Source organism: Meridianimarinicoccus aquatilis (genome assembly GCF_004358675.1).
Classification (GTDB): domain Bacteria; phylum Pseudomonadota; class Alphaproteobacteria; order Rhodobacterales; family Rhodobacteraceae; genus Meridianimarinicoccus; species Meridianimarinicoccus aquatilis.
Map to the genome: position 1 here is coordinate 1 of NZ_SMZO01000009.1, position 108,484 is coordinate 108,484.

Below are 108,484 nucleotides of genomic sequence, written 5' to 3' on the forward strand. Positions count from 1 at the left end.
CAGGTCGCGCAGGCCGGCTCCGGGGCGCGGCGTGGCGTCAACGAGCCGGGCGGTATAGGCGTGCTTCGGGGTCGCAAATACATCGGCGGCGGGGCCGGTTTCGACGATCTCGCCATCCTTCATCACCGCCAGCCTGTCGCAATATTCGGCGGCAAGCCCAAGGTCATGGGTGATCAGGATAGACGACATGCCGCGTTCCCGTATCAGGTCGCGCGTCAGGTCCATCACCGCCTTTTGGGTCGTGATGTCCAGGCCGGTCGTCGGCTCGTCCGCAATCAGCAGCTTGGGATCGCACGCAAGTGCAATGGCAATCACGACCCGCTGGCACATGCCGCCGGACAGCTCGAACGGATAGGCATCATAGCGCGCCTCGGGGTCATTGATCCGAACATCTGTCAGGGCTTTGATCGCTTTGATGCGTGCGTCTTGTCGGCTGGCGCGACCATGCTGTCGCAAGACGTCTTCGATCTGGTGGCCGACTTTGCGGATCGGGTTCAAAGCCGCGCGGGGGTTCTGGAAAATCATGGAAATTTCACGCCCGCGGATGTCACGCATGCCGCGTTCGGATGCGGCCCGCAGGTCGATCCCGCCATAGGTGATACCGCCTGTGCGGATTGCGCCGCCCGCATCGAGAATGCGCAACAGGGCATAGGATGTGACCGACTTGCCGGACCCGGATTCGCCCACGATGCCCAAGGTTTCGCCGCGCGCCAGATCAAAGCTGATCCCGCGAACTGCATTCACGGCGCCGCGCCGGGTGCGAAAGCTGACGGCAAGGTCTTTCACAGACAGCATGTCAGGTCCTCCGCCGTGGATCGACAAGGTCGCGAAGCCCGTCGCCCATGAGGTTGAAGGTAAACACGGCCAGCATCAGCCAAAGACCGGGGAAGAGGGCGACCCACCATTGGCCGGACACGATATAATTCGCGCCTTCGGCGACCATTATCCCCCATTCGGGTGTAGGGGGTCGCACACCGAGCCCGATAAAGCTCAGGCCTGCCGCGTTCAGAATCGCCCAGCCAAGGTTCAGGGACACTTGCACCATCATCGGTGGCAATGCGTTCGGGAAGATGTGAAAGGCGACGACCCGGATATGCGAATTTCCGGCCAGCCGCGCGGCCTGCGCAAAGCCAGCCTCGCGGCGGATGTTTACCTCAGCGCGGACCAAACGGGCATAGAAGGGGATATTGATGATCGCGGTTGCGTAGATGATGTTTTCGACCGTGTTGCCCAATGCGGCCACAATGCCCATCGCCAGCACGAACAGGGGAAACGCCATGATCGTGTCGAACACGCGGTTCAGCACGATGTCCCACCAACCGCCCCAATAGCCGGCCACTGCGCCGAGGACGCCGCCAATCACGAATGACAGTGCGACGGCAGCGACTGAAATCGTCAGGTCCAACCGGGTGGCAACGATCACACGGCTGAAGACATCGCGGCCAAGGCTGTCGGTGCCAAACCAATGGGTCCAGCTTGGGGGCGTCAGCGCAAGCGTCGCATTGGTCGCCAGTGGGTCGTGCGGCACGACGTAAGGCCCGATCACAGCGGATAGAACGAAGAATGCGAAAAGCGCAAAGGCAATCAACGTGACCGGATTGTCGCGCAGCACGTAAACCAGATGCGCGAAGGCCGAATTGCTTTGGGGTGCGGGCGTGTCGGTCATTTGCTTGCGAATCCGATACGCGGATCGATCAGCGCATAGCTTAAATCGATGATAAGGTTCAGAAGGACGAACAGCACGGCCATCGCCAGCACGAACCCCTGCACAGCGGCGTAGTCTGATGCGACCAATGCCTCTACCGCGTAGGAGCCGATGCCGGGCCAGGCAAAGACCTTTTCAACCAAAACATTGGCTCCCAGCACAAAGGAAAACACCATGCCAAGTGTCGTCACCACGGGAAGCAACGCGTTGCGAAAGGCATACCCGTACAGAACCTTGCGCGGTGGCAGACCGGCCGCACGCGCCGTGCGGATATAGTCGGATGACAGCGCGGTCAGCATTGCGGCGCGCGTCATGCGCGCGATCGGGGCCAGTGTGAACAACGCAAGCGTCGCGGCTGGCAAAACAAGTTGGCGCAGTGTGGCAAAGAAAGTTTCCGCGTCTCCGGCAAGCGCGCTGTCGACAAGGTAGAAGCCAGTGACGTGCGGCGGCGGAATATAGATGAAATCTAGCCGACCAAGCGGCGATGGCGCCCAGCCTAACAGGTAATAGAAGATATAGATCAACAACACGCCGGTGAAGAAGGTTGGCAAAGACACGCCGGCAGTCACCAGCACACGGCACAAATGATCGACCCATGACCCCTGACGCACTGCCGCCCAAACACCCAGCGGGACGGCGATCAGGCACGATAGCAAAAGGGCGCTAAGCGTGAGTTCCAGTGAGGCAGGCAAACGTTCGGCGAGGTCGGTCAGCACCGGTCGTCCGGTGCCAACTGATTGGCCAAGATCGCCTTGCAGCAGATCACCCACATACATGATGAACTGCTGCGGCATTGGCTTGTCGAGCCCGAGCTTCACACGTGTCGCCTCGATGGACTCGGCATCAGCCATAACCCCAGCGAAATAGGCCGCCGGGTCACCGGGCAGGGCGCGGGTCAGCAGAAAGCTGATCAGCACAACGCCGATGAGAACCGGCAGGGTCTGCGCAACACGCAGACCCACGGCAACAGCGCGCTGGCTCATGTCGACGAGCGGCCCAACGGACGGGCGTCAAGCTGGCGGTGGAACCAGAACTCGTACCCATCCGCGCCATTCATCGCCACGTTCAGCGCTGGTTGGTGAAGTGGAATGCGTGGCAGGTCCTCGATCGCGATTTCGAACATGCGCTTCAGCTTGGGTGCATACTCTGGATCGTCCACGGGCATGTGCAGGGTTTCGTTTGTCAGCTCTTCTACTTCCTCGTTGAAGTAGTTGGACGAGTTGAACAGCCGGTCTTTCTGGTAAGCCCAGAAGAAATAGTAATCGGGTGTGTCCAGCCAGCCGCCGAAGTTTTCCAGGTGCATGGGCAGGGTTTTTTCCACCAAGGCCGCCGTGCGCCAGTTTGCGCCGGGGATCTTTTCAACCGTGACGTTGATGCCCAGCGGGGCAAGCGCCTCTTGAATCAGCAGGGCCGTTGGTTCCATCCAGCTGGCAAGGCCAAGGCTGATCGACAGCGGCACGTCGAACCCATCGGGGAACCCGGAGTTGGCAAGATGCGCCTTCGCCTTTTCCATATCGGTGGCGTACGGGAAGGCGCGGGGCCATGCGATATCGTTGATTTCCTCTTCGCCGCCCCAAAGCGGCTTGCCTCGGCCATAGGCGGCAGCCTGAAAGATCGCCTCATAGGGAATGGCAAAGGCGATGGCCTTACGGACCTCCGGGTCGCGGAATGGTTCGAAGATGGTGTTCAGGCCGACACAGTTGATGCAGTTGGCGATGGGGGTGGAATAGACGGTCAACTCGTCTGCAAGTTCGGCGGCGTCACGGTCGGGGATGCCGAACGACATTTGAACGTCGCCGCGTTCGATCAATGCGCGCCGTGTCGCCTGGCTGGGAACTTCGCGCACGATCACGCGGCTGACTGTGGGCAAGGGTCCGCCAACCCAATCATCGTTGCGCTGATAGACAAGCTGTTGGCCCTGATCCCAGCGCGCGACCTTGAACGCGCCCGAGCCAGCCGGCGTGGTGTGCAGGTATTCCATCGCCCACGGGTCATCTTCGGTCGCATTGGCAATGGCGACTTTAGAGTTGATGACGAAGGGCACAGGGACGGCAAGGTCTGGCAAGGCCAGCTTGGATGGAAAGTCGAGTGTGATCTGAAACGTGCCATCTTCCAGCGCGGCGAACTGTTCGGGCCGGTTCAACCCGCCCGCTTTCATCTGCACTGTCGGGAAGCCGCCGACCGACACGGCGCGGTCAAACGACCATTTTACATCTTCCGCAGTCACCGGGCTGCCGTCCCAGAATTTGGCGTCCGGCTTGATCTTGAAGGTCAGCGTCAGCCCGTCGTCGGATATGTCCCAGCTTTCCGCCAGTTCAGGTTCCAGAACGCTGTAGTCGAACGACATCTCACCGCTTGGCATTTCCTTGCGCCCGAAGGTCACCAGCCGGTCATAGCAATTCACAGCCACCTGATAGCTGGCCCGGTTGGTGCCAACGCGGTGCAGGTCAAGGCTGTTGATCGTTTGGCCGCTCACCACAACCAGAGTTTCAGCGGCTTGCGCGGCGGCGGGCAGGGATTTGAGGAAGGGCAGGATCGCGGCGCTGGCCGCTCCGGCCTTTAGAAAGCTGCGTCGGGTGGTGAGGGTCATTTTCGGCTCCATGTCGGTAAATTTTTATTGCCCGTAGCATGTGCCTTTTGGGGCTGTTCCGGAAATGCTATTATTTCACAATACCGGTGCATTTAACGCACCGCTCATGCAGGAGGCACGTGATGCGGCATCTGGAAACCTTTCGCCTGATTGCAGCGGTTGCCCGCGCTGGGTCGATCCGAAAAGCGGCGGAGGATGCCAATATCACGGCGTCGGCTCTCAATCGCCGCATTGCCCGGTTCGAAGACGAGTTTGGGGCGCCAATCTTTGAACGTCTTTCACGCGGGGTCCGTCTGAACCCGGCGGGGGAACTGGTGCTACAGCATTTTCGCGCCCAACAATCGGATCTGCAACGCTTGCAAAGCCAGGTTGCCGATCTGTCCGGCATCCGCCGGGGGCACGTGACGATTGCGTGTTCACAGGCTTTGGTCCCGTATTTCCTGCCCCGCCAGATCGCGCATTATCGCCGTGCGCATCCCGGCGTGACCTTCAGTGTGAATGTGCGCGATCGTGAGCAGGCGGAACATGACCTTGCCAGTTTCGCCAGTGACCTTGCCTTGGTGTTTGAGCCTGTTCATTTGGTTGATTTCGAAGTTCTGCACGCTGTGTCCCAGCCCGTTTGCGCCGTTTTGGCCGAAGGTCATCCGCTGGCCGCGAAAACAGAAGTGCGCCTGCGTGATTGTCTGGATCATCCGCACACCGCCCCATCGGCGAAATATGGTGTGCGCGCGCTTCTCGACGCAGCCGCCAAAAAGACCGCGCGCCGGGTTGAACCGGTCGTTGAGACCGAGAGCTTCGAGTTGATCCGCCATTATGTCCTGCACGAAGCGCTTGTTGGGTTTCAGATCGGCATCGGTCTTGAGGCGGGTCACGGCACTGTCGCCCGTCCTATTGCGGTGCGCGATGTGCCGTTGGGTCATTTGCTTTTGGGGCAGATGAAAGGGCGCGTATTGCCAGTTGCGTCGCGCCGGTTTGCCCAGCAAGTCGCCGCCGCGCTGGAAGCGGACGAGGTGCAAGATCACGTGCCATCCGGCCTTTAACGCCGAAATTGGTCGCCTTTCTTGCCCGCACACGGCGCTTTGGTCTGGCGCATACTGCATAATTGTGCATTTCTTCCCACAGTGGAGGAAATATTACGTGACAGGGTTCGGTTCGATTCTTGCCCAAGCGCTTGGCTTGATCGCATCGGGAGATGCGGCGCTGATGGAAATCATCGGCCTGTCCCTGCGTGTGACGCTGAGTGCCGTGGCACTATCGTGCCTGATTGGTCTTCCACTTGGGGCCGCCGTTGGCGCATTTCGATTTCCCGGCCGGACCGCGCTGTGCGTGGTGCTCAACGCCTTGATGGGGTTGCCGCCGGTCGTTGTCGGGCTTTTGGTCTATTTGATGCTGTCAGCGGCAGGGCCTCTTGGCCCGCTTGCATTGCTTTATACGCCGTCGGCGATGGTGATCGCGCAAACCGTGTTGGTCACACCCATTGTTGCGGCCCTCACTCGGCAGGTGGTCGAGGACTTGAACCAGGAATATGATGAGCAGTTCAAATCGCTGGGTGTGACGGGGGCGGGCCGTGTGTCGGCCCTGTTGTGGGACGCAAGGTTCAGCCTCTTGACCGTCGCGCTGGCCGGATTTGGCCGCGCCGTTGCCGAGGTGGGCGCTGTGATCATCGTGGGCGGAAATATCAACCACGTGACACGTGTAATGACCACGACGATCGCGCTTGAGACCTCAAAGGGGAACCTTGAATTGGCGCTCGCGCTGGGTGTTGTGCTGCTGGGTATTGCGGTGACGGTCAATGCGGCAGTGATGGGTCTTCGCGCTTCTGCTGTGCGGTCTGCCTATGCATGAGGCGGCGATGAATATCCAATCAGGGGCCGAAGCGGTCGCGCGCCGCACTGGGCTGACCGCGCGTGGTCTATGCTATGATGCAGGCGGTAAGCGGCTGATTGATGGGATGGACATTTCCATCGCGGCGGGCCGCCGAACAGTGGTGATGGGAGCCAATGGGGCCGGCAAAAGCGTTCTGCTGCGTTTGCTGCATGGTATTCTGTCCCCGGCCAGTGGCGAAGTTCTGTGCGAGGGGCGGCCTTTGGATTGTGCGCTGCGGGCGCGGCAGGCGATGGTGTTTCAACGGCCTGTCTTGCTGCGTCGATCCGTTCGCGGGAACCTTGCATTCGCCCTTGCGGCAAAAGGGGTTCCGCGCCGGGATCGGGGGCACGCTGTCGCCGACGCGTTGGAGCAAGCGCGTCTGACGCATCTTGCAGACCGCCCAGCCCGTGTTTTGTCTGGCGGCGAACAACAGCGTCTTGCTGTGGCCCGTGCGCTAATCGGCGGGCCGGACCTGTTGCTGCTGGATGAGCCGACCGCGAGCCTTGATCCGGGCTCTACACACGCAATCGAAGAGTTGATCCAGAATGCGTATCAGCGGGGCGTGACCATTGTGATGGTGACCCATGACGCCGGGCAGGCGCGGCGCATCGCCGATGACGTGGTTTTTTTGAATTCCGGGCGTGTGGTCGAAGCCGGTCCGGCCGACCAAGTGTTGAACGCGCCCCAATCGAATGCCGCCCGAGCGTGGCTGGGCGGTCGCCTATACCTAGATTCAACACCTTGAAATATTGAAGGAGATTTTGATGATCCGACGTTCGGTTCTGTCGTTGACTGCGGCTGTTACCCTTTCACTGGGCTTTAGCCTTCCCGTTGTCGCGCAGGATGATTTCATCATCGTTCAGTCCACAACATCGACCCAGAATTCGGGTCTGTTCGATCATATCTTGCCGATTTTTCGGGCCGCGACGGGAATAGAGGTGCGCGTCGTTGCCGTCGGTACCGGGCAGGCGATCCGGAATGCGGCAAATGGGGATGGCGATGTTCTGTTTGTGCACTCCAAACCGTCCGAGGAAGCGTTCGTCAAAAACGGGGATGGCGTCCGCCGGTTCGATGTCATGTATAATGATTTCGTTATTGTTGGGCCACCTGCGGACCCCGCTGATGTGACCGGCATGTCAGATGTGGTTAATGCCCTGAAACAGATCGCAGCGGCCGAAGCGCCTTTTGCGTCTCGCGGGGATGACAGCGGAACCAACAAGGCTGAACTGCGCTTATGGGCAGAGGCCGGGATTGATGCCTCGGCCGCATCGGGCGAGTGGTATCGGGAAACAGGGTCGGGCATGGGCGCGACGCTGAACACCGGCACGGCGATGGGGGCATATATCATGACCGATCGCGCCACGTGGATCGCATTCGGCAACAAAGGCGATTACCAGATCGCGGTTGAGGGCGATCCGAAGATGTTCAACCAGTATGGGATCATTCTGGTGAATCCGGAAAAACACCCGAATGTCAAAGCGGATGCAGGGCAGGCCTTTGTGGATTGGGTTCTGTCAGACGAAGGCCAAGCCGCGATTGCGGGCTATCAGCAAGACGGCCAACAATTGTTTTTCCCGAACGCGGACAGCTGACCTGACGTTCTTGGAAAGCAAATGCCGGGCGAATTCGCCCGGCGCGCTACCGCTTCGTGCGTCTTAGGCTTCGTAATAAGCGAACATCTGCTCCAGCGCCTCTGGTGCGGATGCATCGCGGGCTGGCAGGGTCGGATTTCTTTCAGGTTCAAAGAAAGATGGGAACAGCTCCGCAACTTTAAGGTTAACGGGCGTGGCTTTTTGGTCGAAATCGTGTGCGTTGAGGGTCATATCGTGTTCCTTTATTTCATGACGTTGAAGTAATGCTGCGTTGCCGCAATTGCACCGCACAAGAAATCAAACCCGCCATACCCTGTTTGCATGCCAGTGTATGCCGTAACGTCGCCTTTGATGGACGGCGAAACGCCCTCTAGGCCTCGCCACGGTCACCGGTTAAAACAGAAAAAAACCGGAGGCAGCCATGACCCTATCGCGCAGAACATTTACCCTCAGTCTCGCCGCGTGCTGGCTGACCGCCTGTGCCGGGGGCGTAACGCGCTCTAGCCCCGCTGTGGCGATGCAACCGGTGGACAACCCTGCCTTTGATGCGTGGTTGGCCGGCTTTCGGGGTCGCGCCCGTGCGCAAGGCATATCGGAGGCGACGTTGAACACCGCGCTGCGCAATGCGGGGTACCTTCCCGGTGTGATCGAACGCGACCGCAACCAGACCGAATTTACGCGGACACTGGAAGATTATCTTGCCATCGCGGCCTCGGACGAGCGGGTCAGCAATGGCCGTGCTGCGCTGTCACAGCAATCCTCTGCATTGGCGTCTATCGAAAACCGATACGGCGTCGACCGGGCAGTTGTGACGGCGGTCTGGGGATTGGAAAGCAGCTATGGCACACGGCGGGGCGACATCCCGGTTGTGTCTTCGACGGCGACGCTTGCCTTTGATGGACGACGCGGGGCGTTTTTTGAAAAGCAATTGATCGCGGCGCTGAAGATCTTGCAGGCAGGGGATACGACGCCGGACCGGATGCTTGGAAGCTGGGCCGGTGCCATGGGCCATACACAGTTTATTCCGACATCTTATCTGGCCTTTGCAGTGGATCACACCGGCGATGGACGGCGTGATATCTGGGACAATGATCCAAGCGATGCGCTTGCATCGACAGCGGCGTACCTGAAGCGGTCCGGTTGGCAGTCCGGTCAGCCATGGGGCGTGGAAGTGAGGCTTCCTTCGGGTTTTTCGGGTCCGTTTGGGCGAGGAAGCACACGCAGCCCGGCACAATGGGCCGCAGCGGGCGTGCGCGATATGGATGGAAAGACAGTGCCAAATTATGGCGCTGCCTCGATCCTGATCCCATCGGGCGCGACGGGCCCGGCCTTCATGGTGTTCCGCAACTTCACGGTCATTACCCGATACAACAATTCCGAAAGCTACGTGATCGGGATTGGTCATCTGTCGGACCGGATCAAGGGCGGTCCAGCGATCCGCGGACGGTTCCCGCCAGATGCGCAAGGATTTTACATCGAAGACCGGCGCGCCCTTCAAAGCGGCCTGACTGCGGCGGGCTTTGATACGGGCGGCACGGATGGCGTGATCGGCCCAAACACAAAGGCCGCTATCTCAGGGTATCAGCAGGCGAATGGCCTGCCTGTGACCGGCATTCATACGCGGGATCTGTTGGCCCGCCTTGGCAGGTAGTTTTGGAAAGTCGCATCAGCGTGGCTGTGTTGCGTTGATGCGCAAACCTTTCATTGCTCTGGCAGCTATCCCTGAGTCCGCTCTGTTTCTTTTATAAGGGCTAGGGCGATCACTGGCACAAATGGATCGAGCTTTGGACAATGCGTGCGTATTGCCTCCACACCCGGTGGTATCGCCGGACTGTGCTTGACGGCGCAGGTTTTCATCCGCCGTTACCGGCCGAACGATGAGTGTTTGATTGGCCTGTCACCGATCATAAGCCAACAAAAACCTGAATGATGATGGCGTTTGCCAAGTCCACAAAAAATGCGGAAACCAAGGGTAGAACGATGAAGGCTAGGGGTGCCGGGCCGTAACGTTTCGTAACAGAAGACATGTTGGCGATGGCCGTGGGTGTGGCACCCAGTGTGAACCCGGCAAAGCCCGCGCTAAGCACGGCGCCCTGATAGCTGCTGCCCACCAATCGGAAAAAGATCAGCAGAATGAAGGCTACTGTCATCAAGACCTGCAATCCGAGCACAAAAAGGATAGGTCCACCCAGTTCCGCGAGGGTCCAAAGCTGCAAGCTCATCAAAGACATGGCGAGGAAAACAGACAGGCAGTAGTCCGAGATAACAGCAAGCGACTTTGTCCGCGCAGGCCACGTGATGCGGGGAAGAAGATAGGGGATCGTGTTGGACATCACGATGCCGACCAAAAGGCAGGGAACAAAGAGCGGCAACTGCACCCCGGCCTCTAAGATGGCAAGATGCACTATATAGCCAATCAGGATGGCCATGTGGACCGCGAGCATGCCGCGCATCAGGCTGACATGGTTGATCAGATCATTGGGGTTGTCCCGGTCTTCGAATTCCAGCCCGACAATAGGGCCCTCTTGCTGATCGCTTTGCAGATTGTTTTTGTCGATCAGATGCTTTGCAATTGGCCCGCCCAACAGTGCCGCGAGGATCAAGCCGAGCGTCGCCGCCGCGACCCCCATTTCTGGCGCGGCCCCAAAGCCGGTTTGCTCTGCAATTTGCGGCCCCCAGGCAATCGCTGTGCCATGCCCGCCAATCAAGGATGCGGAGCCGACCAGAACAGACGTCGCAGCGGGCAGGCCGAAAACCGTCACTCCGATCAATCCGACCACATTCTGCAAAACCATGAACGCCAAAGTGAGCGCGAGCAGTAGCAAAAGAAGCTTGCCACCCCGGAACAGATCAGAAATTTGAGCATTCAGCCCGATGGTCGAAAAGAAGGCCACCAACAGGTAATCCCGAACCGCAAGATCAAACGCGATCTGTTGGCCGATCAAAGCGAAATAGGCCCATGTAACAAGGGCAACGGCCAGCCCGCCCGAAACGGGTTCAGGTATGTTGTAGTCCCCAAGAACAGCAACTCTGCGCGTCAAAAATGCACCCAGAAAATACACAATGAAGCCAAGTGTCACCGAGACGAATGCTGGGATGATAATCTCGGGCATTTTCAGCTCCCTTTTGTCGCTTGGTGCGGATCGGACCCGTTTCGTTGTATGCGAAATGGCCATCGTTGATCGCTCAGAGTATTTCAATCCCCTTAAGCATATTCTTCGCAGCCGTCACGCTTTGCACCCCGCCCTCAGCTAGCACGTCGCAATAGCGATTTGCGGGTCCACCTGCTCTGCGTTTGCAGGAGGTCCGCAAAGTACCCGACGATGTGGAAGGGGTTAAATTTTCGGCCGGTCAGCAGCCAGCCTTATCAACGGCAGCGGCCTCATTTCAGGCGGCGCCCTTCAATGTTGGATTTGATCACCTTCTGTCATGTCCGGCACACGCAGGTGCGGTTCTTGCCTATGACAGGGGTGAATTTCGGGACTGAATTCTCAGCGTTGGCGCTGCCATCACCCTGCCCAGCGGGAAACTCCGGGGTGATCGAGGTTTCGCTTCCCGATATTGATCCAAATGACCACGGCGAGGAAAAGCTAGCGGGTTGGCTTTTCAAACGCCGCACAAAGAACCAGCCGAAAGCTGGCAAACGGCTGACAGTCAGTCTTTCTTTTCAGGGAATTCAATGGGCCCGCCTTGGTTTGCCCAAGTTGAAAAGCCTTCCTTAAGGTGGGCCGCCTCAAACCCCATGTCTTGCAGGGTCGCTGTGGTTATGGCCGAGCGCCAGCCAGAAGCACAATGGAGGACATATGTCTTACCTTCCTGGCCGAACACGTCTTTGTAATAGGGGCTATCGGGATCGACCCAGAATTCAATCATTCCACGCGGTGCATGAAAGCTGCCTGGAATGTAACCGCTGCGCTGACGCTCGCGGATGTCACGAATATCAACCACCACAACATCTGGGTCGTTCAGCATTGCAATCAGATCAGTTGTTTCGATTTCGGTGATCTTTTCGCGCGCATTCTGTACCATCTGGGCAGATGAGAGTTTCAGTGACATTCCAAGCCTCGTGTCGGTATGTTGAAAAACTTTATCGCATATGGACGCATCGCGTACCATCATGCAACGTCGCGCCAAGGTGCTTCGGCGCAGGCAAGTCAACGGGATCATGTGATCATGTCGGGACGCAAAGCAATCTCACTTTGGGACGTTTCTGCGCAAGAGCACGACTATTCAGCCCCTATGCCGAACGATGTCAAAGTTGACGTCGCAATCGTCGGTGGGGGCTTCACCGGTTTGTCGACTGCATTGCATTGCGCTGAAAAAGGACTGTCAGTGCATGTGCTGGAAGCAGAGCACATCGGTTTTGGCGGATCAGGACGAAATGTTGGGCTTGTGAATCCAGCGGTTTGGGTGCCGCCAAAGCAGGTGAGCGACATGTTGGGGCCAGAGTACGGCCCAGCCTTCATCAAGAAATTCGGAAACGGCCCAAACTACGTTTTCTCCTTGATTGAGAAACATCAAATTCAATGCGAGGTAACCAAGACCGGTACGATCCATGCAGCGCATGCGCCAAAGGGCTTTCGCGATCTGCAAAATCGTCACGCCGAATGGCAACGTCTTGGTGAACCCGTCGATCTGCTGAACCGCAAAGACATTTCTCGGCTGATCGGTTCTGAACATTTCTACGGCGGTCTGGTTGATCATCGTGCAGGCACGATCAACCCAATGGGCTATTGCCGTGGGTTGGCGCGCGCGGCGCGCGGGGCGGGCGCAGAGATAAGCACTGGAGTGCGTGCCAAGAAGCTGCGCCGTGATGGCGCTGTTTGGAAAGTGGAAACAAACCAAGGAACGGTGACGGCCACATCCGTTATCCTTGGCACAAATGCTTATACCGATGACCTTTGGCCGGGCTTGTCGCGCATCTTTACGCCGATCCACTACTTCCAAATGGCGACCAAGCCAATGGGTCCAGACGCAGACCATATCCTGCCCGGTAAACAGGGCGTTTGGGACACCGGGCAAATCATGTTCAGCGTCCGGCGTGATGCCCATGATCGGATGGTCATTGGGTCAATGGGTAAGATCATTGGCAACAAGAATCGCGGTTTGTCATGCCGTTGGGCCCGTAAACAGATCGCAAAGATATTCCCGACACTCGGCCCAGTCGAATTTGACGAGGCATGGCATGGCAAGATCGCGATGACACCAGATCACTTGCCGCGCATCTATGAGTTGGACACTAATCTGTATACGCCCATCGGCTATAACGGGCGCGGTATCACCACGGGCACGATTTTTGGCGAGTCTATGGCCGGCCTGCTTACAGGGATGAACTCCAAAGACCTGCCATTGCCGATAACCGACCTGAAGACGGTCCCATCCGCCCCGTTCGTATCGCGCATCTATCAGTCGGCCTTTACTGCAAATCAGCTTCTCAAGAGCCTTTAAGCTCATGACGCAATCAATCAGCTGCGTCGGTGCAGATATCGGTGGCACGTTCACCGATGTGGTTCCTGGCCATCCCGATAAATTCTCGACCAGCAAAGCTGCGGGTGATCATCGAATGAAAACTATTGTGGGTGCGTTTGGTATTACCGATCGGGAAAGTTTGTCCCATTTCGTCACTAAGATCGGCTAAAATTTAACCAATGCCGCGATTGCTTGCGTACCATATGACAATTTCAACCAAGAGATGCAGGCCGATGTAAGCGAAGGCACGGGTCTGATGAAAGTTCAGTCGGGCGTGTTGACCATAAGCGTGGAAGCGACCGAACACGTCGCACGAACATCGTTCAGCGCAAGGACTTGCGCGAAGGATAAGGGGGGCAAGGGCCTGTCGTGGCGGTTTGGGGCAGATTATCGAAATTTAACCTCGAAATGGGTTTCTACTTTGGTGCCATGTTCGACAGAGTAAAAAACCGCATGGGGCTGCGAGAGTGGTAGAGCAGGCGCAGCGGGCAACGTTGAGTTGTCCGACGGGCCCAAAGTCCGTAGCAAGGGACGCAAGTTATCAAATCTGGTTATGGTTTGTGCCTGAGTTTGCCGAGAGAGCGGGTACGGCGCTTCAGCGGGCCGCGGCACGCACTTTATCAAGAGAACCTGCGGGCGGGTAAGATCACCCCTGCGCAAGCCAAAGAAGACTATGGATTTAAAGGATGGACCGATGGTTGTTAAACCTCTCGCACTGATCACGGGCGCGGCCCAAGGCATCGGATATGCTTGCGCAGAAGCTTTGGCCGAAGATGGCTATGCCGTTATTTTGGCGGACATAAATGAAGACGGCGTCAAGGCGGCAGGGGAAAAATTGGGCGCCACAGCGAGCTATGTGTGCGACATGGGCGATACCGCACAGATCACTGCGATGTTCGATGCCATTGCCGCCGAGCATGGACCGTTGCACGCTTTGGTCAACAACGCCGGCGTCGCAATGCCGGGTGATTTTCTGACTTACGAACTGGAAACGTTCGAACGTGTGATCAACATCAACCTGCGCGGCGTATTCACCGCAACGCAATTGGCCGCGCGGGTTATGGTCGAACATGGCATCGCGGGCGCAATCGTAAACATGTCGTCGATTAACGCGCAGGTCGCGATACCCGCGATCCCCGCCTATTGTGCGTCAAAGGGCGGCGTTATGCAATTGACCAAAGTCGCTGCATTGTCGCTGGCCAAAAACAACATCCGTGTCAACGCGGTGGGGCCTGGTTCGATTGATACCGAGATGATGGCAGGTGTGAACGCCAACCCGGAAGCGTTCAAGATGGCGATGTCACGGACACCCTTGGGGCGCCCCGGCGATGCCCGTGAAATCGGCGACGTCGTTGCCTTCCTGTGTTCGAAAAAGGCGAGTTACATCACCGGCGAGACGATCTATGTTGATGGCGGTCGCCTTGGCCTGAACTACACCTGTTGAGAAAATTGGGAAGGGCGCGCTTGGAAGACGCGTAGGCGATTTGGTAGGTCGCCTCGCCCGGTCCGCTGGCGTGTGCTGGCAGTCTAGACCTACCAAAAAAGCTCACACACGATAGACAACGCATCGGAAAACGAACCGAAAAAGCAGGTGATGCTCAGCACCCAACCTGCATGGTGATCCAAAAGCAGCACCCGATGTTCGGTGTCTTTGTACCGGGTTTCCAAAGAACCCCAGACAGAGTACGCATCGCAATCCTTGAGGGTTTGGATACGCCATGGCGCAGAATGCCACGATTCATAAAGTAGAACTTTCGATTTCCGACATGGACCGTCACTACTATGAGACCCACAAACTGACCGTGGCCAAACATCCGTCCGAAACGGATGAACGGCTTATGGTGAGGATTGTGGCGTTTGCGATGAATGCCCACGAGCACTTGGAAATGACCAAGGGTCTGTCCACGGATGATGAGCCCGACATTTGGCAAAAAAGCCTGAGCGGTGAACTTGATGTTTGGGTGGCTCTGGGGCTTCCGAGCGACAAGGTGATACGGCAGTCTTGCGGTAAAGCTGCCAAGGTTGTTGTCTATCCCTATGGCGGTCGGACTGCCGAAATGTGGTGGGACAAGATCAAGGGCAGCACCACCCGATTTGACAACCTTCACGTGGTGAATTTTTCCCAGGCTGACACAGGCGCGCTTGCGAAACTGGCAAACCGTTCCATGAAGCTACAGGTTAACATTCAAGACGGCGACGTGATGGTCAGTGCTGACGATGGCGTCGTCTACATGACCCCCGTGAATTGGAAAGGCGCCGCGTAAGTCTTAGCGCGGAGTGTAAAGTACCTGAACGGCTGGCGGCGTATCTTTCTGACGTTTTTGTGGCTGTTTCGAAGGTGGACAGCCAAATTACATAGGCGTTCTATCGACTCAGCGCTCGCTTGGTGCGCATCACCCGGAGTTGGGCAGGCCTGCGCACCTTTGCGCCGGACAAAACGCCGGTCGTCGGGGTTGATCCGCAATGCCTTTTTTGCATTTTCAATGACATAGCCTATGATCGACAATGCTGATTTCGCGGGGTTGCACGCCGTGTGAGGCGTTGGGCCCACTTGCGCCCCGTGGTGCGGCTCAGTCCAAGACTGGCAATGCGAACCCGACCTTGACCCTGTCCATCACGACATTTGTACGGAAACTGGCCACACCAACGCCTGAAAGGAAATGCTCTCGCACGAAGCTTTCATAATTGGGCATGTCGGGAACGCTGAGGACAATGATGAAATCCGACTCCCCGGTGACGTAATAACACTGCATGACTTCCGGGGCATCGTGCATCCGGGCCTTGAAGACATCCACCTCATGCGTGGTTTCGACGGCCATCGTAACGCCCACGATCATCAATAGGTCCCGCCCGACTTTTTCGGGCGACAGAACAGCGATTTCTTGCTCTATGACACCTTCTTCGCGAAGTTTGAGCAGCCGCTTTCGGCACGCATCCTGCGAGAGTCCGACGAGTTGAGACAGCTTTTCAGAGGTCAGACGTGTATCGTGTTGAATGGCGTTCAGGATCTGCCGATCAAATTTGTCCATACGAAACTCCGTCGTTCTGCCTTGATGTGCCGCGGTCAATGGCCCAACCTGTCGGCGAAGTTTCGGCTTGAAAACCCCGAATCAAACCAAAAGATGCCGCAAACGACCGAAATGGCAAAAGAAGGCCATTCCGGCTGTGGGTTGCACAAGGATTGAAAAGTCATGGACGTGTCGGCGTGAGACCCTCATTCATTGCAAACCCCTTTCGCGGAACCGGCTTGGAAAGTGCAACGGGGCATGTGCCAGAGACCCCGAGTGCGGATCCCAAATCGGTCGAGTTGCTGCTGAAACTTTGCCCGCGTCACAGTGTGACTGCGCTGCGCGATGTGCCGGACCTTGCAAGGGTTCTTGGCGTGCAATCTGTTCATGTGAAAGACGAGAGCTCGCGCATGGGGCTTGGCAGTTTCAAGGCGCTGGGGGCGGCCTATGTGATTGCGGCGATCGCGTCGCGTGGTCACCATGGCGGGGGGGCGTTCGACTGGGGCTCGGCATTGGTCGGCAAAACCTTCGTAACGGCCAGCGCGGGCAATCATGGCCTGTCAGTTGCGGCGGGTGCGCGGGTGTTTGGCGCAAAGGCGGTAATTTACCTGTCACAGCAAGTGCCCGAGGCTTTTGCCGTGCGCTTGCGGGGAATGGGCGCCGACGTCGTCCGTGCCGGCAAGACCTACGAAGCCAGCATGGACGCCGCCGAGGCCGCCGCCGGAAGCAATGGTTGGGTCTTGCTGTCTGACAGTTCTTGGCCGGGGTATCACGAGTTGCCGAAGCTGGTGATGCAAGGCTACCTTCAGATTGCCGTCGAAGTGGTGGCCCAGATGGAAACGCCGCCCACCCATATCTTCGTACAAGCCGGCGTGGGGGGATTGGCTGCCGCCTTGGCTGTGTATTTTCGCAAAAGCTGGGGAGATGCTCCCAAGTATGTCGTTGTAGAACCGGTTGCAGCGCCTGCGTTGCTGGGCAGTATTCGGGCCGGGCACAACACCATGTCCGAAGGACCTGTGTCCAACATGGGGCGTTTGGATTGCAAATCAGCATCTGAGATTGCCCTTGCTGGCTTGGCACGAGATGCGGACAGCTTCGTTTCGGTCACTGATGCCGAAGCCAGCCATGCCGTTGCCCAGATGAAAACTGCGGGATTAGTCACGACACCGTCTGGTGCGGCGGGGTTGGCCGCTTGCAATGTGCATAGCAAAGCCATCGGGCTTGGGCCTGACTCCCGTGTGCTTTTGTTCATGAGCGAAGGGCTGGAAGATGCATAGCGTCACATCGCATGCTGTTCGGATCGTGGTACGCGCGTGAACAGAACCGAATACAGCCGCAGGACGCACGCGCTTCAGGCTGAAATGGATCGGGCGGGCCTTGATGCGCTTTTGCTGACCACGCCGCCCGATGTTTTTTATGTGACAGGGTTCTTGACCAGGTTTTGGGAAAGCCCGGCGCGGCCCTGGTTTGTATTGGTGCCGTCGGCGGGCGACCCTGTGGCGGTCATTCCGTCCATTGGCGAATTGCTGTTCAGCACCACGTGGGTTGACGATATCCGAACTTGGAACGCGCCGGACCCCAACGATGACGGGGTCAGTTTACTGGCCGATGCGATTTGCGAGCTGGTTCCCGAACATGGCGTGTTGGGCGTTCCGATGGGTCTTGAAACGCATCTGCGGATGCCGCTGGCAGATCTGGATACCCTTCTGAGCCGGATTGCGCCGCGCGCGCTTGGGGATGCCACCGCCGCTGTGCAACATGTGCGCGAAGTAAAATCCGAGGGCGAGGTTTCCGCGATCCGAGAAAGCTGCCGCATTGCCGGTGTCGCTTTTGACCGCGTGCCTGAATTCGCCCGGTCTGGTTGCTCACTGGATGACGTGTTTCGCGCATTCCAGATCGCGTGCCTGCAGGCCGGGGCAGACTGGGTTTCCTATACGGCGGGCGGCGCGGGGCAGGGCGGGTATGGCGATGTGATCGCACCAGCGACGCAGGTGCCCCTCCGGCAGGGCGATGTGCTGATGTTGGACACAGGACTGGTGCGCGCAGGGTACTTTTGCGATTTTGACCGCAACTATTCTATCGGGCCGCCAGACGACGACGTCCGCCGCGCCCATGCGGCGTTACACAAGGCAACTGATGCCGCCCTTGCGGGCCTTCGCCCCGGCCACACAGCTTCCGAGTTGCATATGCTCATGGCAGGATCTCTCGTCGCGGATGGCGCCACGCCGTGCGGGGGGCGGCTGGGCCACGGTTTGGGGCTGTCTTTGACCGAATGGCCGTCAGTGACGCCAATGGATCGCACTGTTTTGCGGGCGGGAATGGTGCTCACGCTGGAGCCGGGTGTCCAAATCGCGCCGGGCCGCATTCTGGTGCATGAAGAGGTGATTGTTCTGCGGGATAGCGGGCCGGAATTATTGAGTCCGCGTGCACCGACCGACCTGCCCGTTCTGGACTGACCTCATGAGCTACTTGCCCTACACGCTGACAGATCCGATTGGTCGACGTGCCACTTTGGGATTGATCGTGTTGCAAGTTGACGAAACGCTTGAGCATGACTTTCGCCGTCTGTTCGCAGCACCGGACATCGCCCTTTACGTCAGCCGAATTCCAAGCGGTGCGGAGTTGACGCCAGACACGATTGCGCAAATGGCGTTGGACCTGCCCGCTGCCGCACGGCTCTTGCCGCCCGCCGCACAATTTGATGCGGTGGGATATGGCTGCACATCGGGCACCACTTTGATCGGGGCGGCGCGTGTGGCGGAACTGGTGCGCGGGGCCTGCACAGCCCGAAACGTGGCGGACCCGCTCACTGCCGCAATTGCAGCGATGCACCAGCTTGGCCTGCGCAAAATCGCCATCGTGTCGCCCTATATCGACAGCGTATCGGTGCCAATCCGCTATGCATTCGAGGCGGCCGGGATAAGTGTGCCGCACTCTGCCAGTTTTGGCGAAGAGATCGAGGCACATGTGGCACGGATAGATCCCGCCTCCATTCGATCAGCGGCGCTGGAAGTTGGCCGTTCATCGCAAGTCGAGGCGGTATTCCTGTCCTGCACCAATCTGCGCACCCTCGACATTCTGGACGATTTGGAAGCGGAGTTGGGCAAACCCGTGCTGTCCAGCAATCAGGTGCTGGCATGGCAACTGGCGCAGATGTCGGGCGAGCTGCGCTTGGCGGCGCGGCCCGGTCGTTTGCTCAAGGTTTGACAGGAAGCCGGTGCGCTATTGACGAAGCTCTTGCAGCATCTGATGCAAGATGTCCGCGTCAGGATTGATCGTCAAAGCTTCGGCCAGAATGGCGTTTGTGGCGCTGCGCCCTTCCGTCGCTGCCGTGATCCGCACCAGCATCACCCAAGCATCAAGGTTTTGTGGATCAAGGGTGACAACCTCGCGAAAGGCGCCGCGCGCGGCATCGGTATTGCGCAAGGTCAGCGCGGTTCCGCCCAGTTGCAAATGCGTTTCGGGAAAGTCCAGCCGTGCAGCAACGCTCAAACGCCATTCGTTCATTGCCGTGCTCATGGCGGCTTGCCTGTTGCCCGGCAGGCGTGCGATGGGCGCGTCCAACAGTGCCTTCGCAGCGGCGATCCGGACGTTCTTGCGCGGGTCCGCCAAAGAGTTGAGAAGCCGCAGCACACGGGTCTGCGCGGGCGCAGAGCGCTGTGCCCCAATCGCAGCGGCCCGTACCAACGGGTCAGCATCGGCCAGCAATGGCTCGGCGGCATCGGCGGTGGCCTCGGTTCCGCTTTGCTCTAACAGCCAAAGCGCGGTCGCGCGGGCAATTCCGGGTTGGTCTTTGTCGAGAGCGAGAGAAGTGAGTTCCCCGCGCGCAGCGACCGGGTCGGCGCGTCCGGCGGCAAGTGCTTGGCCAAAATGCGGTCCGCGATGCGCACTGTTCGGAAACCGACTGGCAATTTCAGCGGCGGCCCATGCGGGCGTTTCATCACTATGGCAATCCGTGCAGGCATCTGGCGCACCCGTTTCCGCAGCCAGATCGGGGCGGGGCACACGGAACGAATGGTCGCGCCGCCCGTCAATGCCCATATAGGTGCGTTCGATCATGTGGCAGCTTGTGCAGGATGCGCCTTCGCTGGCCGGATCGTGAAAGTGATGTTCAATGTCATCATAAACCGCGCCGCGCAGGCTGGGGAAATCGGGGTTTCCAGCGGGGGAATGGCACTGGGTGCATACCGCGTTCCCATCTGCCTTCAACTCGGCGGTATGGGGTTCATGACAATTGCCGCAACTCACACCTTTTGCGTACATCTTGGATTGAAGGAAGGACCCGGTGACATAGACTTCATCCTGGATCTGACCGTCGGCGTGGTAAAGGCCGGGTCGCAGCAGTGCCAATTCATAAGCATCGTCAAAGGGTGTGCCCGGCAAGGGGTTTCCATCGCCAAACGCGGTCCGCCGAGAGTGGCATCCGGCACATTGTTGAATTTCCGCCTGGGCAGTGTCGAAGAATGCCGAAAAACCGTAATTCTCGGGCGCGGGCGCCGTTTGGGTGGTCGCCCATTCAATATGGCCTGATCCGGGTCCGTGGCACGCTTCGCAGCCGACGCCAATTTCAGCCTCAACCGAGGCATAGGTCCGGGTCGCCGCATCATAGTTCTTTTGGAACCCGGTGGCATGACATTCGGCGCAGCGGGCGTTCCAGTTTTTGTACGGGCCGGTCCAGTGTAGCCCGTCATCCGGTGGCAGATCTTGATCCGGGTACAGGTGGTACCATTCGCGCTTTACCGCGTCCCATGTCACATCGAAGCTTTGCAGGCGGCCACCCTCGGTTTCCAGCAGGTACTGCTGTAGCGGTGCGATGCCAACAACCGAATGGATCGGCTGTTCACGCAGGCTGCCATCCTTTTCTGTCACGCTGACCATGTAGCGATCTTCGTCGCGGCTGAACCGTGCGGTCATCCCGTCATGGGAAAAGGACGAGCCGTTGAAATCTGCAATTACCGTATCTGGCCCGGGCATGGTCCAGGCCAGAGCATGATGAGACCCTTCCCAAGCCTGCGCCGCTTCTTCGTGGCAATCGGTGCAGGTGCCAGAGCCGACATACTCCTGCGCGGCACTGATATGCGGTGCGGCGATGACAAAGAGCATCGCCGCAATGGCGGGTCGTGTGAACATGGGGTAAATCATCAAGGCCAGATGTTGGCCCAATCGCCTGCCATGTCAATCAACAGCCAGCCACGCGCGTCACTTTCGTCAAGGCCGCGGCTCAGCGAGCCGATATGGCTGTCGCGGTCATAGGCCCATTCGCGGTCTGCGTCGGTGTGGTGCACGATCATACCCAGCCGCGGGCCATCACCGGCTGTCGCCCATTCCAGCATCTCGAAATCGCCATCGGAATTGCCGCCCACAAGGATGGGCCGTTTGCCGATCTTGGTGTCGATCCCGATTGGCTTGCCTTCTTTGTCGTCAACAAAGGCGATGCCGGGATCTTTCATGATCGTGGGAACGCCGTCAATGACGGCATAGCTAGATTTTCCTGCACTTCCAATTACTTGTTGCGGCGGGATGCCATATACGTCCTCGGCAAAGGCCCGCATGAAATGGATGCCGCCGCCAGAAACGATGTACGTGGCGAACCCTTCGTCGCGCAGATAGGACAGCAACTCCAGCATTGGCTGATAGACCATACCGATGATCGGCGCGCCTGTTTGCGGATGGACAGCGGTTTCAAGCCAGTCACTGACATCCTGTTCGAACGCGCTGACAGACAGGCCAGAATGAGATGTCACTACAATCTCGATCAAGCCATCTTCACCATTCGCCAGCGCCCCTTCAAGATCGCCGTTTGCAGCGGCTTTCAGGACATCAGAGGTCAGGATGGACGGATCATCCTCGGCCATGCGCGCAACGCGGTCCATTGCGTAAAGAAGTTGAAAATAGACGGGCTGTTCGGCCCAAAGGGTGCCGTCATTGTCGAATACTGCGATGCGGTCGGCCGGAGTAACGTAGTCGTCCGATGCGGTGTCGGTCGTTGCATCGACAAAGGCAATGATCCGCGACTTTGTGTCGGTGTCGTTCCAACTGGGAAGCGGGTCCGCAAAGGCGGGCAGCGTGGCGAAGCAAAGCAGGCTGGCGGCGGAAAGCAGGCGTGTGCGCATCATGTCAGGGGGTCGATCCAATGTTACGGTGCACTCTGCGGCGCACCCGGTTTTGGCTTGGGCGTTGCCCGGATGAAAAGCGGCCCGCCCAAATGGGGCGGGCCGGTGTTCCTGCCCGCCGCCGAAGCGCAGGGCAGGACCATGTGCGGGTCGGTTTGGATTACTGAGCGCCGCTTGGAGCAGTCAATTTTTCCATAACCTTGTCGAGGCTGAAGGACGCCGCTTCTTGCCGTGGTGGGAATTCCTGGAATGTGGCCAAGAAGTTACCAACAAAGCGCTGTGCAGGCACCAGCAGATACGCACGGTCAAGCAACCAATCGTAATAGGTGTTCGACGTGCGATAGGCGCGCTCATACGGGTCACGGCGCAGGTTGAAGATCAGCGGCACGCGCAGCGGTGTCAGCGGCTCCATCCAAGCGCGGAAGGTGCCCCATGCTTTCTGCTCAAGGAAGGTGACTTTCCAGTCGTCATAGCGCAGTGCAGCAAGGTCGCCATCATCCGTGAAGTAGAAGATTTCCCGGCGCGGGCTCTTGTCGGTCTCGCCGGTCAACATGGGCAGAATGTTGTATCCGTCCAGATGCACTTTGTAGTCGCGGCCCATTTCGTCGATGGTCACGCCTTCAAGCAGATCTTCCTTGACCGTGGTGTTGCCAGCAGCGGCAAGGAATGTTGGCAGCCAGTCCATGTGGTGCACGATCTCGTTCGACACAGTGTCTTCCGCGATCTTGCCGGGCCAGCGAACCATTGCGGGCACGCGCCAAGCACCTTCCCACTGGGTATTTTTCTCACCCCAGAACGGTGTCATCGCCGCGTCGGGCCATGTGTTCATGTGCGGGCCGTTATCGGTCGAGTAGAACACGATGGTGTTGTCGGCGATGCCAAGCTCGTCCAGCTTGTCGAGGAACAGACCGATATGCAGGTCATGCTCGACCATGCCGGCAGAGTATTCATCGAGGTTCTTACCAGCGATCTCGTTGGCCTGTTGACGCATTTCATCTTTGACGTGGGTGCGGAAGTGCATCCGCGTACCCGACCACCAAACGAACCAAGGCGTGCCTTCGGCTGTCTTGCGATCGATGAAATCAAGCGCGGCTGCGGCGGTTTCTTCGTCAACTGTTTCCATCCGCTTTTTGGTCAGCGGGCCGGTGTCTTCGATTTCACCGTCTGCCGACGAACGGATCACACCGCGCGGGCCAAACGCTTCGCGGAAGGTGCTCCCGTCAGGCAGAACCATATCGCCGGGATAGTCTTCGTTCTCGGGCTCTTCCTCGGCATTGAGGTGATAGAGATTGCCCAGAAATTCGTCGAAGCCGTGGTTGGTCGGCAGCATTTCGTCCCGGTCGCCCAGGTGGTTCTTGCCGAACTGGCCTGTTGCATAGCCTTCGCCCTTGAGCAGGCCCGCGATGGTTGGATCTTCGATCTGCATGCCTTCTTCGGCACCGGGCAGACCAACCTTGGACAGACCGGTGCGGAACACGGACTGGCCCATGATGAACGATGACCGGCCAGCGGTACATGACTGCTCGCCGTAATAGTCGGTAAAGATCATGCCCTCTTCGGCAATCCGGTCAATGTTCGGTGTTCGGTAGCCCATAAGACCTTTGGTGTAGGCCGAGATGTTGGACTGACCAACGTCGTCGCCCCAAATCACCAGGATATTTGGCTGTTGCTCTTGTGCGACCGCAAAGCCGCTGCCACCGAGCACGAACAGCGCGGTAACGGCGCCGCACATCGCACGTGATGTTTTTGGAAACACGTTTGGGTTTCTCCCTGATTGCAAATTTTGGTGGTCAGACACATGCCACAACCTGAGCGTACTGCTCTGCGGTGCAGGCCGCTTGTCATTTCGTGCCATCAATGCCACCTTGGCCAAATGATAGGTGGTTCAATTCCAATGACTCGCGCCAGTGGGATCGGCCCGCTGCCACGGCTGCTTGAAAAAGCCAGTGGTGTCAGCGCCGTCGAGGCCGTGTTTCGGTCGGTGCAGATACCTGTTCAAGTTCTCGATCACCCAGAGCTGGAAGTGCCGTTCGGTGCGATGGTCCGACTGTTTGATAGCGCAGCAAAATCGGCTGGGGACCCACTTTTTGGACTGCGAGTCGGTCTTCAGATGTCGCCGGGTGACTTCGGTCCCTGGGTAAAGACAGCCAAGACTGCGCCCACTTTGCGTCATGCGCTGGACCGACTGTCTGCGGCACTTCAAATGCATCAACCCGAGGGGGCTTTTTCACTGGATGTGGCGCAGGGTATGGCGGTCTGGACATATATCCCGCCGGATTTCAGCGTGTTGCCAATTCGGCAGCATGCGGATCACGTTCTGCCGGTTATGATTGCCTTCTGCCGCTCTTACTTGGGGGCCGAATGGCTGCCGGTGCGGGCGCGGATGATGTATGCAGACCCTGGTCTTAAGGCCGCGCGCTTTTCCCTGCTTGCAGTTCCGTTCGCCTTTGACGGTCCGGGGGTTGCGATCTGCTTTCCGGACTCGCTTTTGGGTAAATCCCTGCCGGTTGCCTCTGGCGTGCGGGATCTGAACACGGATGACAAAGAGTTGGGGTCGATGACGAACGTGCCGTCGACCTCTCTGCCAAGCCGGGATATGGCGATAGAGTCCATTGTGGCCTTGCGGATTCTTGATGGACAGGTCGATATCGAAGGGGCTGCGGCATTGGCAAATATCAGTGTGCGGTCGCTTCAGCGGAGTCTGTCACAGGCGGGCACGACCTATAGTGATGTGCTCAATCGGGTGCGGGATCGAAAGGCGCGGGAGTTCTTGCTGCAAACAGACATGCCCGTGACAGGGATCGCCTATTCGCTTGGGTATAGCGATCCGGCGAATTTCACGCGCGCCTTCGTTCGTCGCAACGGCACGCCGCCGCAACACTTTCGCACATCACGGACCATGTGAGACGGGTCGGTATTCCGATTGTACAATCTACTGAAGGCGGACGAATGCACATACCCTCTTCTTCCTGCCTGATCGGCATTGATGGCGGCGGCACAGCGTGCCGTATCGCCTTGGTATCGGCCGGGCGGCGGACGGATTTGCGGGTCGCTTCGGCGAACGTGCACTCTGATCCGGTTGGTGCGGTGGCAACGATTGTCGATGGGCTGACGCAAATCGCTGATCAAGCGGGCTTGGGCCGCGAGTGTTTGTCCCGTGCAACCGGCGTTTTCGGGTTGGCCGGGGTCACCGGAGCGCGTGTCGCAGGGAAAATTGCAGCACAGATGCCGCTCGGGCAAGTCAAGGTGGTCGAGGACTGTGTACCCGCGATCGTCGGGGCCCTTGGCGAGGAAGACGGTGTTGTCGCCGGGCTTGGCACAGGGTCATTCTTTGGTCGGCAATCTGGCGGCATTGTAGATTTGCGCGGCGGATGGGGTTTCTTGTTGGGGGATGAAGCGTCGGGTGCGTGGCTGGGCCGCGCTCTTCTTGCTCGGGTCTTGCATGTGCACGATGGCCTGTACCCGGCGACTGGCCTGACCCGAGAAATCTTGGCGCGGTTCGAAGATGGCACATCCAGTATCCTCGATTTTGCGGGGTCTGCGCGCCCGTCCGACTATGCGGCTTTTGCACCTGAGATTGTCAAAGCGGCATCGAACAAGGATGCAACGGCCTTGGATCTGATGCAAACAGGTGCGGAGCATGTGGTTCGAGCGATAGAGGCGCTTGGGTGGCGGGCTGAGGAACCCATTTGTTTGATGGGCGGCCTTGCTGACCACTATGACGCCTATCTACCCGCCCGGATGTCTGCCGCGCTGGTCCCTGCAAAGGCGTCAGCTTTGGATGGCGCGTTGCAAATGGCAGCGCAGTGGGCAGAGGCGGAGGGCGCCTGAAGACGGGCATTTGCTTGGTGGCAGAACGGCGGGTGCGATCGCGTGTTCCAGCGCGAGACACTCCCCAATGATGCGCCCCGTCGGAACATCTGCGGCGGTCTTGCCCGGTGCGGTGGCGCTTAGCCGGCCATCAACTCTTTCAGGGACAGGCTTGTGTCGGCGACACGGTCCGGTGATGGCGATTGCCCTGCTTCGATCATCCGCTTTGCGACCATGTAGGCGCGCGGATTGTTCATGGCATCGACTGACAAAAGCTGATCGTTCCCGAAGTACCAATGTGATCTCGCTCCGGCGTCGTCGCGCACAACCACGTTGTCATACCCCGTGTTCAGGCCGGCGATTTGCAGCTTTACGTCATATTGGTCTGACCAGAACCACGGCTTGGCTTCATAAGGGTCCGTTCCGCCCAACATGGCTGCGGCCGTGGCTTCGGCGTGCTCGATGGCATTCGGCACGCTTTCCAGACGAAGCCGCCCCCCTTTGTATGGAAACGAGGCGCAATCCCCGGCCGCGAATACGCCAGAGGCAGAAGTCTGGCCAAGCGCATCCACTGCGATGCCGTTGTCGATCGCAAGTCCTGCGTCTTGGGCCAGATCGGTGCCGGGCCGAATGCCGATCCCGACGACGACAAAATCCGCCGCAATCTTGCGTCCGTCTGCCAGAACGGCACCGCTGACATGACCGTCCTCGTTGGTCAGGCTTGCAACGCCGGTGCCTTCGATGATCGTGACTCCGTGGCTTGCATGCAAGTTCCTGAACCATGTGGCCGTTTCCGGGGCGGCGACGCGGGCCAAAATACGCGGGGCCTGTTCGACCAGCGTGACGGCCAGCCCGCGGCTTGCGGCGACGGCCGCCGCTTCCAAACCGATATATCCACCGCCGATGACAAGCATGTGCCGACCGGGCGTACATTCCCCGGCCAACGCGTCGGCATCTGCAAGGGTGCGCATGGTGTAAACGCCCGGCAGGTCTCCGCCGATGGCCGAAGGCAAACGCAAGGGCGGGGCGCCCGTGGTCAAGGCGAGCATGTCAAAATTCAGGCTGCTGCCATCGGACAACGTGATTTGCTTGGCATCCGTGTCGAGCGCGGTCGCGCGCGTGCCCAGCCGCAAGGCGATGTTGCGGTCCGCATAAAAGGCATCAGGGCGCAGAAACATCCGCTCTAGGGCCATATCGCCAAGCATGTACTTCTTGGACAGCGGCGGACGTTGATACGGCAAAGCGGGTTCTTCGCCGATCAGCGTTATCGTTCCATCAAAGCCCAGATCGCGGAGTTTCGCGCACAAAGAGCTGCCGGCCTGCCCGGCCCCGATCACGGCGATATGGGTCATGTGTCTTCGTCTGCCTTGTCTTTGTATCGCGGCCCGCTGCGCGGGCGGCCTGTCGGTCAGTTGCGGACCAGCCGCATGCGACGCCGATAAGGCGCAATTGCAGCGCGGGATTCAACCTCTCTCGCGCTGCAAAAAGTGGCTTTCAGGTCAGGCCGTGTAGGGAAGACCTTCGTCAATCGGCAGGCTCATGTCGCGGGACCATTCGTTCCATGACCCGAAATACATTCGTACATCCTTGATGCCCGCCTCTTTCAAGGCAAGGAACGTGTTCGATGCGCGCGCGCCCTTGAAACAATAGAGCCGGACAGGTGTGTCAGGTGTGATGCCGACGGTGGCGCATTCGGCCAGAATTTCCACAGACGATTTCATCATGGCACCCTCGGCTGTGGGCTTCATCATCCGATACCATTCAATCCACACTGCGCCCGGGATTCGGCCCTTGCGCGGGCAGAAATCCTTGCCATAGGGTGACGAACTTTCGCCGGTCCATTCGTCCACATCGCGCACGTCAAGTATTGCAGCGTCTTCTGACAGTGCCGCTTTCATTGCATCCACATCCATCATGATAACGGCTGCGTCCGGGTCGATGTCAAAGCTGGCAGGGGTGGGGGCAACGGGATCTGTGGACAAGGGCATGCCTGCTGCGGTCCACGCGGCCAGACCGCCATGAAGAACCTTCACCGATGGATAGCCAAGATAGGCGAGCAAGAAGTAGCCCCGGCACGATTGCCCGAACCCACTATTCATGGATTGCTCGTAAATGACCGCAGTCTTCGTACCATCGAGGCCGGCAGCGCCAAAATCGGCGGCGAATTTTTGCGCCAACTCGGCCATTCCCGCACTGTCCGAGGTCGCAAGATAGGTGAAAATGTCGTGCAGGTTCACCGCCCCTTCGACATGGCCGGCGGCGTAGCTTTCGGGATCGCGCGTATCGATGATGACAGTGCTGTCCTTGGGCATAGCCGCAAGTTCCTGCGGCGATATAAGGGTCTTCGACATGGGACTCTCCTGTTGGGTCAGGCCGGCAGGTCCGCCAGCATTTTGCGCAATTGTTTTGTTGCGGGGGTGACGATGGCCACGAAATAGGCTTCGCGCAGGCGTCTTTGGGCTGTGCCTTGGCTGACATACCCGCGCGCACCGCAATGCAGCATCGCGTAATGCGCGGATTCAACGGCCATCTCGCCGCCCTTGAGTCGCGCCGTCAGAACGCGCCGAAAATATGCGTTGGACGGGTCATAGGGGGTCTTTGCCAGATCAGCGATTTCGGTCATCAGCGCGCTCAACTCAGTCCGAAAATCATCCGGCTGCTTTTCAAGATACTGGTTCACGTGCCCTAGCGGGCCGGTCACCTGATCCATCAGGTCGATGCAGCTTTGCACCATGCCGCTGGCCATACCGCATTGCATCAAAACGAAACCGCCGCGGATGCGTTTGATGAATTGCTCTGCGGGGTCTGCAAGGATGTATTCGTCAGGGATGAAGGCGTCGCGGAATTGAACCTGACAGGTCGCCGTGCCGCCCATGGCAACGAAGTCGTGGTCAAGTTTGAGCTTCACGCCGTCCCAACCGGAATAGGCAACGGCCATAACTTTCTTCGGTGTGCGCGACCCGTCAACCGGGGCGTCAAATACAATGCCGAAATAGCCTTCTTCACCGATATTGGACACCCAGGGAAGCAGGCCTTTGACATGGTATCCACCGTCCACCCGCGTGGCTTTCAGGCGCATGGGCTCAATACCGTTGACGGCTTTCATGGGGTTGGACAAGCCGGTTCCGCCCAGCACTTCGCCGCTGGCGATGCGGGGGCCAAGCGTGGATTTCAGATGCTCGTTATCCGACGAATAGATGTACCACGCCAACGCATCCTGACACCAGATGCAGAACGCGGTGGATGTACACACCTCGCCCGCGCGCGACATGGCTTCGATGGCGCGCATGACGTCGATGCTGCTGTCAGGGCCATCAACGTGGCTTCCATAGGCGCCGGCACTGCCATAGGCGCGCATGACGGCTTCGGGATACTCGCCCGCGTCGATGTCGCGGACCATCGGGGCAAGGGTCTGGGTCGTGATGCGGTCAACCTCGGCAGTGTCCACGGGGTCGATTGGCAGGGCGATGTTCATGGCGCGCTCCTTGGTGTGAAATGGGCCGACCGGGCACAAAGACCCGGTCGGTGCGAAGGGTCAAACGGCGACAGCTTCCATGTTCACCGGGCGCGAGAAGGTGTTGAACACCGGCGACCACTGAATGACATGGGCAACAAGCTCGTCGATTTCCGATTTCGGGCAATCACCTTCCATGTGCACTTTGATGCGCACATCGGTGAAACCGACCGGCTTTTCGCTGGTATCGCCGGTGCCCCAAACGGCGGTGATGTTCAGATCACCTTCAAGCTCCAGTTCCAGCTTTTGCACCACGATGCCGCGCGCAACGGCGTTGGCATGCAGACCGACAGCGATGCACGAGCCAAGCGCGGCAAGGGATGCTTCGGATGGGTTGGGGGCAGTGTCATCGCCCAAAAGGCCGGGGGGTTCGTCCACGATGTACGGTTCCAGATCGCGGATATAGTTGGCGTGGCGGAATTTGCCTTCGGCGACAGTCTTGCACTTCAGCGTCTTGACCGCCTTTGGGTCGGCTTTGCCCTTTTCGATCAAGCCATCAAGTCCGGCTTTGTCGATGGGCGCAAGGCAGCCGGTCAACACGGTTGCAGGTTCAGACATGGGATCCTCCTTCTTTGGATCTTGCGGGGGCTCAGGCGTCGCTGCGCACCCAGTTGAATTTCTTGATTGCCATCATCAGTGTGAAATCGAGGAAGAACCCGATCACTCCGATGATGACCACGGTTGCCCCAAGGCTGGCGTAGTCCAGCGTGTCGCGGGCATCGTTGATCGCGTAGCCAAGGCCGGATGTGACCCCCAAATATTCGGCGGGCACCAAGACGACCCAAGCGACCCCAAGCGCAAGCCGGATGCCGGTCAGGATATCGACCGAGATTGCCGGAAGAATGACGACGAACAGCATGTGGAACGGGTTCGCGCCAAGATTGCGGGCCACCTTCAGCCATGCGGGGTCGATCCGACGCAGGCCTGCCGCCGTGGCAAACAAGATCGGCCAAACCGCCGCCACGAAGATCAGAAAGATGATCGCGCCATCCCATGTGTCATAGGCCATGACGGCGATAGGCATCCACGACAGGGGCGAAATCATGCGCAGGAATTGGAACGGCACGTTCGTGATTTCGCGCAGGATCGCGATGCGACCGATCGCAATGCCTACCGGCACGCCAATTGCCGCCGCGAGTGCAAGGCCCATCCCGACGCGGTAGAGCGACGGAAGGGACATGTCGATGACAGCGCCAGAAGCAACCAGTTCCGCAAGCCGTGACAGGGTTGGGGCCGGGGCGAAACTGGCGAAGGCAAACAAATCGTCATTTCTGGCGATCATCTCTCCGCCAATCCACCACAACACCAGCAGCAATCCGATGCCGAGAAGGGCATTCACGGCCCCACGGGCGCGGCCAAGACCCGGCATCGGGCTGCGCTGCGGTATGTCGGCGGCGGCGCTCATAGCTTGAGAACCTCCTCGCGTTCGTAGGGATCGCCGAAATTTACAGACGGATCGTTCTTCCACTCTGGGTACTTTTCCAAAGCGGATTTCACGAAGCTGTAGTTCACGAGGTCATCCGCCACGAACTGCGGATCTAGGCCGTCAAGGAAGGTCGTGTCGCCGCTGACCACCGTATCGTTCATCGCCTCGACAATCATCCGCGTGGCCGATGGATAGGGCCAGGGCTGGAAATCGATCCGACCGTTCTTGAACTCGGCCTCGTTCTTTATTGCACCGCTTTCGATGTAATCGGGGTTATCGTCGTACAAAGTCATGGCGCGTTTCACGACAGGTGCGGGGGCGGGCAGGTACCCCATGCCGTCCTTCGACAACAACGCGGCGACTTCTTCCTTATTCTGACTGGCATAAATCGAGCCGCGCACCACAGCGTTCATCACGGCCTGTGTCCATTCAGGCTTGGCGGTGGTGACTTGCTCGTTCATGCACACGACGCAGCAGGGGTGATTTTTCCAGATATCGCCGGTGAAGCGCAGCATCCGTGCGCCCGCCATCATTTCACCCAGCGCATTGAACGGTTCTGCGACGATATATGCGTCGATTTTGCGTGCAGCGAGGGCCGGAGGCATTTCCGGCGGCGGCAAGACCTGAAGGTTGCATTCGTCCGGGGCCAACGGCTCGCCCTGTGCTTTGATCACCGCTTTGATGCCAGCGGCCCGCAAGGCGTATTGCAGCACAATGTTGTGCATCGAGTACCAGAATGGCACCGCGACCTGCTTGCCGCCCAGACCCGCAAAATCGGTAATGTCTGTATGCCGACCGACCACCAAGGCAGAGCCATTGGTGTGGGCCCATGCCATCACCTTGACCGGGAAGTCGTTGTTGTACCGCATCCACACCGGGATCGGCTTGAGGAAGTGAACGAGGTTGAACTTCCCCGCTGCGAAACCTTCGATCAGGGGGGACCAGCCCCGGATCAGCGTTGGCTTTTCGGCTTCCAGACCTTCATCGGCGTAAAACCCTTTGGCATGCGCGACCAGAAGCGGCGTCGCATCCGTGATAGGCAGATACCCGATACGGACCACATCGTCGTCTTGCGCGCGCACTGGCGATGGCAACCCACCCAAAATCGTGGCCAACGCAGCCGCCAATCCGCCCTGTGCCAAAGTGTCGAGGGTTTGCCGTTTGGCGTGATCCACGCCGTCATGTCCGCAGCAGGCCGCGTGCAGGTCGAGCGGAGTGTGGTGGGGGTCATGGGTCATCGGCGTCTCGCTTTCGATCGTATTGAGGAGTGGGGCAGGGTCAGGCTTGAGTGCCGGGGACCTGCGCGATGTCGGAATAGGTTTGCATCAGGCGCGTATGCTCGCGCTGGAAGGCATCGTTGCCGCCGTTTCGGTCTGCGTCGCTTAGGGAAATGGGGATGTCGCTGGCGATCCGCCCCGGATTGGCGTCCAGCACCAAAACGCGATCCGCCATCCGCACCGCTTCACCGACGTCATGGGTCACGATCATCAGGGTCAGGCCAAGCCCGCGCGCGATCTTGCGCACGTCTTGTTGCAGGTTGCGGCGGGTAAACGCGTCTAGCGCCGAGAATGGCTCATCCAAAAGCAGGACTTCGGGTTTGGGCGCAAGCGACCGCGCCAAGGCCACCCGCTGTTGCTGTCCGCCGGACAATTCTTGTGCATTGCGGTCTGCAAAGCCGCCCAAATCAACAAGGTCCAGCACTTCGGGAACACGGGTGGCGATTTCATAGCGTCTTTGGGTGAACCGAAGGCCAAGCGCGGCGTTCTGGGCCACGGACATCCAGGGGTAAAGAGACGGTGCCTGGAACATCATCACCCAGCGGGGCGATGGGGCGCGTACACTATTCCCGTTCATGAGCACTTCGCCCGAGGACGGCATGCTCAGGCCTGATACCATGTGCAGCAAGGTTGACTTGCCGCAACCCGACCGGCCCAACAGGGCGACAATTTCACCGGGCTCAACAGAAAAGCTGATATCGCTCAGGACCGGACCATCACTGCGTCTGTAGGTGTGAGTGAGGCCGCGCACCGCAACATGTGCACCGTTGGATCGCGCGGAGGGCGCAGGGGCGTTGCCCGGTCCCGTGTCGGTCCTGTTGATCGGTTCTACTTTCATGCGTACGCACCTTTGCGGCGTGATCTAAGTTGTCTTGGTTGATCTGAGAGGACGCCACAGTAGACGGTCAAGTGAACAGATCTGTCTGGTGCGCGGGAATCCAAAAAGGTCAAAATTCATGCCATAATTTCGCGAAATGATAAATTATAAGGCGTATTTCGGCGCGTTTCGGGGGCTGGGCGATCTACTCACGGGTGTTCGATTCTGAAAAACATACAGCTCTGTACAGTTGCATTGCCTGATCATCCCAAATGTGAAAAACAGAACAGACGGTAGTATGACCAAGGCGCAGCCATGACAGCCCTCGACGCCCATGACCCCGATCAGGCCTTTCAAGACGCCACTTCGGTGTGCGACTGGAATTTTGCGCGGCACATGCCTGCGACAGCGCGTGATAGGATATTGTCAGCCGCATCGTATTTGTTTTGCCATAATGGGTTTTCGGCAACCGGGATCGACACGATCGTGGCACGAGCTGGGACCGCGAAGGCGACGCTCTACAATCACTTTGCATCCAAAGATGTACTGATCGAGGCCGTTTTGGAGGCGGAAGGCACGGCGTGGCGGCGATGGTTCTTTGGCCGCTTGCAGCAGGTTCGCGGTGGACCCGATCAACGTGTGCTGGCGGTTTTCGATGTGCTGCACGACTGGTTTGCCGATGAAAACTATTTCGGCTGCCCATTCATCAATGCCGTGGCTGAGTTCGAAACGGGCAACCCGTCAATTCGCGCGGCAGCCGATGTGCACAAGGCGCACTTGTTCACATGGCTCAAGGCCGCGGCGATTGAAATGCAGGCCGAACAGCCAGAGAGCGTCGCGCGCGCGATCGTGGTACTGGTGGATGGGGCCATTGTTGCGGCACAGCACGCCCGAAACCCAGGGTTTGCACTTGATGCGCGTCGTGTCGCCGCCGTTTATCTGGACAGTGTGCGCGCTTAGTCCGCGCTCATCGGCTGATTCTTATGGCAATCTGTGTTTCCATTGCCGCTTCGTGCTTTTGCAAACCTGCGTCTATTGCCGTGCCGTTCATTGCGTCGTACCGGTGTTACGAGGGAGTGGCATGCTGCGTTGCAGCGGAAAGGGCAATTTATGTTCTCACTCGAAGGTCGCAAGGCTCTGATCGTTGGTGTCGCCAATGATCATTCCATCGCATATGGCGTGGCAAAGGCGCTGCGTGCGCAAGGCGCAGACATCGCAATAACCTATCTCAATTCCAAGGCAGAGCCCTATGTGCGCCCGCTGGCAGAAGCACTGGACGCAAGCCTTTTTCTGCCACTTGATGTGACAGATGATGCGCAAACGGCTGATGTGTTTAAATGCATCGCTGAAAAGTGGGGAAAGCTGGATATCCTGGTGCATTCCGTCGCCTTCTGTCCGCTGGAGGATTTGCACGGCAGGGTGGTGGACGTGTCGCGCGGCGGCTTTGGGCAAGCAATGGACATTTCTGTACATTCGTTCCTGCGCATGATCCGGCTTGCAGAACCGCTGATGCCGGATGGCGGAACCTGCATGACGGTCAGCTTTCAAGGATCTGGCAAGGTCGTGGACAATTATAATATCATGGGTCCGGTCAAGGCGGCGTTGGAATCTGTCACGCGCTATGCGGCTGCCGAACTGGGGCCAAAGGGGATTTCGGTGCACGCCTTGTCGCCGGGACCTATGGCAACCCGCGCCGCCAGTGGACTGTCCCATTTCGACGCGCTGCTCGCAGATGCGTCGTCGCGTGCGCCGACACATCATGTCGTGACCATTGACGAAGTGGGCGCCTATGCCGCGTTTCTGTCCAGCCGCGAAGCCTCAAGCGTTACGGGCGGTGTGCATATGATTGATGGCGGCTATAGCATCGTCGCATGATCGGCCGATCCGGAGAATTGAAATGACAATCTACCACAATATTCCGTTCAATCGGCTGACAGTCGGGATGGAGGCGACTGCAGAGCGGTTATGCCTTGCCGATGATCTGTACATTTTTGCGCACTCGTCGGGAAACCTGAATCCCTTGCATATTCCCGAAGCGGACGGCGATGGCGATGGTATTCCCGAGGCGATGGCCCCGTCCGCGTGGGTGGGTGCGTTGATTTCCGGTGTTCTGGGCAACCAACTGCCGGGACCCGGGACCGTTTATGAAAGCCAAATGCTGGAATATGTCGGGCACGCCAAGCAGGGCGACACATTGCGGATCACTGTGCGACTGACCGAAAAGCTTGATGGTCGCCGCGTGCGTTTGGACACGCGCGTCGATACGCAGGATGGTGCGCCCGTTGCGATTGGCGAAGCCATCGTTGTTGCCCCAAGCATCGAGGCGGAATTTGACGCCGCTGGTGTGCCGGGTCTTGGTGTATACCGCCACCGCCATTTTGATGCCCTGTTGGCCAGTGCAGAGCCGCTGGATGCGACCCCGACTGCCGTTGTGGTTCCGGATGATGCGCATTCGTTGGGGGGGGCGATGCTGGCGATGGAGCATACCATCATCACGCCCATACTGGTCGGTGACCCCGAACTCATCGCTTTGGCCGCGGCCGAGCTGGGGAAAGACCTGTCGGGGATCGAAGTGATCGCTGCCGAAAATCATGCGGATGCTGCTGCCAAAAGCGTGGCTTTGGTGCGCTCTGGCCGGGCGCGGGCGCTGATGAAGGGCCATTTGCACACTGATGTGCTGCTGTCAGCGGTGCTGAAACGTGAGGGCGGTCTGCGCACAGGGCGACGTTTGAGCCATTGTTTTGTTTTCGATGTTCCAGGTCTGCCGCATCTGCTGACCGTAACCGATGCGGCTATCAACATTGCTCCTGATCTGGAAACAAAGGTCGACATCGTCCAGAATGCGATCGACCTGATGAGGGCGCTAGGCGTTGAACAGCCCAAGGTTGGCGTGCTCTCTGCGGTCGAAACGGTCACGCCCAAGATCCCGTCCACATTGGACGCCGCAATTCTGTCGAAAATGGCAGAGCGGGGGCAGATCACAGGCGGACTGGTCGATGGCCCGCTGGCGATGGACAATGCCATGGACCTTGAGGCGGCGCGCACAAAGGGCATTACTTCGCTTGTCGCCGGCCGTGCCGAGGTACTGGTCGCGCCGAACCTTGAGGCGGGGAACATGCTAGCAAAGGAATTGACTTATGCGGCCCATGCCGAAGGCGGCGGGGTCGTTCTGGGCGCAAGTTGCCCGATTATCCTGACCAGCCGCGCTGACGGCGAAAAGGCACGCCTTGCCTCTTGCGCGATTGCGGCACTTGCGGCTGGGGCCGCAAAGGTATGAGCTGCGTACTTACGCTGAACGCAGGGTCATCATCCATCAAGTTCGGCGTCTATAACGCCGCCCCTGAACCCGATTTGCTCGCCGTTGGGCTGGTCGAAAAGCTGGAAAGCGCGACGCCGCATCTTGTTTTGCATCAAGGGAGCGACACCACCGAACATACCCTTTCGGAGGGTGGCCATGATGCCGCCGTTATCGCGATATTGGCGGCGGTGACGCCAGTTCTGGCGGGACGCAAAGTGGCCGCCGTGGGGCATCGGATCGTCCATGGTGGGCCGGACCATTCGGGGCCTGCGCGCGTCACCCCCGAGATGCTGGCAGATCTTGAACGCTATGTCCCTTTTGCGCCACTGCATCAGCCGCACAACCTGTCCGCGGTCCGCGCGGCGATGGTCGCGTTTCCGGATGCCGTGCAAGTCGGTTGTTTTGACACGGCATTTCACAGGGGTCACCCTTTCGTAAATGACACCTTTGCGCTTCCGCGACGATTTTATGACAAAGGCGTGCGCCGGTACGGGTTTCACGGGCTGAGTTACGATTTCATCAGCGGTGAATTGGACCGGATCGACCCGGATGATCATCACCGCCGGACAATCGTCTGCCACCTTGGAAACGGCGCCTCGCTTTGCGCAATTCGGGGTGGACGAAGCGTTGGGTCCACAATGGGGTTTTCGGCGCTGGACGGGTTGCCCATGGGAACGCGCTGCGGCCAGATTGACCCCGGCGTCGTGCTGTACCTCTTGGATCAGGAAGGCATGACCAGCAGCGAGATATCAGGACTGTTGTACAAGGAAAGCGGGCTGAAGGGCATGTCGGGCCTGTCAAACGACATGCGCGAATTGCTTGCCTCGGACCGCGCTGAAGCGGCGCAAGCGGTGGACTATTTCGTTTTTCGGATCCGCCGCGAGATTGGCGCAATGGCTGCGGTTCTGGGCGGACTGGACACATTGGTTTTCTGTGGTGGCATTGGCGAGAATGCCGGCGAGATCCGCGCGAAAGTCTGCGAGGGAATGGACTGGTTGGGGATATTGCTCGACCGTACGGCGAATGAAACGCCGTTTTCGCAGCCGGGTGGCGTGGTGTCGGAGGGAGAGGTCACGGTGCGGGTTCTGCGCACAGATGAAGAGCGGATCATCGCCCGCGCAGCGTCTGCCGCGCTGGAGTGATCGTTATAGTGCGCTTTCTTAATCGTGCCGTCTTGTTGTGTGGTGCGGAAGGCCGGGGCGATCATCGACCCACACTTTGTTTCGGGTGCTGGCGTTTCTCGCAGGCCCTAGCGTCACAACGGTCCAGTAGATTGACGCAAGGCTCGTGCACATGAAAAGGCCAACTATAGCGGCCAGCATCGGCCCGACGCTGCACTCAACACACAGCCAAACTGTCAACGGACTTGCCGCAATGACAATCCCTGATTTTACCATCAAGGGGCTAAGCCAATGGTGAAATCTTTGTCTTTCTGACTTGTTACTCACTCGTTTCCCGATCTCGAGATGTAAAAAACTACGATCCGAGAGATCGCCTGGGCTGCTCATAAACCTCTCGTGTGTCTTTTTCATTAAATTTATCGTGTTTGCGTAGATAACTTCGGTTATGGGTGCTTAGGGCCGTAAACAAAGCCTTCAGTGTGCAATTCGTCGCGCTTTGCCCGTTTTTGGCGTTTCAGGCGCGACTTTTCGGTCGCATGCCATGCGCCCCGGATGGGTGGGTGCTGTTAAAAGTGACCTTCGCGCGCGGGCGATCTCGGTCCCATGTTCCAGAAAGCGGCGTTGCAGTGCGCCCACTCTCACGGCTTTTTCTTTTGACGTTCTTGGTCTGCGCCGATTTTTCGCTTACTCGGTCAGCGCGTCCGCGACTGGTGACGCAGTGCCGGCGAGCATGATCAAGGTCTGGGTGGCAAACATGTTTCCTAACAGCGGCGCGGTTTTATCTGCGGTCGTACGGGGCCCACGTGCTTCGGTTCGCAGACCCGCGAGCGTGACATGAAACTTCCGGCAAAACTGCGTGAATGGCGGCCGGGAAAAGGCACGGTGCGCCTCTTGTCCACGTTTGGATTGGTGGTTCTGTTGGGCTTTGTGGTCGATCTGCGCGCGGCCGTATCGCTGTTGTGGGCCGCGGACGGGACTTGGCTTTTGGCGGGGTATGCGGCGTTGACCCTGCAAACAGTAATTTCCGCAGCGCGTTGGCGACTGATGGCAGAGCGGTTGGATCATAGGTTCAGCCTGCTTCGGGCGGTCCGCGAATACTACTTGGCACAATTCCTGAACCAGACATTGCCGGGCGGGATGGTGGGCGATGCTGGCCGTGCGCTGCGGGCGCGTGAAGGGGCAGGGCTCGTGCGGGCCGGTCAGGCTGTCTTGTTTGAACGGATGTCCGGACAAATCGCTTTGATCGTGTTGGCTGCACCTGGTCTTGCAGTGTCTGCCATTTTGCCCGGCGGCGTGCGCTGGCCTGCCGCCCTTGGCACGGTTGCGCTTGCTGTGGCGGCGTTTCTGGTCCTGATGCCACTTCTGGTGCTGGGCGGAAGCCGTGCACCCGGCGCGGTTGGCCGCGCGTCGCGGGACTTTCTGGGCGCTGCCAAGCACGCCGTGTTCGCGCGCGAGGTCCGGTTGACACAAATTGTGCTGAGCTTTGGAACAGCTCTATCTACGCTTGCCGCGTTCAGTTTCTGTGCGGCTGCGACCGGCACAGGGCTGAACGCCTTCTCGGTGGTGACAGTGGTCCCGTTGATCTTGCTGGCGATGATTATTCCGTTGTCGGTTGCAGGTTGGGGCCTGCGCGAAAGTGCTGCGGCACTGCTGTTTCCGGTGATCGGCGCGTCGGCCGAAGCAGGTGTTGCGGCGTCGGTCGCGTTCGGGTTGGTTTTCTTGGCGGTCACATTGCCGGGCGCTGCCGTGCTACTGTGGGATATGCAGGTGCGCCGTGGGTCCGCTGATTGAGGCAACGAAATCACCCTGATGACGGAGTGTTGAAAAAGCACCATGTCTGCGAATTGAGAGGGTTGAGGAAAGCATTTCCCACTTTCAGGACATAATTTTGAACAAAATCCCGAGACGTGGCGAAATTGGCGAATGAATTAGAACTATTTCCTTTGCCTCGGCTGGCTGTCGCACCTTGATTTTGTCCTGAGAAACGGCGAAATGACGCACAATAGACATTAGTTCCCATGGAGGACGCTATGAAACATTTCGCTCTTGCGACCGTCGCGGCGGCCCTTTCGCTGCAAACCGCTGTCTTTGCCCAGGAGTCTACTGATTTCGGTCCGTTGATTTCTGTGCAGGATTTGGTCGCCATTCAGGCCGAGGTCGACCCACTCGTGATCGATATCCGCGCCGCAAATGAAGATGGCTACGCCGGCGGCCACATCGCCGGGGCGGTCAGCGCGCCCTATGGCCTGTTTCGTGGTCCGGCCGAAAACCCGGGTGAACTGGTTCCAGAAGACAAACTTACCGAGGTTCTGCGCAGCCTTGGCGTAACCACAGATCGACCGACTGTTGTTGTGCATCAGGGGTCTAACGAAACCGATTTCGGGGCCGCCGCGCGCGTTTACTGGACGCTGAAGTCAAGCGGCGTCAGCCAACTGGCGATTTTGAACGGCGGGATCAATGCGTGGACCGAAGCGGGTGAGGCGCTTGAAAAGACAACAGTAACGCCAACTCCGTCCGACATTACAGTATCGTTTTCGGATCAGTGGTTGGCGACATCTGACGAGGTGCTCGCAGTTGTGAATGGCGAACAAAACGCGCTTCTTCTTGATGCGCGTCCGGAAGAGTTCTGGTCCGGCCAGACAAGCCATGCAGCGGCCGCAAAACCCGGCACTTTGCCACAATCCAAGTATTTCACGCACTCCACTTGGTTTGGTGGTGGCCCGGTTATCGTTGATGCCGATGCCGCTCGGGATCTTGCGGCGCAACAGGGCTTTACTGACGAAAGTGAGATCGTTTCATTCTGCAACACCGGGCACTGGGCTGCGACCAACTGGTTCGCTTTGAGTGAACTGGCTGGCATCGAAAATGTGAAGCTTTACCCGGAATCGATGGTAGGATGGTCGAACAAGGGCTATGAAATGGCCAATGTCCCAGGGTTGCTTCAAAACCTCTGGACCCAGATCAAAAGCGTATTCTGAGGTTTAAATGACTGATGTGACTGCGGTAAACACCGCTTCGGGAACATCCCATCGCGCCGCCCTTATTGGGGCGGCGGCTTTGTTTGTGGCTGTCGTTGGCCTGTTCGTGGGTGCGCGCTACGGCCTTCTTCTGGCGATCGGCCTTGGTTTTGGCATCACGCTTGAAGGATTGCGGTTCGGTTTTGCGGGCCCGTGGCGCGCCATGATCTTGCGCCGTGATCCGGCCGGAATCATCGCCCAGCTTTTCGCGATCGCGATTGTGGCGATTGTGGCAATCCCGCTTTTGGCCAGTCACGGCGACGAGCTTAACGGCGCGCATGCTCCGGTCGGAGTGGCGATGATCGGCGGGGCCTTCGTGTTCGGCATATGCATGCAGATCGTGCTTGGTTGCGGATCGGGTACGTTGGTGAATGCCGGTAGCGGCAATCCCGTGAGCTTGGTTGCTCTGCCGTTTTTCGCCATTGGCAGTTTTGCCGGCGCGTATCATCTGTTCTGGTGGACAGGCCTTGGGTCGGCCCCGCTGGTGGTGTTTTCCGGAACCAGTGGCCTGATCATTACGCTTGTGGCGCTGGCCGCGATCGGGGCCTTCGTTTGGTGGCGCGCGGCGCCAGAAAACCGCCGTGTGCCCCGCCGCTTGTGGATCGCCGCGAGCTTGGTTGCCCTGCTTGCGATTGGGAACCTGATTGTGTCTGGCCAGCCATGGGGCGTGGTTTACGGCCTTGGCCTATGGGCTGCGAAGGGCGTCACGCTTTTGGGCGGTGATCTGTCTGGGTCTGCATTTTGGGGGTCGCCGGACACTCAAAATCGTCTGGCCGCCAGCGTCCTGACCGATATCACCAGCTTGACCAACATCGGCATCATCGCCGGGGCTGCGCTTGTCGCGTCCTGGCGTGCGGGACTAAAACAGGCGCTGCCCAAACTTCCCGCGCGGGCATGGATTGCGACGATCGTAGCTGGCTTTCTTCTGGGCTATTCGTCTCGGTTGGCGTTCGGCTGCAACGTGGGCGCATTTTTCAGCGGTATCTCGACAGGTAGCCTGCATGGGTGGGTCTGGTTCGGGGCTGCGTTCCTGGGTGCCGTGCAAGGCGTTCGGATTCGCCCCTATCTTGGTCTGGAGGCACGCTGATGCAGCTTACCCGCAGATTTGTCGCCGTCATGGCGCTTGGCTTGATCGGCCTCGTTCTGGTGATTGATTTCGCCGGCGGCGCGGTGCCCAATGCCTATCAGGCCCCGGCTGTCGTTGCGCTGGGGTCTGGTCAGGTGGCCACTGGCGCCATGTGCGCAGGATTGCCCGGGAACTGAAGCGCGAAGCTGGATTGTGTCGGCTCATAGAGCTGTCTTTTCTCGGCGGAGTGAATAGGGCAGGTTAAGCTGCATCGCATCCCAGCCAAAAGGACAGCCATGAAAATCGCCGATCTTCCCGTGATCGTCACCGGCGCAGCGTCGGGCCTTGGTGCTGCCACGGCCCGGTTTCTTGCCGACCGCGGTGCACGCATTGCGTTGTTTGACCGTGACGCCCAAGGTGAAGCACTTGCAGCTGAAATCGGTGGTTGTTTCTTTGCCGTGGACATCGCGAACGAAGCCAGCATCGCGGGGGCTGTTGACGGCGCGGTGGAATGGTTCGGGGCGGCCCCGCGGGCTTTGGTGCATTGCGCTGGAATTGTGCATGCTCAGACGACCTTGGGCCGCAACGGGCGACACACATTGGATGCCTTCACCAAAGTGATTGATGTCAATTTATCCGGAACCTTCGCACTGGCCAGCGCCGTTTCCGACGCAATGGCTGGCTCTGACCCTGACGCAGATGGATCGCGCGGGGCCATCGTTCTGACCGCGTCAGTGGCAGCCTTCGACGGGCAGCGTGGGCAAGTGGCCTATGCTGCGTCGAAGTCGGGTGTCGCGGGCATGGTTTTGCCTCTCTCGCGCGATCTGGCCCGCAACGGGATCAGGGTTAACGCAATCGCGCCGGGGTTGTTCAAAACGCCGATGTTGGAAAGCCTTGGTGACGACGTGTGCGCGGACCTTGCCAAGGATGTGGCGTTTCCTCGGCGACTTGGAAATCCGGAAGAGTTTGCGCATGCAGCCACATTTTTGATTGAAAACAAATATATGAATGGCGCGACGCTCAGGCTGGACGGTGGTATCCGGCTTCCTTGAGGCGCCTTGAAACCCGGGCAAAACCACCGGCGAAAGCTTGCCGACGTCTTGCAGCGGGTCGCGTGGTGGCTTACCGTCTGACCAAACAAGATGGACCGAAGGGACGATAGGGATGACACGCAAGGGATGGGTCGTTGGCGCGGCCATGATGCTGGCTTTGGGGCTCACGCAAGCCTCTGCTCAGGATTCTGCGCTGAAGGTCGGTATGATCACGACGCTTTCAGGCGGTGGTGCTGGTCTTGGCATCGATGTGCGTGACGGCTTTTTGCTTGCGGTCAAGCAAGCAGGCGTCCCGATCGACGTCGTCGTCGAAGATGACCAGCGCAAACCCGATATTGCCGTCCAACTGGCTGACAAGCTGATCCAATCGGACAAGGTCGATGTGATGACCGGGATCATTTTCTCCAACCTCGCGATGGCGGTGATCCCGTCAGCTGTGGCACAGGGCAAGATTTACCTGTCGCCCAATGCTGGTCCATCGCAACTGGCCGGTCCAGGCTGCAACCCGAACTACTTCAACGTTGCGTGGCAGAACGACAACCTGCACGAAGCAGCAGGTGCCTATGCCAACAGCGCCGGTCACAGCAACAGCTTCATCCTTGCGCCGAATTACCCTGCCGGGCAGGATGCGCTGACCGGATACAAGCGTTTCTACGAAGGCGAATTGGCCGGAGAGCTTTACACAGCGCTGGGTCAGACTGACTACGCCGCCGAGATTGCACAGATCAGGGCAAGCGGCGCTGACAGCGTGTTCTTCTTCTTGCCGGGCGGAATGGGGATTTCGTTCCTCAAGCAATACGCGGATAGCGGTGTTGATATGCCGGTGATCGGGCCGGCCTTCAGTTTTGACCAAGGCATTTTGCAAGCCGTCGGCGACGCTGCACTGGGCGTGCGCAACACCTCGCAATGGTCCAAGGACCTGGACAACCCGACCAACGCGGCTTTTGTCGAAAGCTTTCAGGCCGAATATGGTCGGTTGCCGTCGCTTTACGCCAGCCAAGGCTTTGACACCGCGAACCTGCTGATCAGCGCGATGGGCAAAGCCGATGTCGCGGATGCAGACGCGTTCCGCGCGGCCCTGAAAGAGGCAGATTTTGACAGCACGCGTGGCGCCTTCAAGTTCAACACCAACCAGCACCCGGTGCAGGACATCTATGTGCGCGAAGTCGTCAAAGAAGGCGACGTGTTCACCAACCGCATCGTTGCGACAGCCCTTCGTGAACGCGGCGATGCTTATGCCGCTGATTGCCCGATGGAGTGAAGGCGCCCTTGACCCTGCGCGCTGATCCATTCCTGCCGGAGGCATAGACACGTGCGATTCATTGCCGTCTGTCGGTGTGCCCGATGAGCCTTGTTCTGCTTCTTGAACAGGTGCTCAATGGGGTGCAGCTTGGTGTGATGCTGTTCTTGATGGCGGCCGGACTGACTCTGATCTTTGGGGTCATGGGGCTTATCAATCTCGCCCACGGGTCTCTTTACATGGTCGGCGCTTTTGCGGCCGCGGCTGTTTCAGGGCTGACAGGGTCGTTTCTGCTTGGTCTTGCCGCGGCGCTCGCCGCGGCTGCGGCGGCGGGGGCGCTTGTTGAAATGCTGGTGATCCGGCGGCTTTATGCGCGGGACCATCTGGACCAGGTGCTTGCCACCTTCGCCCTGATCCTGATCTTTTCCGAAGGCACCCGGTGGCTGTTCGGATCCTTCCCGCTTTTTCTTGATGTGCCGACTTGGCTGTCGGGGCCTGTGGCTTTGCCACTTGGCATCGATTATCCCAAATACCGCTTGGCCGTCATTGCGGTGGGGCTGGCCGTTGCCGGGGCGCTGGCATGGCTGATCGGCGGCACCCGGCTTGGCGTGCAGATCCGCGCAGGCGAGGCGGACCGCGAAATGATCGCGGCCTTGGGGGTTGATATAAACCGGCTCTATACGCTGGTATTTGCCTTGGGCGCGGCGCTTGCCGGGCTTGCCGGCGCGCTTGTTGGGGCGATCCAATCCGTTCAGGTCGGCATGGGGGAGCCGGTTTTGATCCTTGCGTTCGTCGTGATCGTCATTGGCGGGATCGGATCAATTCGCGGTGCATTCGTTGGCGCGCTTCTGGTCGGTTTGACGGACACACTGGGCCGGGTGCTTCTGCCTGTAATCATGACCCATATCGTCGGGCCTCAATCGGCAGCAACGGTAGGCAGTGCGGTTGCCTCCATGGCGATCTACATTTTGATGGCGCTGGTTCTGTTGGTCCGGCCTTCTGGCCTGTTCGGGCGAACCTGAGATGCGGCGAGAACGGATCGTCAATGCTGCGCTCGCAGTGCTGTTACTGGGGTTTCCGCTGTGGGCCTATTGGGCCGGTGAGCCATTCTTGATTACACTGGCAACGCGCGCGGCGATCCTCGCGCTGGCCGGGGTCGGCCTGAACCTTGCGCTTGGAACCGGCGGTCTGGTCAGCTTGGGGCACGCTGCGTTTTTCGGCGCAGGCGGATATGCCATGGGCGTACTGGCGTGGCACGCGCAAATGTATGCGCCCATGAACATTGCCGGGTTTGAGATCGCGGGCACCAAATCCATGCCGGTGATCTGGCTGGTTGCCGTACTGACGGGCGCGCTTTTGGCCAGCTTGATTGGCGCGTTGAGCCTGCGTTCCTCGGGTGTCTATTTCATCATGTTGACGCTCGCCTTCGGGCAGATGGCCTATTATTTCGCGATCAGCTGGCCTGCCTATGGTGGCGAAGACGGGCTGTCGATCTATGTCCGCAACGGGTTTCCGGGATTGAATACGCTTGATCCGATCCAGTTTTTTCTACTGGCTTATGCGGTGCTTATGGCGGTGATCTGGTTCATGGCGCGGCTTCAGGTCTCACCCTTCGGTCTGGCGCTTGCCGCTGCCCGGCAAAGCCCGGCACGGGTACAGGCAGTGGGCATTGGCGTGTTTCGGCTCAGGCTTGTGGCATTCGTGATCTCAGGGGCAATTACCGCGCTTGCCGGGGCGATGTTTGCAGATCTCAATCGCTTTATCAGCCCGACCATGCTCAACTGGCACACCAGTGGAGAGTTGATCGTGATCGTCGTTCTGGGCGGTGTTGCGCGGCTTTATGGGCCGGTGGCGGGGGCCATCTTGTTGGTCACGCTGGAACACGTCTTGGGCGGTTTCAGCGATTTCTGGCAAATCTGGCTGGGGCTAGGGCTGTTGGCGGTGGTCTTGTTTGCGCGGGGCGGATTGGTCGGCGCATTGGCCGGGCGGGCGGTGGCCCATGACTGATACAGTCTTGCAGGTGCGCAATGTCTCCAAGGCGTTTGGCGCGGTTCAGGCCAGCGATGGCATCACTCTCGACCTGCGGCCGGGAGAAATCCACGCCCTGATTGGCCCGAACGGTGCGGGCAAGTCGACGCTGATAGCGCAGATCGCCGGGGCCCTTCGCCCCGACGCGGGGAGTGTCTGGCTGTCTGGGCAAGACGTGACCGCGCTCGGGGTTGCGGAACGCGCCAATCTGGGGCTTGCGCGCAGTTTTCAAGTGTCTGCTGTCGCCATGGATCTGACCGTGCTGCAAAATGTGGTTTTGGCGGCGTGCGGCGCGCAGCGGCGTGTTTGGCGGTTCTTTCGGGCCGCGTTACGCGACGAGCGGTTAATCGCGCCAGCGCGGGCAGCTCTGGCGCGAGTCGGACTGACGGGCGAGGCGGCAACCATTGTCGCAGATCTGTCCCACGGTCAGCGGCGGCGGCTGGAACTGGCGCTTGCCTTGGTGCTTGAACCGACCTGTTTCGTGATGGACGAACCATTGGCAGGTCTGGGCGCGGATGGCAGCGCCGAGATGACAGCGCTGTTGGCGGGCCTGAAGGCACAGGCCCCGATTCTGCTTGTCGAGCACGACATGGACGCAGTTTTCGCACTGGCTGATCGGATCAGCGTGCTGGTTTATGGCAAGATCATCGCAACCGGAGCGCCTGATGCGATCCGCGCCGATAGCGACGTGCGGCGCGCCTATTTGGGGGATGGCGAATGACAGCACCCCTGTTGGATTTGCGCGGGGTGACTGCGCTTTATGGCTCATCGCAGGCGCTTTTCGGGGTCGATCTAACCGTAGAAGCGGGGCAGGTGACGGCGCTGATGGGCCGCAACGGGATGGGAAAAACCACCACGATCCGCACCATTTGCCGCCTTTTGCCGAACCGCGCGGGCGAGGTGTTTCTGGATGGGCATGAGTTGTCGGGCCTGCCGCCCCACCGCGTTGCGCGGATGGGTGTCGGGCTGGTGCCCGAAGGTCGCCGCTGCTTTGCCCCGCTGACTGTGCGCGAAAATCTGACCGCTGCGGCGAGGCCCGGCGCATGGGGGCTGGACCGGGTGGTTGGCCTGTTTCCACGGCTCGGCGAGCGGATGGCCCAGCGGGCCGGAACCCTTTCGGGCGGGGAGCAGCAGATGCTGGCGATTGGACGGGCGTTGATGACCAACCCGCGTCTCTTGATCCTGGATGAAGCAACCGAAGGGTTGGCCCCAACGGTGCGCGCCGAGATCTGGCAGGCGATCGGCACGCTCAAGCGTGAAAGCGGCCTTGGTATTTTGTTGGTCGACAAATCGTTGCGCGAGTTGTCGGCCGTGGCCGACAGTGCCGTAATTCTCGACAAGGGACGGTCGGTCTGGGCGGGCCGGATCGAAGAGCTTTCCCCCGATCTTGCGGCCAGCTGGCTTGGTGTGTGATCGCTATTCGGCGGGGGCTGGCGCCTTGGCAAAGCGGCGATAGGTCCAATCTGCGCCGACGGCTTCTTCGGCCAGCAGCGCATCGACCCGGCCCCGGTCGGGGGATTTACGGCATACAGGATCAATGGCCCGGGCATCGCCCACAAGTGCCATCGCCTGACAGCGGCATCCACCCAGATCAATGTCGCGCCGGTCGCAGGCTTTGCAGGTGTCCGGCATCCAGTCTGTTCCGCGAAACGCGTTGAACGCCTCGCCGCCGTACCAGATTTCGCCCAAAGGTACCTCGGCCGCATTCTGGAAGGTCATCCCGGGGATAATTTCGGCCGCGTGGCACGGCAGGACCTTGCCATCGGGCGCAATGTTCAGCCCGGTTGAGCCCCAGCCGCCCATGCACGCTTTGGGATAGTCAGCATAATAATCTGGCGGGACGAAGTCGATGGCCAGAACGCCGCGAAGCCGGTCCCGAGCCTCTGCCACCACGCGCTTGGCCTCGTCCACTTGCGCGCGTGTTGGCTGCAAGGCCGCGCGGTTCTTAAGCGCCCATCCTGCGAATTGAACGCAAGCCACTTCGATCCGGCGCGCCCCAAGGGTCTGGGCCAGGTCCAGTGTGGCGGGCAGGTCATCAAGATTGTGCCGGTGCATGACCGCGTTCAGGGTCAGAGGGATGCCGCGCTCGGCAATCAGCCCTGCAACCTGCATCTTCTTGTCGAAACCGCCGTTATAGCCGCCAACGAAATCGGCCACTTCGGCGCGAACGCCCTGCATCGACAGTTGCACATGGTCCAGCCCTGCCTCGTCTAGCGCGGCCAGTCTGTCTTTCGTGACCCCGATCCCCGATGTGATCAGATTGGTGTAAAGCCCTGCGTCGTGGGCGGCAGCAACCAACTCGACCAAATCCCGGCGCGAGGCGGGCTCGCCACCCGACAGGTGCGCATGCAACACGCCCAGATCGGCGGCTTGACGGAAAATATCGGCCCAGACATCGGTGGGTAGCTCCCCTGCGGCGCGGGTCAGTTCAACCGGATTTGAACAGTACGGGCATGCCAGTGGGCAGCGGTGCGTGACCTCAGCCAGCAGGGCAAGTGGGGGACGAATTGCTGCTTCAGCCATCGATCATATCCACGAGCCGTTTATCGGCCAGATCCGTCAAAAAGGTTTCGACATCGCGGCTGACTTGATCGACCGGTGCCCCAAAGCGCGCAGCCAAATCACCGGAAATGGTGGCCATGCTGCGCCGTCCGTCCAGTTCCGACAAAATCGCGTGCCCAATCCCGTCCAACATCAATGTTCGTTCCGGCCCAAGCAGGACTTCGACCTTGCGAACACGGTCATGGTGCAGGCGCACGCCGCGCGGCAACACCGGAATGCAGGCTGTGTTGGCCGTGGCCGTCATGCTTGCCCCTCGCCGGGTTGCCAGGCACCGGGGGGGATGCGGCCGGGTTCGACATAGGCGGACCAAAGGGCATCAAGTTGCGCCCAAAGAACTTCTGTTTTGAAGATCAGCGCGTTTGCGGCGGCGTCCTGATCGGCTTGCGTAATGGCGTTATCCAGAACCCATTTCAGCCCAAAGGCGACGTCCTTGGGCGCTTCGGTCAGGCGGTGCTGAAAATAGGCGGTAGTTTCGGGGTTGGCGAAATCGTAGTGCTGTAGCAATCCGGCGATCCGGTCCTTGTGGATTTTGGGCGCGAACAGTTCGGTCAGCGATGACGCGACAGCGGGCAGTAACGGCTCGTCGCGAACAAAGCGAACATAGGCATCCACAGCGAACCGGGTTGCGGGAAGAATGCCAACACCGGACGAGACATACTCCGGGTCCAGCCCCACGCCTTCGGCCAGTCGCAGCCAACGTGCAATTCCGCCTTCGTGCGTATCCGTTCCATCGTGATCTTCGATCCGTGACCGCCAGATGCGGCGCATTTTCGGGTCGTCCAGTCGCGACAAAAAGGCGGCGTCCTTCATTGGGATGCGACTTTGGTAGTAGTAGCGATTGATCACCCAGGCTTGCACCTGATCCATAGTGCAACCGCCTGAATGCAGCAGATGATGGAATGGGTGTTTGTCGTGATAGCGTTCGTCGCCAATGCGGCGCAGTCGGGCTTCGAAATGGGCGGCGGTTGGGCTTTGGTCGGTCATACTGTGATCTCCATCCCATCGGCGGCGATATCCCAACCGGCCGCCGAAAGCGTGGCGCGCTCGGGGCCGTCAGGCTGCAAAGCCGGGTTGGTGTTGTTGATGTGCACGAATACCTTGCGGCAGGTCAGGCCAGCCAATCGGGCGATACTGCCGTCTGGGCCGTCCATGGCCACATGACCCATCCGTGCGCCTGTTTTGGCGCCGGCGCCCATGGTGGGCATCTCGTCATTTTGCCAGACAGTCCCGTCGAACAGCAACAGATCAGCATCGGCAACTTGGGCCAGCAGCGCGTCTGTCACCGCTGCACAGCCGGGGATGTAAAATACGGTGCGCCCACTCGCGGACAGGCGCAGGCCAATGGTCTGCTCGCCCATCGCGTTGGTATCTACATCGTCGCCTTGCTCGAGATACAGCGCCACCTTACCCGGAACGGCAAAGGCCGTTATTTCCATACCTGTCAGCGGTGTGAACGCGGCCTCCAAAGCAATGGGGCTGCGAGACACCAAAGCGGGATCAAGGACGCCGAAGACAGCGTTCGTTTCCAGAATCTCAAGGGTTTGCGCGGTCGCAAATACCGTGAAAGGAGTTTTCTCACGCAATGTCAGAAGACCGGCCACATGATCAATGTCGCCATTGGTCAGCACCACGGATCGAAGCGGCGATACGCGCAATCCGGTGGGGGCAAGTTGCGGCGTGTCCGCGAATTGTTGACGAATGTCGGGCGACGCGTTGAGAACCGCCCAATCCTGTCCGTTAGCTGAAACTGCCAGCGACGACTGGGTCATCGCTGGCAGGTGTCCGGCTCGGGCGTCGTTGCAGTTGCGGCATCCGCAGTTCCACTGGGGAAGACCGCCCCCGGCACCGGCGCCCAAAACCTTTATGTACATCGGTCGTCGATCAGAACAGATCGTGATCGGGGCGACGTTCGTCCTCGGAAGGGCCGTACATGTTGATTTCCATGCCGCAGTTGATTTCCACGGCGATCGGGGTCGTCCAAGCCATTTCGTTTCCTCCTCAGTCAGTTCAGTAGGGCCACCCTAGCGGCGCAATTTGACCGAGGGAATGAGACTTAAGGCTTGGGTCAAATTTATCTGTCCGGGTCGCCCCTTGAGGCACGCAAGAATATGTGCCGATCCTGCCGAACCACTGAATCCAGCCATGCGACGGCCGCGCGGACGGGCGGCGCGCTACGCTGGTTTTCGTGCCAGACTGTCCAGTAATTTCTGGATATGCTCTGCGCGGGAAACAGCGGGATCAGGCCTGTTTGTCCTGCGGCCATGAAATCATGCAAAATTCCTATGCCAGCGCCTGCCTTGACCGCCTCGAATTGACCAAGCGCTGTCGAAATCTCGATGTTCGACCTCCATCCGGTCAGAAATTCTGCTGTGTAGTTCAAGGCGGGGGTGAAAATCAGGTCTTCAACATAGCCAATCAGTCGGTGTGCTGCCAGGTCGCCAAGTCGCTGCGGTGTTCCGGCCCGGTCCAAGTAGGACCGCGCTGCATAAAGACCGAGCGAATAATCCGTCAATTTGCGCGCGCGCAGCCGTCCACGTTCCGGTCGGTCTATCATGATCGCGATATCCGCTTCCCTTTGTGACAGGGAAAACGTGCGCGGGACTGGCACGAGTTGCACATCAAGTCCGGGGAATTGTTGCGAGAAACGAGTGAGCCGGGGCGCAAGAAATGCGGCGCCAAACCCGTCTGGCGCCCCGATCCTGACGCTGCCGACCAGTTCGCCGGTTTGACTGCCCAGTTGGGACTGCGCATCCAGCATGGCAGCTTCGGCGCGTTCGGCCAACGGCAACAGCGCGGCCCCTGCGTTGGTCAACGAACATCCTTGCGGCCCGCGATCCAGCAAAACGGCCCCTAATGCAGATTCTAGTGCTGCGATCCGGCGGCTCAACCGTGCCTGACTGACACCAAGCCGACGCGCGGCCCCCAACATCTGACCCTCGCGGGCCACGGCCAGAAAGAACTTTGCATCGTCCCAGTTCATTGTGTGCCCTTCGGCGTTCATGCATAACTGCATAATGGATTGCCAAAATAGGCGATTTAACCATTTATTTCTGCATATCATAAGTGGTGGGAACAAAGGAGCCACCTTTATGACCGAGATCGCACATTTCATTTCCGGCACGCCCACACCCGGAACCTCAGGCCGCAGCCAAGACGTGTTTAACCCTGCCACCGGCGCGGCACAGAACACCGTCGCGCTGGCCAGCGCGGCCGAAGTGGACGCCGTCGTTGCAGTTGCCAAGGCCGCGTGGCCAGCGTGGTCAAAGACCCCGGCGCTGCGCCGCGCCCGCATTCTTGACCGGTTCAAGGCGATTTTGTGGGACCGGATGGATGAGTTGGCCCGCGCCATTTCTGCTGAGCACGGCAAGACGCATGACGATGCCCTTGGCGAAGTGACACGCGGCCTTGAAGTGGTTGAGTTTGCAGTCGGTGCGCCAACCCATCTGAAGGGCGAGTTTTCTGAAAACGTGGGCAGCGGCGTGGATACGCATTCGATCCGGCAAAGCCTTGGTGTTGTTGCGGGGATCACGCCGTTCAACTTTCCGGCGATGGTGCCCATGTGGATGTTCCCCGTCGCGCTGGCATGCGGGAACACTTTTGTCCTGAAGCCATCCGAACGGGATCCGTCTGCCAGCCTGTTGATCGCGGCGTGGCTGACCGAAGCGGGCCTGCCTGATGGTGTGTTCAATGTCGTTCAGGGCGACAAGGAAGCGGTGGATGCGCTGCTGCACAACCCGGATGTGAAAGCGATCAGCTTTGTCGGCTCGACCCCCATTGCGCAGTATATTCACGCAACTGGAACCGCGCAGGGCAAGCGCGTGCAGGCGCTTGGCGGGGCCAAGAACCACATGATCATCATGCCGGATGCGGATCTTGATATGGCGGCAAGCGCGCTGATGGGTGCGGCGTTCGGGTCAGCCGGTGAACGCTGTATGGCGATATCGGTGGCTGTTCCGGTGACGGATGCCGTGGCGGACGCGCTCATTGAAAAGCTGGTGCCACAAATCGAAGCCTTGAAAGTGGGGCCCGCCAGCGACGCTGCATCCGAAATGGGCCCGCTGGTCACTGCGCAACATTTGGCGAAGGTGCGCGGCTACATTGATGGCGCCGAAGCACAGGGCGCCCGGATTGTCACCGATGGTCGCACGTTTCGACAAGACAAGCAGGGCTGCGAGAATGGATACTTCATTGGCGGCACGCTGATCGACGACGTGACCGAGGACATGACATGCTACCGAGACGAGATTTTTGGGCCGGTGCTGTCGGTCGTGCGCAAGCCTGATTATCAAGCGGCGGTCGATCTGATCCACGGCCATGAGTATGCAAATGGCACGGCTGTGTTTACCCGTGACGGCGACGTTGCGCGCAGCTTTAGCCAAGACATCGAGGTTGGCATGGTTGGAATCAACGTTCCCATTCCGGTCCCAATGGCGTTCCACAGCTTTGGCGGCTGGAAGTCATCGATCTTTGGGGATCACGCCATGCACGGGATGGAAGGGGTCCGGTTCTATACCCGGATCAAAACGACCACGACCCGCTGGCCAACAGGCATGCGCGCGGATCCGCAGTTCACGATGCCGACTCTGGGGTGACGAAGATATTCTTGGCGGCGAGGGGCAAACCGAAAAGTCTGCGAGCCGCCAAGAGATGCAGAACGTCAGCCTGCGGGCAGGCCTTTTGGCCCGCCCCGCATTTCAGTTACCAGTCGGCAGAAATGTACTGAGTTTCCATAAACTCATGCATGCCTTCGTGCCCGCCTTCGCGCCCCAAGCCCGATTGCTTGACGCCCCCAAACGGTGCTGCGGGATCTGATACAAGCCCACGGTTGAGACCGACCATGCCGTATTCCAGCCGCTCACAAACCTGCATGGCGCGCTTCATGTTCTGGCTGAACACATAGGCGACCAACCCGTATTCGGTATCGTTGGCTCGGGCGATCACATCGTCCTGGTCAGTGAAGGACTGGATCGCGGCGACCGGGCCAAAGATTTCATCCGCGACGCAATCAGCGTTTTGGGGAACGTCCGTCAAAACGGTTGGCGGATAGAAATACCCGGGCCCGTCTGGAAGCGTGCCGCCAAGGCGTAGCGTCGCCCCCTTGGCTACCGCATCTTTCACGAAATGGGCGACCTTGTCCCGCGTGGCGGCATTGACCAGTGGACCAATGTCCACAGACGGATCGGCCCCATTTCCGACTTTGAGCGCCGCCATCCGCGCTGTGAACTTTTCAACAAAGGCATCCATGACATCGGCGTGGACATACAGGCGATTGGCGGCCGTACACGCTTCGCCAAGATTGCGCATCTTGGCCAGCATTGCCCCTTCAACGGCGACATCAATATCCGCGTCTTCGAACACGATCAGCGGCGCGTTCCCGCCCAGTTCCATGGCGGGTTTCAACACCTGATCGGCCGCCGCGCGCAGCAACATGCGCCCCACCCCTGTGGAGCCGGTGAAACTAACCACGCGGACACGCGGATCATGAAGCAGGTGATCGACCACTTCTGCCGATTTTGTCGTCGGAAGCACGTTGACCAGCCCAGCGGGAACCCCGGCTTCTTCCAAAAGCGCCACAAGCGCCAGCATAGTCAAAGGTGTCTCGGCTGCCGGCTTGATAATGACCGGGCATCCGGCAGCCAGAGCCGGAGCGATCTTGCGGGTGCCCATTGCAGCGGGATAGTTCCAAGGCGTGACCAGAACGGCGATCCCGGCGGGCTTGTGTTGAACCATGATGCGCGCGCCACTGGCTGGGGCGTGCGTGATCAAGCCATCGGCGCGAACGGCCTCTTCCGAAAACCAGCGAAAAAATTCAGCGGCATAGGCGGCTTCACCTCTGGCATCAGTGCCCGCTTTGCCGTTTTCCAAAGTAATCAGCTTGGCAAAATGGTCCAGCCGCTCGGTCATCAGGTCCCATGCGCGGCGCAGAATTTCTGATCGTGCTCGAGGTGTGCGACCGGCCCAATCAGAAAAGGCGGCTTGTGCGGCATCCAGTGCGGCATCTGCATCGGCGATCTCGGCAGAGGCGACAGAGGCGATGACACGTTCATCTGCGGGGTTGATGACGTCAAACCGGGCACCACTGTGGCCCGTTCGCCAACTGCCATCAATATAAAGGTCAGTATAATCCATTGTTTATCCTGTGTCTTGTCAGAAACCTGGTGCGGCTGCCCACGGTGACATTGATCCTCCTCATCTGTGCAGATGCGGATCCGTGTCTGCGGCGTCGCCACGTCGACTTACACGGCAGTGATGGCTGTTCATGCCGGATCGTGCAAGGGCAGTGCCCGGTTGGCACACCACTCGGCATGTCAGTGAGGCGAAAAGCCGAAAGGGCAGGCCAGTATATGCTGGCCTGCCCTTCAAAAAGTGCTGTTGTATCGCTTATGCGGCGGACTTCCGACGACGAACCAGCGCCATTGATGCAACACCGGCTGCGAGCAATGCCAGCGGCGCGGGCAGTGGCACAGGGGCTGGGCCAACAACTGGGCCGGTTGCCAGAACGAGTTGCTGGGTGAATCCGCTGCCGCCATTGCCAGGCTCGCTGCCCGAGCTTGAGAACATGATGCCATTGCTCACGGTCGCGCCGATCGAGAAGTAGCCACCAAGGCTTGCTGTGATGTCACGAAGCGCGTCGCCGTTCAGAACGAAGGACAGAACGTCCGTGGATGCGCCTGCTGTCGGGGTGAACGAGCCGTAGCTGGACCCAGTGCCGAGGTCGTCGAAGATCGCGGCGCTGACTGTGTTGCGTTGTGCAAGATCTTCGGCAGATGTGCTGACATCGAAGAATTCCAGCGTCGGTGTGCCACTTTGGTTGTAGCGGCGCAATTCGATCGTTGCACCTGTCACTGTTTCGCCGGAAATGCTCGACAGGTCAAAGGTGAAGTAGCTGCGGAATTCGCTGCTGCCGGATACGCCTGTGATGTAATTGTCGTTGTTGCTGTTGGAGTTGCCAACATCAGCGCGCCACCACCCTTGGTTGTCTCGGCCCGCGCTGACCAGACCTTCGTCAGTGCCGATGGTGTAAGTGGCGGCCTGTGCGGCTGCTGCGAGGGAGAGGGCGGCGGTGGCGGCAAGAATGAGCGTTTTCATGAGTTTGGGCTTTCTAAGATTTGTGCATTTCTGATGAACACACTATGCCCTACGTGCGCCCGCCGCTCACGTCGGCGTCAGTATCGTTAACTGCGACTTTGAATAGGCCGCACTACGTTCGAAAGCGCGGACTATACTTTTGGATCGAGGATGCACGTCTAAGGTGCAGTGAATTCGGCCTTGGGCGGCGTCGCATTGCGACTGAGCGGGTGCTGCTGGCGCCTATGGTCAAAGGAGTTTGCGTTAACTACGTATGTGATAGGCACGGTGAGTCGGGCGCTTCGGGCGTGGCTTAGTCTGCTTTTAATCTTCCAGCGGCTTCTTAGGCTGGAATTCAATTCTCATTTGCGGGTCAAATCGCAGGCGAGCCCCAGCAATGCCAAACGTGCGCAGGGATAAAGACATCAGTGGGACGCTAGCGCAGCGCCCGTCCGGGTTTAATCAGTGCGCATCGTAAAGCAGGGGCGCGGACCTTCGCCCTTTTCCGCAGCAAGTAACTCGGCTTTGAGGGCTGCGGAATTGTCATCTTGTTCTTGAAATATACGGTCAATCAGCCCTGAAAGGCCAAAATCTGCCAATGTCGGTTTTTGTAGTTGGCCGCTTTCAGAGGTAGGGTTAATGCCCGGTGCCCATGATTGAACCACGTTGCACGCGTCCAGAGCAGGCATCGGCCAATGATAGCTTATAACGCCGGCAGAAGCTGCCAGCGCAAAAGAAACAATCGCAACCATACGGGTCACGGAATTCTCCCCACTAAAGCATCTTCCCCGTATACAAGTGTGCCATACCTTCTATTGATAGGCACGCCTACAAATGTTTAGGCGATTTGCTCAAAAGGATATAGCGAATACACTAAAGGATAGGGGGTGGGGTAGGTCGGTCAAGTCTGTTTTTGATTTACCCGTGCCGACAACTCTTCAGCGGTTTCCACGCGCTCAGAATAACGATCTGTCAGGTGTGGGCTCAGGTCGCGTGTCAGCCACGTGAATTTGACCAACTCTTCCATGACGTCCACCATCCGGTTGTAAAGTGGCGAGGGCTTCATCCGGTCGTTGTCGTCAAATTCAAGAAATGCTTTCGGCACCGATGACTGGTTCGGTATCGTGAGCATCCGCATCCAGCGTCCCAGAATACGCAGTTGCCCCACAGTATTAAAGCTCTGCGATCCACCAGACACTTGCATCACGGCGAGCGTTTTGCCCTGCGTTGGCCGGACCGCGCCCAATTTCAATGGCATCCAGTCGATCTGAGACTTCAGTATGCTGGTCATGGACCCGTGACGTTCGGGGGAGCACCAGACCATACCTTCGGACCATTCTGCCGCGGCCCGCAATTCAGCGACTTTCGGGTGATCAGCAGGCGCGGTGTCGGGCTGCGGCAAGCCCGTCGGGTCAAAAATCCGCGGCTCAGCGCCCAGAGCCGTCAAAACACGCGCGGCTTCTTCGTTCAGCAGCCGCGAAAAAGACCGGGCACGCAGTGAGCCGTGCAACAGTAGAATACGAGGCGGGTGTGTGGCGCGGATCGGCGCTGCCAGTGGCGCAGTATCGGTCGGGCGAAACGCGCTGGGTACAAGATTTGGCATGTGGGTAAGGTCAGGCAACGCGCTCTCCATCCGTGTTTAAAATCAAGGTGCCGTCTTCCTTATGGTAGGGGCCATTCGGCCAATGGGCCATAAGATCAAGGGCCGTTTCAGCGGGTCGGCACAGGCGCACCCCGAGCGGAGTACACACGATAGGCCGGTTCACAAGGATCGGATAAATTAACATAGCGTCGAGGAGCGCGTCGTCGCTGATGTCAGGGTCCAGCAATCCCAGGACGTCGGCAGGCGAACGGCGGACCCTCAGCGCGTCGCGCGGTGTTAGACCGGCGGCAGCGAACAAACCCAAAAGCTGCGGACGCGTCCATCCGGTATCGAGATACGGCACAACCACCGGCGCGTAATCGGCGGCACGCAGCAAGGCCAAAACATTTCGCGACGTGCCACAATCGGGGTTATGATAGATGACGACGCTCATGCTTCGGGAAACCAGTGGCGGGTGCGGTTGGCATAGGCGACGAGTGACAGCATCACCGGCACTTCGACCAACACGCCGACGACAGTTGCCAGCGCTGCGCCCGATCCGAGCCCGAACAGGCTGATGGCGACTGCAACGGCCAGTTCAAAGAAATTCGATGTGCCGATCAAAGCACAGGGCGCGGCGACGTTGAACGGAACGCGCCAGATGCGGGCGGCGAGGTATGCCACAAAGAAGATACCATAGGATTGCAGCAACAGCGGGACGGCGATCAAAGCGATGATCAAAGGCCGCTCAAGGATGACATTGCCCTGAAATCCGAACAGCAACACGACAGTGATAAGCAGGCCCAGAACAGTTATGGGTTTGATCCGGTCGCGGAAACGGTCAACCGCCGCTTGCCCGCCCATCTCCATCAGTCGTTGACGTACCAGCACGCCTGCGGCCAGTGGTATCAGTATGTACAGAACGACTGACGTGATCAGTGTTTGATAGGGCACGACAATATCGCTGACACCGAGCAGGAATGCGACGATAGGGGCAAAGGCGAACACCATGATCACGTCATTCACACTGACTTGTACCAGCGTGTAGGTCGCATCCCCGCGAGTGAGTTGGGACCAGACAAAGACCATCGCCGTGCAGGGGGCCGCGCCCAACAGGATTACACCGGCCAGATAGGCCTGTGCGTCATCCGGAGGGATCAGCCCTGCAAACACGTAGTTGAAAAACAGCACGCCAAGCGCCGCCATCGTGAAGGGCTTGATGAGCCAATTCACCGCCAAAGTGATGATCAGCCCTTTGGGACGGTCCCCAATATGGCGCAGGGCGCTCATATCCACACCAACCATCATCGGGAAAACCATGGCCCAGATCAGCAGAGCCACAGGCAGGTTCACGCTTGCAAATTCCAGTTCAGCCAATGTGCTGAACAGCCCGGGCATCAGCACACCAAGGCCCAAGCCTGCGGCAATTGCCAGCGCCACCCAAAGCGATAGCCAGCGTTCAAAGGTGCCAAGCCCTGCGGCTGCGGCTTCAGTGTTGGTGGTCATCTCGGCGGTCTCTTTTCTGAGGGGGGCAATCGTCGGTGAGTGTGTCGAGCAGCGGGCGGCACAAAGCTGGATTGCCGCCACAGCAATCTTCCAGAAGAAACCCAAGAAGTCCGCGCATGGTTTCTATTTCAGGATAGTATCTGATTGATCGGCCGATCCGCTCTTTGCGCACCAACCCGGCATTCAAGAGGATCGACAGGTTCGCAGACAAAGTGTTGGCACGGGCATCCAGCGCATGGGCAATGTCTCCAGCCGCCATCCCGGTGTCTGGTCCAGCTTGCATCAACAGGCGGACCACATCCAATCGGGTGGGCTGTGCCAGCGCTGCCAGCGCATCAAGGACTGCTGTCTTTTCCATATTTCAGGAAATATGGAATTGTTTTGTCGTCGTCAACCCACGTGGCGTGCGTCACGTCGTGGGAACAACCCAATCTGGTACAATGCCCGACGCATCAATGAAGCCTTGTACATCATGCCCGGCGAACAATCCCAAACCGGTCACCAACACTGTACCAAGCCCGGCTGCCGCGCCCCCCACGATGTCGGTGTGCAAAGTGTCACCAACCATCGCCGCGCGGGAGACATCCATACGGGTGGCGACCGCGTCAAAGGCTGAACCATAGGGTTTGCCATGAAAAATGGGGGCTTGGCCCGTGCGATCCCAAACGTCGTGGGCAAACCAACCTGGCTCAATGCTTAAACCGTCCAGATTCGGCGCAACAAGATCTGGATTTGCAATCAAGAGCGGGCGCGGTCGGCGGTCCAGAGCGGCGCACAGCCGATCCTGAAGTGCATCATTCCAGCGGTCGGAAGACAGGAACGCGAACGCGTCGGCCGTGTCCCAAAGCTGATCATCGGCCAGAAGATCTTCGATATGTGCTTCGATATCGCTGAAATCGTCCTCGGCCAGCGCTATTCCTGCCCACCTTGCCTCTGGCGCAATAGCCGCCATCTGCTCAGCCGCTACGTCGCGGCTGCTGACGACCTCGTGTGCTGCGAAATCGAACCCGAGCGCGTGGTATTTCTGTAAGGCACGCGCGCGCGGGTAGCTGGACCCGTTCGTCAATACACAGACTGATTTGCCGGCCTTACGCAACTGCGCAATACGGGTTGCCGCGCCCGGGATTGGCTGATCACCGACCACCAACACACCGTACGCATCAAGTACGTAGGCGTCATAGGCATCAAGTGTGTCTACCAAGCTCGCGCCGGTCTGTGCGCGGGCGGAAAACTGGGGGGACAGGGGCGAGCGGGGTTTGATTGCCTCATAGCGATCAAAGGCTGTCGGTGCAGTGTTGGGCCAATTGGGATTTCTCATGGCGCAGGCCATACGTGCGTGCGCGGGCTTGCGCCAGACCTGATTGGCCTACCGTAGTGGTGTGCCATTCATTCCATTCGCTTGAAATTGTATCCTGCGAAGCGACGAGCGGGTTCAGCACCGTAAAGATGGCCGCAAGCAGCCAGTCGAAAAGTCGCCTTGAGGCTTGTGACGCCAGGAAGCAAACAGAAGTAATTCGCGGTTCAGCGGCGAGATGTCCCGCCGCGCGAAAGGTTGTGCGACTGTTGCGATTTCATTGAGCCACTTGGATAGGTACCCGAAGCCCATGGCTACCTAGGCCAATTCTTACCGACCTTGAAGGACGATCGTCAGGCGACGTTAAAGCCCGGTGGATAAGGATGCAGCTTGGTTGAACAGGCTTGGCACGAATTGCGACACAACGCGGTTCCATTTGGTGATTGGCTGCTCTTCGATGAAGATGAAATCGTTGGGCCGCAGTTGCATGTGCGTCGCAAGGATCAGGTTGCCGGGGTTGCGAGCGTCAAGATGATAGGCGCGCACACCTGCTGATGTCCCAAATCCGCGCAAAAGGTAAATCTGCGACGGGTTCCCGCGGGCGTTGTCGAACCCACCTTCCGCATAGATCGCATCAGCCAGGTTGGCGACACGACCATACGGCAAAGCGATACGGCTCTGCCGGACCAATTCGCCGGACCGATAGACATAGTCGCGCTCTAGGGCGTCTAACTCGGTCAGTGCGGCGAAGTTGTCGCGCTGTTCCTGAAGCTGCTCGCGCCGGATAGTGAATTCGGTTTGAAGCTGATTGAGAACGTTGGCGCGGGCGGAATTTTCGGCCTCAACAAGCGCTAATTGGTCCGTGAAGTACTGTTGCGCCCGGTCCAGTTCGTATTGCGTATCTACAAAAACAGCATCGCCTTCGGTCAGGACAATGCGCTGCAAGCGGCTTTGAGTATAAAAATCGTTCAGCGGGATCTGGTAGAGCGTGCCATTCCGAAACAATCGAATAGAGGCATAGTCCTGATCGACGGCAACGATACCGCCGGCCAGTTGAAGCGCCTCGCCAAGGCGCAGTGGTTGCAGGGTAATCGGGACCAAGGCAGGTTGGCCTACGGCGCCGCCGATGGAAACCCGCTTTGAATTGAACTCGGCGATTTCAAGGCTGAAAGTTGGGTCCAGTTCTGCCGCGACAAGAGCCTGGAACACCATTGCCTCTGCATCCTCCACGGTGCGGCCGGCCACCTGCACACGCCCGGCATTGGGAATGGCGATCGTCCCGTCATCCTGCACTGTGTACCCTTGCCGCTGGTTTTGTGCGGCCAGAATCCCGGTCAAAGCTTCGGCTTCTGTGGCAGGCGCGCGTGTCGCGAGCAAAAGCACATCAGAAATGCCGATGCGGTAAGACGCTGGCGTTACAGCCGGGGGAACGCGCAATTCCAGCGCGGTGGGTCGGTCCACAGGACGGCCAGGAGTTTGCGGCAAATCCAGTTGGTCAGCACGGTTTGGAACGCTTGCCGTCTGCCCAAACGCCCCCGGAACACGGCGGGGCGAATAGGGGGATGCATTCGCAGCGGCGATAGCTTGCGGAGTCATAGAAACGACAACGATATCAACAGGGGCAGACTCGTTGCGGGAAGCTGGTTCAACCGAAGGCGCAATGTAAGCGGCACCGCATCCGGATATAAGCAGAAGAACGCACAGCATATATCGGGTCATGTCGATTCACTTTCAGAGGCAGGTCGATCGTGTTGGTATCGATAGACCACAGCGCGAAGGTGCAAGGCAACATGGGCCAATGAAGGGAGAGTGTTTTTTGTCCTGCACGGGTTTTGCCGCAACACCGAGTTCAGAAGGACGGCACACGTGACGGGAAGGGTGGGCGTCCTATGGCCTCAGTTGCGAAAATTGTTTCATCCCTCCGCATCTGGCGATGTTGCTGTCGGCGCGTCGCGTTTAGGGCGTTTGATCCCAAAGTTTGATATCGCGATCCTTTCTCGGGAAGGGAGGAAAGCAAATTTGGGCAAGTGCGCAAAAGGTTTTGAGGCGTCTTGGTTGGCAGGCCGAGATCCGCTTTGTGTTCTGCTAAAGCGGTGGCTAGAGTTAAAGCCGAGCATGACCACGCACAAAACTTCGGAAGCCCTATGACGTCACTCAAAACATTCCAGGTTCCGGAGCGGATCAGTCAGACCGCCTTGGTCGGCCGTATTGCGGCGCTTGATGATGGGGTTACGCGCCGGGTCGTTGCCATTGTTGGGGCGCCTGGGTCTGGAAAATCCACACTTGCCGAAGGGTTGGAGCAGGCCTTGAACGCATCCGAGCCCGGCAGAGCGACTGTTCTGCCGATGGACGGGTTCCATTATGATGATGCCGTTTTGCGGCAGATGAATCGTCTGCCTTGGAAGGGGGCGCCAGACACGTTCGACGTTGGCGGCTTTCGCTCCGCGCTTATGCGCTTGCGGGCGGCTGACGAGAATCCTGTTGCCGTGCCGGTTTTCGACCGTGCGTTGGAAATTTCGCGCGGCAGTGCGCGGCTGATACCGCCGGAAGCCCGACTGATTTTGGCCGAGGGGAATTACCTTCTGTTGGACGAAGCCCCGTGGAGCCAACTGGCCGGGATGTTCGATTTAACCGTGATGATTGATGTGCCTGAAGACGAACTACGCCGTAGGTTAACCCAGCGGTGGGTGCACTTCGGCCTTGATGACGCGGCCATAGCCCACAAGTTGGACGGAAACGACTTGCCCAACGGTCGGCGTATGCGGGACCATAGCCGCCCCGCAGATCTGACTATTGTGCAGGGCGAAGGTTAGCCGCGTTGCAGTCTGTCCGACAGCGGGATTCAAGTCCGTCGAAAAATCGACACTTCGACAAAGGCCCAACCGGATGACTGAATCTGACCATGACGCTCGCGTTGCCATCGTGGCGGCTTGCCGCCAACTTGATCGTGACGGGTTGAACCGGGGGGCGTCTGGCAATGTGTCAGTGCGGTCAGGCCGTGTGATGCTGATCACGCCCTCTGCGGTCGGCTATGACGAGATGACGCCGGATATGATCGCCCGGATGCCTTTGGATGATCCCGATGGCGCTTGGGAGGGGCCGCGCAAACCGTCATCGGAATGGCGGTTTCACCGCGATATACTGCGCGCCCGACTGGATATGGGGGCAGTGGTCCATACACATGCGCCCTTCAGCACCATTCTGGCGGTGGCACGTCGGCCCATCCCTGCCATTCACTATATGATCGCTGCGTTTGGCGGGCCTGACATTCGTGTGGCCGAGTATGCGCGCTATGGGACAGCGGAGTTGTCGGATTACGTCGTCGCTGCCCTTGAGGGACGCAATGGGTGCCTTATGGCCAATCACGGCATGGTCGTGGGCGGTGCGGATCTGACCCGCGCCATGTGGCTCGCCGTGGAGCTTGAGGCGCTGGCACATCAATATTATCACGCGTTGGCCATTGGTGGCGGTCATGTGCTCAGTGATGCCGAGATCGCAGAGACGGCCTTGGGGTTCGCAAGTTACGGGGTACAAGCAGCGGATGACAGCTAAGCCTGTCTAAACCCCTTGCGATCCGACGTCCCAGCGCGCGACCGACATGGACTTGACGACCGCATAGCATTGAAGGCCCGGCGTCAGGTCAAGCGCTGTTGCGGACCTGCGGGTGATGCGCGCCAACAAACGGTCATCGCCTGAACCAAGCTGTACAACGATCCCCGGGCCGGCCCCGCCGCGCAAAGCGATGATTTCCACCGGTAAGATGTTCAGGGCCGAGATGTTTTTGGGTGGTTCGCGTGCAATCATCACGTCCTGTGCTTCGACGCGCACACGGATCATGCTGCCGAGTGTGGCATCGATTTGGGGAAGAAACACCTCACCGGCGCTGACAGTGATGCGGGTAAGCCCATCGCTGTCATGCCCTGCCACGCGGCCGATCAGGATCGCGCCAGCCTCGCGCACGCCAAGCGCCCGCACCGCCGACGGGTCTGACAGCACATCGGCCACCGGCCCGCACCGCACCAGTGACCCGCCATGCAGCACAGCGACGCTGGTCGCCAGCCGGGCCACTTCTGCGACCGAATGGCTGACATATAAAATGGGCAGTTGCGCTTCGTCGCGAATGCGTTCGAGATAGGGCAGAATCTGCGCCTTTCGCGTATCATCCAGCGCGGCCAAAGGTTCGTCCATCAACAGCAGGCGGGGGTCCGACAGCAATGCGCGGCCGATGGCGACGCGCTGCTTCTCGCCCCCAGACAGTGCAGTCGGGCGACGTTCCAGCAGTTTGCCAAGCCCAAGCATATCGACAATATGATCGATCTCTGGCCCGCGGGTCCCGCGCTTGGCGAACCAGCGACCATACAAAAGGTTTCCTCGGACGCTGAGATGGGGAAAAATACGGCCCTCTTGAAAGACATACCCGACGCGGCGGCGGTGGGGCGGTTCAAACACCCCGCGCTGCGTGTCGGTCAGAACTTCGCCGTCTATGACGATCCGCCCCGCCTCGGGTCTGAGCAGCCCGGCGACGGCGTTGACGACCGTGGTTTTGCCTGCCCCGGACCGACCAAACAGGGCGGTTACCCCTCCGGGCGTGTGCATGTCCACAGCCAGCCGAAAGGCCCCTTGCTTGTGGCGCAGGGCGATTTCGACACTCATGCGCCCGATATCCGCCGCGCCATGCGAGTGGCCAGGCCTTCGGACAAGAGCAAAGCGCCCATCGCGATGATGACCGAAATCACGACCAGCCGCAGCGCCGCGCTTTCGCCGCCGGGCACTTGCAGGAAGGTATAGATCGCCGTGGGCAGTGTGCGCGTCTCGCCGGGGATGTTGGATACGAAGGTGATGGTTGCGCCGAACTCTCCCATCGCTTTGGCGAACGCCAAAACTGCGCCTGCCAGCACACCGGGCAGGATCAGGGGTAAAGTCACGGTCAAAAACACCCAAGGTCCGGATGCGCCCAGCGTGCCAGCGGCTTGTTCCAGTTTGGGGTCGACGGCTTCAATCGACAGACGGATCGCGCGCACCATCAACGGGAAGGCCATCACAGCGGCGGCTAGCGCCGCGCCGGTCCAGCGAAAGGCCAGCACGATACCGAACCAGTCCTGCAAGGCGGCCCCAACCGGGCCTTGTGTGCCGAAGGTCAAAAGCAACAGATACCCGGTGACAACGGGCGGCATGATCAGCGGCAGATGCACCAGCCCGTTCAAGATTTGTTTGCCAGGAAAATCGCGCCGCGCCAGCACCCACGCCACAGCGATGCCAAAAGGCAGGCTCAGTCCCGTGGCCCATAGCGCCACGCGCAGCGACAAGGCGACGGCCTGCCATTCCTCTGGACCGAGCCACCCCGCCATGATCCCCTAGTTCCCCGGCACTTGGAACCCGCGCTGCGCAAAGACGGTGCGTGCAGGGCCGGATTGCAGGAAGTTCAGAAAGGCCAGCGCAGGTGCCGGGTCTGGTTGGTTGATGGCCGCAGCGGGATACCGGATTGCCGGGTGCAGAGTTTCCGGGAATGTGCCGATCATGTGCACGCGCGGTTCGGCTTGGGCATCTGTGGCGTACACGATCCCCAGGGGGGCCGCACCGCTGGCCACCAGTGCCAATGCGGTGCGCACATTGTCGGTTTGGGCCACATGCGGGGCAAGGTCCGCCCAAAGGCCCAGTTTCGTCAAAGCTGTCTTGCCGTAAATCCCGGCGGGGACTGCATCGACCAAGGCCATGGCCAACCGCCCCCCCGCCAGCAAGTTTATCAGGTCAAGCTCGGGCCCAATCGATTGCGCAGGGATTGATGGGTCATGCGCGATCAGGGCCAGCGTGTTCCCGACCAGATCGCGGCGCGTGCCGCCGACAATCAACGCATCTTGTTCCAGAACATCCATCCAATCGGCGTTGGCCGAGATGAACACATCGGCGGGTGCGCCTTGCTGGATTTGCCGCGCCAGAACCGAACTTCCCGCCAACGAGACTTTCAACGCACCGCCGGTCGCTTCGGTCCAAAGGGGGGTGAGATCCTGCATCACACCTGTCAGGCTGGCGGCAGCATAGACAAGGATGGTGTCATTGGCCCGTGCAGCGTTCGCAAAGATCGCCAGCGCCAAAACCGCCAGACTGGCGCGGATCAAAGGGCTGAACGAGCGGGCACGCATTGATGTATCCTGAATTGCGAATGTTTCATTACGTATCGCAAAGCGTGGGCTGCAAAGACAAGCGTTATTTCCCGCAGGACATAACGAGGGCGCTTTATCGAAGCCGCGTGCCTGTTTCTGGCGCTAACATGCCCAATCCGGGCACATTCGTCTCGCGGATCAGCTTGCGTTTCATCGCGCGCTCAAAGTCGTCAAAGTCCGTGGCTGTTTCGACAAAGGCAAATGGGCCGCGAATGACTTCGGTTTCATAATACTGTTTCAGGCCTTCCATATTGCCGCCAATGGCCAACCCGTTGACGGTCACATCATCGAAGGGGAAGTGCGCGTAAGCTGTCTTGGGGCCAAAGCCTGCATTGTTGCGCCCATCGCCAGAGACGTCCACAGTCTTTCGCTCGCACGGGGGGGCGTCGGCCAGCATTGTCGAGGCGTGCCCCAACGCATAGCCAAGGGCCGTTGGAAAATTGGCATGGCGGCGGGTGCTTTCGGCTATCGCGGCAGCCGCGTCGGTGATGTCTTCGGAACTGCGCAGGGCACGCCAGTCAATCATGGTGGATTGCTGATACCGGCCGGACCATTCGAATACTTGAAGCGCGACATAGTATCCGGGATCGGACAAGATCGCAGCCTGAACTTCGGGGGAGGCCAGCGCCGCTGCCAACCCATTGCGTTGCAGACTGTCCTCACGAGCGTCGACGGACGACGAAACGTCCAGTGCCAGTACAAGCGCGAGCCGACATGCCGCCGAAGCTGTGACCGGAAGGCAGCCTGCAATCAGGGCGGCGGCAAGACAATTGAACACTAGGCGCATGACCCAAGCATTGGTCGAACAACGCTGCAGGTCAACACTCGGGTTCGCACCGCAAGCGGGACGCCTGCGGTGCGCGTGTTTGTCATGCGGTTTACGCGGCTTTTGTTCCCGGGATCAGCGTGCGGTAGAATACCGGTGCCGCGATCAACGTCAGGACAGATGCAAACGCTAGACCCCCCATGATCGTGACCGCCATGGACGCAAAGAACGCATCGCTGAGCAGGGGGATCATGCCCAAGATCGTCGTTGCCGCCGCCAGAACGACAGGCCGCAGTCGCGACACTGACGCATTGACGATTGCAGCATCCGGGTCACCGCCTTCGGCCCGTCGCAAGTCAATCTCTTCGACCAGAACGATGCCGTTCTTGATCAACATCCCAGACAAGCTGAGAAGCCCAAGAAGCGCTGTGAAGGAAAACGGCAGCCCGGTTCCCAAAAGCCCCAATGCAACGCCGTTGACCGACATTGGCACCAAGAGCCAGATCACCAAAGGTTGACGCAGCTTGCCAAACAGCAGGACTGAGATCAGAACCATCACGATCAGGGACAGCGGCAGTTGCTTGCCAAGGCTTTCCTGTGCCTCGCTGGAATTTTCGTACTCGCCCCCCCATTGAAGCTCGTAGCCGACGGGTAGGTCTATCGCTTCGATTTCAGCTCTGACTTCGGCAAAGGCTTCGGCCGGGGTGACGCCATCGACAGCACCGGCCTGCACCGTGATCGTGGCGCTTCGGTCACGGCGGTGGATCAGCGTATCGCGTACGCGAAGATCGAATCCATCCATGACCTGACTGAGCGGGACATAGGTTTGTGCAGGGTCAGACCAAACGATCTGATCCAAAAGCGCGCCGACCTGTTCGCGTTCCATCTCTGGGGTGCGAATGTAGATCGGTATCAACCTGTCGCCTTCCCGGTATGTTCCGGCCCGTACGCCATCAGTTGCCAGTAGCAGCGAGGCGGCCACATCTTCGCGGGCCACGCCCAAGGCCTGTGCCCGGTCTGTTGCATAGACCGGCTGCACCGTGATCTCGCGTTCGCGCCAATTGGTTCGAACATGGGTGAGCTGATCTGTGTGGTCCCGGAAGATTGCTTCGGCTTGGGCTGCGAGCCTGCGCAACTCGTCGGCATCCTTGCCGCTGAAACGTGCCTCAACATCCGCGCCGCCGCCGGGGCCAAAGACGATGCGCGAAATCCTGACTTCTGCGTCGGTCACGGCTTCATCCAGAAATGCTTGTAAATCTGCACTGAGCGACGGGATATCTTCCTTTGTGGCCGTGCGGATCAAAAACTGCCCGTAAGATGAGTTTGGCTGTTCCGGGTTATAGGGCAGCATGTAACGGGCTAGCCCTTGGCCTATCGTGGCGGTTACCGCCTGCACATCGTCCCGGTCGAGCAACCATGCTTCAATTTCGGCCATGCCCTCTGCTGTCGCGCGAATGTCTGTCCCTTCGGCGGCCTTGTAATCAAGATAGAAGATCGGTGTGTTCGAGTTCGGGAAAAATTGCTGTTTGACCATCCCAAAGGCGGCATAACAGGCCACCGTTATGCCGAGCAAAGCGGGGATCACCAGCCAGCGAAATTTGAGTGCGGCCCGCAGAATCCCCGCATAGCCGCGGAACACGACGCCGCCATATGCATCGTCGGTGTTACCTTCGGCGCCGACGCGAAAGAAATAGTGCGCGAGTAGCGGGGTTACCGTCACAGCCAAGATCCATGACAGAAGCAGCGACAGACCGATCACCGCAAACAGTGAGAACAGGAATTCACCTGTCGCATCGGGGGAAAGGCCAATCCCGGCAAACGCCATGATCCCGATGATTGTCGCGCCCAGCAATGGAATCTGCGTCTTGCCCGCGACATCATCAGCGGCGGCGTCGCCCGGTGTGCCGCGCTGCATTTCCACCTGCATGCCTTCGGCGACCACGATGGCGTTATCCACCAGCATCCCCATGGCAATGATCAATGCACCAAGGCTGATCCGTTCCATTTCGATCCCGAAAACAGCCATGAAAAAGAAGGTCGCGATCACCGTCAAAAGCAGCGTGACACCAACCACGATTGCGGCGCGCCAACCCATTGCCAGCGCCAGAATGACGATCACGATAGCCACGGACATGGCAAGCGACACCAGAAACGCGTTGGAGGCTTCTTCGACAACCACGTGCTGCTCGTAGATCGGGGATAGCTCTACACCCAGTGGAATTTGTGCTTCGAGTTCCGCCAGTTTCGCATCTATCCGTTTGCCAACATCGACAATGTTTTCGGAACTGAGGCCGGACACGCCAAGTGTGAATGCCTCGTGCCCGTCATGGCGCAAGATGTGATCTGGATCGTCTATGCGTGCCCGCTGCACGTTGGCGAAATCTGACAGGTTCAGGATTTCTGCACCAACACCAAGGGTGAGCCCCGCGATACGGTCCACGGTGTTATAGCCTTGCGGCGCTTCGATTTGCGCATTGCGTGGTCCAACAGTAACGCTGCCTGCGTCGGACAGGGTGTCTGCGTTTGAAACCGCCTCAATGATGGCGGCCGGGGGAATTCCGGTGTTCAAGAGTTGTCTGCGCACGGGTTCGACAAAGATCGCTTCTTCGGGAAGGCCATCAACAGACACAGCCGCCACACCATCCACGGTCAAAAGTTCACGTCGCAGGAAAGTCGCAATGTCGTGGATTTCGGCATCGCTGTAGCCCGGCGTCGCCACCGCGTAGAGGATTCCGTACACGTCGCCGAAATCGTCGTTCACGATGGACGTTGACGCGCCCGGCGGGAGGCTGCTTTGTGCATCGCCAACACGGTTGCGCAGTTCATCCCAGATTTGTGGTAACTCATCGCCGTCATAGGTCGTTTTGATTTCAACAGTGATTTGTGACACGCCGGGTCTGTTGCGTGATGAAATCGTGTCGATCTGGCCCATTTGCTGGATCGCGGATTCAAGGGGCTCGCTGACTTCTGTGGCCACTTCTTCTGCGGTCGCGCCGGGGTAGGGGGTGATGACAAGCGCGGTTTTGATGGTAAAGGCGGGATCTTCCAATCGGCCAACCGACGAAAACCCCCAAAGACCGCCAAGAAGGCAAAAAAGGATCAGCAACCACGTGTAAAGAGGCTGCCGGATCGAAAAGCTTGCGATACCGTTCATTTTAGTTGCCTTCCCGGTATCCTGTGAAGCGACGCACGGTTTGTCCTTCGCTCAACAGATGGGCCCCGGCTGACACGATCTCCATTCCGGGTTGCAACGCTTCGCCCGGCGCAATGCCCAAATCAGCGCCTTCGCGGGTCTGGATGGTGACAGGGATCGCGCGGACCGTGCCGCTTTGGGCGCCGGCGGGTTCAAAAATCATGACTTGTGTTGCGCGTTCTGGCGTATGGATCATGGCGGTGACTGGCACCACAAGTGTGCTGTTTTCGCTTGTCGGCAACGAGGCTTCAACCGTCGCGGTACGGCCGGGCAGGGCGGTGAACCCCTCCAGGTTCGGAATGGCAAGATCGACGGCATAGCTTTGCGAAACGCCGCGCGTTTCTGCCGTGTATTCCGCGATCGTCAGTGGAATATCGACAAACCCTTCGCCAAGGTCTGCGGTGAACGTAAGTCCATCCAAGCGCCCGGCGCTGCGGAACAATCGTTCCGGGACGTCGATTTCAACGCGGGGCTGTGACATATCATGGAGCCGCAGAACCGGGGTGCCCTGAGCGACTGTCGTGTAGTTCGCTACAAGCCGCTGAGCGACCAGCCCGTCAAACGATGCGTTGAGCGTGGCATCATCCCGCGCGTCCCGCGCTTCACGCAGGGCCAATTTCGACAGATCCAACGCCGTTTGTACTTCGTCAAACCGCGCCTCCGAGGCGACATTCGATTCCGTCAGTTTCTGGACACGGTCGAAATCGCGCTGCGCTTGCGTCAGGTTCAATTCTGCCCGCGAAACGGCCCTTTCGAACGGTTCCAGATCCAATTGCGCCAGCAGATCACCTTCGGACACGGTTTGACCGTTGAGCACAGGCAATTGGACGAGCTGCCCGCCCACCTGAAACGCCAGATCAACTGTCTGGCGCGCCACGACCTGCCCATAGAATTGCCTTTGAACCGAGCTGTGCGGCGGCTCAACGGTGACCAGACGGACGGGCCGCAGAATGGCTTCTGGTTCCGGCTCCTGCGCGGGGAGCGTGCCAACGAGGCCAAGCCCCAGAGCGAGCGCGGTGGCAGTAAGAGCGATGAAGCCGCCTCGCATCAGGCGGGCAGGGCGTGAGGGGTGCGACATGTCATTCCTCGGATCAGGATGCAGAATGATATCCGATATGTGCGGCTTACAGCGCGGGTCAACCGTAAACTGAACTGAGCGGTTCATTTTCCATGGACAGAGGTGGATCAGACCACAGTCTGCCGTGCCATCGTCGGCGCAGTTGGACAGTTCCTGGCACGCGGTGTCAAAAAAGCAGCAACGCTGCGTCGTGAGAAGGTGGGCCGGTCACCAAGGCATGTCCCATATCTGCGGGCCGCCGTTTTTCGATTTGGGGTGATCGTGAATGTGACCTGATCATTTGCCACATAAAACAAACTGTGACGAAGCGATCATGACCGACGGTCGTGAAGACGCAAGTTGCATCACCTCGGTTGCGGCCCGCCCGGTTGGGGTATTCAACAGTTTCCGAACACCGCGCGCGGGGCATCAGGGCACACGGCCATAGGATCATGGCAGATGCCATCTTGGTGCCCTGCGCTTGTCTGAACCCGCCCCGGAAGGACGCGGCAAAAGCTAGTGATACTCGCCTTTCTGGGTCGAATACATACCGTGATACAGCCCGCCGATGTCCAGCAATTCTTGGTGTGTCCCGCTTTCAACAGCGCGACCTTGGTCCAGAACATAGATACGATCTGCGTCTGATATGGCGGACAGTCGGTGTGCCACGATGATTGTTGTTTTGCCTTCGGCAAGACGGGCAAGCGCGCGCTTCACACGTTCTTCGGTGCGCTGATCCAAGGCCGATGTCGCCTCATCCAGCAGCAAGATCGGGGCCTTCCGGAGGAACGCGCGAGCAATCGCGATCCGCTGTTTCTGACCACCCGACAACTGAGCGCCTTTTGGACCCAAGGGCATGTCGCCGCGTGACCTGATCAGGTCCGCGATCTCGGCGGCTTCTGCGGCTTCCCAGATTTCTTCATCGGTCGATTGCGGGCGGACATACTTGATGTTCTCCCACAGCGATGCGTTGAAGATCACGATATCCTGAGCCACGACTGAGAAAGACTCGCGCAGGTTAGAGATCCGGATGTCTTGAATATTGGTGCCGCCAATTGTGATTTTACCGGACTCGATTTCATACAGGCGGCTGATAAGACTGAGGATCGTCGTTTTTCCCGATCCGGTCGCGCCGACAATTGCGGTGCGTTCACCGGCCCTGAATTCCATCGATAACTTGTCGAAGAGGGGCGATTCTGGCGAATAGGCAAAGGTAACGTCAGAAAGAAGGATTTCGCCGGTGGTGTCGAAAGATTCCAGCGGCTTTTCAACATCTGTGATCGTCGGTTTAATGCGGTTCATGCCATTCACACCGTCCAACAGGATCAGGCTTGCCTGCAGTTGGGTGAAAAATTTAGCCAAGTTCCGCAGTGGATCGAAGACCATGACCAGGCCGATCAGGAAGGCGATGATTGCAGCGCCATCGATATCGTAGCTTGGGCTGATCGCCATGTAGCCGCCGAACCCAATCACCAGCGCATAGGCGAAGGCCGATGCGATATCGATGGCCGGCATAACAGTCGCCTGAGCGGCTTGCAGTCGGATCGCAAGCGCACGAATTTCAGAGGTTGATCGTAACAACCGCTCTTCTTCGAACCTCTCTTGATTCGAAATTTTCACCGTGCGCATACCGTTCACGGTTTCTTCAAGTGTGTTCATATATGCGCCAAGCGCGTTTTCTGCGCTGCGCTGAACCATCTTGATATTGTGAGAAACGAACTGCAGGATCAGAATGATTGCGGGCGCGATTACCAGGGCGCTCGCGAAAAGCACCGGCGCTTTGTAAATCAGATAGCCTGAAACGATGATCACGGTCACAAAATCGCGGACTGCGTTGACCGTTGCCTGGCCGACAAAAGAACTTAGACCCTCGGCCTGACTTACCAGTCGCAGGATTGTTTCACCTGGGCTGGTGCGGTCGAAATACGATAGGTCGAACGTCATCATGTGTTCGATCAGGTCGCGCCTCATTTCCATTACGGCGCTTGCTGCAAGCCATGTTGAGAGCCGGGGAACGACATAAGACGTCACGGCGCGCACTGTAAAAAGGCCGAACACGATTGCGCACACTTGAATGAGATCAGTGATCACGCCCTCATCAAAAATGACCCTGAGACCACTTTCAGTGAGTGACAGAAACTGCTGATAGGCGACGCCCTGAACAAGAATCAGGCCAAGCACGATAAGCAGCCATGGCGTGCGCTGCACTAGATAGTTGTTCCAAAACCACCTTATGTTCACGAGGTCTTGCGGCGTGAAGAACGGCAGTTTTGATTCGTTCTTTTTTCGGTCGAAGAGGCGAATTTTCATAAGCCGTGTGTCACACCTGCCGCGCAAATTGTCGAGAGGTTAGAGCCGTACCCACGGTGACCAATTGCCGGTGACGCCCCATTGCAACAGCACCGGCGGCACGAAGGCCACCGGTGTCCTATTTCGCAAACTGATTAGATGACAGTTAGACTTGGTGATGTCGAACTGCGCTTGGGATCAGCTTTCCTTGCGTCGCCCGTGTTGGCGCAATCCGGCCAAGGCTGCTGTGCCTGCCAAGAGAAAAGCGATGCTTGTTGGCAGCGGTACTGCGCTCGGTGGGTTCGACATGCCGGGTGTGCTTAGCCCGAAGCCCGCATCATCAATCCCGAAGCCATCGTTCAGACGATCGTGAGAGAACGTCAGCGTCAATTCGTCGATTGCCGTTTCGAAGCTGAGCATGATCATGTCCACGGCTCCGTTGGGGCGTTTCTCGGACACGGACATGATGCTTTCGCCACCAGCAGTCAGCAAGAAGTCGGCGCCGGTATCTGCGATGTCGCTGAGCGTAAAGAAAATCCGGTCAAACAATCCAAATCCCGAAATCGTCCAGTCGACGCCAGATGTGTCGTTGCTGTCGAGGAAATTAGACCCACCAGTTGTGGTGTTGATACGCCCGTAAACTGGTTTGTCGCGGACGTACAGATCGCTACCGGTATTGCCGCTGGTATGGGTTACTGTGCCGCCCGATCCGGTCCCGCCGATTGTGCTGAATACGCCGACCGACGTGCGCAGCGCGCCCGACAATTCACCAGCGCTGAAAACTTCAAAATCCTCAACTGTGCTGCTGTACAGGCTGCTGATTTGAGCATCTCTGACGCCGCGATCAAACGTCTGGATGTCCGCTGCAGGCAACGTAGCCGCTGCGGCGGGCAGGATAGCCGCACACGACAATGCAATTCCGGTCGCAAAAGGCTTAAGGGCAAACATAACACTCTCCACTCGGTAACTCGCCCTTAGGTAGGCATGACAGGCCGCAGGGTCAAAGAAACCCTAAGGAATTGGTTAACCGCGGCGCTGCAGGATCTGGACCCGATCCGCGCCGAAAGTGGGCTGAAGGCGGCTGTCAACTTTTGCTCATGTCGACGCTTGCGAGGCTGGCGGCGGACGAGAACGCTCACGAGGCAAGAGTTTCTGAAAGCCGAACGCATGTTTGGGCTTGTGCAATACTTCGCAGCTTGGTTGCATCGCAAGGATCGCAACAAGGAAGTTCCTGATGTTCCGTTTCTTTTTTCGTATTGTCCTTCTCGCCTGTTTAGTGGGGCCGTTTGTTTTCGGTTGGGCAGCGTTGCAGCCGGACCCAATCTTGCCGACATCAGCGACGATGAACCCGAAAATGGCGGTTCAGGCGCGAGGGTTTGCAAAACGTGTGCGGGATGCAATGGAGGCGCCGCCGACGCAGGACGGTTTGGTGCACATTTCTGCAAGTCAGGCCGAATTGAACAGTGGGATCGCCGCAGCATCGCGGCTGGTGCGGCCATTACGCGGCATGAGCGTTGTCGATGAAAACGGCGTTCGCGTTCTTGTTTCAGGGCAAATTCCGAAACTGGCAGATCTCGGATGGGTCAATTTTACGGCGCAGGTGGCGCCTTCCGCAGAAGGACTGGAGATTACCGAGATCAAACTTGGCCGGATGACATTGCCGCCGGGTCTTACTGTCGCCGCGTTGCGTGGTGTTTTGAACTTGGCTGGTCCCGGTGAGGTCGGGTCGGTGTTGTTGGGGAGTATCGAAAGTCTGAGCACCGAGTCAGGCAAGGTCGTTCTTACACTTGATGGCGGTGCGGCAGGCGGGCCGCCAATGTTTGACAAAATCAAAGATGGGTTTCGGCAGATCGCCGGAATGAGCAGCGCCGATGCGGTCTCGGCGCATTATGATGCCATGTCAGACGCTGGTCGACAGGGCCAGTTGCCGGCAAGCGGCTCTAGCTTGCCATGGATCCGGTTTACGCTCGCTCGTGTTGCGGAGGCCGAGCATGAAACTACTGCCGACATGCGCAGCGATCTTGATGCAGCGTTTCTCGCTCTGGGTGCCCATTGCGGCGATCGCCGCGCGCTAGAGGCTGTGGTTGGAGAATTGTCGTCACCTCAGGTTCAATCGCCTTGCGCGGGGACTCAATTATTAGGCCGAAACGATTTGCGACAGCACTTTACTTTATCTGCCGCGTTGGCTGCGGCTGGCGGTGCAGGCGCCTCATTCGGGATGGGTGAAGTCAAGGAGTTGCTCGATGCAGGAAAGTCGGGCGGGTCGGGATATTCCTTTGACGACATAGCGATGGACCGCGCCGGGATTGCCCTGATTGAACGCGCTTCAGGTGGATCGCCTGACGCTCTCGCCGCCTTGGTTGCGAAGATAAAGCGCGAAGGCGATGTGGCGCCCGCAATTTCTGGCCTGCCATCACAGATGTCGGAAGCAGAGTTTGAAGCACGCTTCGGCGGTGTCGATACGCCTGCATATCAGGCGCAAATTGCTGAAATCGACGCGCGGATTGATGCTTTGGCGGTCCATTTGCCCTAGCGAGTTTGCTTTCCCGTTTTGACTTGGTTGCGGGCAGATGGGGCTTGTTTGGCGCTGCTGTGACTGTTGCGGATTTGCACGAAGTCATAAGTGCGCGGAATTGCAGACTGTATGAGCCCCATAATTGCTTTATCGTTACGACTGCTGACAAATAGTCGAATATGGAGTCAATCGCTTGAGCGGAAAGAAAGATGTACCCGCTGTTCCCTTGATTGTTGACCTCGACGGCACTCTTACACGGACCGACACGACCTATGAGCTTCTGATCCTGTTTCTCAAGAAGTTCCCCCTGACAGGTTGGCTGCGCGTTTTGCTTTGGCGAAAGCGCGGTTTGGCAAAAATGAAGGCTCAACTTGTCGCCCATGTCGGCGAGCGTTTCGACGAAACAACGCTTCCTTATACGACCGCTTTGTTGGAAAGCCCGGTTTACGCCGAAGCAGAGCATAGGGTTCTAGTGTCTGGGGCTCAGCGTGATGTGGTTGAGAACGTCGCGAAGCATGTTGGCGACTTCGAGTCCTTTGTTGGAACGGGCGAAGGTCGAAACCTCACATCACGCACAAAAGCCGACTATCTGGTTGCAACCTATCCGGACGGGTTTGACTATATCGGAAACAGCTCTGAAGACCTCAGCGTGTGGAAGAAAGCGCGTAAATCTTATGCCGTAAACGCCACGTCGTCTGTGTTGGAAAAGGCCAAGTCCGAAAACATCTCGCTTGAAGTTCTTGTGCCGCGATTTCCGCAAAGGGCCTCGTTTATAAAAGAGATGCGGTTGCATCAGTGGGCGAAGAATACACTGCTGTTTGTCGTTCCGGCGCTGAACTTGGCCGCACTTACACCTTTAGCAATTTTGGGTTTGCTTGGGATATTTGTTGCGTTTGGCCTTGTGGCCAGCGCGACCTATGTCTTGAACGATCTTCTTGATCTTCAGGAAGATCGAAAACACCACAGCAAATCAAAGCGTCCGCTGGCGGCCGGGGTGCTGGACGTAAAAAATGGTATCATTGGAACAGTGGGTTTGTTTGTCATTGGGATGGCACTCGCCCTTTTGATCAATCCGGGTGTTTCACTTCTTATTCTCATCTATGCCGCAGTTTCCCTGAGCTATTCGCTTTATTTCAAGCGGCTTGTCATTTTGGATGCGATTGTCTTGGCGTTTCTGTTTTGCTGGCGAATTCTTGTCGGCGGTGTCGTGATCGGCCAATCCGCGAATGAGTGGTTCATGACGGCTGTAGGCGCATTTTTTCTGAGCCTTGCCTTCGGCAAACGGTGTATTGAACTGGAGCGTCGGCGCACCATCGACGCAAAGGGCCCGGACGTTCAAATGCTTGGCCGCGGATATGTGGGTCGCGACCTTCCTGTGGTCATGTCTTTGGGGATTGTTTCCGGGTTGATCGCCCCGGTAATTGTGCTGATCTATGTGTTCCTCTCAGGGTCTTCCATTGTAAATCACATAACGAGTGCCTCGGCGCTTGCAGTTCTTCTGTGCTATTGGATCAGCCGCTTCTGGATTTTGGTCAACCGCGGTGCGGTCCACGATGACCCAATAATATTTGCGTTGAAAGACAAAGTGAGCTTCATCCTGCTGGTGGCGATGGCCGTCATCCTGGTGGTGGAGCAAGCGACATGAGCGTGGAAAGTTGGGGACGCGCATTTGGATACGATTGCACAGTCGATGAGCCGGACCGGCTTTCGGGCGTCAATTTAGTCGCCTCATCCTCTCGGGGAACTGCCATTCATGGTTGCGGTCGGTCCTATGGCGATGTTGCGCTTAACGACGGTGGACGGATCTTGCGCACGAGGCATCTAGATCGGTTCATTTCAGCGGACTGGGAAACTGGGCTCATCCGGGCTGAGGCGGGAATGAGCCTTGGGGAGTTATTGGCGGTCGCGGTGCCCAAAGGGTGGTTTTTGCCTGTCACGCCCGGAAGCAAATTCGTGAGTTTGGGCGGCGCAGTGGCCAATGACGTACATGGAAAAAACCACCACAAAGTTGGCAGCTTCGGAGCGTTCGTAACAGATTTAGGGCTTCTAAGAAGCGATTCCGGACGACACACCTTGAGCAAGAATAACAACCCGGACCTATTTTCCCTGACTATTGGAGGGCTGGGTCTGACGGGATTTATTGAATGGGTTGGTTTGCAGCTGGTTCCGATCGTCAGCCCGATGATGGACGTTGAGAACATTCCATTCGCCAATCTTTCCGAGTTTTTCGACTTGAGCGGACAAAGTGAGGAATGGCCTTTTGCTGTGGCCTGGATTGATTGCTTTGCGAAGGGCGACGGGCTTGGCCGCGGGATTTTCACGCGCGGGCGGCATTCGACACGGCCCGCAAAGCTCGTTGCGCATCCGGAAAAGCCGGGCCTTTCGTGGCCCGGTGAAACGCCGGGATGGGTGTTGAACAAGTTTTCGATCAAGGCGTTCAATGCGCTTTATCGCCGACGGTCGGGCGCAAGGTTCTGCGGGCAGCAGCATTACAACTCGTTTTTCTATCCATTGGATGGAATTGCAGGCTGGAACAAGCTTTACGGGCCGCGCGGGTTCTATCAGCATCAGTCGATAATTCCGCCGGAGGCGGCACAAGAAGGCGTGACGGAACAGCTTCGGGCTATTGAGGCCGCAGGGCAGGGGTCGTTTCTTGTGGTGTTAAAGAGTTATGGCACCGAGACATCCCCAGGTGTAATGTCTTTTGGCCGTGAGGGCGTTAGCCTCGCCCTTGATTTTGCGAACCGCGGCGCACGCACGCAAAGGTTGCTTCGGCGTCTGGATGATATTGCCTTGGCAGCGGGGGGCCGCATGTACCCGGCAAAAGATGGTCACATGCTCCCCAGAACATACCAAACCAGCTTTCCGGCGTGGCAGGATCTTGAGGCCGCACGTGACCCGGCCCTGATGAGTTCCTTCTGGCGCCGCGTCACCGAAACAGGAGCCAAGAGCACGGCATGACATCGAAGAACAAAAATTACGGGCTTGTCGTGTTGGGCGCGACGTCTTCTATCGCAGAAGCTTATATACGGCTGGTCGCGAAGGAACGCGGCTCCAATTTGACGCTATTTATCGTAGGGCGGAACGCGGAAGCGTTGGAGTCCATTGCTGCCGACGTTACCGCGCGGGGCGCAGGGAATGTTGTCACACGGGCGTGCGATTTGGCAGACATTGATGACCCCGCCACTTTGGTGGCGGCGGCGACAGGCGAACTTGGCACAATCGACGAGGTTTTGATTGCCTACGGATCTTTGCCAGACCAGTCCAAAACCCAAACTGATCCAGCCGAGTTGGAAAAGGCATTTCAGGTCAACTTCACAAGCACGGCGATTTGGCTGCAAGCGTTTGCCAATGTTATGACTGAGCAGAAATTTGGGCGGCTTGCTGTTATCGGCTCGGTTGCGGGGGATCGGGGACGTATGTCAAACTATGCTTACGGTGCAGCGAAAGGGGGCTTGGAGCGGTTTGTTCAAGGGCTTCAACACGCTCTTGCTGCCTATCCGAATGTGTCAGCGACCCTTATAAAGCCTGGGTTTGTCGCGACGCCAATGACCGCACATATCGAAGGTCGGGGTGGCCCACTTTGGGCAAGTCCAGAACGTATCGCCGCGGACATAGACAAAGCAGTCAAGCGGCGGAAACTGAGCGTCTATGCGCCATGGTTCTGGTGGGGAGTCATGACGATCATTCGCTCGCTTCCAGCAGCAATTCTGCATAAGACCAAGCTTTAATGGGTGCCAGTTTGACGGAGAAGAAGATGAAAATTGTGCTCACTGGGGCGGCGGGGCTGATTGGGCAAAATTTGACGGTCCTGATGAAAGATCGCAGCGATATCGAAGTATTGGCAATTGACAAGCACCCGGAAAATTGCGCGATCTATCGCGAGTTACACCCCGAAGTTAAACTCATAGAAGCGGACTTGGCGGTACCCGGCGAATGGGCGAAGTCGTTTGACGGAGCTGATCTGCTGATCCTTAATCATGCTCAAATTGGCGCATTGACCGAAGAACCGTTTGTCGCAAATAACGTGACGGCAACAGAGCACGTTTTGGACGCTGCTGAAAAAGCAGGAATCCAGAAGATCATCCATATTAGCTCTTCAGTAGTAAATTCAATCGCCGACGACTTCTATACACGGTCAAAGACTGCACAGGAAAAGATGGTACTTGCCCGCGGCATTCCAACTGTCGTCCTGCGGCCCACGCTGATGTTCGGTTTGTTTGATCGAAAACATTTGGGCTGGCTGGCCCGCTTTATGCAGCGCAAGCCAGTGTTCCCGGTGCCGGGAAGCGGCGAATACATCCGTCAACCGCTCTTTGCCAGAGATTTTTGCAACGTGATTATGTCATGCGTAGATAATTTTCGTCCGGGTCAGATTTTCGATATCTCGGGCCAAGAGAAAATTACATACATTGATTTGGTGACCGCCTTAAAAGAAGCTTGCGGTGCAAAGGCCAAGATCATCCGTATTCCCTATGTTGTATTCTGGTGGTTGCTCCGCATCTATGCGATTCTAGACAAGAATCCACCATTCACGACCCGGCAACTTGAAGCTTTGGTTATCCCCGAAGAATTCGAAATTATTGATTGGCCCGGCATCTTCAACGTTCCTTCAACAACGACGGCCGATGCGTTACATCAAACATACAATGATCCGAAATATAGCTCGGTCACTCTGGAGTTCTGACAATGGCAAATGTTGCAGTTATCGGCGCGGGTGCAATGGGGCTCGCCGCCGCGTATCACGCCGCTAAGGCAGGTCATAAAGTAACAGTCTACGAAGCTGATACTGTACCCGGGGGAATGGCTGCACATTTCGACTTTGGCGGACTTTCAATTGAACGCTTTTACCATTTTGTCTGCACTCCAGATCAACCGACCTTTGATCTGATGACCGAACTTGGCATCGGTGATCAGATGGAATGGGTTGAGACTTCAATGGGATACTTCATTGAAGGAAAGCACTACAAATGGGGTGATCCGTTTTCATTGCTACGCTTTCCTTTAATGAGTTTTTTTGAAAAAATTCGCTACGGTGCATCGGCGTTTTGTCAAACAAAACGCCCAGATTTCACCGGTATCGAAGGCATGACGGCCAAGGATTGGATTGTCCGTGATTGTGGTGAGCGCGTCTATAACTTGATGTGGCGTCGATTGCTGGAATTGAAGTTCTATGAGTACACAGATAAGATTTCGGCGTCGTGGATTGCAACCCGAATAAAGCGCGTTGGCCGGTCACGTAAATCCATACTTCAAGAAAAACTTGGTCATATAAGGGGTGGTTCACAGACGCTTGTTGATCGCCTTGTTTCTGAAATTACTGACATGGGAGGAATAATCCGACTCGGGACTCCAGTTGTCAAAGTTGTGACGCAAGATGGCCGGGTAGCTGGACTTGAAATAGACGAGGGTTTTACCCCGCACGATCACGTTATAAGCACTGTGCCGACCCCGCATGTTTCCGCGATGATACCTGATCTGTCGGTTGAAGAGCGTGAAAAGTTAGATGCAATTGAGAACATTGGTTGCATCTGCATTTTGCTCAAGCTGAAGAAAAGCGTGTCGCCGCATTTTTGGTTGAACGTTATAGATGAACACATGGACATTCCTGGAATTATTGAGTTTTCGAACCTTCGTAAGATGCCAGACCATATTGTTTATGTCCCTTACTATATGCCAACTTCGAATCCAAAGTGGGAAGACGGTAACGCCGATTTTGTGGAAACCGCAATGAAATACATCAGTAAGATAAACCCCGAGATTTCCGAAGACGATCTGATCGATAGCACTGTTGGCCGGTTACGCTACGCTCAGCCTGTTTGTACTCCGAATTTTCTAGATGGGCTTCCTTCGATTCAAACATCTATCGAAGGTCTTCAAGTTGCAGATACATGCTATTATTATCCTGAAGATCGAGGGATTTCGGAAAGCTCTAGGCTGGCTCGCGAAATGGCGGCCAACTTACCTTCGGTCGCTTGAGGTGCAGTTTTTTCGTTTCCTTTTGACGGGTGGGATTGCGGCTGCGGTCAACCTTCTCTCTCGTTACCTTCTAGACAAATTCATGTCATTTGAGATAGCGGTCGCGTTGGCATATCTATTGGGGATGATCACGGCATATACGCTGGCGCGTATGTTTGTCTTTTCCAACTCGCCTGACGGAATTCGAAACGAATTCATGCGATTTACGATTGTAAATGCGTTTGCGCTTGTTGTTGTTTGGTGCGTCTCTGTTGGGTTGGCTAAAGTGGTTTTCCCTTTCGTTGGCTTCAAGTGGTATGCGGAAGACATAGCGCATATCATCGGCGTTCTGGTTCCGGCAGTGACAAGCTTTTTGGGGCATAAATATTTTACGTTTAAATAAATGCATCTTGTCGTCCAAAGTTATCTAAGGGGCCGATGGTCTGATTGTGAGTGCTTTCTGGGGAGCCAATAATGATAGTAGGGCAGAATCTAGCGAGGGCTTTGCTGTCGCCTTTGTCAATTTCGGCAATATTTTCGACACTCATGGTTGGGTTAGCCGTCGCGGGTGGTTTTCTAGGGTTCTCGTCGGTTCCCTTTTGGGACATGTGGAACGGCGCTTTGCTTTTCACTATGAAGTTTCAAGATGGACAACTTGGCCAAATTTGGTCTCAACACAATGAGCACCGTATTGTGCTGGCTCGTCTTCTGTTCATTTTGGACTCGAGTATCTTTGGCGATCGAAGCGTATTTTTAATATGTATGAATTATGTAATAATGGCGTTTGCCGGATTCTATCTTGTTCGCTACATCTCTCAAATATCTACCACTATCGCTGACTCAAAACCAACGGCTAGAGTTCTCTCGTTGATGATCTTCGGTTGGGTTTTTCTCTGGACTCAGCAGGAGAACTTCGTATGGGCGTTTCAGTCTCAGTTCTTTTTAATGACTGTTCTTCCCCTTATTGCTTTTTATTTTTTGGCGAGGTCCGCTGACCATGGAGATGGTGTAAGTTTTGGCATCTCTTTATTTTTGGGAGTGCTTTCGGCTGGCACAATGGCAAATGGAATTGCCGTCCTTCCCATGATGCTCTTGTGTGCCTTTTTTCTAAAGCTCCCACTCTACAAAAAATCCTTCCTACTCATTCTTTCAGTTGCTGTGCCTTATGCATACTTTTACGGGTACGTTGCTCCAGAACATCACGGGAGTCTCTCAAGCAGCCTACGAGATGACCCGGGAACAGTTTTGCTCTACACGATGATCTATCTTGGATCGCCCTTTTATCACATATTTGGTCACGGAACCGTCGCCTATTTCGTTGCATTTTGTTTTGGTTTGGGGATTTCGGCTGGGTCGATTTTCTTGGCATCGAAAATTCTGTTTTCCACGACCAGGTCGCCATTTCAGGTATCACTTCTGCATTATGTGGCCTTCGTGGGTGCAACCGCCTTAGCGACGGCAGGGGGGCGCGCAGTCTTTGGAATTCATGCGGTGGTCGCTGAGAGGTACACTACGCCAACCGTTGTGATGTGGGCTGCATTTGTGGTTTTGGTTTGGGCGACCTTTCCAAACGCATTCCAGTTGCGTGAGCAGCGAAACTCTATACGAGCCTGGTCAAGCATTTTGACGATCTTCTCATTTTTCGTTCTGATGTCGCAGTTCAATGCACTCCAATCCAAAGCTTTACATCTGGCAGATCAAAATCTAGCAGCGCTCGCCTTAGAGTTGGGCGTTCATGATAGTGATGCAATAGAGAAAGTTTATCCGGTCGCTGATCACGTGATTCTTATGGCTGAAGAAATAGTCAAAAGAAGAAGATCGGTTTTTGGCCGTTTTCCGTTTCATGATCTGCGATCGACGCTTGGACAACCTCTCATTTCATCAAGTTTGCAGTTGTGCGTAGGGTCTATGGACGAAATTATACCCGTATCAACAGATCCAAGCTTTGTTAAAGTGAGAGGCTGGATATTTGATCAAAATTCAAACAGTGTGTCGGAGCTTGTTTCATTCATCAATTCTGGGAATGTCGTGTCTGGTTTTGCAATTACTGGCTGGCCTCGCGATGATGTCGCTTCTGCAATCTCCCCTTCAGCTCGTTATTCTGGGTTCTTCGGATACCTAAGGCAGCAGGACGTTGAGGGGGGGCTTTCTGCAATTGGCTCTTCGCCTGATTGCGTTTTAGAACTTTCAATGCCGAAGATTGTTGAATAGGCTTTGCAGCCCTTTTGAAACGTCAAACAGGTGCAGTAAGGAAGATAAAATATACTCTTTCCTAGATTTTAAATTAGGTTGGAGGCTCTAATAAGGAATAGGGGATTTTTTTTGAAAGAATCTCTGAATAGGCTGGGTCCTGTTCAAAAAGGTCGGGATGTTTGCTTCGGGCTAGTTCTTTTTCACGTTTGTGGCGCGCTCGTTTTTCGACGCTATTATCCAAACCACGGGTTTTGCTTTCATGATGGTCGAATAAGGGTTCTGCGACACAGATGTTACGGTAGCCTGCCTTCAGAAGATCGGCGCAGAAAACGACGTCGTTAAATGAAACAGCAAGGTCCTCTGACAAGCCTCCGACTTGGTCCCAAGCATCGCGTCGCACAGCGAGACATGCGGCTGTTACAGCGCTGACTTGCCTATCCATGTTGGCGATGCCGTTGTACCCACCGTCGTTTTTTTGGCAGCCAACAAAGACGTGTTGCACGCCGCCCCGCAACCCAAATACCATTCCGGCGTGTTGCACTGTTCCATCAGGGTAAAGCAATTTGCAGCCAACTGCCCCATAGGCCGGATCCATCGCATAAACTGCAAGCCGATGAAGCCAGTTTGATGTGCGCGCCACTGTGTCGTTGTTCAATAGAACGATCAGTTCACCGCTAGAGAACTCGATGCCACGGTTGATGAGACGGGCGAAATTGAAAGGTCCGTCATCACGCAAAATTCGAAGAGTACCACTCATTTCGAGCTGGCTAAGTTGCGTGAGCATTTCTGGATCATCAGAGCCGTTGTCGACGATGACAATTTCCAACTGTCCATCGGGCCAGTTTGTGCTCTTTAAAGATTCCAAGCAGGGCTTAAGAACGCTCCAACCATTCCGGGTCGGAATTATGACGCTAGTCAAGGGTGTTCGTAGTGTGGTTGGGCCGGTCAAAGGTGCGACTGGGTGCGATGTTGAGGCTGAACTCTGTGACAACGCAGCGTGGACGTGCAGGGCGCTGTGGTTCGTGTGAGACATCGCAAAGCGTGATATGCAGGCATGATAGTCGCCACCGGATTCAAGTTCGCGAACGAGTTCTTCAACGCCATCTTGATCACGCTCAATGCAAATGACGCCGCCTGTTAACGCCCCTGCTTGCAACAAAAGTGGGTCAGTTTGATCTGGCTTGAACCAGTGGCCGGTCATCTTCCCGGTTGGCCCGACAAAGATTTCGTCGCCATAGGCAAAAGAGTAATTGGGGGATGCTCGCAATGCGTCGCGCAGTCGGTCAAGGCAGTTGCCAAGCGGGACGACTCCCTTGGCGAAAATAAAGAGGAAGGGTTCCTTAGTTATCATCTGCGCCGTTGGGCCGACTGGTTGCGCCAACGAAAAATCAACCGAAGGTTTATCTGCGTCTAAGAGGGATAGAACCAGTTGCTCATTGGTACGCATTAATGTCTGAACAAAGCACTCGGGAGCACCATTAGCTTTGCGAATTGCGAAACCTAAAGCGCGGCTGAGAAAACGCTGCCATGTGGAATGCATGTTTCTACCCTGGCTTCAGTTTTGAATTTGCGTGATCGATCGCATCCACTCGTAGGTGCCTTTAATACCGTCTTTCAAATCGATCTGCGTCTGCCAATCGAGATCGCGCTTTGCCCTCGATACATCCAAGATAGAGCGCTGAACATCTATTGGGCGTCCGGGGCGATACGTGACGGGCGTTGATTGTGTGCTGAGGCTTTCCATATACGCGACGATTTCAGACAGCGATGTCCCATGTCCGGACCCAGCATTGTAGGATCCGGTCAGGTCTGTCGCCACAGCCTTTGCACATAGCCGACCAAGGTCTGAGGCATGAAGATAGTCGCGGATAACGCTTCCATCGCCCCAAATTTCAAGGCTTTCACCATTCACGATCCGCCTGAGAAATGTTCCGATGACACCTTGTACACCAGAGTGACCTTGCCTTGGCCCATATGGGTTTGAGGCTCTAATCGATATGGGTAATAGGCCACGGGTGCGTCTGTACATATCCAGATAGTGTTCAATTGACGCTTTGACGATGCCATAAGAATTGATCGGTCTAAGCGGGTGGTCTTCGGGTATTGGTACAACATCAGGCGCGCCATAGATGGTTCCACCAGAAGACAGGAACAAGATGCGCGATATATTCAGCACTGTCATCGATTCCAGAAGCGTAAGGGTGCCGACAAGGTTGTCCTTTACGTCTGTGATCGGATCGAGGTCGGCAGTTCCCGGAAAAGTAGTGCTAATAAGGTGAACGACCGCATCCATGCCGGAAAGTACGTCGATAACCGCCATTCGGTCACCAAAGTTTCCGAAAAAGTACTCAACGCCGGGCAGCGGGTCTCGAAAACGTTCGGGCTGCCGGTCGAACACGCGCACTTGGTGTCCTGCTTCAAGAAGCGAATCTACTACGTAGGACCCGATAAAACCGCAGCCACCCAGAACGAGTACTTTCATTCAATCGCCCCTTTTGGCCAACTGTCGCTGAGTTCCTTAGTCCAGAACAAAACGATACTCTGACCCGACTTCATCTAGAAACACCTTGGACACATGTGACGGCGCAATTCCACCCGTTCAGCGCTGGCACCACCCCAAAAAGCCGCTCAAGCGCGTGCAACATGGTTCCGTCGCTTTGGATAGGCTCGGCAGGATAGTCGCCCCAGCCTAGAGAGATATCCAAAAATGGGGCTAGGGCCTCGGATCGCATCCAGAACATTGTACCTGCGGGAAAATTAAAAAACTGGGGAATGTGGTCATGCCCCAGCTTTCGGGCAATCGCGTCGCCGTGCGGGCGGTTGCGTGTCCAGCCAATCAAATGTGGGTCGTCGGGGTGAATCAGACCCAATCGGTCATCAACTTCAAAGTTGGACATTGCGAGGTCAATCATTGCGCCGCCGGCCGGACCACCTAGCACGTTTTCCATCAAAAAGTTATTCCACAGATCCACGACGGAACGATTGCCTACATGGGCGCTTTGCTTAAGGTGCACATGGCCGATGATATCGTACTGTTCCACTAGCTTCTGGGCGAAGTGGGTGAGAAACGGGCCAATGTCCCGTCCAATATTTGGCACAACATCAACTGTTGCGACCACGCCCTTGTAAGCCTGAAGCAACTCTTGAACTTCTTTCTGCGCGGATTCATTTCGAACGCTTACATACAAATCCGGGAGGGTATCGTTTCGTTCAATCCGCTGAACGCATGTCAATAAATCGTCCGTGAAATATGCGTGAATGTGGAGGGCCACTTTAAGGTTTGTCGCTCGAGCGGTTGAGTTTTCAGAGTGTATGACGCTTTGCAACCAAGCCCCTTTCGGTCGCCCGTTCCGAAGAAAATCTGCATAGGGATCTGTTGTACCATCATAGGCTGATCCGCGACGTTGCGCATACACAAACGGATTGAAGCCGGGTTCGGGCTTTCTTGCGACGCCAGGCATATGCGACACACGAATGTAGTCACTGGCCATATCTATACGAGATTTTGATTTTGCGTCGCGAAAATTGTAAAACCAGGGTGCAAAGGACTCCGCTTCGGCAATCTCTGCGATATCGGACGCTTTTGCGGTCAACCGTTTTGCTGCACGATCACCAAGCCGTGCAAGCTGTGCCGTGTAATGAGTTAGGTCAAAGGTCTTTGCCGCATAGGCATGTGACTGCTGCCCAACTTCATTCAGGCGGTCGGACGAGTTGGCCAGCCTCAATATTTTTTCAGCCATTTGGCTGGTGTTCATATAACCGGCTACACAGTCATCGGCCAAGTCGGCGTCGATAAGCAAATCCGAAATGCCGCTTGCTTCGGCGAAGCTCAGAACTGGGGTTCCCTTGCACATTGCATCAATGGCAACATTCGGCAAAGGATCTAATCGGCTGGATAGAAGCAGAACATCTGCCATTTCGTAAGCTGCATCGATTTCACTTGTTGCAGCAAGAATTGAAAGCTTACCATCTAGACCCGCTCGTTTGATCTGATCGGCCAGAAATGCTGAATACTGAAAGTCTTTTGCTGGCTCAAATCCGTTGCCTATCCAAACAAATCGAACATGTGAACCTTCGGGATTATTTGCAATTCGTGCCGCGATTTCAATGAATAGGTCCACTCCCTTTCGATATTCGACGCGTCCGGCGCCCAAAACGGTAAATGTTTCACGACTCTCTGAGCCGATCTCAGGAGCCATGACGGCACGCAATCGTTCCACCTCATCTTGCCGATTTGAGAGTAAACTTGGCCCAAGTGGGACTTCGCATTTTCCCTGTGGGATGGTGTGCATGAAAGGCGTGTAATCTGGAAGTGCACTGATCATTGCATTTTCCAATGTCAGGCGTGTTGAAAATACTACTTCATTGGACAAATTGATTGCGATCGTGAATGCAGCTGGATCGCTTATGTATGATGAAAATTCATGTAGAAGTAAAACGCTGGGAATGTCGAGCTTTACCAAGTCTTCCAAGATGCCACGTGACTGAATGGAGTTCACCACAGCAAAGTCGAACTTCCTGTCTGCTACTATCTTGCTCAAGGCCAACCCATAGCTGGATTGCCGTGTTTCTAGACGGTTTCCTTCATAGACTTGTTCGGAACTCTTGGCGAAACTGTCGATCAGTTCGCCGCCGACCAATGACAATACAGTCACATTAAAATCTGCTGACAAGGTTTGAGCGACGTTTTGTGCCAGTATTGGTGCGCCAGACCTACTTGCTTCGTGGGATACAATGAGAACACAGGGCTTTTCTGGTGCGAATGGGATGTTTCCGGGAACGCGCTTTACTTTCGCTAGAGATCTTGGCGAAGGGGCCGCGCTTGGTGCAGACTGATCTTCTTCCGGATTGCGACGTTTGGCGCGAAATTCGTATCGACTTGAGGCAGATGGCGAAATCGGGCGAGTGATAGATGCCATAGTTTTGTAGAAGCGGTATTTAAGGGCGTTCTTCAGCGGCTTATCGCTTTGCCAAGTAGAAAGAGATGCGGTTTTCTTCTTTGATTTGCTCATCGCACGAGCTGCGGCGGCGACCGCTTCGATGTCTTTCTGTTTGTCCAAGGGTAGCACCGATGTTCCACCACCTAGCATCACCAATGATTTATCAACTATGTCGATGGAAAGGGAGCCTTGGATTATCAAGTCTTTCCAGTCATCACGGGGCAGGGCCTGTAGAACGACAGTCTTGATAAAAGGGAATCCCGTTTCAACAAGGTTTTGCCAGTGATTGATTGTGCTATTCCCATTAAAGTCAGAGTCAACTGGAAAAAGCGCTTCAGTTTTTAGACCGGAGTCTACAAAGGCGTCGCGAAGTCGCGTTTCGTAGGTGTTGATGACTTCTTGCTTGTTCGTCAATGCAGTTACGTTGCCAAGGAATTCGGATAGGCATGAAACTCCTTCATTTTTTGCTGCGATTAGATAACTTTGAAAGTGATAACGTATTTCGTTGCTGTCGGTCATCCCGACCAGGTTTGCGTTGCTTGCGCGAATTCGGCCTATGAGCGTGCTAAAATCGGCGTCGTTTAATGGACCAACCAAACTGTCATTTGCCAAAACAAGGGTTTTGGTTTCGGAAAGATCGAGGTGTTGCAAGGCATGCGCCCACCCACCGAAGTCATATCCACCATTCTCACGAAGGATAAGCCCGTCGCAATGTGGCGCGATCTCTTCTGTGCTGATCTGCTCAAGATCATCGGCAACCACGACTGCGACGGCTGTAAATCCTTCCTTTCGGAACGACTGAATATACGGTGGGACGTGCGGTTTTATCTTACCAGAGGGTGCATGCGTTAGAAACAGAACCAACTCTTTCGCGGCGCCGGGATCCTTTGAAAGTTTCAAGGCAAACCGGTCAACGGGTGTGCCATTTTCAGAAGTACAGGTTGATACTGGCAATTCAATGACCCCTTATAAGGCGCAATGCGCCATCAAAATGCGACGGCGCGTAGGTGAGCGAGCCAGAGACCTCGTCGGGAAAGGCCAGCATGCCAGCCTGCACAACCGACCCTGGAGTGCGGGCGAGGCTCGATATGTTTCGGAAGTTATTTTCACTCATAGTCCGCAATTCCTTGGCGTAGATCCTTGAGGTTGCGCGCATATCATGCCGAACTTTAGGCCCTGATGTCTCCGATTGCCACCACTTGACCAGTGTCTTTCGGGTCGCGTGACCGAAACGAGACAACGGGTCGGCACAGTTGCATCGCGACAGGAGGAAAGTCGGCGAGAGTGGCTTTCGGAAAATTCAATGTGACGCCCGTTGGTCGTCCATTCATCGTAGGCGAGGGTCGTCCGTGTTGCGATTTGTGAGCGTCCTTTAAACTGATATTCCCGGAAGTAGAATGCAATCGTAGCCGTTTTGCCGCCGTTTCAGGCGCAGATCAAGCCTTCCGGTTGCGCTGTGGACTTTAGCGACAAAACGGCGATGCTGGTCCCGCGACACCGCCTGAAACTGAAGGTCGCCTTAGGCGGTCTTCACTCTTTTGGGCGGTTGAGCAGATGCGCAATCCTGCCCTGAAGAACACGATTGGCGCGAAGCCGGATGGCGTAGAAATGGCCTGATGCTTCCAGAGTCTGGTACAGCTTCGGGATGGCGAAGGCGGATCGGCCCGGAAAGAACCGCATCAGGTGACCGTCAGCATATCGCGCGTTAACCGGCATCAGAACAGTGTGCCAATCATCCGCACTAAGTACGTTGCCGGGGCGCAGGGCCAAACGTCCCAAGTGGCGAAAGTGTCAATCGGCAGAGAATATTAACCACTTGTCCACAACAGTTTAAGGGCAATTTTGGACCCCGATCACCCCGCTATCGGGGCAAAATTGCATGCTTGGTCACAAGCCAAATTGGATGAAGTTGAACAGCGGGTGATAGCACATGCAGCGAAAATGCCCGTTCCAGACGGTGCCCTTTTGCGCGCCATCGGTTGGGCTGTCTGAATTGTGCATGTCCAATGTGATCCACTGCCTGCCGCCTTCAAGCTATTTAGGTACTGAAAAATATGCCATAGATGGCAGTCAGCGGGGCGAAAAATCCAAGCTACATGGGGAATGCGGGTTAAAATATACGCAAAATCGTTTTATCGCGAATGCAAAATTGGCAAGGGGCATTGGGTCTTTGGACAAATTTCGACCATTTGGGCTCTGTGTGGGTGGTTGCAAAAGAAGGCCGATGTTGTCTTGGCGATATATCCCTTGTAAGCCTTTGATAACTTCAGCCTAAACGCGGTTTTCCATGCACGTAGTGCCCGAAATTTCCGGAAAGAACCTTCGTCTGCGTCTTGTGACTCCAGACGATGCGGCCTTTGTGCACGGCCTTCGTGTCGACCCAAGTTACAACGCGCACCTGTCGCCGGTCACGGGAACTATAGCGGACCAAAGAGCTTGGATCGAAAGCTACAAGGCCAAGGAGGCGGCTGGTAAAGAGGCGTATTATATCATCGAACGGCTAGACGGACATCCATGCGGAACGGTGCGGGTATACGGCATCACGCAGGACAGCTTTACCTGGGGCAGTTGGATCTTGAACGCGGATAAACCCCCCAAAGCGGCTCTCGACTCTGCTATCTTGGTTTATGATATTGGGTTCGGTAAGCTCCAGAAGTCCAAGGCGGTTTTTGATGTGCGCGCTGACAATGAACGGACGCTTCGGTTTCATCGTCGCTTCGGAGCAGAGCAGACCGGTTCTGATGACGAAAATCTGTATTTCATGATCGCAAATGAACGATTTTACGAACTTCGCGACGTACTGTCTGAAAGCTTGAGGACTGAAATTCCCAAATGATTTCTGAAAGCCCAAAACCCAGCGGAAGTGCCCGTCTTATCAATTTGCCTGTCATATCTGACCCTCGCGGAGATTTGACTTTTGTCGAAGGTAGCAACCATGTGCCTTTCGATGTGGCGCGCGTCTATTATCTCTATAACGTGCCGGTGGATGCAGATCGCGGCGGACATGCCCACAGAGTATTGCAGCAGGTCGTTTTCGCGCTTTCGGGCAGTTTTCGACTTAAGGTGGATGACGGGTTTGAAAAGACGGATTACTGGTTGCGCAATCCTCGTCAAGGCGTGTTGATCGACCGGCTTATTTGGCGCGAAATGGACAGTTTCAGCCAAGGTGCTGTCTGCATGGTGTTGGCGTCCAACCGTTACGACGAAGGCGACTACATTCGCGACTACGGGGCTTTCCAAAAGGCAGTGGGGGCAAAGCTCTGACATTTTGAAAAGGCGACGCGCTTTTTGGCAGGTGAGTCTCTTTCGAACCTTCTTCGCCAACAGGAAAACCCATGATCCCATTTCTTGACCTTCGCGCAGCATATCAGGAATTAAAAACAGAAATCGACGAGGCTACAGCACGCGTTTTGGACAGTGGTTGGTACGTCCTTGGTCCTGAAGTTGATGCGTTTGAGAAGGAATGGGCAGCTTACTGTGAAGCGGATTTCGCCGTTGGGTTGGCCAATGGGCTCGACGCACTAACACTGTCACTTCGGGCGCTGGACATCGGGCCGGGGGATGAAGTGTTGGTGCCTTCCAATACGTATATCGCCACCTGGCTGGCTGTTTCAGCTGTCGGCGCAACCCCGATTGCGGTGGAGCCGGACCTCGCAACTCACAATTTGGATCCCAACTTAATCGAGGCGTCGATCACGCCGCGCACGCGTGCGATTATTCCAGTCCATCTTTATGGGCAGCCTGCCGACATGGATCCTATCTTGAGTTTGGCCAAACAGTACGGGCTTCGAGTGATCGAAGATGCGGCGCAGGCGCATGGTGCGCGATACAAAGGAAAACGCATCGGCGCACACGGGGATATCGTCTGCTGGAGCTTTTATCCTGGCAAGAATCTTGGGGCGTTGGGAGATGCGGGGGCTGTAACCACTAACGACGCAGGATTGGCAGAGCGTGTTGCGTTGATACGCAACTACGGCTCAAGGCAAAAATATGTCAACGAAGAAGCGGGCGTAAACTCCCGCCTTGATCCGCTTCAAGCCGCGGTACTTCGCGTCAAGCTTTCGATCCTTGATGAATGGACTGACCGGCGAAGAGCTTTAGCCGCCGCCTACACTGATGGGTTGGCCGATACCGGTCTGATTTTGCCTCATGTGCCAGACTGGGCGGAGCCATCATGGCACCTTTATGTCGTACGGAGCACGAGGCGCGACGCGCTTCAGGAGCATCTGGCCAGCGCCGGCATCGGCACTTTGATCCACTATCCGATCGCCCCGCACATGCAAAAAGCCTATGCTCATCTTGGGATTGCCCCCGACAATTTGCCCCGCGCGCGGCGACTGTCCAGCGAAGTGTTGAGCTTGCCAATCGGTCCTCATATCGTCTGCAAGCTACTTGATGACAAATCGCCGTCAAACATTGAGACTGCGGGGAACGGGTCAGCAATTGACCTTGAAGAAGGTAGGGTCGCTTCAGCTTTGCTAAGAATGCTCGCCTAAAGTCTCGGAGAGGTATCGTACATGGCACTGTCATGGTTTGGTCGGCGCGAGTCGGTGGCTGACATCGAAAGCACTCTATTTGATGCTGACTGGTACCTGGCTCGTTACCCGGAAGTCGCAAAAGCCAAGAAAAGTCCGATCCAGCATTTCATGACTGAAGGGTGGCAGAAGAACTTTAATCCTTGCGAGTTTTTCGACACCGCATGGTATCTGAGCCAATACCCAGACGTTGGCGAAGCTGGGCTCAACCCGCTGATCCACTACGAATCTATTGGCTATCAGGAAAATCGTCTCCCAAGTCAGGATTTCGATCCAGTGTTCTATCGCGCCGCGTATTTGGAGCAGGATGACAATGTGAACCCGCTTCAGCACTACCTTGAAATTGGGCGACACAACGGAAATCTGATCAATGAACAGCAAGTAGAGACTTTCAATGCTGCGTGGTATCTGGCGACCTATCCCGACGCCGACGAAAGTGATCTGGATCCACGGGACCATTTCATGCAAGTCGGTTGGAGAAAAGGTTACGACCCAAGTCCAATGTTTGACACTATGTGGTACTTGAAATGCAATCCTGACGTTAGGGATGCAGGTTGGAACCCTCTAGAGCACTACGAGACTGTCGGAAATTTTGAAAATCGACGCCCGAACAAGGGCTTTGATCCGGCATTTTACAGGGCCGTACATCTCTCGAACGAAACAAAGTACGAACCTTTGTCTCACTATATTCATTTTGGTGACTCTCAGGGGAATGTGCCCTGTATCACCCTAATGGACGCAGCCTTTGGTACAAGCAAAAGTGCCACGGAAACAGCGGATCAAATTTGGTATCGCTCTCAGAATCCTGGCGGGCAGGAGGCTATTGAAGCCGAAATTATTTCACTTGGAAACTACATCAAACAGGTTCAATTGATCGACCAAAGAGCTCCGTCATTCGAGCAAATCGAGAGCGAGTGGAAGCACGAAGGAGCATTCCCCTCGACATTGCACTCAACGATATTACAGGACTGTTGTGTTGTGCCTGGCACATCTACCGTCTTCGTGAAGCGAAATCTTGTAATCAATGACGAAATCAGTCGCATGCAGGGCAAAGTCCCTGACAGTTCTCTTGTTAAAAATTGGGAAACAGGACAGTTTTCTGATGCAAAACTGATAACAAATTGCGCGTTGCGGGTAAATCCTTCTATCGAATGTGGAATTCACCTTTTTAAGGAAAATGAAAGTAACTATTCTAATTTTTTGGTGGAAGTTGCTCCAAAGCTGAGTCTTCTGGAGTCTCAACTGGCTATTGACCCATCAGTGCCTTTGCTCGTTTCAAACAACCTAGCCGATACTGTTTACGACTTGATTGATATTCTAAAACATCCCTGCCGTTCTGTTTTGCGATTACACCCCTTTTCGCTCTACAAGATCCGTCGATTGTATATGATTTCAGATTTGTCTCATATTGTGGATTTTGACCATCTTCTGCCCAAACCTGAACACTGTTTCTTCCCACGCAAAATTGTCTCTGAAATGGTTGAAAAAGTTATCACCGCAAAAAGGTCATCAGACAGAGTTGATCGAAAGATATATCTAAAACGTGGGAAACTGCGACGCGCCATTGCAAACGAAACTGAACTAATCGACGTCGCTTTAAAATATGGTTTCGAAATAGTAGATATGGCCGACTTAAGTCTTGCTGCGCAGGTTAACTACCTCGCAAGTGCGCGGCAAGTTATCGGAGCAACCGGTGCCGCCTTCACCAATATTCTGTGGTGCAATGAGAATACGAAAGTAATGGTTTTTTTCAGCCGCCACCCTCTTAGCAACGCGTCATTTTGGGAGAGAATTTCTGAAATCAAAGGTTTGCAACTTCAAGTGATGTATGGTCGTCGTGTCGGCAAAATAACGGGAAAGCACTCGATCCAAGATGACTACACCATTGATCCTGTCGAATTTGAAAGATGTTTAGCAGAGTGGCCCGATTAATTTTGAAGATACTTTATTAAATTCTTCTCACCAACAAAAGCAGAAGAGAAAGCGCGAACATGCCAAAAGTTACAGCGATGGTTGTTTCGTACAACCATGAACGCTTCATTTCGGAGTGCCTTGCGTCAATTGAACAGCAGAACTTTGACGACTTGGAAGTTATCTGTGTGGATGACGGCTCTTCTGATGCTTCGCCAAAAATTGCGCATGAGTTCGATGCCATGGATGTGATGGTGTACGAAAAACCCAATGGCGGACCATCAGATGCTTTTAACTACGGTATCGAACGTGCATCCGGCGATATACTCATGATGATTTCTGCCGACGATACCATGCTTCCCGGGAGCATTGCCGCACGAGTAAACGCACTTGAAGATCCTGATGTCGACATTGTTTGTGGTCTGCCCACCTGGATTGGCGCGGACAGTCGCGATCTTCCGCCATCGGACTACCCCGATATATTTCTTCCTTTTGAATTGTCTCCTGAAGCTATGTTCCAACGACTTTTCTTTGAGGGTAATTTCATAAGCGCGCCAACGATTGCCATGCGCCGCGCAATCCATCACGAAACCGGTCCATTCGACCAACGGTTCGAACAATTGCAAGACTACGATTATTGGTTGCGAGCGGCAGCGTTGGGAAAGAAATTTTTTTGCATTGATCGCCCGTTGGTTGGCTATCGATGGCATGGTGGTAATCTATCAACGTCAAATTCAGAAAGGTCTGAAGCGGAGCTGTCCGAAGTTCGGAAAGCCGCTTTGCAACATGCCGACCAAATCTTCCTGTCAAAAGTACTTTATGAATCGGAAGAGATGTGTCTACAGGCAGGTTTATCGCACGAAGAGATTGCCAGTTTGCTGATGATAAAGCACAGGTCTCAAATCCTCTCAAATCTAGGTCGCCAACAGCTCCAGAAGCTGTTGGAAAACAATGAACGAAAGGAGGTTTTAAGGAACGAATTCTTGATATAGTTCGTTGACTGGGATTAGTATTCATATCCAATAAATGCTGGCGTGTTACCGGACGCGTGCCCGCTTGGGGCCAAATTTTTCACCCTGTTGCACTTTCCCAGCCACAGGAAATCTAGCGGAAAACTCTAGCCAAAAACGAAAACGTTTTCAGGTGGCAGAGCAACGGGACCTTCGGTGCACTCCGAAGGTTTTCGGCCAAGGTGACAAATTGAACGTAGCTCGCCATTGCGCAGTATGAAATCAGATAGCCAACTGTCGCTCTGTGCTGGTTTGGCTCTGCTAGACGGAGGGCGGGAAAAGGGAATGCTATAGGCGCGGTTTGCTCCGTAAAGGGCGCACTTCGTGATCTTCCGATCAAAGCCCCTCCAGCAAGTCCCCCACGCGGTGGATGATCACCTTCTGGCGCTTGGATGTGATAACGCCCTCTTTGCTCAAACGGGCCACAACGCGGCTTACCGCCTCTCGGTTGGCGCCAACATACGTTGCCATCTGTTCGTGCGTGGGCGCGGGGTGTATTACGCCTTCGGGGATCAATTGCTCGCGTTCCTGCGCCAGTCGCACCAGCAACATCCGCACACGCGTTTCCACATCGTGCACGATCAATCCGATCACCCGTTCATTTAGAACACGCGTTCGGGCCGCAAGGTCGATTGCAATGTTGCGCAGGATGCGGGGTTCTCGTTCGAGCCAATCTTGAAACGCATCGTTGTTCAGTCGCGCGATCCGGCTTCGCTCAGAAGCGGAAACTGTGATCGACCTTGGGCTTCCGTCCAGTGCCGACAATTCGCCGAAATATCGACCCGCACCCATTTCGGTAAACGAGACTTGCCTGCCGCCTTCGGTGATCAGCAATCCGATGACGCCGCCTGAGAGTACGACGTAAAAATCTCGGGACTCTTCACCCTGTTCGACAATAATTCGGCCTTCCAAAACGCTGAACTCTTGGAAATCATCGGCCAGTTTTAGAAGGCTTTCCTCCGGCACGCCGGAAAACAAAGGCATGTCCCCAAGCGCAGCGAGCAACCCAGTTGCAGACGCCGCCATTCGGCGTGGAGCAGTTGACATGTGTATTCCCCTATATTTCAGATCAAAGGGTATCACCGCGTAGCGGAAACTTTAAAGAAGAAAGACGCTGACTTGCTTCAAGCCAACACGCAGGGCTTGACGATGGGGCATTGGTGACAGTCCCTCCCCGGGCGCAAAAGTTTTTGGCGCCGGGTCAGCGACAATGTCTGGCTTAACCGAAACTTCGTTGCAGCCCAATTGCCCAAGTTCCTTGAGGTGTCTGCCTGAAATTGGGTACGGTTGCGCTAAATTTTTGACACATTGCCGCGCCAGTTTGCACAAAACTTACTCACCTGCCTCACGACCGCCCAAGGTCGGTGTTCTGTGCGCCCCTGTGCTTGGCGTGACGCCGAACTTCGGTGTCTGCTGGTGTGGCAGGGCACTTAGGGTTCCGCTTCCACAAGGAAGGTCAGGTCCGAGAAGGGCCGCCCGCGCGGCAAATTCCGCGACGGTACACGGCGGGCCAAAATCCCGGGAGAGTACTGTGCTGGTCCATCCGCGCATTCTTCTCATGTTCCGCCTCTGGACCGGCAGACACCACGGCGGAACGTATGAGGGGCTGTCATGCTTAGGAAAACAAGTTTAGCCGCAGCGATTGCGCTGGCCAGTGTCACATCTGCTGCCGAGGCGCAGGAAAAAACAGAGTTTCGCGTCGCTTGGTCGATCTATGTCGGCTGGATGCCATGGGGCTATCTGGAAGACAGCGGCATCATGGACAAATGGGCCGACAAATACGGCATCGACGTCGAAATTGTTCAAATCAACGACTACATCGAGTCGATCAATCAATATACCGCCGGAGCGTTTGACGGCGTGTCCGCCACCAACATGGACACGCTCTCGATCCCATCGGGCAGCGGGATAGACACGACCGCGCTGATCGTCGGTGACTATTCCAACGGCAACGATGCCGTTATCCTGAAGGGCGAAGGGACGTTGGAAGACCTGGCCGACAAGCCGGTCAATCTGGTGGAGCTTTCGGTCTCGCATTATCTGCTGGCGCGGGGACTGGATACAGTTGGCCTGACCGAAGCCGATCTGGGCGGGGTGTTGAATACGTCTGACGCCGACATGATTGCCGCTTTTGCAACCGATGATGTCGAAGCCGTCGTCACATGGAACCCGCTTGTGTCCACGATTTTGGAAACGCCGGGCGCGACCAAGTTGTTCGACAGCTCTGACATTCCCGGCGAGATCATTGACCTGATGGTGGTGAACACTGACACCCTCGAAGCGAACCCGGATTTCGGCAAGGCACTTGTCGGGGCGTGGTACGAGTTGATGGGGATCATGTCGTCTGACACGCCAGAAGGCATCGCCGCGCGCGAAGCCATGGCCGAGGCATCCGGCACGGACCTTGCCGGTTATGACGCGCAGCTTGCCTCTACGCAGATGTTCTTTGACCCGGCAGAAGCGGTTGCCTTTACCTCCGGCGAGGATCTTCCGGAAACCATGGTCAGTGTCGCCGAATTCTTGTTCGAAAAGGGCATCCTTGGCGAAGGTGCGCCAAGCGCTGACTTCATCGGTGTGGCGTATCCGAGCGGGGCGACGACGGGTGATGCCAACAATGTCACGTTCCGGTTCGATACGACCTACATGCAGATGGCCGCAGACGGCGAACTTTAAGGTCGCCTGCAATGCGTTTGATAAACCGACGTCCCGGCACGGCCTTGCGTGCCTTTCTCGCGCTGCTGCCGTTCCTCGCGGTCTTCGCGATCTATGCTGTGGCGTCGGATATCAGGCTCACGGCGAATCCGGCCGACAGGCTTCTTCCCGCGCCGTCCACGATTGTTGACACGGCGGCGCGGCTTTTCACAGAATCCGACCGGCGCAGCGGGCGAATCTTGCTTTGGCATGACACCGCGATCAGCCTGCAACGGCTGGCGCTGGGGGTTGGTATTGCCGCGTTGGGCGGTCTGGTCTTCGGGCTTTTGATCGGTCTTCTGCCACATGTCCGCGCTGCACTTGGCGGGTTCGTGGCAGTGGTATCGATGATCCCGCCACTGGCAATCCTGCCGATCCTTTTCATTGCGTTTGGGCTAGGGGAATTGTCCAAGGTGATGCTGATTATCCTTGGGATCATGCCGTTCCTGATCCGCGACCTTAGTCAGCGTGTGGCCGAAATTCCAACCGAACAACTGGTCAAGGCACAGACGCTTGGGGCCTCAAGCGCGGTGATTGCGTTGCGCGTGGCGCTGCCGCAGATCATGCCGCGTTTGCTGCAATCTGTCCGGCTGTCGCTCGGTCCCGCCTGGCTATTCCTGATCGCGGCCGAAGCGATCGCCAGTGACCTTGGGCTCGGCTACCGAATATTTCTGGTGCGCCGCTATCTGGCGATGGACGTAATCCTGACCTATGTGCTTTGGATCACAGCCCTGGCATTTCTGTTGGATTGGGCGCTGCGCCGTCTGTCGCGCCGGGCCTTCCCATGGGCGGAGACAGCGCAATGAGCTTTGTATCCGTCGAGAACCTGTTCCACAATTACGGGTCTCGCCCCATTCTGGAACGGATTAACCTGACCGCAGAGCAGGGCGAGTTCGTATCCCTTGTTGGTGCATCTGGCTGTGGAAAATCCACGTTCCTGCGGCTCTTGTTGGCACAGGAACAGCCCACGCGCGGCAGCATCAGGATCGATGGCGCACAGCCGGCAACAGAACCCGACCGGGCGCGCGGCGTCGTTTTCCAACGCTATTCTGTATTTCCGCATCTTACCGTGCGCGAGAACATCGTTGCCGGTGAAAGCCTGTCACGCCCTTTTGGCCGCTTTTTCGGGGCAGAGGCGCGGGCAGCGCGGGCGCGGGCGGACGCAGTGCTTGAACGTATCGGCCTTGCTCATGTCGGGTCGGCCTATCCAGCCACTCTATCGGGCGGCATGCAGCAGCGTCTTGCCATCGGCCAAGCATTGATTGCCAAACCACTTGTTCTGTTGCTGGACGAGCCATTTGGCGCACTTGATCCGGGTACGCGCTTATCAATGCATGACTTTCTACTGGAATTGCGCGCCGAGACGGGGATGACTGTCTTCATGGTCACGCATGACCTTGAAGAGGGGTTCAAGCTTGGTGACCGTGTTCTGGTGTTTGACAAGCCGCGCTGGGATCCAACAGATCCAGAGGCTTACGGCGCGACCATAACCTATGATTTCGATGCACGGAACGGGGGCATCCCGTTCCAGACTACCAAGGAGGATATCCATGCTCACGGGCCAAACTAGGCGTTCCCGTTCCCACCATCCCGCGGATCAGGCGCGCCCTGAGCGCCGGGCGCATCACCCGGACCTGACCAAGCTTGGTGGGTGGCGCGCGATGAAGGCCGAGGCCGAACTTCCTGAGGGGCGTTGGGATGAAGAACGCCGCTGGGCCCTGCGCATGGGTCTGACCGGCGCGAACACCATCGAGGACAAGTCGATCCCGACCTTCGCGCGGGGGGAGTTGCCGCACTACGCTGGCATCAACACTTTCCTTAAAGCCCCCTATGCCGAGGATGTGCTGGAGGTGGCCAATTACGACGCGACGGTTCTTGGCATTCCGTTTGATGGCGGCACGACCTATCGGCCCGGCACACGCTTCGGTCCGCAAGGACTGCGCAAGATCAGCGCGCTTTACACGCCCTATAATTATGAACTTGGCGTCGATCTGCGCGAACAGATGACCCTATGTGATGCCGGTGATGTGTTCACGATCCCGGCCAACCTGGAAAAGAGCTTCGATCAGATCAGCCGCGCGGTTTCTCACGTCTTTTCAAGTGGGTCTCTGCCGATCATGATCGGTGGTGACCATTCCATCGGATTTCCCTGCGTGCGGGGCATCGCCGACTGCACCAGCAAGAAGATTGGGATCGTGCATTTCGACCGCCACGCGGACATCCAGGAAAAGGATTTGGATGAACGTATGCACACAACCCCATGGTTTCACGCAACAAACATGCCAAACGTCCCAGCCAAGAACTTGGTGCAGGTGGGCATCGGTGGCTGGCAGGTCCCACGCGAAGCGGTCAAGGTTGCGCGCGAACGTGAGACCAACATCATCACCATGGCCGACATGGAACGGATGGGCGTTGATCGCACCGCCGAGATGGCGTTGGAAATGGCGTGGGATGGGGTCGACATGGTCTACATGTCCTTCGACATCGACAGCATCGATTGCGGATTCGTGCCCGGCACCGGGTGGCCTGAACCCGGTGGGTTCTTGCCGCGCGAAGCTTTGGCGCTGGCGTCAAAAGTCGCTGCAGAAGGCATCTGCGGAATGGAACTGGTTGAGGTGTCGCCCCCCTATGACACGTCCGATATCACCGCACTGATGGGCACTCGCGTGATTGTCGATGTGCTTGGCGCGATGGTCAGCGCCGGAACATTAGGCAAACACAAGAAGCATATCGACAAGCCTGTCAGCATTCCTCATGGCGAGTTTGAAGGAAAGCGGTGGTCGAATGCCACATGACCATGCACCGTCCGGGGCCGACCATCATCATGGGGCAGGGCACAACCATGCCCATGGCGACCATTTGCACAGTCACGGCAAACCCGACGATGCGGCGTCAGACCTTCAGGTTCTGACGGCGCAGTTCATCGATGGTTTTGTGCAGGCGGCCGACAAGTCAGCCTATCTTCGGCTTGCGGGGGTTCCGTTTGAGCGCCCCGGAGTTGGTGGGAAGACCGCGCTGAAGCTGGTCGATGTGCAACTGTCAACAGAGTGGCAGGTCGGAACAGCCGCGCCATCGTTCGGATCGCGTGAATTATCATATTTGCCCTATCCAGGCGAAATGGTACGCGAGCGGACGAACATGTCCTTGATCTACGTCTCGATGGACGAAAAATCGCCGCTCGATATCCGGCAGTTTCTGTCAGACCGGATGGCCAAGGATCAGGCCGCCTATTGAAGGCATCGACAATCACCAAAAGAACCGGCTAGCTTCGCGATCAATCGCGGAGCTAGAGGGGCATGATGATTGATCTGGTAATTTTTGATTGCGATGGTGTTCTGATCGACAGCGAGGACATCAGTGCGCGCCAACTTGTGGATGAACTGGCAAAACGTGGGGTCGACATCGATCTTGCTTATGTCGCTCAACACTTTCTTGGCCGCAGCTATCCCGTTGTTATGAAACAGATCCGCGACAATTTTGGCATTGAGCTCACGGCAGAGTTCGAAGAGCAGTACCGTGAAAACCTCCTAGCTGCATTTGAAACAGACCTGCGTGCAATTCCGGGGGTTAGTGACGTTTTGAACGGGTTGCACCGCGACTTTTGTGTGGCCACAAGTTCAAGTCCGGCACGGGTCCGCCGGTCATTTGAGATTGTCGGTTTTGATCAGGTGTTCGAAGGCCGTGTGACGACAGCAGTCGAGGTCGAGCGTGGAAAGCCGGCGCCCGATCTCTTTCTTTTGGCGGCAGCCAAACGGGGTGTGCCGCCCGAACGCTGTCTTGTTATCGAAGACAGTGTGACTGGCGTGAAAGCCGGGCTTTCGGCGGGGATGAAGGTTTGGCGATTTACCGGCGGAAGCCATCTCCGCGGCCTCGGGGATTCAGCCGGGGCAATCGGAACATTTGCAAATTTCGAGGAACTGCCCCACCTTGTGCCCGAAATATTTACTGCGAAAGACAGCCATGACGTTGCACCGTAGAACTGACGCAGACACCACCTCGCTGGATGAAGCGGCGAGGGCTGGTTGGCTATATTACGTAGGTGGCAAGACGCAAGATCAGATCGCTCGTGATCTGGGGATCTCTCGGCAAAGGGCGCAACGCTTGGTCTCCAAAGCGGTGTCCGAAGGGTTGATCCACATGCGGCTGGATCATAAAACGGCGGCTTGTCTCGACCTAGAGGCGCGGCTGATAGCCAAGTTCAATTTGAAATTTGCGCGTGTCGCCATAGGCTTGGGTGAGGGTGCAGACCCGGTGGGGTCCGTGGCGCCGGCAGCCGCGGCTGAAATCGAACGTGTTCTGTCGCAAAGCGAACCACAGATCGTGGGCTTGGGTACCGGCCGGATGCTGCGCGCAGCCGCCGAAGGGTTGCGCACGATGGAATGCCCGCAACACAAGTTGGTGTCGCTGATTGGGAACATCTCACCAGATGGAACTGCGTCCTTCTTTGACGTCATCATGCGAATCGCGGCCAAGGTTCAGGCCCCCCATTTTCCCATGCCACTGCCTGTGATTGCGTCGTCCAGGGAAGAGCGGGCAGCTTTTCTCGCCTTGGCGCCTGTTCAACGGGCCCGCGACTTGGCCAAGAGCGCGACAGTGGCTTTTGTTGGAGTCGGCGAGATGACGGGCACTCCACCTCTCTTGAAGGACGGGTTTCTCAGTCGCGAAGAATTGGCTGCGATGCAGGCACAGGGTGCCGTGGGCGAAATCTGCGCGTCGGCATACAATGCAGAGGGGAAATACCTTGCTGCGGACCTTAATGCGCGTGTTACGGGCGTAAAAGTTGTCTCGGACAACGACGCATTGGTGGTCGGCGTCGCAGCTGGCCCCGCAAAAGTGAACGCACTCGATGCCGCGCTGAAGGGCCGGATCCTGAACGCGCTGGTTACGGACGAGGCAACAGCATTGGCTCTTCTGTCGGTTTGATTTCTCAACCTGCACGTCAAAAAACCATGAAAGTGTGGACCCGGCCCAATAAAGAGGCTTGACTGGAATCGATGGTTGTGTGAGCAATTACTCATATGTTGAGTTAATGCTCACATTTTTAGGGAGGACTACCATGACGAAGAGAACCCATGCGCTTTTGGGCGCGTGTGCTGTTGCCGCGTTGTCGACTGCAGCTTTTGCTCAGGACACGATCACGATTGCGACCGTGAACAATGGCGACATGATCCGTATGCAGGGCTATACGGATACGTTCACCGAGCAGACCGGCATTGAGGTCGAGTGGGTGACACTTGAAGAGAACGTGCTGCGTCAGCGGGTCACCACGGACATCACCACCAAGGGTGGCCAGTTCGATATCATGACCATCGGCATGTACGAGACGCCGATCTGGGGCGCCAACGGCTGGCTTGTTCCGCTGGACGGCATGTCTGCCGAGTACGATGTCGAGGACATTCTGCCTGCCATGCGCAACGGGTTGAGCCACGATGGCACGCTTTATGCGGCGCCGTTTTATGGCGAAAGCTCCATGGTCATGTATCGCACGGATCTGATGGAAGCTGCCGGTCTTGAAATGCCGACTGCTCCGACGTGGGAATTCATCCGCGAAGCCGCTGCGGCGATGACTGACCGCGACAACGAGATCAACGGCATCTGCCTGCGCGGCAAAGCTGGTTGGGGTGAAGGCGGCGCGATCATCACCGTCACGGCCAACTCATTCGGTGCCCGCTGGTTCGACGAAGACTGGACTGCCCAGTTCGATCAGCCCGAATGGGCCGAAGCGATCAACTTCTACGTCGACATGATGAACGAGTCCGGCCCGCAGGGCTTTGCGACCAACGGCTTCAACGAAAACCTGTCGCTGTTCCAGCAGGGCAAGTGCGGCATGTGGATCGACGCAACTGTTGCGGCGTCCTTCGTGACCAACCCGGACGAGTCGACCGTGGCCGACTCGGTTGGCTTCGCTCTGGCGCCGAACAAGGACGGTGTGTCCAAGAAGGCGAACTGGCTCTGGGCCTGGGCGCTTGCGATCCCTGCGGGCACCCAGAACGAAGAGGCTGCCAAAACCTTCATCGAATGGGCGACCTCGAAAGAGTACATCGGCCTGGTTGCGGCCAACGAAGGCTGGGCCAACGTGCCTCCGGGTGCCCGTGCATCGCTGTATGCGACACCTGAGTACCAGGAAGTTCCGTTCGCACAGATGACGCTGGACTCGATCCAGGCGGCGGACCCGAACAACCCAACGGTTGAGCCGGTTCCCTATGTTGGCGTCCAGTTCGTTGCGATCCCCGAATTCGCTGGCATGGCCACCGAAGTCAGCCAGGAATTCTCGGCAGCTTACGCCGGTCAGCAGACCGTCGAAGAAGCGCTTGAGAAGGCGCAGGCGATCACCAACGAGACCATGGAAGCCGCTGGCTACCGCTAAGCTTCGGCAGTGAATACCCGGGGGGCGGTACATCCGCCCTCTGGATCTGTTTTCCTCGAATTTGCACAGAAATTTGATTGGGCGCCGCGTGCCGCCGCCCGGCAATGAGGAGTTGCATCCAATGGCAACCAAAGCTTCCCGATCCGCAGCCCGCATAATGATTGCCCCGGCAGTTATTCTGCTTCTGGGCTGGATGCTTGTTCCGCTGATCATGACATTGTGGTTCTCGTTCCGGACCTATCTGCCGCTGCGTGGTGGCGATCAGGGCTGGACCGGATTTGACAATTACGTCCGATTTGTCTCTTCGTCGTCTTTCTGGCCGTCGATCATGACCACGCTGACCATCGTGGTGTCTGTTTTGGTCATCACTGTGGTGCTGGGCATTTTGCTGGCCATGCTGCTGGACCAACCGATGTGGGGCCAGGGCGTTGTCCGGATCCTGGTGATTGCCCCCTTCTTCGTGATGCCGACCGTGTCCGCGTTGGTGTGGAAGAACATGTTCATGGATCCGACGAACGGCCTGTTCGCCCATTTGTGGCGGTTCTTCGGGGCCGATCCGATCAGTTGGATGTCTGATGCTGCGATGCCGTCGATCATCATGATCGTGAGCTGGCAGTGGCTGCCTTTTGCAACGCTGATCCTGCTGACGGCGATCCAGTCGCTGGACGGGGAACAGCTGGAAGCCTCTGAAATGGATGGTGCTCCACTGCTCAAGCGCTTTTATTACATCATCCTTCCGCATCTCGGACGCGCGATCACCATCGTGATCCTGATCCAGACGATCTTCCTGCTGGCTGTCTTTGCAGAGATCCTGGTGACAACGGGCGGCGCATTTGGAACCCGAACCCTGTCGTACCTGATCTTCCAGCGTGTTCTGGAAAGCCAAAACATTGGTCTTGGCTCCGCCGGTGGCGTCTACGCCATTATCCTTGCAAACATCGTGGCGATCTTCCTGATGCGGATCGTCGGCAAGAACCTGGATAACTGATCATGTCACGAGCTGTTACACCCCGCCGCAAGCTGATCAACACCACCATCGCCTGGGCGATTGGCTTGCTCATCTTCTTCCCGATCCTGTGGACGATCCTGACGTCCTTCAAAACCGAAGGGCAGGCGATCGCGAGCCCGCCGATCTTCCTGAACTTCGACTGGACGCTGGAAAACTACGCCGTCGTGATGGAGCGTTCGAACTATATGCGCTTCTTGTGGAACTCGATCATCATCGCCGGTGGTTCCACGATCCTTGGTTTGATCATCGCGGTTCCCGCGGCCTGGTCCATGGCCTTTGTGCCCTCCAAGCGGACCAAGGATATCCTGCTGTGGATGCTGTCGACCAAGATGCTTCCCGCGGTTGGCGTGCTCTATCCAATCTACCTTCTGTTCATTGAACTGGGTCTGCTGGACAGCCGCACGGGTCTGGTCATCGTGATGATGCTGATCAACCTGCCGATCATCGTCTGGATGCTGTACACCTATTTCCGCGAGATCCCGGGGGAAATCCTGGAAGCTGCGCGGATGGACGGTGCCGCCCTGAGGCAAGAGGTGCTGTATATCCTGACGCCGATGGCCATTCCGGGCATTGCATCGACCATGCTGCTGAACTTCATTCTGGCCTGGAACGAAGCGTTCTGGACGCTGAACCTGACCGCGGCCAAGGCGGCCCCGCTCACCGCGTTCATCGCCAGCTATTCCAGCCCGGAAGGCTTGTTCTACGCAAAACTCAGTGCAGCTTCGACAATGGCAATTGCGCCGATCCTGATCCTTGGCTGGTTCAGCCAGAAACAACTCGTCCGTGGCCTGACCTTTGGCGCGGTGAAGTGAGGAAACGACTATGGGACAAATAACACTCGAAAAAGTCACCAAAAGCTTTGGCGACGTCAATGTCATTCCGCCACTGGACCTGCAGATCAACGAAGGCGAGTTTGTGGTCTTCGTTGGCCCGTCAGGCTGCGGCAAGTCCACCCTGCTGCGGCTGATCGCCGGGCTGGAGGATGTGACCTCGGGCGCGATCAAGATCGACGGGACCGATGCCACGAACTTGCCGCCCGCCAAGCGCGGTCTGGCCATGGTGTTCCAATCCTATGCGCTTTATCCGCATATGTCGGTGCGCAAGAACATCGCCTTCCCGCTGAAAATGGCGAAGATGGACCCGGCAGAGCAGGAGCGGCGCGTGAACTACGCCGCCAAGGTGCTGAACCTGACCGACTATATCGACCGTCGTCCGGGGCAGTTGTCGGGCGGCCAACGCCAGCGTGTCGCCATCGGCCGTGCCATTGTGCGCGAACCGTCGGCCTTCCTGTTCGACGAACCGCTGTCGAACCTGGATGCGTCACTGCGGGTCAACATGCGTCTGGAAATCAGCGAATTGCATAACTCGCTGGCCACCACGATGATCTATGTGACCCACGATCAGGTCGAAGCGATGACCATGGCCGACAAGATCGTCGTGCTGCGGGCGGGCAATATCGAACAGGTCGGATCCCCGCTGGAGCTGTATCGCAACCCGCGCAACACCTTTGTCGCCGGCTTCATCGGCTCGCCGAACATGAACCTGTTCAGCGGCGCTGCCGCAGCCGAACACGGCGCGGCCACCATCGGCATCCGCCCCGAGCACATGGACCTGTCCACCGAAACCGGCACCTGGAAAGGCGTCGTAGGCGTGGCCGAGCACCTTGGTTCCGACACGTTCCTGCACATCCACGAAACGGGCCTGGCCGAAATGGTCACCGTCCGCGCAAGCGGAGAGTTCGCAGTCAAACACGGCGACACAGTCTACCTCACTCCCCAGGCAGACAAACTCCACAAGTTCGACAAAGACGGACTAAAAATCGCGTAAACCAACCGGGCCGGAATAAAAACCGGCCCAATGAAATGCGT

Annotated in this window: 101 protein-coding genes, 1 pseudogene and 1 riboswitch; of the genes and pseudogenes, 55 read left to right on the forward strand and 47 right to left on the reverse strand. The window is 57.2% G+C overall.

All coding sequences use genetic code 11. The features are described 5' to 3' along the window. From E2L05_RS05405 to E2L05_RS05420, 4 genes are all read right to left on the reverse strand, one after another. Positions 1-795: ABC transporter ATP-binding protein (locus E2L05_RS05405; RefSeq protein ID WP_133341880.1), on the reverse strand; the 795-nt coding region annotated here is incomplete at its 3' end. Between the two features lies 1 nt (position 796). Further along, the gene (locus E2L05_RS05410; RefSeq protein ID WP_133341881.1) at positions 797-1,666 is read right to left on the reverse strand and encodes an ABC transporter permease; all 870 of its coding nucleotides are present in this window, start codon (positions 1,664-1,666) and stop codon (positions 797-799) included. Continuing rightward, positions 1,663-2,688 (reverse strand): ABC transporter permease, encoded by a 1,026-nt coding sequence (locus tag E2L05_RS05415; RefSeq protein WP_133341882.1) that lies wholly within the window; start codon positions 2,686-2,688, stop codon positions 1,663-1,665. Before E2L05_RS05415 ends, E2L05_RS05410 begins: the two co-directional genes overlap by 4 nt. Further along, positions 2,685-4,295: an ABC transporter substrate-binding protein gene (locus E2L05_RS05420; RefSeq protein ID WP_133341883.1), complete on the reverse strand. Its 1,611-nt coding sequence runs from the start codon at positions 4,293-4,295 to the stop codon at positions 2,685-2,687. The genes E2L05_RS05415 and E2L05_RS05420 overlap by 4 nt, the downstream gene beginning before the upstream one ends. Before the next feature lie 122 nt (positions 4,296-4,417). Here E2L05_RS05420 and E2L05_RS05425 point away from each other — a divergent pair, with 122 nt between their 5' ends. The 4 genes from E2L05_RS05425 to E2L05_RS05440 all read left to right on the forward strand — a co-directional run bounded on the left by E2L05_RS05425 (position 4,418) and on the right by E2L05_RS05440 (position 7,753). Beyond that, positions 4,418-5,335, forward strand: coding sequence for a LysR family transcriptional regulator (locus E2L05_RS05425; protein WP_133341884.1), 918 nt, complete (start codon positions 4,418-4,420; stop codon positions 5,333-5,335). A gap of 97 nt (positions 5,336-5,432) precedes the next feature. After that, a complete protein-coding gene (locus E2L05_RS05430; protein ID WP_133341885.1) occupies positions 5,433-6,140 on the forward strand; it encodes an ABC transporter permease in 708 nt (235 codons plus the stop codon). Between the two features lie 7 nt (positions 6,141-6,147). Next, the gene (locus E2L05_RS05435; RefSeq protein ID WP_243721883.1) at positions 6,148-6,906 is read left to right on the forward strand and encodes an ATP-binding cassette domain-containing protein; all 759 of its coding nucleotides are present in this window, start codon (positions 6,148-6,150) and stop codon (positions 6,904-6,906) included. 19 nt (positions 6,907-6,925) lie between these two features. Then, positions 6,926-7,753 (forward strand): substrate-binding domain-containing protein, encoded by an 828-nt coding sequence (locus tag E2L05_RS05440; RefSeq protein ID WP_133341887.1) that lies wholly within the window; start codon positions 6,926-6,928, stop codon positions 7,751-7,753. A 63-nt stretch (positions 7,754-7,816) separates the two neighbouring features. On the opposite strand, the gene E2L05_RS20700 is transcribed toward E2L05_RS05440, so the two are convergent. Continuing rightward, on the reverse strand, positions 7,817-7,984 hold the full coding sequence (locus tag E2L05_RS20700; protein WP_164687278.1) for a hypothetical protein: 168 nt from the start codon (positions 7,982-7,984) through the stop codon (positions 7,817-7,819). Positions 7,985-8,174: 190 nt separating this feature from the next. Here E2L05_RS20700 and E2L05_RS05445 point away from each other — a divergent pair, with 190 nt between their 5' ends. After that, entirely contained in the window at positions 8,175-9,404 is a 1,230-nt protein-coding gene (locus E2L05_RS05445) for a lytic murein transglycosylase (protein WP_133341888.1), read from the forward strand. A gap of 253 nt (positions 9,405-9,657) precedes the next feature. Here E2L05_RS05445 and gltS read toward each other — a convergent pair whose 3' ends face one another. Next, positions 9,658-10,866, reverse strand: a complete 1,209-nt coding sequence (gene gltS / locus E2L05_RS05450) for a sodium/glutamate symporter (RefSeq protein WP_133341889.1) — start codon at positions 10,864-10,866, stop codon at positions 9,658-9,660. Between the two features lie 541 nt (positions 10,867-11,407). Next, complete coding sequence (locus E2L05_RS05455) at positions 11,408-11,809, reverse strand: rhodanese-like domain-containing protein (RefSeq protein ID WP_133341890.1); 402 nt, start codon at positions 11,807-11,809, stop codon at positions 11,408-11,410. A gap of 117 nt (positions 11,810-11,926) precedes the next feature. Here E2L05_RS05455 and E2L05_RS05460 point away from each other — a divergent pair, with 117 nt between their 5' ends. The 4 genes from E2L05_RS05460 to E2L05_RS05475 all read left to right on the forward strand — a co-directional run bounded on the left by E2L05_RS05460 (position 11,927) and on the right by E2L05_RS05475 (position 15,486). Then, positions 11,927-13,201, forward strand: a complete 1,275-nt coding sequence (locus tag E2L05_RS05460) for an NAD(P)/FAD-dependent oxidoreductase (protein WP_133341891.1) — start codon at positions 11,927-11,929, stop codon at positions 13,199-13,201. A gap of 4 nt (positions 13,202-13,205) precedes the next feature. After that, positions 13,206-13,391, forward strand: coding sequence for a hypothetical protein (locus E2L05_RS05465; protein ID WP_133341892.1), 186 nt, complete (start codon positions 13,206-13,208; stop codon positions 13,389-13,391). 525 nt (positions 13,392-13,916) lie between these two features. Continuing rightward, the gene (locus tag E2L05_RS05470; protein WP_133341893.1) at positions 13,917-14,666 is read left to right on the forward strand and encodes an SDR family NAD(P)-dependent oxidoreductase; all 750 of its coding nucleotides are present in this window, start codon (positions 13,917-13,919) and stop codon (positions 14,664-14,666) included. 274 nt (positions 14,667-14,940) lie between these two features. Next, positions 14,941-15,486 (forward strand): YaeQ family protein, encoded by a 546-nt coding sequence (locus E2L05_RS05475; RefSeq protein ID WP_133341894.1) that lies wholly within the window; start codon positions 14,941-14,943, stop codon positions 15,484-15,486. 306 nt (positions 15,487-15,792) lie between these two features. Here E2L05_RS05475 and E2L05_RS05480 read toward each other — a convergent pair whose 3' ends face one another. Beyond that, positions 15,793-16,251, reverse strand: a complete 459-nt coding sequence (locus tag E2L05_RS05480; protein WP_133341895.1) for an Lrp/AsnC family transcriptional regulator — start codon at positions 16,249-16,251, stop codon at positions 15,793-15,795. Positions 16,252-16,427: 176 nt separating this feature from the next. Here E2L05_RS05480 and E2L05_RS05485 point away from each other — a divergent pair, with 176 nt between their 5' ends. The 3 genes from E2L05_RS05485 to E2L05_RS05495 are packed head-to-tail and all read left to right on the forward strand — an operon-like array spanning position 16,428 to position 19,437. Beyond that, positions 16,428-17,507, forward strand: a complete 1,080-nt coding sequence (locus E2L05_RS05485; protein WP_243721884.1) for a pyridoxal-phosphate dependent enzyme — start codon at positions 16,428-16,430, stop codon at positions 17,505-17,507. 36 nt (positions 17,508-17,543) lie between these two features. Continuing rightward, positions 17,544-18,686, forward strand: a complete 1,143-nt coding sequence (locus E2L05_RS05490) for a M24 family metallopeptidase (protein WP_279512626.1) — start codon at positions 17,544-17,546, stop codon at positions 18,684-18,686. A gap of 4 nt (positions 18,687-18,690) precedes the next feature. Further along, positions 18,691-19,437, forward strand: a complete 747-nt coding sequence (locus tag E2L05_RS05495) for a maleate cis-trans isomerase family protein (RefSeq protein WP_133341896.1) — start codon at positions 18,691-18,693, stop codon at positions 19,435-19,437. 15 nt (positions 19,438-19,452) lie between these two features. Here the strand turns inward: E2L05_RS05495 and E2L05_RS05500 are convergent, their stop codons facing one another. The 3 genes from E2L05_RS05500 to E2L05_RS05510 form a co-directional block, all read right to left on the reverse strand. After that, positions 19,453-21,360 carry a multiheme c-type cytochrome gene (locus tag E2L05_RS05500; RefSeq protein ID WP_133341897.1) on the reverse strand — a complete coding sequence of 636 codons (1,908 nt, stop codon included), beginning with the start codon at positions 21,358-21,360 and terminating at the stop codon, positions 19,453-19,455. 11 nt (positions 21,361-21,371) lie between these two features. Continuing rightward, complete coding sequence (locus E2L05_RS05505; RefSeq protein ID WP_133341973.1) at positions 21,372-22,343, reverse strand: HAD family hydrolase; 972 nt, start codon at positions 22,341-22,343, stop codon at positions 21,372-21,374. A 160-nt stretch (positions 22,344-22,503) separates the two neighbouring features. Further along, on the reverse strand, positions 22,504-24,075 hold the full coding sequence (locus E2L05_RS05510; protein WP_133341974.1) for an arylsulfatase: 1,572 nt from the start codon (positions 24,073-24,075) through the stop codon (positions 22,504-22,506). A 162-nt stretch (positions 24,076-24,237) separates the two neighbouring features. On the opposite strand from E2L05_RS05510, the gene E2L05_RS05515 reads away from it, so the two are divergent. Together E2L05_RS05515 and E2L05_RS05520 are read left to right on the forward strand one after the other, a co-directional pair. After that, entirely contained in the window at positions 24,238-25,248 is a 1,011-nt protein-coding gene (locus tag E2L05_RS05515; protein ID WP_165971695.1) for an AraC family transcriptional regulator, read from the forward strand. 44 nt (positions 25,249-25,292) lie between these two features. Next, positions 25,293-26,174: a BadF/BadG/BcrA/BcrD ATPase family protein gene (locus tag E2L05_RS05520; protein ID WP_133341899.1), complete on the forward strand. Its 882-nt coding sequence runs from the start codon at positions 25,293-25,295 to the stop codon at positions 26,172-26,174. Between the two features lie 119 nt (positions 26,175-26,293). Here the strand turns inward: E2L05_RS05520 and E2L05_RS05525 are convergent, their stop codons facing one another. From E2L05_RS05525 to E2L05_RS05555, 7 genes are all read right to left on the reverse strand, one after another. Continuing rightward, positions 26,294-27,505, reverse strand: a complete 1,212-nt coding sequence (locus E2L05_RS05525) for an NAD(P)/FAD-dependent oxidoreductase (protein ID WP_133341900.1) — start codon at positions 27,503-27,505, stop codon at positions 26,294-26,296. Between the two features lie 147 nt (positions 27,506-27,652). After that, positions 27,653-28,504: a sulfurtransferase gene (locus E2L05_RS05530; protein ID WP_133341901.1), complete on the reverse strand. Its 852-nt coding sequence runs from the start codon at positions 28,502-28,504 to the stop codon at positions 27,653-27,655. Between the two features lie 17 nt (positions 28,505-28,521). Beyond that, a complete protein-coding gene (locus E2L05_RS05535; protein ID WP_133341902.1) occupies positions 28,522-29,628 on the reverse strand; it encodes an acyl-CoA dehydrogenase family protein in 1,107 nt (368 codons plus the stop codon). Positions 29,629-29,688: 60 nt separating this feature from the next. Then, the gene (locus tag E2L05_RS05540; protein ID WP_133341903.1) at positions 29,689-30,225 is read right to left on the reverse strand and encodes an OsmC family protein; all 537 of its coding nucleotides are present in this window, start codon (positions 30,223-30,225) and stop codon (positions 29,689-29,691) included. Between the two features lie 31 nt (positions 30,226-30,256). Then, the gene (locus E2L05_RS05545) at positions 30,257-31,072 is read right to left on the reverse strand and encodes an ABC transporter permease (protein ID WP_133341904.1); all 816 of its coding nucleotides are present in this window, start codon (positions 31,070-31,072) and stop codon (positions 30,257-30,259) included. Next, positions 31,069-32,331 (reverse strand): ABC transporter substrate-binding protein, encoded by a 1,263-nt coding sequence (locus E2L05_RS05550; RefSeq protein ID WP_133341905.1) that lies wholly within the window; start codon positions 32,329-32,331, stop codon positions 31,069-31,071. The genes E2L05_RS05545 and E2L05_RS05550 overlap by 4 nt, the downstream gene beginning before the upstream one ends. Before the next feature lie 40 nt (positions 32,332-32,371). Then, complete coding sequence (locus tag E2L05_RS05555) at positions 32,372-33,208, reverse strand: ABC transporter ATP-binding protein (RefSeq protein WP_133341906.1); 837 nt, start codon at positions 33,206-33,208, stop codon at positions 32,372-32,374. Positions 33,209-33,502: 294 nt separating this feature from the next. On the opposite strand from E2L05_RS05555, the gene E2L05_RS05560 reads away from it, so the two are divergent. The 14 genes from E2L05_RS05560 (at position 33,503) to E2L05_RS05620 (ending at position 47,422) form a co-directional block, all read left to right on the forward strand. After that, the gene (locus tag E2L05_RS05560; protein WP_133341907.1) at positions 33,503-34,147 is read left to right on the forward strand and encodes a TetR/AcrR family transcriptional regulator; all 645 of its coding nucleotides are present in this window, start codon (positions 33,503-33,505) and stop codon (positions 34,145-34,147) included. Positions 34,148-34,297: 150 nt separating this feature from the next. Further along, positions 34,298-35,062, forward strand: coding sequence for an enoyl-ACP reductase FabI (gene fabI / locus E2L05_RS05565; protein ID WP_133341908.1), 765 nt, complete (start codon positions 34,298-34,300; stop codon positions 35,060-35,062). Between the two features lie 22 nt (positions 35,063-35,084). Continuing rightward, positions 35,085-36,464 carry a bifunctional enoyl-CoA hydratase/phosphate acetyltransferase gene (locus tag E2L05_RS05570; RefSeq protein ID WP_133341909.1) on the forward strand — a complete coding sequence of 460 codons (1,380 nt, stop codon included), beginning with the start codon at positions 35,085-35,087 and terminating at the stop codon, positions 36,462-36,464. After that, positions 36,461-37,627 carry an acetate/propionate family kinase gene (locus tag E2L05_RS05575; protein ID WP_133341910.1) on the forward strand — a complete coding sequence of 389 codons (1,167 nt, stop codon included), beginning with the start codon at positions 36,461-36,463 and terminating at the stop codon, positions 37,625-37,627. The genes E2L05_RS05570 and E2L05_RS05575 overlap by 4 nt, the downstream gene beginning before the upstream one ends. Before the next feature lie 813 nt (positions 37,628-38,440). Beyond that, positions 38,441-39,397: a lysylphosphatidylglycerol synthase transmembrane domain-containing protein gene (locus tag E2L05_RS05580; protein WP_133341911.1), complete on the forward strand. Its 957-nt coding sequence runs from the start codon at positions 38,441-38,443 to the stop codon at positions 39,395-39,397. Between the two features lie 239 nt (positions 39,398-39,636). Further along, complete coding sequence (locus E2L05_RS05585; protein WP_133341912.1) at positions 39,637-40,584, forward strand: sulfurtransferase; 948 nt, start codon at positions 39,637-39,639, stop codon at positions 40,582-40,584. A 7-nt stretch (positions 40,585-40,591) separates the two neighbouring features. Beyond that, the gene (locus E2L05_RS05590) at positions 40,592-41,710 is read left to right on the forward strand and encodes a YeeE/YedE family protein (RefSeq protein ID WP_133341913.1); all 1,119 of its coding nucleotides are present in this window, start codon (positions 40,592-40,594) and stop codon (positions 41,708-41,710) included. Further along, the gene (locus tag E2L05_RS20705; protein WP_164687180.1) at positions 41,710-41,886 is read left to right on the forward strand and encodes a hypothetical protein; all 177 of its coding nucleotides are present in this window, start codon (positions 41,710-41,712) and stop codon (positions 41,884-41,886) included. Before E2L05_RS05590 ends, E2L05_RS20705 begins: the two co-directional genes overlap by 1 nt. A gap of 99 nt (positions 41,887-41,985) precedes the next feature. Next, positions 41,986-42,741, forward strand: coding sequence for an SDR family oxidoreductase (locus tag E2L05_RS05595; protein ID WP_133341914.1), 756 nt, complete (start codon positions 41,986-41,988; stop codon positions 42,739-42,741). Positions 42,742-42,853: 112 nt separating this feature from the next. Next, the gene (locus E2L05_RS05600) at positions 42,854-44,002 is read left to right on the forward strand and encodes an ABC transporter substrate-binding protein (protein ID WP_133341915.1); all 1,149 of its coding nucleotides are present in this window, start codon (positions 42,854-42,856) and stop codon (positions 44,000-44,002) included. A gap of 83 nt (positions 44,003-44,085) precedes the next feature. Further along, on the forward strand, positions 44,086-45,003 hold the full coding sequence (locus tag E2L05_RS05605; protein WP_133341916.1) for a branched-chain amino acid ABC transporter permease: 918 nt from the start codon (positions 44,086-44,088) through the stop codon (positions 45,001-45,003). A 1-nt stretch (position 45,004) separates the two neighbouring features. Continuing rightward, a complete protein-coding gene (locus tag E2L05_RS05610) occupies positions 45,005-45,988 on the forward strand; it encodes a branched-chain amino acid ABC transporter permease (RefSeq protein ID WP_133341917.1) in 984 nt (327 codons plus the stop codon). Beyond that, complete coding sequence (locus E2L05_RS05615) at positions 45,981-46,730, forward strand: ABC transporter ATP-binding protein (RefSeq protein ID WP_133341918.1); 750 nt, start codon at positions 45,981-45,983, stop codon at positions 46,728-46,730. Before E2L05_RS05610 ends, E2L05_RS05615 begins: the two co-directional genes overlap by 8 nt. Then, positions 46,727-47,422: an ABC transporter ATP-binding protein gene (locus E2L05_RS05620; RefSeq protein ID WP_133341919.1), complete on the forward strand. Its 696-nt coding sequence runs from the start codon at positions 46,727-46,729 to the stop codon at positions 47,420-47,422. The genes E2L05_RS05615 and E2L05_RS05620 overlap by 4 nt, the downstream gene beginning before the upstream one ends. 3 nt (positions 47,423-47,425) lie before the next feature. Here E2L05_RS05620 and pqqE read toward each other — a convergent pair whose 3' ends face one another. The 6 genes from pqqE to E2L05_RS05650 form a co-directional block, all read right to left on the reverse strand. Next, on the reverse strand, positions 47,426-48,532 hold the full coding sequence (gene pqqE, locus E2L05_RS05625) for a pyrroloquinoline quinone biosynthesis protein PqqE (RefSeq protein ID WP_176600829.1): 1,107 nt from the start codon (positions 48,530-48,532) through the stop codon (positions 47,426-47,428). After that, positions 48,525-48,815 carry a pyrroloquinoline quinone biosynthesis peptide chaperone PqqD gene (gene pqqD / locus E2L05_RS05630; protein ID WP_133341920.1) on the reverse strand — a complete coding sequence of 97 codons (291 nt, stop codon included), beginning with the start codon at positions 48,813-48,815 and terminating at the stop codon, positions 48,525-48,527. The genes pqqE and pqqD overlap by 8 nt, the downstream gene beginning before the upstream one ends. Then, positions 48,812-49,555 (reverse strand): pyrroloquinoline-quinone synthase PqqC, encoded by a 744-nt coding sequence (gene pqqC, locus E2L05_RS05635; protein ID WP_133341921.1) that lies wholly within the window; start codon positions 49,553-49,555, stop codon positions 48,812-48,814. Before pqqC ends, pqqD begins: the two co-directional genes overlap by 4 nt. Then, the gene (gene pqqB, locus E2L05_RS05640; protein ID WP_133341922.1) at positions 49,552-50,442 is read right to left on the reverse strand and encodes a pyrroloquinoline quinone biosynthesis protein PqqB; all 891 of its coding nucleotides are present in this window, start codon (positions 50,440-50,442) and stop codon (positions 49,552-49,554) included. Before pqqB ends, pqqC begins: the two co-directional genes overlap by 4 nt. A gap of 10 nt (positions 50,443-50,452) precedes the next feature. After that, the gene (pqqA, locus tag E2L05_RS05645) at positions 50,453-50,557 is read right to left on the reverse strand and encodes a pyrroloquinoline quinone precursor peptide PqqA (RefSeq protein WP_133341923.1); all 105 of its coding nucleotides are present in this window, start codon (positions 50,555-50,557) and stop codon (positions 50,453-50,455) included. Positions 50,558-50,642: 85 nt separating this feature from the next. Beyond that, positions 50,643-51,551 carry a LysR family transcriptional regulator gene (locus E2L05_RS05650; protein WP_133341924.1) on the reverse strand — a complete coding sequence of 303 codons (909 nt, stop codon included), beginning with the start codon at positions 51,549-51,551 and terminating at the stop codon, positions 50,643-50,645. A gap of 109 nt (positions 51,552-51,660) precedes the next feature. Between E2L05_RS05650 and E2L05_RS05655 the strand changes: the two genes are divergently transcribed. Next, positions 51,661-53,163 (forward strand): CoA-acylating methylmalonate-semialdehyde dehydrogenase, encoded by a 1,503-nt coding sequence (locus E2L05_RS05655; RefSeq protein WP_133341925.1) that lies wholly within the window; start codon positions 51,661-51,663, stop codon positions 53,161-53,163. A 106-nt stretch (positions 53,164-53,269) separates the two neighbouring features. Here the strand turns inward: E2L05_RS05655 and E2L05_RS05660 are convergent, their stop codons facing one another. From E2L05_RS05660 to E2L05_RS05700, 9 genes are all read right to left on the reverse strand, one after another. Next, on the reverse strand, positions 53,270-54,700 hold the full coding sequence (locus E2L05_RS05660) for an NAD-dependent succinate-semialdehyde dehydrogenase (protein ID WP_133341926.1): 1,431 nt from the start codon (positions 54,698-54,700) through the stop codon (positions 53,270-53,272). Positions 54,701-54,952: 252 nt separating this feature from the next. Beyond that, positions 54,953-55,660, reverse strand: coding sequence for a hypothetical protein (locus E2L05_RS05665; RefSeq protein ID WP_133341927.1), 708 nt, complete (start codon positions 55,658-55,660; stop codon positions 54,953-54,955). A gap of 437 nt (positions 55,661-56,097) precedes the next feature. After that, on the reverse strand, positions 56,098-56,391 hold the full coding sequence (locus E2L05_RS05670) for a hypothetical protein (RefSeq protein WP_165971696.1): 294 nt from the start codon (positions 56,389-56,391) through the stop codon (positions 56,098-56,100). Positions 56,392-56,540: 149 nt separating this feature from the next. After that, complete coding sequence (gene arsH / locus E2L05_RS05675) at positions 56,541-57,242, reverse strand: arsenical resistance protein ArsH (protein WP_208016230.1); 702 nt, start codon at positions 57,240-57,242, stop codon at positions 56,541-56,543. A 10-nt stretch (positions 57,243-57,252) separates the two neighbouring features. Continuing rightward, on the reverse strand, positions 57,253-57,675 hold the full coding sequence (locus E2L05_RS05680; RefSeq protein ID WP_133341930.1) for an arsenate reductase family protein: 423 nt from the start codon (positions 57,673-57,675) through the stop codon (positions 57,253-57,255). Continuing rightward, positions 57,672-58,727: an ACR3 family arsenite efflux transporter gene (gene arsB / locus E2L05_RS05685; RefSeq protein WP_133341931.1), complete on the reverse strand. Its 1,056-nt coding sequence runs from the start codon at positions 58,725-58,727 to the stop codon at positions 57,672-57,674. The genes E2L05_RS05680 and arsB overlap by 4 nt, the downstream gene beginning before the upstream one ends. Continuing rightward, positions 58,711-59,085 carry an ArsR/SmtB family transcription factor gene (locus tag E2L05_RS05690; RefSeq protein ID WP_133341932.1) on the reverse strand — a complete coding sequence of 125 codons (375 nt, stop codon included), beginning with the start codon at positions 59,083-59,085 and terminating at the stop codon, positions 58,711-58,713. Before E2L05_RS05690 ends, arsB begins: the two co-directional genes overlap by 17 nt. A gap of 51 nt (positions 59,086-59,136) precedes the next feature. Further along, the gene (locus tag E2L05_RS05695; RefSeq protein WP_133341933.1) at positions 59,137-60,045 is read right to left on the reverse strand and encodes an HAD-IIA family hydrolase; all 909 of its coding nucleotides are present in this window, start codon (positions 60,043-60,045) and stop codon (positions 59,137-59,139) included. 339 nt (positions 60,046-60,384) lie between these two features. Then, positions 60,385-61,740, reverse strand: coding sequence for a polysaccharide biosynthesis/export family protein (locus E2L05_RS05700; RefSeq protein ID WP_243721885.1), 1,356 nt, complete (start codon positions 61,738-61,740; stop codon positions 60,385-60,387). A 425-nt stretch (positions 61,741-62,165) separates the two neighbouring features. On the opposite strand from E2L05_RS05700, the gene E2L05_RS05705 reads away from it, so the two are divergent. After that, positions 62,166-62,834 carry a nucleoside triphosphate hydrolase gene (locus E2L05_RS05705; RefSeq protein ID WP_133341934.1) on the forward strand — a complete coding sequence of 223 codons (669 nt, stop codon included), beginning with the start codon at positions 62,166-62,168 and terminating at the stop codon, positions 62,832-62,834. Between the two features lie 73 nt (positions 62,835-62,907). After that, entirely contained in the window at positions 62,908-63,573 is a 666-nt protein-coding gene (locus E2L05_RS05710; RefSeq protein ID WP_133341935.1) for a class II aldolase/adducin family protein, read from the forward strand. A 6-nt stretch (positions 63,574-63,579) separates the two neighbouring features. On the opposite strand, the gene modC is transcribed toward E2L05_RS05710, so the two are convergent. From modC to E2L05_RS05750, 8 genes are all read right to left on the reverse strand, one after another. After that, entirely contained in the window at positions 63,580-64,674 is a 1,095-nt protein-coding gene (gene modC, locus E2L05_RS05715) for a molybdenum ABC transporter ATP-binding protein (RefSeq protein ID WP_133341936.1), read from the reverse strand. Continuing rightward, a complete protein-coding gene (gene modB / locus E2L05_RS05720; protein WP_133341937.1) occupies positions 64,671-65,369 on the reverse strand; it encodes a molybdate ABC transporter permease subunit in 699 nt (232 codons plus the stop codon). Before modB ends, modC begins: the two co-directional genes overlap by 4 nt. A gap of 6 nt (positions 65,370-65,375) precedes the next feature. Then, on the reverse strand, positions 65,376-66,161 hold the full coding sequence (gene modA / locus E2L05_RS05725) for a molybdate ABC transporter substrate-binding protein (RefSeq protein ID WP_133341938.1): 786 nt from the start codon (positions 66,159-66,161) through the stop codon (positions 65,376-65,378). Between the two features lie 94 nt (positions 66,162-66,255). Next, positions 66,256-66,969, reverse strand: a complete 714-nt coding sequence (locus E2L05_RS05730) for a DUF1194 domain-containing protein (RefSeq protein ID WP_133341939.1) — start codon at positions 66,967-66,969, stop codon at positions 66,256-66,258. Between the two features lie 91 nt (positions 66,970-67,060). Continuing rightward, complete coding sequence (locus E2L05_RS05735; protein WP_133341940.1) at positions 67,061-70,102, reverse strand: efflux RND transporter permease subunit; 3,042 nt, start codon at positions 70,100-70,102, stop codon at positions 67,061-67,063. A gap of 1 nt (position 70,103) precedes the next feature. Then, positions 70,104-71,219, reverse strand: coding sequence for an efflux RND transporter periplasmic adaptor subunit (locus E2L05_RS05740; RefSeq protein WP_165971697.1), 1,116 nt, complete (start codon positions 71,217-71,219; stop codon positions 70,104-70,106). A gap of 495 nt (positions 71,220-71,714) precedes the next feature. Further along, positions 71,715-73,508, reverse strand: a complete 1,794-nt coding sequence (locus E2L05_RS05745; RefSeq protein WP_133341942.1) for an ABC transporter ATP-binding protein — start codon at positions 73,506-73,508, stop codon at positions 71,715-71,717. A gap of 177 nt (positions 73,509-73,685) precedes the next feature. After that, positions 73,686-74,435: a hypothetical protein gene (locus E2L05_RS05750; RefSeq protein WP_133341943.1), complete on the reverse strand. Its 750-nt coding sequence runs from the start codon at positions 74,433-74,435 to the stop codon at positions 73,686-73,688. A 286-nt stretch (positions 74,436-74,721) separates the two neighbouring features. Here E2L05_RS05750 and E2L05_RS05755 point away from each other — a divergent pair, with 286 nt between their 5' ends. The 8 genes from E2L05_RS05755 (at position 74,722) to E2L05_RS05790 (ending at position 84,171) form a co-directional block, all read left to right on the forward strand. Further along, positions 74,722-76,020, forward strand: a complete 1,299-nt coding sequence (locus tag E2L05_RS05755) for a hypothetical protein (RefSeq protein ID WP_133341944.1) — start codon at positions 74,722-74,724, stop codon at positions 76,018-76,020. A gap of 175 nt (positions 76,021-76,195) precedes the next feature. Then, positions 76,196-77,647 (forward strand): UbiA family prenyltransferase, encoded by a 1,452-nt coding sequence (locus tag E2L05_RS05760; protein ID WP_165971698.1) that lies wholly within the window; start codon positions 76,196-76,198, stop codon positions 77,645-77,647. Then, the gene (locus E2L05_RS05765; RefSeq protein ID WP_133341946.1) at positions 77,644-78,963 is read left to right on the forward strand and encodes an FAD-binding oxidoreductase; all 1,320 of its coding nucleotides are present in this window, start codon (positions 77,644-77,646) and stop codon (positions 78,961-78,963) included. Before E2L05_RS05760 ends, E2L05_RS05765 begins: the two co-directional genes overlap by 4 nt. Continuing rightward, positions 78,960-79,733 (forward strand): SDR family NAD(P)-dependent oxidoreductase, encoded by a 774-nt coding sequence (locus tag E2L05_RS05770; RefSeq protein WP_133341947.1) that lies wholly within the window; start codon positions 78,960-78,962, stop codon positions 79,731-79,733. Before E2L05_RS05765 ends, E2L05_RS05770 begins: the two co-directional genes overlap by 4 nt. A 26-nt stretch (positions 79,734-79,759) precedes the next feature. Next, on the forward strand, positions 79,760-80,689 hold the full coding sequence (locus E2L05_RS05775) for an NAD-dependent epimerase/dehydratase family protein (RefSeq protein WP_133341948.1): 930 nt from the start codon (positions 79,760-79,762) through the stop codon (positions 80,687-80,689). Positions 80,690-80,691: 2 nt separating this feature from the next. Then, the gene (locus E2L05_RS05780; protein ID WP_133341949.1) at positions 80,692-81,981 is read left to right on the forward strand and encodes an NAD(P)/FAD-dependent oxidoreductase; all 1,290 of its coding nucleotides are present in this window, start codon (positions 80,692-80,694) and stop codon (positions 81,979-81,981) included. A 1-nt stretch (position 81,982) separates the two neighbouring features. After that, positions 81,983-82,363, forward strand: coding sequence for a GtrA family protein (locus E2L05_RS05785; protein ID WP_133341950.1), 381 nt, complete (start codon positions 81,983-81,985; stop codon positions 82,361-82,363). 71 nt (positions 82,364-82,434) lie between these two features. Beyond that, positions 82,435-84,171: a hypothetical protein gene (locus tag E2L05_RS05790; protein ID WP_133341951.1), complete on the forward strand. Its 1,737-nt coding sequence runs from the start codon at positions 82,435-82,437 to the stop codon at positions 84,169-84,171. A 73-nt stretch (positions 84,172-84,244) separates the two neighbouring features. On the opposite strand, the gene E2L05_RS05795 is transcribed toward E2L05_RS05790, so the two are convergent. The 5 genes and pseudogenes from E2L05_RS05795 to E2L05_RS21030 form a co-directional block, all read right to left on the reverse strand. Continuing rightward, positions 84,245-85,693, reverse strand: a complete 1,449-nt coding sequence (locus E2L05_RS05795; protein WP_133341952.1) for a glycosyltransferase family 2 protein — start codon at positions 85,691-85,693, stop codon at positions 84,245-84,247. Positions 85,694-85,708: 15 nt separating this feature from the next. After that, on the reverse strand, positions 85,709-86,635 hold the full coding sequence (locus E2L05_RS05800) for an NAD-dependent epimerase/dehydratase family protein (RefSeq protein ID WP_133341953.1): 927 nt from the start codon (positions 86,633-86,635) through the stop codon (positions 85,709-85,711). Between the two features lie 70 nt (positions 86,636-86,705). After that, the gene (locus E2L05_RS05805) at positions 86,706-90,047 is read right to left on the reverse strand and encodes a rhamnan synthesis F family protein (protein WP_133341954.1); all 3,342 of its coding nucleotides are present in this window, start codon (positions 90,045-90,047) and stop codon (positions 86,706-86,708) included. A gap of 1 nt (position 90,048) precedes the next feature. Further along, positions 90,049-90,207, reverse strand: coding sequence for a hypothetical protein (locus E2L05_RS20710; RefSeq protein ID WP_165971699.1), 159 nt, complete (start codon positions 90,205-90,207; stop codon positions 90,049-90,051). Positions 90,208-90,531: 324 nt separating this feature from the next. Then, positions 90,532-91,085 (reverse strand): annotated as a pseudogene (locus tag E2L05_RS21030) (transposase); the annotation flags it as partial. A gap of 295 nt (positions 91,086-91,380) precedes the next feature. Here E2L05_RS21030 and E2L05_RS05820 point away from each other — a divergent pair. The 5 genes from E2L05_RS05820 to E2L05_RS05840 all read left to right on the forward strand — a co-directional run bounded on the left by E2L05_RS05820 (position 91,381) and on the right by E2L05_RS05840 (position 96,531). Then, positions 91,381-91,929: a GNAT family N-acetyltransferase gene (locus tag E2L05_RS05820; RefSeq protein WP_133341956.1), complete on the forward strand. Its 549-nt coding sequence runs from the start codon at positions 91,381-91,383 to the stop codon at positions 91,927-91,929. A 74-nt stretch (positions 91,930-92,003) separates the two neighbouring features. Beyond that, entirely contained in the window at positions 92,004-92,357 is a 354-nt protein-coding gene (locus tag E2L05_RS05825; protein WP_394346536.1) for a sugar 3,4-ketoisomerase, read from the forward strand. 71 nt (positions 92,358-92,428) lie between these two features. Next, the gene (locus E2L05_RS05830) at positions 92,429-93,589 is read left to right on the forward strand and encodes a DegT/DnrJ/EryC1/StrS family aminotransferase (RefSeq protein WP_133341958.1); all 1,161 of its coding nucleotides are present in this window, start codon (positions 92,429-92,431) and stop codon (positions 93,587-93,589) included. Between the two features lie 21 nt (positions 93,590-93,610). Continuing rightward, positions 93,611-95,560 (forward strand): glycosyltransferase family 61 protein, encoded by a 1,950-nt coding sequence (locus E2L05_RS05835; protein ID WP_133341959.1) that lies wholly within the window; start codon positions 93,611-93,613, stop codon positions 95,558-95,560. Between the two features lie 59 nt (positions 95,561-95,619). Beyond that, on the forward strand, positions 95,620-96,531 hold the full coding sequence (locus E2L05_RS05840) for a glycosyltransferase (RefSeq protein ID WP_133341960.1): 912 nt from the start codon (positions 95,620-95,622) through the stop codon (positions 96,529-96,531). 354 nt (positions 96,532-96,885) lie between these two features. On the opposite strand, the gene E2L05_RS05845 is transcribed toward E2L05_RS05840, so the two are convergent. Beyond that, positions 96,886-97,596, reverse strand: coding sequence for a Crp/Fnr family transcriptional regulator (locus E2L05_RS05845; protein WP_243721886.1), 711 nt, complete (start codon positions 97,594-97,596; stop codon positions 96,886-96,888). Positions 97,597-97,968: 372 nt separating this feature from the next. Next, a riboswitch (guanidine-I (ykkC/yxkD leader) is annotated at positions 97,969-98,076 on the forward strand. An 84-nt stretch (positions 98,077-98,160) separates the two neighbouring features. Here E2L05_RS05845 and E2L05_RS05850 point away from each other — a divergent pair. The 11 genes from E2L05_RS05850 (at position 98,161) to E2L05_RS05900 (ending at position 108,443) form a co-directional block, all read left to right on the forward strand. Continuing rightward, a complete protein-coding gene (locus tag E2L05_RS05850) occupies positions 98,161-99,222 on the forward strand; it encodes a putative urea ABC transporter substrate-binding protein (RefSeq protein WP_133341961.1) in 1,062 nt (353 codons plus the stop codon). A gap of 11 nt (positions 99,223-99,233) precedes the next feature. Beyond that, the gene (locus E2L05_RS05855) at positions 99,234-100,046 is read left to right on the forward strand and encodes an ABC transporter permease (RefSeq protein ID WP_133341962.1); all 813 of its coding nucleotides are present in this window, start codon (positions 99,234-99,236) and stop codon (positions 100,044-100,046) included. Next, entirely contained in the window at positions 100,043-100,810 is a 768-nt protein-coding gene (locus tag E2L05_RS05860; RefSeq protein WP_133341963.1) for an ABC transporter ATP-binding protein, read from the forward strand. Before E2L05_RS05855 ends, E2L05_RS05860 begins: the two co-directional genes overlap by 4 nt. Beyond that, positions 100,791-102,035, forward strand: a complete 1,245-nt coding sequence (locus E2L05_RS05865) for an agmatinase family protein (protein ID WP_133341964.1) — start codon at positions 100,791-100,793, stop codon at positions 102,033-102,035. Before E2L05_RS05860 ends, E2L05_RS05865 begins: the two co-directional genes overlap by 20 nt. After that, entirely contained in the window at positions 102,025-102,474 is a 450-nt protein-coding gene (locus E2L05_RS05870) for a hypothetical protein (protein ID WP_133341965.1), read from the forward strand. Before E2L05_RS05865 ends, E2L05_RS05870 begins: the two co-directional genes overlap by 11 nt. Positions 102,475-102,536: 62 nt before the next feature. Continuing rightward, entirely contained in the window at positions 102,537-103,217 is a 681-nt protein-coding gene (locus tag E2L05_RS05875; RefSeq protein WP_341776732.1) for an HAD family hydrolase, read from the forward strand. Then, complete coding sequence (locus E2L05_RS05880) at positions 103,201-104,163, forward strand: sugar-binding transcriptional regulator (protein ID WP_133341966.1); 963 nt, start codon at positions 103,201-103,203, stop codon at positions 104,161-104,163. The genes E2L05_RS05875 and E2L05_RS05880 overlap by 17 nt, the downstream gene beginning before the upstream one ends. A gap of 133 nt (positions 104,164-104,296) precedes the next feature. Then, positions 104,297-105,607 (forward strand): ABC transporter substrate-binding protein, encoded by a 1,311-nt coding sequence (locus E2L05_RS05885; protein ID WP_133341967.1) that lies wholly within the window; start codon positions 104,297-104,299, stop codon positions 105,605-105,607. 121 nt (positions 105,608-105,728) lie between these two features. Next, on the forward strand, positions 105,729-106,595 hold the full coding sequence (locus E2L05_RS05890; protein WP_133341968.1) for a carbohydrate ABC transporter permease: 867 nt from the start codon (positions 105,729-105,731) through the stop codon (positions 106,593-106,595). A gap of 2 nt (positions 106,596-106,597) precedes the next feature. Next, a complete protein-coding gene (locus E2L05_RS05895; RefSeq protein WP_133341969.1) occupies positions 106,598-107,428 on the forward strand; it encodes a carbohydrate ABC transporter permease in 831 nt (276 codons plus the stop codon). Positions 107,429-107,438: 10 nt separating this feature from the next. Further along, on the forward strand, positions 107,439-108,443 hold the full coding sequence (locus E2L05_RS05900) for an ABC transporter ATP-binding protein (RefSeq protein WP_133341970.1): 1,005 nt from the start codon (positions 107,439-107,441) through the stop codon (positions 108,441-108,443). Positions 108,444-108,484: the final 41 nt, after the last annotated feature.

Excerpts from the sequence above, each read along its gene's own strand:
- E2L05_RS05775 (WP_133341948.1), top strand. The coding sequence starts at position 79,760 with ATGAAAATTGTGCTCACTGGGGCGGCGGGGCTGATTGGGCAAAATTTG.
- E2L05_RS05780 (WP_133341949.1), top strand. The coding sequence starts at position 80,692 with ATGGCAAATGTTGCAGTTATCGGCGCGGGTGCAATGGGGCTCGCCGCC.
- E2L05_RS05610 (WP_133341917.1), top strand. The coding sequence starts at position 45,005 with ATGCGGCGAGAACGGATCGTCAATGCTGCGCTCGCAGTGCTGTTACTG.
- E2L05_RS05480 (WP_133341895.1), bottom strand. The coding sequence starts at position 16,251 with ATGGACAAATTTGATCGGCAGATCCTGAACGCCATTCAACACGATACA.
- E2L05_RS05855 (WP_133341962.1), top strand. The coding sequence starts at position 99,234 with ATGCGTTTGATAAACCGACGTCCCGGCACGGCCTTGCGTGCCTTTCTC.
- E2L05_RS05470 (WP_133341893.1), top strand. The coding sequence starts at position 13,917 with ATGGTTGTTAAACCTCTCGCACTGATCACGGGCGCGGCCCAAGGCATC.
- E2L05_RS05515 (WP_165971695.1), top strand. The coding sequence starts at position 24,238 with ATGACTCGCGCCAGTGGGATCGGCCCGCTGCCACGGCTGCTTGAAAAA.
- pqqD (WP_133341920.1), bottom strand. The coding sequence starts at position 48,815 with ATGACGGCCACGGCCAACACAGCCTGCATTCCGGTGTTGCCGCGCGGC.
- E2L05_RS05475 (WP_133341894.1), top strand. The coding sequence starts at position 14,941 with ATGGCGCAGAATGCCACGATTCATAAAGTAGAACTTTCGATTTCCGAC.
- E2L05_RS05540 (WP_133341903.1), bottom strand. The coding sequence starts at position 30,225 with ATGTCTGAACCTGCAACCGTGTTGACCGGCTGCCTTGCGCCCATCGAC.
- arsH (WP_208016230.1), bottom strand. The coding sequence starts at position 57,242 with ATGCCAAATCTTGTACCCAGCGCGTTTCGCCCGACCGATACTGCGCCA.
- E2L05_RS05580 (WP_133341911.1), top strand. The coding sequence starts at position 38,441 with ATGAAACTTCCGGCAAAACTGCGTGAATGGCGGCCGGGAAAAGGCACG.
- E2L05_RS05740 (WP_165971697.1), bottom strand. The coding sequence starts at position 71,219 with ATGTCGCACCCCTCACGCCCTGCCCGCCTGATGCGAGGCGGCTTCATC.
- E2L05_RS20705 (WP_164687180.1), top strand. The coding sequence starts at position 41,710 with ATGCAGCTTACCCGCAGATTTGTCGCCGTCATGGCGCTTGGCTTGATC.
- E2L05_RS05495 (WP_133341896.1), top strand. The coding sequence starts at position 18,691 with ATGAGCTACTTGCCCTACACGCTGACAGATCCGATTGGTCGACGTGCC.
- E2L05_RS05410 (WP_133341881.1), bottom strand. The coding sequence starts at position 1,666 with ATGACCGACACGCCCGCACCCCAAAGCAATTCGGCCTTCGCGCATCTG.
- arsB (WP_133341931.1), bottom strand. The coding sequence starts at position 58,727 with ATGACCACCAACACTGAAGCCGCAGCCGCAGGGCTTGGCACCTTTGAA.
- E2L05_RS05670 (WP_165971696.1), bottom strand. The coding sequence starts at position 56,391 with ATGGTTGCGATTGTTTCTTTTGCGCTGGCAGCTTCTGCCGGCGTTATA.
- E2L05_RS05530 (WP_133341901.1), bottom strand. The coding sequence starts at position 28,504 with ATGTCGAAGACCCTTATATCGCCGCAGGAACTTGCGGCTATGCCCAAG.
- E2L05_RS05800 (WP_133341953.1), bottom strand. The coding sequence starts at position 86,635 with ATGAAAGTACTCGTTCTGGGTGGCTGCGGTTTTATCGGGTCCTACGTA.
- E2L05_RS05460 (WP_133341891.1), top strand. The coding sequence starts at position 11,927 with ATGTCGGGACGCAAAGCAATCTCACTTTGGGACGTTTCTGCGCAAGAG.
- pqqC (WP_133341921.1), bottom strand. The coding sequence starts at position 49,555 with ATGACCGACCAAAGCCCAACCGCCGCCCATTTCGAAGCCCGACTGCGC.
- E2L05_RS05595 (WP_133341914.1), top strand. The coding sequence starts at position 41,986 with ATGAAAATCGCCGATCTTCCCGTGATCGTCACCGGCGCAGCGTCGGGC.
- E2L05_RS05660 (WP_133341926.1), bottom strand. The coding sequence starts at position 54,700 with ATGGATTATACTGACCTTTATATTGATGGCAGTTGGCGAACGGGCCAC.
- E2L05_RS05525 (WP_133341900.1), bottom strand. The coding sequence starts at position 27,505 with ATGACCCATATCGCCGTGATCGGGGCCGGGCAGGCCGGCAGCTCTTTG.
- E2L05_RS05570 (WP_133341909.1), top strand. The coding sequence starts at position 35,085 with ATGACAATCTACCACAATATTCCGTTCAATCGGCTGACAGTCGGGATG.
- E2L05_RS05730 (WP_133341939.1), bottom strand. The coding sequence starts at position 66,969 with ATGCGCCTAGTGTTCAATTGTCTTGCCGCCGCCCTGATTGCAGGCTGC.
- E2L05_RS05885 (WP_133341967.1), top strand. The coding sequence starts at position 104,297 with ATGACGAAGAGAACCCATGCGCTTTTGGGCGCGTGTGCTGTTGCCGCG.
- E2L05_RS05710 (WP_133341935.1), top strand. The coding sequence starts at position 62,908 with ATGACTGAATCTGACCATGACGCTCGCGTTGCCATCGTGGCGGCTTGC.
- E2L05_RS05840 (WP_133341960.1), top strand. The coding sequence starts at position 95,620 with ATGCCAAAAGTTACAGCGATGGTTGTTTCGTACAACCATGAACGCTTC.
- E2L05_RS05535 (WP_133341902.1), bottom strand. The coding sequence starts at position 29,628 with ATGAACATCGCCCTGCCAATCGACCCCGTGGACACTGCCGAGGTTGAC.
- pqqB (WP_133341922.1), bottom strand. The coding sequence starts at position 50,442 with ATGTACATAAAGGTTTTGGGCGCCGGTGCCGGGGGCGGTCTTCCCCAG.
- E2L05_RS05650 (WP_133341924.1), bottom strand. The coding sequence starts at position 51,551 with ATGAACTGGGACGATGCAAAGTTCTTTCTGGCCGTGGCCCGCGAGGGT.
- E2L05_RS05690 (WP_133341932.1), bottom strand. The coding sequence starts at position 59,085 with ATGGAAAAGACAGCAGTCCTTGATGCGCTGGCAGCGCTGGCACAGCCC.
- E2L05_RS05705 (WP_133341934.1), top strand. The coding sequence starts at position 62,166 with ATGACGTCACTCAAAACATTCCAGGTTCCGGAGCGGATCAGTCAGACC.
- gltS (WP_133341889.1), bottom strand. The coding sequence starts at position 10,866 with ATGCCCGAGATTATCATCCCAGCATTCGTCTCGGTGACACTTGGCTTC.
- E2L05_RS05455 (WP_133341890.1), bottom strand. The coding sequence starts at position 11,809 with ATGTCACTGAAACTCTCATCTGCCCAGATGGTACAGAATGCGCGCGAA.
- E2L05_RS05865 (WP_133341964.1), top strand. The coding sequence starts at position 100,791 with ATGCTCACGGGCCAAACTAGGCGTTCCCGTTCCCACCATCCCGCGGAT.
- E2L05_RS05550 (WP_133341905.1), bottom strand. The coding sequence starts at position 32,331 with ATGACCCATGACCCCCACCACACTCCGCTCGACCTGCACGCGGCCTGC.
- fabI (WP_133341908.1), top strand. The coding sequence starts at position 34,298 with ATGTTCTCACTCGAAGGTCGCAAGGCTCTGATCGTTGGTGTCGCCAAT.
- E2L05_RS05620 (WP_133341919.1), top strand. The coding sequence starts at position 46,727 with ATGACAGCACCCCTGTTGGATTTGCGCGGGGTGACTGCGCTTTATGGC.
- E2L05_RS05415 (WP_133341882.1), bottom strand. The coding sequence starts at position 2,688 with ATGAGCCAGCGCGCTGTTGCCGTGGGTCTGCGTGTTGCGCAGACCCTG.
- E2L05_RS05850 (WP_133341961.1), top strand. The coding sequence starts at position 98,161 with ATGCTTAGGAAAACAAGTTTAGCCGCAGCGATTGCGCTGGCCAGTGTC.
- modC (WP_133341936.1), bottom strand. The coding sequence starts at position 64,674 with ATGAGTGTCGAAATCGCCCTGCGCCACAAGCAAGGGGCCTTTCGGCTG.
- E2L05_RS05615 (WP_133341918.1), top strand. The coding sequence starts at position 45,981 with ATGACTGATACAGTCTTGCAGGTGCGCAATGTCTCCAAGGCGTTTGGC.
- E2L05_RS05750 (WP_133341943.1), bottom strand. The coding sequence starts at position 74,435 with ATGTTTGCCCTTAAGCCTTTTGCGACCGGAATTGCATTGTCGTGTGCG.
- E2L05_RS05820 (WP_133341956.1), top strand. The coding sequence starts at position 91,381 with ATGCACGTAGTGCCCGAAATTTCCGGAAAGAACCTTCGTCTGCGTCTT.
- E2L05_RS05510 (WP_133341974.1), bottom strand. The coding sequence starts at position 24,075 with ATGTGCGGCGCCGTTACCGCGCTGTTCGTGCTCGGTGGCAGCGGCTTT.
- E2L05_RS05830 (WP_133341958.1), top strand. The coding sequence starts at position 92,429 with ATGATCCCATTTCTTGACCTTCGCGCAGCATATCAGGAATTAAAAACA.
- E2L05_RS05605 (WP_133341916.1), top strand. The coding sequence starts at position 44,086 with ATGAGCCTTGTTCTGCTTCTTGAACAGGTGCTCAATGGGGTGCAGCTT.
- E2L05_RS05790 (WP_133341951.1), top strand. The coding sequence starts at position 82,435 with ATGATAGTAGGGCAGAATCTAGCGAGGGCTTTGCTGTCGCCTTTGTCA.
- E2L05_RS05870 (WP_133341965.1), top strand. The coding sequence starts at position 102,025 with ATGCCACATGACCATGCACCGTCCGGGGCCGACCATCATCATGGGGCA.
- E2L05_RS05745 (WP_133341942.1), bottom strand. The coding sequence starts at position 73,508 with ATGAAAATTCGCCTCTTCGACCGAAAAAAGAACGAATCAAAACTGCCG.
- E2L05_RS05680 (WP_133341930.1), bottom strand. The coding sequence starts at position 57,675 with ATGAGCGTCGTCATCTATCATAACCCCGATTGTGGCACGTCGCGAAAT.
- E2L05_RS05875 (WP_341776732.1), top strand. The coding sequence starts at position 102,537 with ATGATGATTGATCTGGTAATTTTTGATTGCGATGGTGTTCTGATCGAC.
- E2L05_RS05445 (WP_133341888.1), top strand. The coding sequence starts at position 8,175 with ATGACCCTATCGCGCAGAACATTTACCCTCAGTCTCGCCGCGTGCTGG.
- E2L05_RS05590 (WP_133341913.1), top strand. The coding sequence starts at position 40,592 with ATGACTGATGTGACTGCGGTAAACACCGCTTCGGGAACATCCCATCGC.
- E2L05_RS05545 (WP_133341904.1), bottom strand. The coding sequence starts at position 31,072 with ATGAGCGCCGCCGCCGACATACCGCAGCGCAGCCCGATGCCGGGTCTT.
- E2L05_RS05420 (WP_133341883.1), bottom strand. The coding sequence starts at position 4,295 with ATGACCCTCACCACCCGACGCAGCTTTCTAAAGGCCGGAGCGGCCAGC.
- E2L05_RS20710 (WP_165971699.1), bottom strand. The coding sequence starts at position 90,207 with ATGAGTGAAAATAACTTCCGAAACATATCGAGCCTCGCCCGCACTCCA.
- E2L05_RS05585 (WP_133341912.1), top strand. The coding sequence starts at position 39,637 with ATGAAACATTTCGCTCTTGCGACCGTCGCGGCGGCCCTTTCGCTGCAA.
- E2L05_RS20700 (WP_164687278.1), bottom strand. The coding sequence starts at position 7,984 with ATGACCCTCAACGCACACGATTTCGACCAAAAAGCCACGCCCGTTAAC.
- E2L05_RS05425 (WP_133341884.1), top strand. The coding sequence starts at position 4,418 with ATGCGGCATCTGGAAACCTTTCGCCTGATTGCAGCGGTTGCCCGCGCT.
- E2L05_RS05435 (WP_243721883.1), top strand. The coding sequence starts at position 6,148 with ATGAATATCCAATCAGGGGCCGAAGCGGTCGCGCGCCGCACTGGGCTG.
- E2L05_RS05755 (WP_133341944.1), top strand. The coding sequence starts at position 74,722 with ATGTTCCGTTTCTTTTTTCGTATTGTCCTTCTCGCCTGTTTAGTGGGG.
- E2L05_RS05505 (WP_133341973.1), bottom strand. The coding sequence starts at position 22,343 with ATGCGCACACGCCTGCTTTCCGCCGCCAGCCTGCTTTGCTTCGCCACG.
- E2L05_RS05900 (WP_133341970.1), top strand. The coding sequence starts at position 107,439 with ATGGGACAAATAACACTCGAAAAAGTCACCAAAAGCTTTGGCGACGTC.
- E2L05_RS05655 (WP_133341925.1), top strand. The coding sequence starts at position 51,661 with ATGACCGAGATCGCACATTTCATTTCCGGCACGCCCACACCCGGAACC.
- pqqE (WP_176600829.1), bottom strand. The coding sequence starts at position 48,532 with ATGGCTGAAGCAGCAATTCGTCCCCCACTTGCCCTGCTGGCTGAGGTC.
- E2L05_RS05600 (WP_133341915.1), top strand. The coding sequence starts at position 42,854 with ATGACACGCAAGGGATGGGTCGTTGGCGCGGCCATGATGCTGGCTTTG.
- pqqA (WP_133341923.1), bottom strand. The coding sequence starts at position 50,557 with ATGGCTTGGACGACCCCGATCGCCGTGGAAATCAACTGCGGCATGGAA.
- E2L05_RS05695 (WP_133341933.1), bottom strand. The coding sequence starts at position 60,045 with ATGAGAAATCCCAATTGGCCCAACACTGCACCGACAGCCTTTGATCGC.
- E2L05_RS05735 (WP_133341940.1), bottom strand. The coding sequence starts at position 70,102 with ATGAACGGTATCGCAAGCTTTTCGATCCGGCAGCCTCTTTACACGTGG.
- E2L05_RS05770 (WP_133341947.1), top strand. The coding sequence starts at position 78,960 with ATGACATCGAAGAACAAAAATTACGGGCTTGTCGTGTTGGGCGCGACG.
- E2L05_RS05665 (WP_133341927.1), bottom strand. The coding sequence starts at position 55,660 with ATGAAAACGCTCATTCTTGCCGCCACCGCCGCCCTCTCCCTCGCAGCA.
- E2L05_RS05440 (WP_133341887.1), top strand. The coding sequence starts at position 6,926 with ATGATCCGACGTTCGGTTCTGTCGTTGACTGCGGCTGTTACCCTTTCA.
- E2L05_RS05845 (WP_243721886.1), bottom strand. The coding sequence starts at position 97,596 with ATGTCAACTGCTCCACGCCGAATGGCGGCGTCTGCAACTGGGTTGCTC.
- modA (WP_133341938.1), bottom strand. The coding sequence starts at position 66,161 with ATGCGTGCCCGCTCGTTCAGCCCTTTGATCCGCGCCAGTCTGGCGGTT.
- E2L05_RS05555 (WP_133341906.1), bottom strand. The coding sequence starts at position 33,208 with ATGAAAGTAGAACCGATCAACAGGACCGACACGGGACCGGGCAACGCC.
- E2L05_RS05575 (WP_133341910.1), top strand. The coding sequence starts at position 36,461 with ATGAGCTGCGTACTTACGCTGAACGCAGGGTCATCATCCATCAAGTTC.
- modB (WP_133341937.1), bottom strand. The coding sequence starts at position 65,369 with ATGGCGGGGTGGCTCGGTCCAGAGGAATGGCAGGCCGTCGCCTTGTCG.
- E2L05_RS05700 (WP_243721885.1), bottom strand. The coding sequence starts at position 61,740 with ATGACCCGATATATGCTGTGCGTTCTTCTGCTTATATCCGGATGCGGT.
- E2L05_RS05560 (WP_133341907.1), top strand. The coding sequence starts at position 33,503 with ATGACAGCCCTCGACGCCCATGACCCCGATCAGGCCTTTCAAGACGCC.
- E2L05_RS05500 (WP_133341897.1), bottom strand. The coding sequence starts at position 21,360 with ATGTTCACACGACCCGCCATTGCGGCGATGCTCTTTGTCATCGCCGCA.
- E2L05_RS05860 (WP_133341963.1), top strand. The coding sequence starts at position 100,043 with ATGAGCTTTGTATCCGTCGAGAACCTGTTCCACAATTACGGGTCTCGC.
- E2L05_RS05465 (WP_133341892.1), top strand. The coding sequence starts at position 13,206 with ATGACGCAATCAATCAGCTGCGTCGGTGCAGATATCGGTGGCACGTTC.
- E2L05_RS05765 (WP_133341946.1), top strand. The coding sequence starts at position 77,644 with ATGAGCGTGGAAAGTTGGGGACGCGCATTTGGATACGATTGCACAGTC.
- E2L05_RS05880 (WP_133341966.1), top strand. The coding sequence starts at position 103,201 with ATGACGTTGCACCGTAGAACTGACGCAGACACCACCTCGCTGGATGAA.
- E2L05_RS05890 (WP_133341968.1), top strand. The coding sequence starts at position 105,729 with ATGGCAACCAAAGCTTCCCGATCCGCAGCCCGCATAATGATTGCCCCG.
- E2L05_RS05795 (WP_133341952.1), bottom strand. The coding sequence starts at position 85,693 with ATGCATTCCACATGGCAGCGTTTTCTCAGCCGCGCTTTAGGTTTCGCA.
- E2L05_RS05895 (WP_133341969.1), top strand. The coding sequence starts at position 106,598 with ATGTCACGAGCTGTTACACCCCGCCGCAAGCTGATCAACACCACCATC.
- E2L05_RS05835 (WP_133341959.1), top strand. The coding sequence starts at position 93,611 with ATGGCACTGTCATGGTTTGGTCGGCGCGAGTCGGTGGCTGACATCGAA.
- E2L05_RS05520 (WP_133341899.1), top strand. The coding sequence starts at position 25,293 with ATGCACATACCCTCTTCTTCCTGCCTGATCGGCATTGATGGCGGCGGC.